Source organism: Acetobacterium malicum subsp. dehalogenans DSM 11527 (genome assembly GCF_000472665.1).
Taxonomy (GTDB): Bacteria; Bacillota; Clostridia; order Eubacteriales; family Eubacteriaceae; genus Acetobacterium; species Acetobacterium malicum.
In genome coordinates this window covers 1-81,606 of the sequence record NZ_AXAC01000024.1, presented here as the reverse complement: position 1 = coordinate 81,606, position 81,606 = coordinate 1, and the positions used below count along the sequence as shown (strand labels likewise).

The following is an 81,606-nucleotide window of genomic DNA, read 5'->3' as shown; positions in this document are numbered from 1 at the left end:
CTGTTAGGCTATGTGATTATGGATAATCACTACCATTTGATTATCGAGACAAAAGAAATGCCGTTGAATAAAATCATGCAGAAAGTTAATAATTCCTACAGCAAAAACTACAATAAAAGACATAATCGTACGGATCACGTTTTTGGCGGCAGATATAAAGGTATTCTGATAAACGATGACAAATATCTTTTTACCNTACTCAGATACATTCACGCAAATCCGGTCAGAGCGAAGATGCATCACAATATGGCTGACTATGGCTGGAGCAGTGATCAGTTCTATCGCAATAACATTAAAAAGCAGGTGCATATTGATAAGATTTTAAAGATGTTTTCTGAAAACCGGACAGTGGCCTTGGTCGAATATAAAAATTTTATGGAACAGAAAGAAGACATTGTTAAGCTGAAAGATTTTTATGAAGCAGGTGCGGTTATTGGTGAAGNGGAACAGAAAAATGACAACCCTTCGGGAAGCTGCCNGTACAATGAGACCTTAGATGAAATTTTAAGACGTGTGGTTGCCAATGAAGAAGCATTTCAATTGATTAAGTCAGGATCAAGACAAAGATGCTTAAGTGACGATAAGATTTCTTATGTCAAAGCGGCGGTGGAACAGGGATACACCTTTAAAGAAATTGGTAAGAATATTGGGATATCCGCTGTCGCTGCCAATAAAATGTTAATAAGATGACTAATAGGGGGAGAAAGTGCTGGACACCTACTTATCCACAGATTTTAGTGCCAGACACTACTTCACTACTTTATAAACTTATTTGCATTTTGAATTTGATGTAGTAAAATAGTGTTGCAGGATGAATTTTATCAAGTTTGTTAATGGAAGTAATTGATGGGGAGAAAACCAAGGGTTGAATTTCAGGGAGCCATCTACCATGTGATCAAGCGGGGAAACAATCGGGACTATATCTTTCAGGAAAGAGAAGATAAAGAAGATTTTTTAAAATGCCTGGAAGCTGCCAATGAGGAAGATACCTTAGCTAATAAAATGAGCCTTAGGAATTCCCATGCTGAGTCAATTTACCATAATGATAGCTTGAACTAAAGGTAGAATTATCATATAATAATAGCATAATAATTAATGAAAGATGAGGAGGGAAAGATGATTATAAAATCTTCTACAGCATTAAGAAACGATTATGGAAAAATATCTACGCTTGCTCATGAAACGGACGAACCAATTTATATTACAAAAAATGGCGAAGGTGATATTGTGGTAATGAGTATCGAAGCTTTTGAAAAAAGAGAACAAATATTGAAATTACGTTCAAAAATTATGGCTGCAGAATTATCAAGAATAGCAGGAGAACAAACAATTACCTTAAGTGAAATGCGAAAAGCAATCGAGGAAAAATTTGATGTCGAATTATAAGGTGGAATTGCTTGCACCGGCAAAGAAAGAACTTGAGGAAATTGCAGAATATCATTTATTAGAGGTCGGTGTAAACTCAGCACGCAGAATTGTCGAAAAGATATTTAAGGCACTGGATCGACTTGAGGAATTCCCGTTATCCTGCCCACTGGTGCCTGATGAAGAACTAAAAAGTCAAAACTATCGAATTCTGGTTTGTGATCAATATATATGTATTTATCGGCTGTTGGGCGAAACGGTGTTTGTTTACCATATCGCATCTGGGGCAATAGAATATTCCAAGCTATTTAAGTAAAGAGTACATAAATGGATCGAGGCTGATCTTTAAAACAGCCTTCCTAATATTATCCTGATGCGGATATATGGGAAGACGGTTTAAATCGAGAAAGAGAGATTTCAAACAGCAACAAGATCTTATGGAAGGGCGTTTCTGATATGGGAAAAATGACGGTTTACCACGGTGGCAATATGATCGTTAAGAATCCAAAGATCATAGAAGGAAAAAACTCAAAAGACTTTGGACGTGGATTCTACTGTAAAATTATCAGGGAACGGGGGGGGACGTTGGGCAAAGCGTTACGATAGACCGATAGTAAGTATTTATACTGTAAGAATGAATACCTGCCTGAATATTCTTGAGTTTAAGGAAATGACGGATGCGCGGCTTGATTTTATAATTGACTCCCGGAATGGAACAGCACATGACTATGACATTGTTCATTGGCGCAATGGCAAACGACCAGATTTACAACTATATTGCCGACTACATTGATGGTGTTATCACTCGGGATCAGTTCTGGTCATTAGCAAAGTTTAAATATCCGACACACCAAATCAATTTTTGCTCTATTGAAGCACTGATGTGTCTTGAAGTTGTATCTGCAGAGGAGGGTTCCTGATGATCGGAAGAGAAAGTCAAGAAGCAAATAATCTGTTTTTTACATGTAGTTTAATTGAATACATCGCCAGAAAAACTAAAAACAAACGGTCTGTCACCGTCGATGCTCTCGGCCGAACTGCAGTTGAAAAGATTTATAATTTGGCGGATATTTACCACAGTGACAATATCGAAACCGTCAGTGATGACTTTATCGATAAATCCAATATCACAATTGGTTCTTATGACAATATTTCAGCTGCTAAATATGCAGTGCCAAGCTATTGGGATATTGGTAAGGTGTATAAGCGTGTGATTCTCGGCATTGCAACAGAAAAAGGTCTACCCGTCGTGGATGCCCTATTTGAAGCCTATCATTCTTTTGTCAGTGAAAAAATAGATGATTACAACAGCAGTTTCTACTATGAAGCTCCCCAAAATATTTTGAACGCTTTTTTGGATGGGAAAATTGAATAAGGAATAGGTGCCTGATAGTGCGCCAAGATAAGGGCGTTTCATATAGTGGGTGGGATTCCCACTGAGCAAGGTTTAGCAAACCACTCATAGCGAGTCTTGGACACCAACGAGTAACTGATGGTGTTAAGCGTAGACAGTTAGGTAGTAGGCGGTAAGCATTATGTTGAAGGGATTGAGCATCGAAATACTTATTGTCACCTGGGGGCTGCTTTCTTAGGGGCGGGACAACGGTTCAACAAATGAACAAAGAAATGATTGATTCGTTGTATTCAAAACGAATTAGAAATTCATTGGGACAGCTTGTTTCACCACGTCAGGATTTATCATTCAAACAACTTAAAATATTCTATGAAGAGAATGGGTTTGATTTAAACGATAAATTTCTGAATAATTTAGAATTATATACGGAAAATAATAAGTTTAATTACGCTGCTTATTTGCTGGCTGATGAAAATGGAATTTCTATGAAAGTTGCAAAATATTCGGGTACAGATAAAGTAGATTTAATTGAAAATGCGGAATTTGGATATTGCTCACTGATAAAAGCTACGGAGAGCGTTCTTAACAAGTTAGAAATTGAGAATATTACAAAGACTAAAATCACTTCAACCGTTCGTAAAGAAATGCGTCTTGTTGACCCAACGGCACTTAGAGAAGCTGTTATTAATGCTATAATTCACAATGAATATACAAATGGAATACCACCTGTTTTTGAAATATTTGCTGACAGATTTGTGATAACCTCGTCAGGAGGACTACCTCAAGAACTTAACCAAGCTGAATTCTTTGATGGCATTTCGGCACCACGGAACAAGGAATTAATGCGAGTATTTAAAGACGTTAAACTCGTTGAACAGCTCGGCTCTGGGGTTCAGAGAATATTGAAAATGTACGATAGAAGCATTTTTAAATTTAGCCCAAATTTTTTAAAGGTAAGCTTTCCAAGGGAGAATGTCGGGGAGAATGCTTTTAAGCTGAACAGCACTCAAAAGAGCATTATTAATCTAGTCAAGTTAGATAAGCACATGACTCAGGCAGATCTTAGCAAACAGCTGAATAAATCAGTCAGAACGATTGAAAGAAACATGAAAAAACTGCAAGAAGCTAAAATAATTGCCCGCATTGGGTCCAGTACTACAGGTCATTGGGAGGTTCTCGAATGATAGGAATGATAGAACAGAAAGTGGGAGCACAAGAGAAAGATCTATGTGAGCATCTTCGAATTGAGGCAAGAACTTAGCTATACAGTGTAAATGATAGTATGAGGAGCCGTGTGCGTTAATTGCGCCAGCACAGTTCTGTGAGGAGCGCAAAGCCAATCACTTTCCGTGAGAGGCCTGCGTTTACTCGACCCAATTTATCCATTTCCGGCAAAGTTTATCATCGAGAACGAAAGAGTTTATGCAGAAAACAGCAATAAAGCGCATTTTTATTCGACGGAAAATCCGACGGGATCGAGGGAATAGCAGTCGATTGGCGGGACTGCCTGAGTGCCTGAAAGTGCGCCAAGATAAGGGCGTGATGATTGGTCACATAATTCATGTACACTGGATTCCCGAAATTTATTACGATAGAGGATCAATCCCCAAGGCTTCATAAAGTTCCTTACTTCGCGCACTGCGGTGCGCGCAGTAAAAAAACAAACCTGCTTGTCTTTTACTGCGTATACTATTTAGAAAAAATCAATATTAAAATTGAGGGTGAATCAATGGAGAATAAAATTAAGTTATCACAAAGAGCAAATGTTTTCCTTGCAAAAAAAAAGCTGGTTCAGAATATATACATCGGCGCAAAACTGGAAGGTTCAAATATTACATTTCCTGAAACACAAACAATTCTTAATGGAGTCAACGTATCGAATGTAACGCTCGATGATATTCAAACGGTTTTAAACTTACGGGATGCCTGGCGTTATATGCTAGCTCACATCGATGAACCTGTTGATCTTGACTATATTTGCAAAGTTAATGAATATGTTGCCAGAAACGAAAGTCTTGAGTGGGGTGTCCTTCGATATGGTCAAGTTGGAATTTCAGGAACGGATTATCAACCACCAATCCCTAAGGTTGATCAGGTAAAACAGAGATTGTCTGAAATTATAAATCCAGCAGCTTCCGCAACAGAACAGGCGCTCAATTATTTTCTTTACGGAACCCGTTCTCAACTTTTCTGGGATGGCAATAAGCGTAGTAGCCTATTAATAGCAAATAAAATCCTAATTCAAAAAGGTGCAGGCATTTTGCTGATCAGCGATCAAAATCTACTTCGTTTCAATCAGGAACTGGTTGATTATTATAATACTGGAGAAGGAAAAAATTTAAAAAGATTTTTATACGAGGTCTGCATTGAGGGGATGGAAATGGAAAATCAAGCAGATTCATCACCTGAACAACAGGAAGGACTAGAAATTTAACTTCGCGCACTGCGGTGCGTGAAGTTAAAAGAAGCAAAAATAATTGCCCGCATTGGTTCCGATACAACCGGATATTGGGAGATTCTCGAATGATTGAACAGAAGGTGGGAACACTGAGGGGTGGTTTAGAATCTGCTGAAAAAAACGCGCAAATTAAAGAGGTGATAATCGGCCTAACAGTGATATTGATCTAGCCATCTTTAGTAAAAGCAGTTCCAATCTGGAAGTGGCCAATTTCAATCAAGAAGAAATAGCCGATGAAATATGCGATCGAATCATAAATACCCATTTTCAGGAGCTCAAAGCTCTTTCACAACGTTTGCAGCAGTAATTTGGGGGAGTGTTGATTATTCAGTTATTGACAAAACGAAGCAATCCGACTAAAATAAAATCAGATATTATTTTAGTCGGATTTTTTATTTAAAAGAATGAGGTGATAGCGATGTATATTAAACGCGCAGCGGAAGACGCAGTCAAGCAGATTATTCAGACTTTTCCGGTTCTTTTGGTAACGGGGCCCAGACAGGTGGGGAAATCAACAATGCTTCAAAATCTGGCTGAAAGTAATCGACAAATCGTTACTCTCGATGATCCGGATGTCCGTTATTTGGCCAAGAACGATCCGGCCCTGTTTATGCAGCGGTATACAGCACCGGTTCTGATTGATGAAATCCAATATGCACCAGAGTTGCTGCCTTATATTAAAATGGAAGTGGATCGAAACAAAAAAAACGGCGAATATTGGCTGACCGGTTCCCAGGCGTTTCATCTGATGAAAGATGTCAGCGAGTCGCTTGCTGGCCGGGTGGGTATTGTCAATCTTCTTGGTTTATCTAACAGCGAAGTATCGGGTGTAGCGTCGGAAGTTTTTTCGACTGATCCCAAGCAACTGATGAGACGAATGGAGACCACCAAAAAGCAAGGGTTGAATGAAATATTTGAACGAATCTTCAAAGGATCGATGCCACGTTTGTATGCCGAAGATAATGTAGACTGGGAAACCTACTATCGCTCCTACGTCGAGACCTATCTACAGCGTGATATCAGAGATCTGACCCAGGTGGCCAATGAAATGTCTTTTTATCACTTCATGACAGTTGTGGCAGCAAGAACGGGTAAACCGGTTGTTTATGAAGAGATTGCCAGCGAGTCGGGAATTTCCGCTCCGACGGCAAAGAAATGGCTTTCCATTTTGGTTTCCTCTCATATTATTGCGATGGTACAACCTTATCACAACAATGTTTTAAAACGAGTCACGAAAATGCCGTTACTCCATTTTCTTGACACCGGTCTCTGTGCCTACCTGCTTAAGTGGGGCAATCCTCAGGCCCTGGAAAAGGGGCCGATGGCGGGGGCCTTTTTTGAGAGCTACACATTCTCTGAAATTTACAAGAGCTTCTTGAATGCCGCAAAGGAGCCGCCGATCTACTACTATCGCGATAAAGATAAGAAAGAAATTGATTTGTTGATTCTGGAAAATGGAATACTCTATCCCATCGAAATTAAAAAAGCTGCTTCGCCAGGCAAAACGGCGATTAAGCATTTTGATGTCTTGAAGCCAGTAACAGAGCCGGAAAAGTTCGGCAGTCTGGCACAGCTGAAAATTGAAGTGGGAACAGGCAGTGTCATTTGCATGGCGAACGATCTATTGCCAATCAACGAAAAGAATTGGTATGTACCTGTCTGGCTGATTTAGAATAAACTCTATATTTGCATCTTGCGAGCAATGGTGTATACTGATTGTCAAGACACTTTGATTGACGGAATGATTGACGGTACCTGCCACCAACTTATCAACTTATAAATTGTCTGACAAAATAATTGAACTGAGAAAGGAAATGGAGCAAAATAGTGAGCTGGAAATTTTGGAAGCAGGAGCAGCCGCTTCAGAATGATAAACTTGACTGTATTTCTGACGGTCTGAATCAGCTGTTGGCAGCACCGAATGAACAGCCGTTTGAGCGGCTGGAGGAGCGAATTCAGGAAAATGCTGAGCTGATCAATCGGCTATCGCGATTACAATATAAAATGGGCCAGGATTTAATCAACAAGGTGACGCCAATCTATGAAAATCTTGGCGATCTAACACAGCTTTGCCAGAAAGGGCAGGCGAGTACCGAGCTGGCCATCCGGGAAAACAGCAACCGGATGCTGGTGTCAACCCTGATCGAATCGATCGATACCATCGATGGGGTGCTGCAGAACAGCCGGGAAAACATTCCCGATGAATGGCAGGCCTTCTTAAGCGCCCTGCAGGGTTCGGAGTTGGAAGGGTTGGCAAAGGTGGGAATTCGTGAGCTTGAACTCCTGGGATCAAGTTTTAACCCGATCTTCGCCGAAGCGGTGGAGGTCAGAACAATTGCTGAACTGGCAGATCAGAATAAAGTACGGCAACCCTATGAGGTGATCGAAGTCATTCGTCGGGGGTTTATTGATGGTGAAGGAAAAGTGATCCGAAAAGCTCAGGTAATGACACTCAGTAACAGCAACGAATAATAAAAGAAAGAGACAGTAACTATGAATAATGAGTTAACGAGAAAGCGCCCCATTGTGGGAATCGATTTGGGCACAACCAATTCGTCAGTTGCCTATATCAATGCCAACGGTGAACCGGAAATTATTCCTTCATTTAAAGGTGAAAAATTAATTCCCTCAGTCATCATGATTGGCTTAAATAATCAGGTCGTCGTCGGACAGGATGCCAAAGATGCGGTCATTGCGATGCCGGAACGAACACTGACAGCAATCAAACGGAAGATGGGCCAAAAATCCGAACTGACGATTGCCGATCGTCGGCTGCTGCCAGAGGAAGCCTCGGCCGTTATTTTAAAAGAACTGAAAAAGTATGCCGATGCCGCCATGGGTGAAGGTGAAAAGGAAGCCGTTATTACGGTGCCGGCTTACTTTACTGATGAACAGCGCCGGGCGACTAAACAGGCCGGTGAAATTGCCGGGTTTGTGGTGGAGCGGATTATCAATGAACCAACAGCCGCTGCGTTGGCTTATGGACTCAACAACCTCAAGAAAAAGGCCAATATTCTGGTTTATGATTTGGGTGGTGGCACCTTTGATGTTTCAGTTGTTGAGATGATGAAGGGCATTCTGGAGGTAAAAGCTTCGGCAGGTAACAATTTTCTGGGCGGTGAAGATTTCGACTGGAAGCTGGTTGATTTTCTGGCTGAGTATATGATTGATACCGATGGCATTGATCCCCGAACCAGCATTCAGGCCAGGTATATCTTAAAAACCGAGGCTGAAAAAATAAAAATACAGCTTTCTAAAAAAGCGGTGGTTGAGATTGCCATTCCTATCGTTGTGGTCAAGGATCATAAGCCGTTGGGAATCTATACCCAAATCACCCGCGATCAATTCGAAGCGATGATTAAGGGGTATCTTGATGAAACGATGCTACTGGTAAAAAAAGCCCTGGACGATGCCCAATTGGATGTTTCTGAAATTCGCGATGTATTGCTTGTCGGCGGTTCCACAGCGATTCCTAAAGTCGGGCAGTTGCTACAGGAATACTTTAATAAAAAACCGAAAAAAGAGATCCATCCGGACGAGGCGGTTGCCTTGGGGGCGGCGGTTCAGGCTGGTATTAAGTCGGGTCTGCTGCTTAAACAGCAGTTAATTGCCACTGATGTTGCGCCTTTTGCGATGGGCATTGCGGTTTTAAAGGTTGATGACGATGACCAGCTGAAACCCGGCGGCTTTCAAAAGATTATTGACCGAAACACCACCATTCCAGTCCGCAAGACCGAACCATTCACCACCTGCGGTGATGGACAGAGCACCGTTTCGATTGAAGTGTTTCAGGGGGAAGACGAATGGGTCGAACACAATCATTTTCTGGGCGAATTTCAAGTCGACGGGATTCCACCAGCACCAGCCGGGATGGAAGGTATTAATGTCAGCTTTTTTTATAATATTAACGGCATTCTGGAAGTAACCGCCGAATTGGAGTCGACGGGAAAGAAAGTTATTGTCAACATGCAAGATGAGCTGCAACGGGACTCGATGGAGGTCTTTCGAGCAAGTGTCAAGAAAATTGAAGCTCTGCTGGAAACAAAAACAGCAGAGCACCAGAGCAATCAAGCTCAGATCAGTTTTATCGATGCATTTGATTTTCAAGCGCAGGGGGATTTTGGCTACCCAGGGCTGGAAAATCAGGATCTGGAAACCCTGAAACAGGAGCTTAAGCAGCTCAAAACGGATTTGTTAGCTAAGATAACCCCGGTCGAAGATCAGGTGCTTCAGTTAATTGATGCGGCTATGGCCACACAGGAAAGAAGCGCTGTTGTTGAAGCGATTGAAGAAGCAACCGACTTGCTGATTAAACTGGATTTGGATTAGGGAGCGGCAGGATGTTTAAAAAAGGTGTTTTTGACCGACAAAAAAGGAACCGGCTGGAAGATTACTACAAGATTCTGGGAACAACTGCCAAGGCTGGTCCGGAAAAAATTAAAGAGCGATATTTTGAAAAAGTAAGAGCGTTTCCACCGGAAACCCACCCGGAAGAATTTCAGCAGATCAGAAAGGCCTATGAAACGCTGAAAAATCCCGACGAGCGGCGAAAATATGATGTGCTGAGAAAATTTGGGCCAAAAATTGAAAAAGAAATGAACAATGCCATGATTCAGGTCATGACCGGGGATGATAAGAGGGCTCATCAAACATTGTCGAAAATAATCGAAATGGATCCGGATAATATCCAGGGGTATTTAATTAAGGCAGAGTTGTACCTGGCCCAGGGTAAATTGACGGATTTCGAAAAATATTTCCAAAAAGCAATTGAGAAGTTAAACCCGGAAGATTGTGAAGACTTTTCCTTTTTAAAGCTTAAATTGCTGGTGGATCATGGTTTTCTGGAAGTGGCGCTGAAGGAGATGATCCGCTCAAAAGTACAATATCCGGCATCGACAACGCAGTTTGATCAAATTGCTATTCCAATTTATAAGGGCTTGCGGGATTATGAAAATCTGTGGCAGGTTACTTCTAAGTTAGTGCCACCAATCAAAGAAAGTGAACCCGATCACATCTATCTGATGATTGACTGGCTAATTGCGGGACTGGAACTCGAGAAGAAGACGGAAATCAACCACATTATCAGTCGCATGAAAAAACTGCTCCGCTTGATTGAGGATCAGGAAGAGCAGGCTTATTTAACAAGTGTTTTTGTTGATGAATATGGTGCTTATCATGACGCAGGGCGTTTTGAAGACGCAATGGCGTTTATCGAGCTGGCCTTGTTTATCGATAAAAATGACAGAGATCTGCAAGCGTTAAAAAAAGAACTGGTGCCATTGGTAGCGCTGGATAGCGGGATTCGACGTCTGGATCGTGATTGCTATCTGATTCCCTATGTAAAAGTTGTTGCATTGAAACATTTTTATGAAAGCTGCGATGTCGAACCGGAAGAAGGGTTTAGCGAGGATTATTATCAAACAATTGCGGAATATAAAGATTGTAATGAAGAGATTGCCTGGGCAATTATGCAGATCAAAAAAAGATATCCCGCTGTCTATAAAGCGTTTCAAAGCGAGTGGGAAACCTTGTTTGCAAAACACACTGCCGGTTTGAATCGTGAAGCCAAGCGGAGCCTGAGATAAGTGTTGCAAGACCATCGGAAATCAGAACAACCGATCTCCGACATCATTTCCCTCGGCCAGATTCAGGAGCGACACATAAATATTAACGACAATCTGAAACAACTCCGGCGGGATTTCCTGGCCCATCTGGAGCTTCGACAGCAGGGTCGCAGCGGAGTCATCGTGATAGATGGGGATGCCGTTTTGTTCAGCAACATTTAAAATATTCTGGGCGACAAAACCTGTCCCGGCGGCAACAATCACGGGGGAATTGTTTTTCTCGGGATCATAGCGCAGGGCTGTTACCTTGAGCGGTTTGTCCGGATCGCTGGCGTTATTTTTTTTTATCTGGCCGTCCTGAATATGGACGGCCTTTTTAATTGTTTTTTTATCCTTAGATGGAGACATCGAGACCTACCTTTCTGAAAGCCAGTTTAGGGAAACGTTGCAGGATGGTCTGGCTTTGTATGTATTCACCGACACCATAACCGGTCAGGGAATAGCCCTGCTCCTCGACAATCGTTTTTAACTGTTCTCTGGTGGCTTTTAATGTTTCAACCAGCGGCGCCGGTGATTTGATATTTAGGGTAATATTTTTATCTCTGGCCAGCAGCTCCACCTCAAAGTTTCCATATCGATCGGATTGAATCGTAAAGAAAATATCGGTGGCGTTTTCGGCGTTCCCTTTTTCACCTTTTTTGGCAGTGGGGTCTTTGTCCACAAAAAATTCGCCGTAAGAGTTTTCATCCAGAAACCGCAAGGGAATCAGAAAGTGCATGATCGTAAAGATCGGACTTTCATTTCGCACCATCGTTTCTAATAAATTCTGGGCCGAATTGATAATTTTGTTGGAATTTTTTTCATCCAGGGCCTGCTCCAACAGTTGGGCCAGCGCAACCTTTTCGCCTTCGCCGGGATTACGTGAAGATGATTCCAATCGCTCCGATAAAATTTCGGCTTCTTTGGCGTGCAGAAAAAGCTGGTTCTTCATATCGACAATCTCGGCATCGGTCAAGCTGGAAAGCGGTTTTAAAGCCTGGGAAAACCGCATCACCGTAGATTCCAGCAGCTCAGGATTCCCTTTGTCATAGCGGACAATATGATCGATAATGGTTGCCACGGATTGATAGGTTTTATCGCTATAAGCCTGAGATTGTAAAATTTGACGAAGGGCTGGAATGGTCTCGTTTTTGAGTAGCTGCTGAATTTCCTGATAGTTAAGATTTTTAGTGCCTAACAAGGTTTCGATTCGTGACAAGCGCTGTTCTAATTGATCACCTAGTTTACCATTCTGGGCGGCCTTCAAATTGATGATATTTTGTAGCTCTTGAGTGGGTTGCGTTTTTTTTGTGGTCGCGGATTCTAAGTTAAGCAATCTGTTAATGTCTAATTCATCGGAGGCGGATTTGTTGATCAGTCCTTTATTGTTCAGCGCTGTTTGATCGTTTGACTTACTTAAAACCGCTTCCAGTTTTATCAGCTGCTGTTCAAGTAAGGCCCGTTCTTTAGACGGAAGTGTCATCAGTAAGCGGCTGGTTTCTAAAAAGATACCATTAAGGGTCTGATTTCGATTGATATAGGCATCATAATGCCTGAGAATCGACACGATCGCATCTTTTAACTGGGGGTACCCTTCCAGTTTAGCCAGTGATCGCAGACTATCAAAAAAAGATCCTTTAAAGACGGAATCGGTTTTATCCCGCAACAGGAGCTCACTTAAAAGATCCTGAGAGTTGATAAAAAGACCGTCCAATAGTTCCTTGGGAAGGGCACCGGCTGAAGATTCAAAAAGCTGAGAGATCAGCACCAGTTTACGCAACGCATCGGCCTCGGCGGTGGTGCTGTTCATCAGCGGTTTTAGAATTTCTTTTTGTAAATTCTGGAACAGCGTTTCGCGGAAGCTCTCCTTTTGGTAGTTTTCTGAAACAGGTTCTATTTTGACAGCGTTATCAAGGTTATTGATGTCAAAAAGTGAATCGGTGGGGGTGTGTTTACTTGGTATATCGTTGACTTTTGGGGTGGATACGGTTGAGGTGATTTTGATACTATCCAACAGAGAGCTCCTTTCTATTTGTGCTAAGATAAATTTGCGGGTAAACGAATGGTGATCATACGTTACTTAATGTTTAGATTATACTGTATTAGCAAAAGATAATCAATCATTTCAGAATTGATTTTAAAAGTAGATCAGAATCGATCAAGTTTTGTTTAGTATTTTAGATAGTTCTAAGGAATCTCCTGATTTTGTCGATATAATAAAAGATGAATAATTTAATGCTCGGAATTTAGATGAAAATTACATCGCTTAGGCTGATAAAGTCCTGTAACTTGGGGTATATTATAAGAGATAAAAAAATAAAGTGCATTTAATACAAAAAGCCGATATAATAAAATAAGATAAAAATTTCGTGTATATAAAGGATGGACAAAATGAGTAATTATGATTCTGGAAATGATTCCATTTTAGAGATGTATATTTTTGAATCGGAAACACTGCTTGATCAATTAGAGGAAATTTTACTTCAATCTGAAGACAATGCGGAACTGACACCGGATGACATTAATGAAATCTTCCGGATTATGCATACCATAAAAGGCTCTTCAGCGATGATGGAATTTGATATGCTGGCCCATTCCTCACATAAGTTGGAGGATCTGTTTTTCGTAATTCGGGAAAACGGAATCAAGCAGGAGGACTTCGGGGATTTGATGGATCTAGTTCTCAACTTCTCGACATTTTTAAAAGGTGAAGTTGAGAAAATAAAAAATAACGAAACCCTGTTGGATGAAAATGAAGAATTAATTGTCGAAACAGATGCGTTTTTAAATCGGATCAAAGGATTATCGCAGGATCCCGCTGTAAAAGCGCAGGCAGAAATCATCGGATCTTCGGATGATGATGCATCAACAGTGTTGGAAACGACAGTTGAAGATGATTTGTTTGGTGATATGAGTTTTGATGAGCTTGTCAATGACGATAGTGAGCTATCTGAAGAACCTGCTGACTTCGTTTTGACCAATGAAAAACCGAATGTTTATTGCATCCATACCCGCTTTAATGAAGACTCGCAAATGGAAAACATCCGCGCGTTTATGCTGGTTAACAAACTGGAATCTATCGGCAAGGTATCAAAAACGATTCCGGAGCAATTGAATAATAATCCGGAAGCGGCTGGGATTATCTTGAAGAATGGTTTCTATTGTCATGTTGAAACAAAGGCCGACAAACAGACGATCGAAAATATCGCTTTAAGTATTCTATCGGTTAAAAGCATTGAATTTCTCGATTGTTCCCAGGAAGAAGTTGCGGAACTGGAAATTGAGGCAAAACCTGAGGTTGCTGAGATCGGTAAAAAAGCGCCGGAAAAAGTCAATGATGCGAATAAGCAAAAAAATAACGTCCAAAATCTTATCAGCGTCGATCTGAATAAGCTGGATACGCTGATGAATCTGATTGGTGAGATCGTTATTACCGAATCGATGGTCTTTGGCAGCGTTGGGATGGAAGGCAAACGGGATGAGAGTTTTGAAAAAGCCTCGACCCAATTGCAGAAACTGACCGATGAATTACAGGACATCGTCATGTCGATCCGGATGATTCCAATTGCTGGTACCTTCAAAAAAATGCAACGGATTGTTCGAGACGTTGGCAAAAAGCTGAAAAAAGAAGTTGAATTCATCACGATGGGTGAAAGTACCGAGGTTGACAAAACCATCATCGATGGAATTGCCGATCCGCTGATGCATCTGGTGCGAAATGCCATGGATCATGGCCTTGAAAGTGCTGAAGAACGAATTGCTGTCGGGAAAAACCCGGTTGGCAAGGTCATTCTATCAGCTCAGAATGTTGGTGGCGATATTATTATTTCGGTCAGTGATGATGGCAAAGGTCTCGATCCGGCAGGGATACTGGAAAAAGCCAAAGAGAAAAAATTGTTGGTCAAACCAGAAGAAGAATATTCCGAAAAAGAAATTCTCAATCTGATCATGGCCCCAGGTTTCTCTACCAAAGAAACGGTTACTGAGTTTTCGGGACGTGGAGTTGGGATGGATGTGGTCAAGAAGAACATCGAAAAGGTTGGCGGATCGATTTCCATCGAAAGTGAAAAAGGATCGGGTACCAATATTTTCCTGAAAATTCCTTTGACTTTATCGATTATTTCCGGGATGGAAGTTCTGGTTGGGGAAGACATTTATGAAATCCCGATCAGCAATATTCGGGAAACATTTAAGATTACTTCCAACCAGTTGATTAAAGATCCGGACAACAACGAAATGGTTATGATTCGTGGGGTATGTTATCCACTGATTCGCCTTCATGATATTTTTGAAGATAAAAAGTGCGAAACGCATATTGAAGATGGTATTTTAATGCTGGTGGATTCTGGCGATACATTTGCCTGCCTGTTTATGGATGATCTGATTAAGAAACATCAGATCGTTGTTAAGCCGATTCCCAAGTACCTGAATCATTATTCAATTAAAAACTCAGGGATTGCCGGTTGTACGATTTTAGGAAATGGCAGCATCAGTCTGATTGTTGATATCCCGGCTATTTTAGACCACTACTAGAATAAATTTAAGATTAGTTTAAAGATAAACTTATGAGGTAAGAAAATGATAAAACTTAAGGAAGACGAATTTCAGGCGATCACAACCTACGTGCATTCCAACTACGGTGTTGATTTACGAAAAAAGCGACACCTGATTGAGGGGCGCTTGAGTCACTATGTTTCCCAACTGGGTTATGACAACTATATGGATTATTTTGAGTATGTAAAAAACGATAAAAAGAACGATGAAATCAGTGTGCTCATTAATAAGCTGACCACCAATCATACCTATTTTTTACGGGAAAGCGAACATTTTGATTTCTACAAACAACAGGTTCTTCCTTGGGTGGACGAAACAACCAAAACCAAAGATCTGCGGGTTTGGAGTGCTGGCTGCTCTTCGGGCCAGGAACCCTATACGCTGGCCATGATTACCCATGATTATTTAGGCAGTAAGGTAAACTCATGGGAGAGTACCATCCTGGCATCTGACATTTCAGACAAGGTCTTAATGACTGCTAAATCCGGGGTTTACTCCAAGGAAGAGCTCTCTAAGATTCCCATGGAATGGAAGCGGAAATATTTTATGGATTACGATGAAGAGTATTTGTCGGTTACGGACCCGATCAGAAAAGGGGTCGCTTATCGAAACTTTAATCTGCTGGCCCGGTTCCAGTTTAAAAAACCCTTTCATGCGATATTTTGCCGAAATGTGATGATTTATTTTGATAAACCCACAAAAAACGACGTTGTTCAGAAATTTTATGATGCGTTGCTGCCGGGGGGCTACTTTTTCATTGGACAAAGTGAGTCGCTGGCATCGGTTGATCATTCTTTTAAATATGTAAAACCGTCTATTTATCAAAAAGAAGGCTAAAGTTTTTTTGACAGGGGACGATATATCATGTAACGAACAAAAAAACGATAAAAAACTAAAACTATAACAGAAAAATAAAGTGATTAAAAAATTAAGTTTGGAGGGATAGAAAATGGCAACTTCAGTAAATTCATCAACAAGTACATTATCAACGTTGTCAGCCAAAACCGGAATGGCTGGCTTGGTTTCTGGCCTGGATACGGATTCTTTGGTCGAAAGCCTGACAAGTGCCAGTCGTTCGAAGATTACGAAACAAGAGCAGAATATACAAAAATTGGAATGGAAGCAAACATCATATCGTAACGTTTCAAAAATTCTTAAAGAATTTCAAAGTAAGTATCTGGATGTATTATCGACTACAAATTTCAGAAGTGCGGCGATGTTTAGTTCAGTCAGCGCAACTTCTTCCTCAACAAAGGTTGCGGCATCTACTACGAGTGCGGCATCAGCGGGATCGATAACGATTAATGCCATTACTCAATTGGCGACTAATCAGACAATAAAGAGTGACGAAGGTGTATCCAAACCCTTAAGTGGCACCTTAAATCAGGCGTCATTGCTAACCGGCATTGATGTAACGAACAGCAAATCATTTTTGATGAAACTGGATGGTACTGTTAAAACGATTACCCTCGATCAGGCCTTTGTTAATGCAGTTGGGGGCTCGTCCTTTAAAGAAGCACTGCAAGCAAAAATAACAACTGCCTTTGGGAAAAAAGATGCAACGAATCCATTGGTCGAGGTTGATTTAGCGGGAGATCAACTATCTTTTAATGCGACAGAGGGCTCAACTTTGTCAATCCATGCATTAAACGATGATACCGCAACGTTGGGCTACCTGGGACTGGAAGACAAGCAGTCCAATAAAATGACCACAAGTATGTCGCTGGAAGATTTGAAGTTTACCAATGCGCTTGTTCCGGGAGCTGACGGAAAAGTGAAACTTACCATCAATTCAATTGATTTTGAATTTGCTAAAACTGAGAGTTTATCGTCTGTTATGAGTAAAATAAATGCCAGCGAAGCTGGCGTGAACCTGACCTATTCATCCATTAGCGATCAGTTTACCATGACTGCCAAAAACAGTGGCGCAGGCGATAACATTAACATCACAGAAACCCCGGGAAATGGGAATCTGATGACGGCACTTGGTTTGACAACCGGCGTTGGCGGTACCGGGGCAACTGAAACACTCGGTAAAAATGCCATACTGTCGGTTAATGGCAAGGAGATAATCAGAACATCAAATACAGTTGATGTCGATGGAGTGAAACTTGAGCTCAAGGAATTATCAGCCGATGCGATTACAGTGACCTCTAAGGCTGATGCAACCAGCCTGAAAGAAAAAATTACAAACTTCGTTAATGACTATAATAGTATGATTGAAACCATGAACAAATTGGTGAAGGAAGATTATGACGCTAAGTATCCGCCGTTGACCGAAGAACAAAAGGCAGATATGAGCGAAAAAGAAATTGAAGCATGGGAAAAGAAGGCAAAGGTTGGGCTTTTACGGAGTGATCCGCTGATAAAAGGTATTGCTAGCCAGATGCAGACAATGATATATGGAAGTGCTGTAAAAGGTGGAATCAGCCTATATGATCTTGGTATTACATCTGCTGGTTATGCTGAAAATGGCAAGTTGAAAATCGATGAGGATAAGCTCACCGAAGCCATTGAAACAAAGGGAAATGCCATTCAGGAATTATTTACGACGGCCGACACTGGTTTGGCGCAACAACTGAATAATATTATTAACAGTGCAGCTAAAACATCCGGCGTTAAAGGAACGCGAGGCTCTTTAATTGAAATGGCTGGTTATGACTCGACGCTATCTAATACAGAAAATAGCATTTATGATAATATAACAAAAACAAATAAGAGCATCAACGATTTAAAAACGAAATTAAAGGACCAGGAAACTTACTATTGGAATAAGTTTTCAGCTTTGGAAACTGCTTTGCAGCAATTGAATAACCAAAGTTCAATTCTTACACAATTTTCATCTGGGGCATAAGCGAGATCGGTATCATTGATAGAAAGGAGGAATTGTCATGCAATATGCAAATGCTTATCAGGAGTCCAAAAGATATGCCATTGAAAGTTTATCAAAAGGCGAAGTGGTGGTGAAACTTTTTGAAGAAGCCACAAAACAACTGAAAATGGCCATACTGTTTACTGAGCGTGAAGAAAACGTGAAAGCTTTTAATGCTATCGGAAAATGTCAAAAGATTATTTCTTCTTTAAATCTGTCTTTGGATATGCAATATCCGATTTCTATTGAGCTTAATGAAATGTATGGGTTTATCCATACAAAGCTAGGCGAGGTTGGTGTAAGTCGGGATCTTCAACTGATGAATGATCTTTGGTCTTTAATCAGAGATTTGAAAGATTCTTTTAAAGAAGCCGAAAAAATAAATAATTCAATAAAACCTCGAGGACTTTAAAATGAATGAACAGCCATCCGAATTTTGTCAGGAAAAAATTCAAATTTTAAAAGACTATGTGGAAAAGGGCGAAGAGATTATCAGTAAGATTGAAGACTGGGAATCGCTTGCTGCTATACTGGAAGAACGGGATGAACTGATTGTTAAACTACAAAAGCTGGAATTGAAAATTTGTGAAAATGGCAGTGGTAATGGCTGCAGTTTGGAACAGAAAAATCAGATCGATAATCTGGTGAAATTGATTCTTGATCTTGATAAAAACTGTATTCATCTGATTAAAGCCGAACAGCAGAAGACCCTGCAGGAATTAAAGAAAAACCAACAGAATCAGAAAGTGGCCGATTATGAAATCAGTTTGACGCCAAGCTATGGGACATTTCTGGATGCAAAAAAATAAATAGTGTGCAATACCTTAAAAAAAGCAGCCATGGTTGCTTTTTTTTGCGTGACGCAATATAATAAGTTACATTGATAAAACGATAATATTATGATATTGATTTATTGTCTTTAAGCTTGGTTGTTCAACAAATAATTAGTGAAAATTCAAAAATAATTAAAGAAAACTAACTTAATTCCAACTAAAATAGCGCATAAATCTATTTGTTGTTTTTTAGAACTTATGGTATTATGGTAATATGCAATATTATTGTAATATACGATTTAAAAATGACTTACAAGAAGGTTTGGTTTTAACAAAAGTATGAAATAATAAACAATATAATTCAGGCTGGCAATCAGACCAGCATAAAGAAAGAAGGAGGATACAATGATTGGTGATTCAATAACCTCTGCCTTATATCAAAAAGCCCTGGATGGCACCTGGCAAAGACAAAAGGCTACCAGCAATAACATTGCTAATTCAGAAACACCGAGTTATAAAGCGATTAAAGTCAATTTTGAAGATTCATTAAAAGCTGAGATCAACAAACTTCAAACGACTTCCAAGTCGAGTAGTACCGGTTTTCTTGATAAAATGGAGAGTATTCAATCCATTGAGGATTCCCAAATCAGTGTTTACGAAGGCGCCACGTCCAGCCGGTTGGATGAAAACAACGTCGATCTGGAATCGGAAAACATTGATATGTCAAAGTCGGTATTGCAGTATTACTATCTGGTTCGGGGTGTTACCGATTCCTATTCAAGATTAAAATATGGAATTAATGGAGGGAAATAGCAATGAGTTTCTTAAGTTCTTTTAATATTTCAGGATCTGGTATGACGGCGCAAAAGTATCGATTGGATATTATCGCCCAAAACATTGCCAATGCCCAGGTTACCAGAACCGAAGATGGGGAACCCTATCGTCGAAAAATGACGGTTTTGAGTAGTGTCAGTACCGGAACCTTTCAGGATGCCCTAAAAACAGCCACTGGTGTGGTTCAAAAAGATGGGGTCCAGGTTGAGGCCGTTATCGATGACCCATCGGCGTTAGTGCCGGTTTATGATCCAACCCATCCTGATGCCAATGCTGAGGGCTATGTCATGTATCCCAATGTGAACACGGCTCAGGAAATGACTGATGCCATGGGCGCCAGCCGGGCTTATGAAGCCAATGTAACGGCGTTTAATGCCACAAAATCAATTGTGCTAAAGGCCCTGGAAATTGGCCGATAAAAGGAGAAAATTATGTTTATAGTACCCATGAATTCAATTATTGGCACAACAGGGATTAGCTCCGTTGCCGGAAATGCCGCAAATGCGGCAACAGCTGCGGAAACCGGTGTTGCCGGAGATTTTAAAAATGTCTTGCAGGACGTTATTAATAATGTGGAAGAAACGGAAGCAGCAACTAAGGTTGATGCCTACAATCTTTCAATTGGCAATATGGATGATATGCACACCATGATGATTAATACCGCCAAAGCAGATGTTGCATTGCAAACCATGGTTCAACTTCGCAATAAGGTGTTAGAGGCTTATCAGACCGTTATGAACACAGGCTTGTAAACTTGAGTGTGGCGAAACAATATCTAAGACTGGCTGAGGATATCGATCAGAAAAATTCGTTTAATGATCAGTATCCCTTGTTTGAATGCACAGATTTAAGAAAGATCACTGACATAAAATATTTTGGATGGATGAAAAAAGACGATGAATGAGAAAATTAAGGGCGTTTTAGAAAAAATAAAAAACTTCTGGACCGGAACATCCAAAAAAGTCAAAATCTTGATGATTGGCGGGGTGGTCCTGGTTTTATTGGCGTCCATCGGCCTGACAGCACTATTAAATTACAAAGAATACGTTCCCCTTTTTGAAGATCTGACTCAGGCTGAAACCACTGAAATCATGGCGGCGCTGACTGAGATGGAGGCGGATGTCAAGCTTGATGCCGGTGGCAACATTATGGTCCCGAAAGAGGATGAGGCACAGATCCGGATGGAGCTGGCAACCGCGGGTTACCCTAAAAATGGCTTGAGCTATTATGTTATCCAGGATAATAGCAGCATGCTTTCCACTGATTACGAGCGAAAACAGTATGAAAACATGCAATTACAGGAACGGATTGGGGCCAGTATTAAAACCCTGGATGGGGTTAGTGACGCTATTGTAACCATTTCGGTGCCGACTGAGAATGTTTTTTATTTGCAGGAAACGGAAGCGACCACCGCATCGGTGATCATTCATTTAGAAACAGGGAGTACCTTATCAAAAGAACAGATTTCGGGAATCCAGAATCTGGTCGCTAAGTCCGTGGCTGGTCTGACCACCGATAATATCGCCTTAACCGATGGTAACGGAAATGATCTGGTTAATAATTTGGCTGCTGCCAATGGTGGCGAGTCCAAGATGAAACTGACCAAGGCGATTGAAAATGATCTTACCCAAAAAGTGAATAACGTCTTAGATGGACCTTATGATCCTGATCAATATAAGGTATCCGTAACGGCAACGCTTAACACCGATGCCGTTAAACAGGAAGCAACAGTTTATACACCGTCACCGGATGGTGATAATTCCGGTGTCATTAATCAGGAGTCCTCCAGTCTGGCCATTTCCAATGAAGACGGAACCGTGGGCGGAGTTGCTGGAACGACTGGGAATACGGATGTCACAACCTATGCCCAGAATGCCTTAACGAATGGTGGAATTGTCACTGGGATTAATGAAAACACCACCTACTCCGTGAGTCAGGAAATAACCCAAACCGAAAAACTGGATCCTGCCATTGAAACCGTGTCGATTGGGATTGCCATTAATGATCCGGCAATGACCCCGGTAGCCCGGGAAAACCTGGTCCAACTGGTGGCTTTTGCGGCTGGGGTAACTCCCCAGAGCGTTACCGTCCGTAACTTTGAATTTGTTCAGGCGGAAGAAGAACCCGTCGCAGAGCCAATCTTTACCACCGAACGCTTACTGGTATTTGGCGGGATCGGCGCTGGTGTACTGTTGCTGTTGCTGATACTGCTGTTTGTTTTGACCCGCGGTAAAAAGAAAAAGGCTGATGGTAAGGACAAGAAAAAGAAGCGGGGCAAACGCGGGAAAGGTGCAGAAGAAGCTTTTGTTACCGATGAAGATGCCGAAACAGATGAATTGTTTGGGGCTCTGGCAGCAGAGCGTTTAGACTCGATTGAACCGATTCATCCCCTTAAAGACGATAAAAAGGAAAAAATTAAAGAGTTTGCAACCACAAATCCAGAAATTGCGGCTCAGTTATTTAAATCATGGCTGAAAAATGAAAGTGAATAATACGCATGAAGGATGTCGACGAATATGGATGTTAGTTTAACACCAAGACAAAAAGCAGCCCAGGTGGTTATTTCGCTGGGTGCAGATATTGCTTCCAGCATTTATAAGCATTTGCAGGAAGACGAAATTGAAATTTTAACCTACGAGATCACCCGTCAGGAAAGTGTTCCTCCAGAGGTGGCAGATCAGGTTATTGACGAATTTTATGGTCTTTGTGTGGCCCAGAAGGTCTACATCGAAGGTGGTGTTAATTATGCCCGAAATGTCCTGGAAAAAGCGTTTGGGGTACAGCAAGGCAGCGCGCTGTTAGAGCGGGTAACCAAAACCCTGCGGACAAAAGCCTTTGAGTTTATTCGTAAGGCAGATTATAAAAATTTAATGAACATGATTATGAACGAACATCCCCAGACGATTGCCCTGGTTTTGTCCTATGCCCGGGCCGATCAGGCATCAGCGATTATTTCTGAATTACCCAAGAGCATTCGGGTCGAAGTAGTCGAGCGGATTGCCCGGATGGACCGGACCTCACCTGAGATTATCAGACAGGTGGAAACTATTCTGGAACGTAAATTTGAGTCAGTTGTATCCTTCGATTTACTTGAAGTTGGTGGGATCAACTATATTGCTGAAATTATGAACAACATTGATCGTGGTACTGAAAAATACATCTTTGACGAGCTTAGTAAAAACGACGCCAAACTGTCTGAAGAAATCAGAAAACGGATGTTTGTATTTGAAGATATCGTTATTCTTGACTCGATGTCGATTCAACGCTTTTTACAGGAAGTTGATACCAAAGAAATGTCAATTGCTCTTAAGGGGGCAAACAAAGGTGTTGCGGATGTTATTTTCGCTAATATGTCCCAGCGGATGGGTGAAACGGTCAAAAGCGAAATGGAATTCCTGCATAATGTCAGGGTTCGAGATGTAGAAGAAGCACAACAGAAGATCGTTTCGGTTATCAGAAGACTGGAAGAAGAAGGCGAAATTGTAACATCTAAGGGTGGAAAGGACGAGATCATTGTCTAGTATTGTAAAAGCTAAATGGGTTTCTCAAATAACGGCACCAGTTGTTCTGCCGGTTGCACATCAGCCTGAAACAGAAACTGACAACGAAGGTCACGTCATTCATAATGAAGAAATAGCTGAAAATAGAATCGACCATGATGAAAGCGTCGAAGCGATGCATGCGGCCAATGAGCTGATGAAGGAAGCGATCAGAGCCAGTCAGGAGATTAAAGAAAAATCTCAGGAAACCGGTTATCAGGAAGGCTTTTCCCAGGGCTATGCGACAGGACATGAAGAAGGCTTGCAAGATGGTACCCAGGAAGGTTTTCAGGCGGGCCTTAAAGAAGGTCTGAATGAAGGCCTGGCTCAGGCGGCAGCGGAAATAGAAAATAAACTACGGGAAATAGACGAAATCCTTGAACAAATCAATCTTGAACGGCAGCGGGCACTTGACAATCAGGAACAGGAGTTACTGGACATCGCTTTTGAAATTGCCAAAAAAATAATGAAACATCAGGTTCAGGAAGATCGGGATCTGTTTTTAAAGTTCTTTGATGAGGTGATTCACGGGGATGAAGAGAATCTGAAAATCTATTTATCTGAAAATCAAAAAACCCTGGATCTTCATATCAATAAGGAAATGTCAGAAAAACTGAAAAAACTGGCAAAAAAATCAAAGGTGATCATCCTTAAGGACGAGGATAAGATCATGGTGGAAACCAATGATTCGGTCATTGATATGAGTCTGCCGGTGCAATTGGATCAATTGGAGAAAGCCATCGAACAGAGTTCGTAACTGGAGGCGAAAATGAATACATCTGAGATTTGCAAAGCCATTCAACGGGCAGAAACCTATCATTATTTCGGGAAGATTGAAAAAGTCGTCGGCATGATGATTGAGTCGGTCGGCCCGGAATGCAGTATTGGTGATTTGTGTAAGATTTTTGATCAGAATGCCGACCGTTTTATTTTGGCTGAGGTAGTCGGATTTCGGGGCAATAAGGTGTTATTAATGCCCTACGAAGAACCGGAAGGGATTAGCTTTGGCAATATTGTCGAACCCACCGGCTCATCCCTGAAAATCGGGGTATCAGATGATATGATTGGTCGGGTTGTTAATGCTATGGGCGAACCCATTGATGGGGGCGGACCGATCGAAAACACAACCCCCTACGAGATTCAAAGTGCTGGGGCAAATCCCTTTTCACGGCCATGTATTGACGATATCCTGGAATTTGGGGTAAAGGCAATAGATGGTTTATTGACGATTGGCAAGGGCCAGAGAATGGGAATCTTTGCTGGTAGCGGGGTCGGGAAAAGTACCCTGATGGGGATGATCGCCAGGAATGTCAAAGCCCAGGTTAATGTAATTGCCCTGGTTGGCGAGCGAGGCCGGGAGGTCCGCCAGTTTCTCGAAAATGATTTAGGCCAGGAAGGCCTGGAACGGTCAGTAATTGTGGTTGCCACCTCAGATCAGCCGCCGATGCAGCGGATGAAATGTGCCTTAACAGCGACCACCATTGCCGAGTATTTCAAGGATCAGGGCAATGATGTCTTACTGATGATGGATTCCTTAACCCGGTTTGCCATGGCCCAGCGGGAAATCGGTCTGGCTACCGGTGAGCCGCCCGTAGCTCGGGGTTATACCCCCTCGATCTATGCCATGATGCCAAAACTGCTGGAACGCAGTGGAAATTTCGAAACCGGCTCCATAACCGGCATTTATACAGTTCTGGTTGAAGGGGATGATATGAACGAACCAGTTGCTGACACGGTTCGCGGGATCATTGACGGCCATATTGTGCTGTCCCGTAAGATTGCCGCCAGAAACCACTATCCGGCCATTGATGTACTTAATAGTGTCAGCCGGCTGATGTCCAACATTGTCAGCAAAGACCAGATGGAGGCAGCGTCTTCGATGCGTAATATGATGTCGGTGTACGATACCAACTACGATCTGGTCAGCATTGGCGCCTACAAAAGCGGAACCAATCCGTCACTGGATATTGCCATTAAAAAAATCGGCGGTATTAATAAATTTTTACAGCAAAAGGTTGACGAAAAGTGTTTCTATGATAACAGCGTTGAAGCCATGAAGAAGGCCGTCTTATGAAAAAGTTCCAATTCCATTTAGGAAAGCTGCTTTCCTATAAAGATCAAAATCTGGAAAATGAAATGATGATATTGGGTGGGCTGACCAGGCAGTTAAGCGATGAAATGGATAAACAACTGGATCTGGAAGATCAGCAGGATAAATGTCAAAAAAACTATGAGCGGGATATGGCGGCTTCAATCACGCCGACGGCCTGTCAGGTTTATATTCATTATATGTCCTTTTTGAAAGAACAGATCAAAATCGTTGAGAAAAGAATTGATGAAATTACCGAAAAAATCGACATTCAGATTGAAGTGGTAAAGAACTTGAAACTGGAAACCCGATCGCTGGAAATCGTCAAAGAAAATCGATACGATGAATATAAAAAGGAAATTGTTAAAGAAAACGAAAAAGAGATGGAAGAGTTTATTACCACCAGCAAAATTATGAAGGATGGATCCTGATCTTTAGGAAAAGTCAAATCAGAGAAAGAGGTGTTAAGATGAGATACAATACAATCATAGTGGGGGCCGGACCAGCCGGTTTGGCCGCCGGGATCTACGCTGCCCGAGGTGCCCTGAAAGTGCTGATTATAGAAAAAGGTGGCATTGGTGGACAGATTGCGACCAGCTGGGAAATCGAAAACTACCCAGGTTCTCCGCCCGATAGTACCGGACCGGGATTAACTGAGCGGATGCGGCAACAATGCGAAGAATTCGGTGTGGAGTTTGCGACGCGAACCTACATCAGGTTCCAACAGACCGAAACGGGATTCATCGTCGAAACGGATTCCGGAAATCTTGAGACGCAAACCATCATTATGGCAACCGGAGCAGAACCGAAACTGATTGGCTGCAAAGGAGAACGCGAACTCCGCGGAATGGGAGTCTCCTATTGTGCCACCTGTGATGCGAATTTTTTCAAAGGCTTGAAGGTCGCTGTCATTGGTGGCGGCGATACCGCTTTGGAAGAAGCTTTGTATCTGACCAAATTCGCCAGTGAAATTATCATTATTCATCGTCGGGATGAACTCCGGGGCGCCAAAATTCTGCAGCAGCGCATTCAGGAAAATGATAAAATATCGATGATGCTCAGTTGTGTGGTTGAAGAAATTAAGGGCAACGGGCTGGTGGAAGGGATCATGGTTAAAAATGTTGTTACCAACGAAGTGATCGAAGTTCCGATTGACGGCGTTTTCGTTTTTGTCGGTCAGAAACCGAATTCAGAAGCCTTTGTGGGCCAGCTGGAACGGGATGCCCGGGATTATCTGATTACCGATGATGAAATGCGCACCAACATCCCGGGGATCTTTGCTGCGGGTGATATCCGCCGTAAATCCTTGCGACAGGTGGTTACCGCTACTGCCGATGGTGCTATTGCAGCAGTAAATGTGATCAAATACATTGAAGAACTTAAGTAGATTGTGATATGATTAGGACTAACGAAAGTTGGTGTGAGGTTGTCGATAAACTACCGTGCCGACCAATTGTTAATCTGTTGTTCGCCGCGCCATGCGAAATCCGCTTTGCTCCTTTCGCATTGGTCGCGGGCAGTCGCCAACTACAAGCAAGCTTGTGATTGGCTCGTTGCCTTCGCGAAAATCGGACAGGCGATGCCGTGTCCGCTCCGATGCGTACAACATGATGTAACAATTGTCGGTACTGGGTTATCTTTTTTGACAGTCTGGGACTAACGAAAGTTAGTCTTTTTTTGATTCAGAAATAAAATAATCAGGTGAAAAATGAATATCAAATTTGATTTAAATATAACCCAAACCCAAAAATTGATTATGACCCAGGAAATGCGGCAATCGATTGAGATTCTGCAGCTGACCGCGATGGAACTTAATGGTTTGATCGAAACTGAAATTATGGAAAATCCGGTACTGGAATTTAATGAGGTGTCAATTAAAGAAGTGGTACCCGTTAATGAAGATGGCGGACCGCTCAAGGGGGAATTGGTTAAAGAAGAGCCCGTTGTTGAGCAGCCGCCTAAGGAGGAAATCCAGTGGGACGAATATTTTCACAGCATGGAAAATTCTGACTATCGCGGCCAGACTCAGTCAAGTGGTGATACCGATGACGAATACGGTTTTGAAAAGTTTACTTCTCAGGAGAAAACCCTTTACGAATATCTGCATTTTCAATTTAACATGTTGGAAAAAAACCTCAGTGAAACGGAAAAACGAATCGGCGAGTATTTGATTGACTGTATCGATGACAACGGTTACCTGATTGTCGACATGGACTATGTCGGAAACATTTTAGAAGTCGATGAAGAAAGCATTCAGAAAATGATTAAGATCATCCAGGGTTTTGATCCCAGTGGGGTAGGATGTCGAAATATTGAAGAGTGTTTACTGATTCAATTGCGTCAGATGGGGTATGATGATGAAGAAGTGTTTATGGACATTGTCAGAAATCACCTGATCGATCTGGCCGATAACCAGTTTAAGCGGATCGCTCAGGATACCGGCTTATCAATTGAGGATGTCTATGAATTCAAAGAGGTGATTAAAACGCTGGAACCAAAACCCGGCCGGGAATTTTCCTGTTCGGAACGGGTGTCCTACGTGATCCCGGATGGGAGCATCGAAATTGTCAATGATGAGCTGGTGGTGAAAGTCAATGATGTATCGGCACCCCGGTTACGGATCAATAATTACTATAAGGGGCTGCTCAAAAACCCGGATAAAAATGATGAAACCAAACTTTATCTTGAGAAAAAATTGGACAGTGCCGCTTTTCTGATCAAAAGCATTGAACAGCGACGCGATACCATCAAAAAAGTCATTACTGCCATTGCCGAGTCCCAGCGGGGGTTTTTCTTTGAAGGGGTGGGGGATCTGCGGCCGTTAACCCTCAAAACAATTGCTGAGACGATTGAGGTCCATGAATCTACCGTCAGCCGGGCGATTCGGGGAAAATATATCCAAACCCCCAAGGGCACCTTTGCCCTGAAGTTTTTCTTTAAGCGGGGATATACTCAGGGTGAAGAGGATCGTTCTTCTGACGCCATCAAACGCTATATTAAGGAATTAATCGAACAAGAAGACAAGAAAAAGCCACTGAGTGATCAGAAATTGTCAGAATTATTGCAGGAAAAAAATCTCGATGTGGCCAGGCGCACCGTTGCCAAATATCGTGAAGCACTTTTGATCCAGCCCTCCTCCAAACGAAAAGAGTACCGGTAGACCGTTGACCAAAGACTAATCACAGCCAAATGCCTGTAGATCCGAGAAAATCGGGCTGGGATTTTCTTTTAGTTTTTGGTCTTTTTTAACTTGTTTTTAAATTTAAAATGGGGTATAATGATTTTGTCCCACCGGGACAAAAGTGAGCATGTATCCGAAAGAAGGGTGATTCTGTGTCAAATCAATTAAAAATCAGTAAAGAAGTCATTGAACTTCAACAGCTTGTCGCTCCGGAAGTGAATCGTCTCATTGAAATGCGTTACAATATTTTGTCAACCATTAGCAGTGAGCAGCCCATCGGACGGAGAAATCTTGCCTTTGTTCTGGACATGAGTGAACGTCAGGTCCGCAATGAGATCGATTTTTTTCAAACTCAAAAACTGGTTTCGGTGGAACGGCAGGGTGTTGTCATTACCGATGCCGGTAAGGAAGCACTGATCCAGCTAAAGGGTCTGCTGTATACCTATAACGGTCTTGAACAATTGGAAAAAGAACTGATGGATCGTCTCCATCTCAAACGGGTCATTATTTGTCCCGGCGATATGGATATGAATTATGAAGTCCTGCGATTCATGGGACGTTCCGGGGCAAAATATGTTTTATCGGTGATGAAATATAAGGACACCCTGGCATTGACCGGCGGAAGCTGTACCGCTGCTGTTGCCGATGAAATGCGGGAAGCCTTTTATCCCGATGTTTATGTCATCCCGGCCCGGGGCGGGATCGGAAAAAGCCATTCCACCCAGGCCAACAACGTGGTCGCCGAAATGGGCCTGAAGCTTCATTCCAATTATGAGCTCCTCCATTTACCGGATAATATCGATCAGCGATTATTGGAAGCATTAAAAGATTATCCTGAGATAAAAAGGGTATTCAATAAAATGGACAACATCGATATCTTTATCTTCGGATTGGGTCGGGCTGATGTGCTGGCCGACTGGCGGAATCTGGCCACCGCCGACAAGCGAAAAATTCTGGAACAGGGCGCTGTGGCGGAAGCCTTTGGGCATTACTTTGATATTAATGGCCAGGTTATTTCACCATCCAGTACCATTGGCATCGGGATTGATAATTTTAAGAAAATACCGCATGTTATAGCCGTTGCCGGCGGGGTCACCAAAGCGGAATCAATTATTGCGGTTAGTCGGATTCGTGAGAATATTGTCTTGATCACCGATGAAAGCGCCGCCAGAGAAATATTAAGAAAATTGCAAACCATGTCAGACACAAAATAGCGCGTGGCTGACTGAGTATAAATTTTAGTAAACATTATTTTAAGGAGGCAGATAATATGTCTGTAAAAGTAGCAATTAATGGTTTTGGAAGAATTGGTCGTTTAGCATTCAGATTAATGGCAGATAACCCAGCATTTGATGTCGTGGCTATCAATGATTTAACCGATGCAAAAACCTTAGCGTACCTGTTAAAATATGATAGCGCCCAGGGAAAATTTAAGCAAGATGCCATCGAAGTTAAAGACGATACCATTGTCGTTGATGGCAAAGCAATCAAAATTTTTGCTGAAAGAGATCCTGAAAACCTGCCATGGGGAAGTATTGGCGTCGATGTCGTGATCGAATCGACTGGTTTCTTCACTGATAAAGACGGCGCGGGCAAACACATTAAGGCCGGTGCAAAAAAAGTTATTGTTTCTGCTCCTGCCAAAGGTGATGTTAAAACCATCGTATTCAATGTAAACGAAAATATTCTCGATGGCACTGAAACAGTCATCAGCGGGGCTTCTTGCACCACTAACTGTTTAGCTCCAGTTGCAAAGGTATTAAACGACAGCTTTGGGTTAGTCAGTGGTTTAATGACGACTGTACATGCCTACACCAATGACCAGGCCACCCTGGATGCGCCTCATAAAGACTTACGACGAGGCCGTACCGCCGCTCAAAATATCGTTCCTACTTCCACAGGTGCGGCTGCCGCAGTTGGCAAGGTCTTACCGGCCCTGAATGGTAAACTGGACGGATTTGCATTGCGTGTGCCAGTGATTACCGGCTCGCTGGTTGATTTAACCTGTGTGCTGGAAAAAGACGTTACCGCCGATGAAATCAATGCTGCCGTTAAAGCAGCAGCCAATGAAACACTGGGATACAACGAAGAACAGGTCGTTTCCACCGATATCATCGGGATGTCCTTCGGTTCTTTATTCGATGCCACTTTAACCCGGGTTATGAATGTCGAAGGCGGAAAACAACAGGTTAAGATCATCGCCTGGTACGACAATGAAATGTCTTACACGGCCCAATTAGTCCGTTTGGCAGAGTATGTCGCCACTAAATTTTAGTCAACCCAAACAGCATAAATAAATAATAAAATAACGACACAAGACTTTTCAGAAGCTTATGCAAAAACATTGCAAAGGCTTCTGAAATTGTTTATAAGAAAAAACAAAAGCAGTACCGAAAATTGTTACATCATGTTATATGCATCAGATTAACAATTACTCGGCACGGTATACTTACGATAACTGAATTTATAACCGAGAGGATAAGAAGATGAGTAAAAAAACGGTATCTGATATTGATTTAAAAGGAAAAAAAGTTTTAATGCGGGCCGACTTTAATGTGCCATTGGATGAAAACGGCGTCATTACCGATGAAACCCGGATCACCGCGGCTTTGCCAACAATTAACTATATTCTGGAACAGGGGGCTTCATTGATTTTAATGTCCCATATGGGCCGCCCTAAAAACCAGCCGAATCCTAAATATTCCCTGGAACCAGTGGCAAAGAAGCTGTCTGAATTACTGAAAAAAGAAGTGATCTTCAATGATGACGGAGCAGTCACCGGATCGCTGACTGTTGCAGCTGCAGCGGGACTGAAACCAGGTGATGTGCTGTTACTTCAAAATACCCGTTTCCGGGGCGAAGAGGAGAAAAATGACCAGGGCTTTTCAAAAGAACTGGCTGAACTGGGTGATGTTTTTGTTAATGATGCCTTTGGAACTGCTCACCGGGCCCATGCCTCAACGGTCGGGATTGCCGAATTCTTACCTGGCGTTTCAGGTTTCCTGATCCAGAAAGAATTGGATTTTATGGGCAAAGCCCTGGAAAATCCGGAACGCCCCTTTGTAGCGATTCTGGGTGGATCAAAGGTATCAGACAAAATTGGCGTGATCAACAATCTACTGGAAAAGGTCGATACCCTGATCATCGGCGGTGGTATGGCCTTTACCTTCCTGAAAGCCCAGGGCTATGAAATTGGAAAATCCTTGCTGGAAGAAGATAAAATGGAGCTGGCCAATGAGTTAGTCGCAAAAGCCAAGGCCAAAGGGGTTAACCTACTATTGCCAGTGGATGTGGTGGCCGCCGAAACCTTTGCCGCTGACGCGCCATTTGTGGTTGTCGATATCAATGCCATTCCCGCCAATTCGTTGGGACTGGATATCGGTCCGGTAACCGCGGCAACCTTTGCCAAAGCCATTCTGGGTGCTAAAACAGTGATCTGGAACGGCCCCATGGGCGTATTTGAAATGGCCGCCTTTGCCAAAGGAACGGAAGCAGTGGCAAAAGCCATGTCGGATTCTGATGCCATTACCATCATCGGCGGTGGAGATTCGGCCGCCGCAGTTAAAATCCTCGGCTACGAAGAGGGTATGAGCCATATTTCCACCGGCGGCGGCGCGTCACTGGAATTCCTCGAAGGAAAAAAACTGCCCGGTATTGAAATATTACAGGATAAATAAACAAATAGGTAATTAACAAACTGCCGTGAGCTTCGCTGCCGGTTTGCGCTAAACAATTTCTACACTGTACGTCGTACAGTCTATCGACTGTTCGCCTACACGTTACTAAATTGTTTGCGGAAACCGACATCAAAGCAATATTTGTTTGATTCTTTAAATTACATATGGCTTAAATAATCAAATCTAAGGAGAATACGATGCGAAAACCAATTATTGCCGGAAACTGGAAAATGAATAATGATGTTTTTGAAACTGAAAAATTGATGAATACCCTGTTGCCATTGGTGGCTGGGGCCGAAGCTGAAGTGGTTTTTTGTCCCACCTATCTGGGTCTGCAAAAAGCCGTGGAAATGGCAAAAAATTCCAATGTTGGTATCGGCGCTCAAAATATGCACTTTGAAAAAAATGGCGCCTTCACCGGCGAAATTTCCGGAGAAATGCTGCAGGCCGTTGGCGTCAAATATGTCTTGATTGGCCACTCCGAAAGACGGGAGTATTTTAACGAAACCGATGAAACCGTCAATAAAAAAGCCATCAAAGCCCTGACCCTGGGGATTACCCCGATCGTATGCTGTGGTGAAACCCTGGAAGAAAGAGAAAGCGGCAAAGCTGAAGCCAAGGTTGTTGGTCAGATGGAAGCCGGATTAAAAGGAATTGAAGACATCACTAAAGTGGTCGTTGCCTACGAACCAATCTGGGCCATCGGCACGGGCAAAACAGCCAGCAAAGAAGAAGCCAACGAAGCCTGCGGCTGGGTCCGCCAAACCATCGCTAAAATGTTCGGCGAAGATGCCGCCCAAAAAGTCCGGGTTCAATACGGCGGTTCCGTCAACCCCGAAAATATCAAGGATCTGATGGCCATGGACAATATCGACGGCGCCCTTGTCGGAGGCGCCTCCCTGAAACCGACTTTTTCGGAGATTGCAAAGTTTTAACTCAGGGATAATAGTAAGAATAAAAGAAAGAAGATGAAGTGAGTACCGACAATTGTTACATCATGTTGTACGCATCGGAGCGGACACGGCAAAGCCTGTCCGATGCCGCGGCGAACAACAGATTAACAATTGGTCGGTACGGTTCTCACAATAGCCTAAAATATTTTGACCGAAAGGTGTGATCATATGAATAAAAATTTAACTGCCCTGATTATTCTGGATGGCTACGGCTTTACCAGATGTACCGAGGGCAATGCCGTTGAACAGGCCCAAACACCGTTTCTTGATGCCATTTCACAGGACAATCCCCATACTCTGATTACCGCCAGTGGCCTTGGTGTTGGCCTGCCCGAAGGTCAGATGGGCAATTCCGAGGTTGGCCATTTAAATCTGGGGGCTGGCCGGATCGTCTATCAGGAGCTGACCCGGATTACTAAATCCATCGAAGATGGCGATTTTTTTACCAACCTGGCCTTTCTGGCGGGGATTCGTTCAGCTAAGGAAAATGACGGCGCCCTGCACCTGATGGGCTTATTGTCCGATGGCGGTGTTCACAGCCATGAATGCCATCTTTACGCGTTACTGAACTTGGCTAAAAAACAGGGCTTAAAACGGGTCTATGTCCATTGTCTGATGGATGGCCGGGATACCGCTCCTGATAGCGGGATTGGTCACATCAGATCTTTGGAAGCTAAAATGGCGCAACTGGGAGTGGGGAAAATCGCCACCGTCATGGGACGTTACTATGCCATGGATCGTGACAACCGTTGGGATCGGGTTGAAAAAGCCTATGATGCCATGACAATGGGTGCCGGCAATCATGCCGCGTCGGCCCTGCAAGTTATGGAAGAAACCTATGCGGCTAAAATTACCGATGAATTCGTGCTGCCAACCATCATCGATACGGCCGAAGATAAAGCGATCAAGTCAAATGACACAATAATCTTTTTTAATTTCCGTCCCGACCGGGCCAGGGAATTAACGCGAGCTTTTATCGATCCTGAGTTTAAGGAATTCGAACGAAAAACTGGTTTTTTAGGTTTAAATTTTGTGACGATGACGCAATATGATAAATCCTTTGAAAATGTCGCAATTGCCTATAAACCGGTGACTATCGACAACACTCTGGGCGAATATCTCAGTAATCTGGGTATCCCTCAACTGCGGATTGCTGAAACCGAAAAGTATGCCCACGTGACCTACTTCTTTAATGGTGGACTAGAAAAGCAATACCCCATGGAAGACAGGATTCTGGTACCCTCGCCCCACGTGGCAACCTATGATTTACAGCCGGAGATGAGTGCTTATGAGGTGGCTGATAAAGCTGTCGCCGCCGTTGAAAGTGACAAATATCAGCTGATGATCCTTAATTTTGCCAATGCCGATATGGTCGGCCACACCGGCATTTTCGAAGCAGCCGAGCAAGCTGTTCAGGTGGTCGATGCGTGTGCTAAAAAAGTCATCACCGCTATTCTGGCAAAAGGTGGCAAGGTGATTGTTACAGCCGATCATGGCAATGCCGAAAAAATGATCGATTACGAAACCCATATGCCTTTTACCGCCCATACCTCCAACCAGGTCAAATGCATTCTCCTTGGTGATGGCAATGTGACGCTGAGAGATGATGGCCGTCTGGCCGATGTAGCCCCCACTTTGCTGGAGCTGATGGGACTGCCCAAACCGGTCGAAATGACAGGTGAAACGTTGATTAAGGGTGAATAAAGCAAAAATACAAAAACTGTGACCGTTTACATAGGAAAAGTCTCCATCGAGACTTTTTTTATGATTGAAAATGTTTTTTGGTTATGATATTATAACGTGCACGATTATTTACGGAGGTGATACTAATGAAAGAAGCTTTACTGGTCGTTTTAATAATTTCCAGCCTAGTTCTTGTTGCCGCGATACTTTTGTCGCCGGGAAAAACAGCAGGGATGTCAGGAGCCATCGCAGGTGGTGCTGAGACCTTATTTGGAAAGAAAAAAGCAAAGGGATTTGAAGGTGTTTTAGAAAAAGCAACTAAAATCTCAGGCGTTTTATTCATGTTGTCGGCATTCGTTTATTCAATCGTATCATAACAGGCATCTGAATTAGAGAGATGCAAAAACTTACAGGGGGAAATTGAGAATGGAATTATTGTTTCTGGCTCCAGCTATTGGAGTCGTGGCGTTGCTTGTTGCGCTTATTTTTGCAAAACGCGTAACTGCAGTTGACGCCGGTACAGACAGAATGAAAGAAATCGCGGGATATATCCACGAAGGTGCCATGGCATTCTTAAAACGTGAATATAAAATGATCGCAATCTTTGTGGCTGTCTTATTTGTTATTTTAACCGTTACACCTGGTTTAGGCTTAACAACCGCAATATGTTTCCTGGTTGGGGCTATTTTTTCAATCCTGGCCGGATTTTTCGGTATGCAGGTTGCGACTAAAGCCAACGTCAGAACGGCTAATGCAGCTCAGCAAAGCGGAATGAACAAAGCACTTTCAGTGGCTTTTTCCGGCGGCGCGGTTATGGGTATGTGTGTTGTTGGTCTGGGTTTGCTGGGCGTCAGTGTCCTGTACTTATTATTTGGTGATGTTACCATTGTAACTGGTTTTGGTCTGGGTGCATCTTCGATTGCGCTGTTCGGTCGTGTTGGTGGCGGGATCTACACCAAAGCTGCTGATGTTGGAGCTGACCTGGTTGGTAAAGTTGAAGCCGGTATTCCTGAAGATGATCCGCGTAATCCTGCTGTTATCGCTGATAACGTTGGTGACAACGTTGGCGATGTTGCCGGTATGGGTTCGGATTTATTCGAGTCTTATGTTGGTTCAATAATCTCAGCCATTACCTTAGGCGTACTTGTTCTTGATGGTTATGATGGGATCTTATTCCCAATGCTTTTAGCAGCAGTGGGTATTTTTGCCTCAATCATCGGATCTTTCTTTGTTCGTGGTAAAGAAGGTTCAAACCCGCAACGCGCGCTGGACATGGGAACCTATGTCAGCGGTATTCTGGTTGTGATTGCTTCTTTCTTCCTGTCTAACTACTTTACTGGCGGATATTCGGCATTTATTGCGATTGTGGCCGGTTTGGCAGTCGGGATTGTTATTGGTAAATTAACGGAGTACTATACTTCAGAACATTATAAACCGGTTCAACACATTGCCCAGCAATCAGAAACCGGTGCCGCAACCACAATTATCAGCGGTTTGGCTGTCGGGATGAAATCAACCATGTTCCCAATTTTAGCGATGTCAGTAGCAATTTTTGTTGCTTACGCAGCTTTTGGCCTTTTTGGTATTGCTTTAGCAGCAGTTGGGATGCTTTCTACCTGTGGAATGACCATTGCGGTAGATGCTTACGGCCCAATTGCCGATAACGCTGGCGGAATTGCTGAAATGGCAGAAATGCCTAAAGAAGTCCGTGAAATCACTGATAAGTTGGATGCCGTTGGTAACACCACCGCAGCCATCGGTAAAGGTTTTGCGATTGGTTCTGCGGCTTTAACTGCTTTAGCTTTATTTGCATCTTATGCTGAAGTTGTTGGTCTGGATAGTATTGATATCTTAAATCCTAACGTTATCATCGGGATGTTTATCGGTGGGATGTTACCATTCCTGTTCTCAGCCTTAACCATGGAAGCAGTTGGTTCTGCGGCTAATGAAATGATCGAAGAAGTGCGTCGTCAATTCCGGGAATTCCCAGGAATTATGGAAGGCACGCAAAAACCGGATTATGCCAAATGCGTGGATATTTCTACCGCTGCAGCGCTCCGTCAAATGATCGTTCCTGGTTTAATGGCAGTTGTTGCTCCTTTAGCAATGGGTCTGATTCTTGGTGCTGATGCACTGGGTGGACTTTTAGCAGGTGCTCTGGTTACCGGGGTATTAATGGCCATCTTTATGGCAAATGCCGGTGGTGCCTGGGATAATGCCAAAAAATTCATTGAAGGCGGTGCTCATGGCGGAAAAGGCAGTGATGCCCATAAAGCGGCCGTTGTCGGCGATACCGTTGGTGATCCCTTCAAGGATACTTCCGGACCTTCTATTAATATTCTGATCAAACTGATGACCATCGTATCATTGGTATTTGCGCCATTGTTCTTAATCTAAGTAGAGTTTTAATCATTTAGTTTAATTTGATTTAATAAAATAATTAAATTAATTTATGCAGAAAGACCTGAATGCACACGCGGCATTCAGGTCTCTTTTTGTCGTTGGGGTTGAGATTAGGCCGGCAAAAATCGGGTATCCAGTAATCAAAAGGGCTTTATCAAAAACTTAAATAAATCTGAGTTCAAATATAAAATGCGATGCAATATATATAAAATGGTTGACTGAATAATATTATAGAATTATAATTTATATAAAAGGAGTGATGATATGATAAAAAGTGTATACAGTTTAATGCTATTCGATGAGATAGTTGAAAAAATAGACCAGATTGCTTATGAAAATAATACGAACCGCTCCCAATTGATCAATGATATATTGGCTGAAAAAATCGGGCTGGTAACACCGGAACAGAAAATCCAAAAAATTCTTGAACAGCTGGATGAAAATTTCAGTGACACCCTGTCGGTGAGCCAGATTAATAAGAATTCCAGTATTCAATTTGGCAAAAGCCTCAAATACAAGTATCGGCCCAAGGTGCGCTACAGTTACGAATTTATCAGTAGCAAGCGGGGTAAATATGCGGTGCTGAAAATCAGTTCCCGAACTAAATCTGAAAATCTGAATGATCATTTTGATGAATTTTTCAAGCTGATAGCCGGTATCGAAAAAGATCAGCGAGCGGATCATGGAGATTTAGCAGAAAATCTGACCAATCACAAATTTGTCCGAGCCTTTGAAGATGAAGGTGAGTTGACCCAGGACATCGAAACCGTCACTGATAACCTGACCCGTTACTTAAAAATGATCGACCGGGCCATGAATGTTTATTTTTCGAAAGTCGATGAAGCAGAAGCAAACGATCTGCTCAACGTCCTGGAAACCATTTATCGGGAGGATTACAAGAAAAACAATCCCGATTAGTTACACAAACGTAAGGCTAGTGCTCAAATACCGTACCGACCAATTATTAATCTGTTGTTTGCTGCTGGATCGGACAGGCTACGCCGTGTTCGCCCCGATGCAAACAACATGATGTAATAATTGTCGGTACTGCGTTTATCTTGAAAATGTGTTTATGATACTAACAAAACAAAAAAAATGAAATCTAATTATATTTAAAAACGAGGTACAATTATGGATATGAATTTATTCACCCAAAAATCATTAGAAGCAATCAAAACGGCGGAGCTGATCGCCGGAGAGTACAACCACATGGAAATCGAGCCGGAACATCTGTTGATGGGGCTGATTACCCAGGAAAATGGCGTGGTCGGTCGGATCTTTGACCGGCTGGGCAAGAACTCCCACACCATTGCTGAAGAACTGCGCCGGGAAATCGGCAGGAAACCCAGCGTTTCCGGACCGGGGCGGGAACAGGGAAAGGTCTATGTCAGCGCCGACACCGACAAGGTCTTGAACGAATCTTATAAAGAAGCAAAAAAACTGGATGACCAGTATATCTCGGTGGAATGTATTTTACTGGCGCTATTCAGTCTCGGAAAAAAATCCAAGGCGGTAGAAATCCTGGAACGTTATGGCATTAATAAAAAAGATGTCGAAAATGTCTTAAAAGAAGTCCGCGGCGGACAGCGGGTGGTCAATGACCATCCCGAGGTTACTTATGAGGCGCTCAGTCAATACGGTCACGACCTTGTTCAGGATGCCATTGATAATAAACTGGATCCGGTCATTGGCCGGGATGCTGAAATTCGTCATGCGATCCGGATCTTAAGCCGGAAAACCAAAAATAACCCAGTCCTGATCGGTGAACCGGGGGTTGGTAAAACCGCCATCGTCGAAGGGCTGGCGATGCGAATCGTGGCTGGTGACGTACCGGAAGGTCTCAAGGACAAGCGGATCATTGCTTTGGATCTGGGTGCCCTGGTGGCCGGAGCCAAATACCGGGGCGAGTTTGAAGAACGACTCAAAGCGGTGTTGAAAGAAGTGGTCGACAGCAACGGCGAAATTGTCCTGTTTATTGACGAGCTTCATAACATCGTCGGCGCCGGCAAAACTGAAGGGGCCATGGATGCCGGCAATATGCTAAAACCAATGCTGGCAAGAGGTGAACTCCATTGTATCGGTGCTACCACGCTGGATGAATACCGCCAGTATATTGAAAAAGACCCGGCCCTGGAACGGCGTTTCCAACCGGTGCTGGTTGATGAACCGACAGTGGAAGACACCATTTCGATTCTCCGGGGCTTAAAGGACACCTATGAACGTTACCACGGCGTTCAGATTCTGGATACTGCCCTGGTAGCTGCGGCGACCCTGTCCAACCGCTATATCTCAGACCGGTTCCTGCCGGATAAAGCCATCGACCTGATTGACGAAGCTTGTGCTAAGATCCGTACCGAAATGGACTCCATGCCCGAAGAAATGGACGAGGTCCGGCGAAAAATGATGCAGTTGGAAATTGAAGAAGTAGCACTGAAAAAAGAAAAGGATACCCTCAGTAAGGAACGGCTGGAACGGCTTCAGAAAGAATTGGCTGAATATAAGGAACGTTTCAACACCATGAGTATGCAATGGGAAAATGAAAAGCAGTCCGCGGATACCCTAAAATCTTTGCAGGAAGAATTGAACCAGCTTACCTACGAACGGGAAAAAGCAATCCGGGAAGGGGACTACCGCAAGGCCTCCGAATTGGAATATGGCTTAATTCCCGAAAAAACCGCCAAAATCGAAGCGATCAAACGCAAAGCTGATGAAAAAGGCGATGAAGACAGTCTCAAACGGGAAAAGGTCACCGAAGAAGAAATCGCTGAGATTATCTCCGACTGGACCAACATTCCCTTAAGCAAGCTGGTCTCCGGTGAGCGGGAAAAACTGCTGGCGCTGGAAGACACCTTAAAACAACGGGTAATCGGACAGGAAGAGCCGATCCTCAAAGTGGTTGACGCGATTATTCGATCCCGGGCTGGTATCAAAAACCCCAACAGTCCGATTGGCAGCTTTCTGTTCCTGGGCCCCACCGGGGTTGGGAAAACGGAGCTGGCTAAAGCCGTGGCCGCAACCCTCTTTGATTCGGAAGAAAATATGATCCGCATCGACATGAGCGAGTACATGGAAAAATTCTCGGTCTCCCGTCTAATCGGGGCACCTCCGGGGTATGTTGGCTATGAAGAAGGGGGACAGTTGACCGAAGCCGTCCGCCGTAAACCATACGCTGTCATCCTACTGGACGAAATAGAAAAAGCCCATAAGGATGTCTTCAATATCCTGTTGCAGATTCTTGATGATGGCCGGATTACTGATTCCCAGGGACGGACCGTCGATTTTAAAAATACCATCATCATCATGACCTCCAATATTGGTTCCGAATATCTGCTGGAAGGGATCAATGCCTTTGGCGAAATTACCGAAAAAACCGAAGCCGCCGTAATGGAATTGTTAAAGAATTATTTCCGGCCGGAGTTTTTAAACCGGATTGATGAAGTCGTCCTGTATAAACCACTGAATAAGGAAGCCATTCGTAAAATTGTCACGCTGCTGTTAAAAGATCTGCAGAAACGGCTGGAAGAACGCCGCATCACGGTTACCTTGACCCAACAGGCCATCGATGCTGTCATCGATATGGGTTTTGACCCGGCCTATGGCGCCCGGCCGCTGAAACGCTATTTACAGAAACATATCGAAACCATGGTTGGCAGAGAAATCATCAAGGGCAATGTCCACGAAGGACAGGCCATTACCATTGATGTAGACCCCAACGGCGATTTTTATATGGCCTGAACTTAGAATTTTAAAGCGCCCAACTTATAAGTTGGGCGCTTTTTCTATTCACAGATGGATTAATTGAAATAGTTATAGAATGGAACAAAAAATTACTGATTTCATTAAGGGTTTGTAAAAATAACAAAATATTTACGAGAATAGTATCTACTCTGGACTGTATTTTTCAGATGATAACGAATTCATCGTTTCGATTATTTGATATAATAATAACGAAATAAATTTATTTTCGGAGGTAGAAAATGCAAAAAATAATTATGTCTCCCAGCCGTTATGTTCAAGGTGCCGGAGAAGTTGGTAAATTACCGGAACATGTAGGAAAATTTGGAACATCTGCGTTGGTATTGATGAGCGGAACCATGATGCGGACCAAAGCGGACGAATTGAAAGCCAGTTTTGAAGCGGCGGGAATTAAATTTACACCCGAAAAATTTAACGGCGAATGCTCAAAGGTCGAAATCGCCCGGTTGCAGGAAATCGTCAAAGCGGAAGGTTGCGACGTGGTTGTTGGTATCGGTGGCGGAAAAACTTTGGATACCGCCAAAGCTACCGCTCACTATGAAAAACTGCCGGTTGTGATTGCACCATCCATCGCATCCACCGATGCGCCCTGCTCGGCTTTATCGGTTATCTACACCGAAGACGGTGTTTTTGATGAGTATTTAGTCCTGCCTAAAAATCCTGAAATTGTGGTGATGGATACCGACATTATCAAAGCGGCTCCGGCCAGATTATTTGTGGCTGGGATGGGCGATGCTTTGGCTACCTATTTTGAAGCTCAGGCGACGGTAGATTCTAACGGAACCACGATGTCAGGCGCTCATCCAACCCGATCGGCGTTGGCTCTGGCACGATTATGTTATGATATTTTAATCGAAGACGGCTTAAAAGCTAAGTTGGCCGTCGAAGCAGCTACCTGTACGCCAGCGGTTGAAAATGTTATTGAAGCCAATACCTACCTCAGTGGCGTTGGTTTTGAAAGTGGCGGTCTGGCGGCCTGTCATGCCATCCATAACGGCTTAACTGTATTATCTGAATGCCACCATATGTATCACGGCGAAAAAGTAGCTTTTGGAACCCTGGTTCAGTTGGTGATGGAAAACCGATCCATGGAAGATATCGAAGAAGTGATTGATTTCTGTCTATCAGTTGGCCTGCCAATTACTCTGGGCGAATTGGGCTGTACCGAACCAACCCCGGAAAAAATCATGGCGGTGGCAGTAGCGGCTGCCGATCCTGGCGAAACTATTCATAACATGCCATTTGATGTCGACGCTGACACCGTTTATGCCGCTATTATGGCAGCTGATGCGCTGGGCCGTCTGTATCTGTGTGACTAAGACTATATGTAAAATATTAAAGGCCAGCATCCTAATCGAAAGAAAAGGATACTGGCCTTTTTAGTTAACTTTTTATACCAGCGGATCAAACAGTTCCCGGGTTTTTTTCAGCATCTCCCGGATCGGCAGATTGTAAGGACAGCGGGGTTCGCATTCGCCACATTGGACACAATCAGAGGCATTGGCGGCAAAACTGCGATAGCGGTCCAGTGCCCATTCTTCCAGATCGTAGCGGCGGTAATAACCCTCGACAATAAATTGCATTGGGATATCAATTCCCTGGGGACAGGGCGCACAATAGCCGCAGCGGCGGCAGAAGGTTTTACCAAGTGCTTTAGCATCGGCTTCCAGGGTCTGGCGTTCGTCATCAGACAAAGGCACGAAGTCATTGCCGACTTTGGTGTTTTTCAACACCTGCTTAACAGAATCCATGCCAGGAATCAGGACCGAAATATTGGGATTTTCGGCGACCCATCGCAGGGCGAAGTTGGCGTGGATAAAAGCCCCGCCGGCCAGCGGTTTCATAATAATGACACCGACATTTTTTTGTTTGGCTTTTTCAAAGAGGGGTGCTCCTCGATTTTCAACAATATTATATGGAAATTGAATGGTTTCGAATTTATCTTCATCCAGAGCCCGGTCCAACACCTCATAACTGTGGGAGGTAATGCCGATATGGTTAATCAATCCCTGCTTTTTACATTCGACTAATGCTTCATAACCGCCACCTGGGCCCATTATGGTTTCGTAGGCAGCCATGGTTTTGGCATTATGGAACTGATATAAATCAATGGTAGCAGTCTGTAATTCAGCCAGACTGGTTTTAACATCAGCCATGACCTCGTCATAACTGAGCTTGGGGGTCTTAGTGGCCAGATAAAAATGTTCCCGGCCCCACTGTTTCAGGGCTTCCCCAATCATTTCTTCACTATTGGTGTAAGCTCTGGCAGTGTCAATGAAATTAACTCCTTCTTCAATAAGATTTTCAACAATTTCGTCGACTTCCCATTGGTTACAGCGTTGAATTGGAATACCACCAAACCCAATAAGGGACACTTCTAATCCGGTTTTTCCCAGTATTCGCGTTTCCATTTTACACCTCTTCTTTACTTGATTTTGCTTATTTTAACATATCGAATAAAAAAAGTCACCTCTTATGAGGGATTGGTCAGAAGATTCACTGAATTTCAACTTTCTTTCAGATTGAGGGGCGAACATCAATTGACACTCGAATCACTAATGGTGTAAAATGAAAATAGACTGAAAGTACTATCGTCGCTAAACTACCGTACCGACCAATTGTTAATCCGTTGTATGCTGCAAGCTCGGACACGCTATCGCCGTGTCCGCCTTGATGCATACAACATGATGTAACAATTGTCGGTACTGGGTTATCTTTTTGAATTATCTTAACATGTTAAAAAAGTAGTAAGAAAGAAGGTAAAAATTATGAGTATTCGTTTTGATCTCTCTTATGCAAATATAGACCCCAGTGAGTTTGAAAATCGATTTGACCAGTTGGCCAAAGCCAATGATGAATTGATGAATAAGACCGGGGTTGGCAACGACTTTCTGGGGTGGGTTGACTATCCGGTTAAATATGATCAGGCCGAGTTTGCCCGGATCAAACAGGCGGCAAAAAAAATCCAGGACCGCTGTGATGCGTTGGTGGTCATCGGGATTGGCGGATCTTATCTGGGCGCCAAAGCGGTAATCTCAGCCCTGACCAGCCCTTTTTTTAATGAAGAACCCCGATCGGTAAGAAAGGCCCCTAAAATATATTTTGCCGGCCAGAATATCAGTGGGAAATATCTGGAGAAGCTGCTGGCTTTGCTTAAGGATCAGGAGGTTTGTGTCAATGTCATTTCAAAATCCGGCACGACCACAGAACCGGCCATGGCCTTTCGTTTTTTAAAAAAATTTCTGGAAGAAAAATATGGCAAAGATGGGGCCAGGGAGCGAATCTTTGTGACAACTGATGTGGCCAGAGGAGCACTGAAGTTCATGGCCGATGAAGAAGGCTATGAAACCTTTGTAATTCCCGATGATATTGGCGGTCGTTACTCAGTTTACACTGCCGTAGGTTTATTGCCCATCGCAGTGGCGGGAATAGACATTGATGCTCTGATGGATGGAGCGAAGTCCGGTTATGAGGATTATAACAAACCCAAGTTTGAAAAAAATCCCTGTTTTCAGTATGCACTGTACCGAAATGTGCTATACAACCGCGGCAAGAACATTGAGATTTTAGTCGATTATGATCCATCGCTGGAATATCTGGCAGAGTGGTGGAAACAATTATTCGGTGAAAGTGATGGCAAAGACGGCAAGGGTCTTTTTCCGGCCTCGGCACATTTCTCCACCGATCTCCATTCGCTGGGACAGATGATTCAGGATGGTCCTAAAAATCATTTTGAAACGGTGCTTGTCATCGAGGACGACCAATCGGTGATCAAGGTGTTTCGGGATGAAAAGAATCTCGAAGGTCTGAATTACCTCACCGGTTGGGAAATCGATGCGGTGAATGAAAAAGCCTTTATGGGCACGCTGCTGGCACATGTTGATGGCGGGGTTCCCAATGGCATTATTCATCTCAAAAAATTGGATGCCTTCCATATTGGCAAACTGATCTATTTCTTCGAAAAAGCCTGCGGATTAAACGGCTATCTGCTGGGGGTCAATCCCTTTGATCAGCCGGGGGTGGAAGCCTATAAAAAGAACATGTTTGCCCTGCTTCATAAATCGGGCTATGAAGAATTAACGGCGGAGTTGGAAGAACGGTTATAAAGATTTCAAGTACCTTATTGAACTTAATAAATTTGTCCATAAAAAAACTGAAATCGGCCCAGGCTGATTTCAGTTTTTTTATGGGTTCGGAGCGCACTGATTTTATCATCAAAACTGGTTCGCGATGCTTATCCAGGAGGGGTTATTTAGAAATATTTTCGAAATTGAGCCCGCCACAGGTGATGTCGGCAAAAACAGAAAGAGCCACTGAATTATCCGGATCGATGCACACAGTATGATCGGCAATGCCGCCAAATTTGCAGGTATCCACGATTTTTAATTTAAAGTTATCAGGAACGATGATGTTCAGGCCACCATTGATAATGCTGATATCCATGCGATAATCATCTTTTTCGGTGACAACGTCAGAAAAATCGAGCTGCATGCCGCCGAAGAAAGCCCCAATTTTGGTATCCCGCATGGTTTGATCGCGATAGTCTTTCATTTTTCCGCCATAGAGAGCCAATTCGTCCATGGATTCAGGACTTTTATCAAAGCCGGCTTCGAACGCTTTCCCTTTTTTGATCACACAAGCATGATAAAGGGCCATGCCAGTCGCCAAAACAACACCTGTTCCGATAAGTAGATTTTTAATTTTCATGGTTAATCCTTCCTGTTCTTTTTTATTTAGTTTAACATGATTTTAAGAATAATCGAATCTTTTTTTGTTTTTTTTAAGAACATCAGCCATTATTTTAACTTAAAATAAAGATACTATGCTATAATATTTAAAGATTCGGCTCAACAAGGCTGAATAAATAACAAAAAAATTACAATCAAAGAAAGGTCTCAATGGAAACAAAAAAGTATTATAGTGAGTTTGAAACCATTGTTGGCGATATTATTACACACAGTGAATTCCAAAAATTACGGGAAATTGATCATCACGGCAATGGTTTATATCAACATTCAGTTGCAGTCGGTTATTATTCCTATCGCGTAGCCAGATTTTTAGGCATGGACTATGCATCGATTGCCCGGGGGGCAACGCTCCATGATTTTTTTCTGGAATCATGGCAAGGTAAAGTTAAAACCGGTAAGGGTCTGAATCGGATCAAGGAAATGCATGGCTTTTCCCATCCCAAAACAGCCCTGGAAAATGCCGAAAAATATTTTGATATCGACGAGCGCCAGGCTGATATGATCGTAAAACACATGTTTCCGCTGACTCCCATCCCACCGGCAAATCTTGGTAGCTGGGTAGTCACCGCAGTGGATAAATTTGTGGCGACCAATGAACTGGTTTTTAAAAATACGCAGCCGATCAAACGGCTTAAAAGTATGATGTCCAGAGCTTGACCGGCAATTTGTGTTGCCATTTAGCACTTACATATGACACTAATAAATAAAGTTGACGGAGGATATATGATCGAAGAACAAATTGAGCGGGCAAAGGCCCATTTCGGAGAGTTGATTAAAGAACAATTGACCCGTATCGAAAAAATGAAGGTTCAAAAGGATTTTACCGATTTCACAGCAAAAGATAAAATTATTATCGGCATTGTTGGTGGTGACGGCATTGGGCCATTTATTACCTCAGAAGCCCAACGGGTGTTAGAGTTTCTACTGGCAGACGATGTTAAAACGGGCAAGATTGTCTTTAAAATTATTGACGGTTTGACGATTGAAAATCGCGCTGCATGCGGAAAAGCAATACCTGATGACGTTCTGACAGAGCTAAAAGCCTGCGATGTCATCCTGAAAGGGCCAACGACAACCCCCAGAGAAGGCGATCCATGGCCTAATATCGAAAGTGCCAATGTGGCCATGCGTCGAGAATTGGACTTATTCGCCAATGTTCGCCCGGTTTCAGTGCCGGAAAAGAACATCGATTGGACTTTCTACCGGGAAAATACCGAGGGAGCTTATGCCGTTGGTAGCAAGGGTATCCATGTCAACGATGATTTAGCCATTGATTTCACCGTCACCACTCAGGACGGATCGGAGCGAATTATTAAGGCAGCCTTTGATTTTGCCGAGAAGTCGGGCAAAAATAAGGTGACCGTTGTTACTAAAGCCAATGTTATCAAAACAACCGATGGTAAGTTTTTAGATACGGCTAAAGCCATTGCCAAAAATTATCCCACCGTCGAAATGGATGACTGGTATATTGATATTATGACTGCAAAACTGGTTGATGAAAAACGTCGTAGTCAGTTTAAGGTGATGGTCTTACCGAATCTCTATGGTGATATCTTAACCGATGAAGCGGCTGAGTTCCAGGGCGGCGTTGGTACCGCCGGTTCTGCCAACATCGGCAAACAATATGCGATGTTTGAAGCCATCCACGGGTCAGCCCCACGAATGGTCGAAGAAGGTCGTGGCCAATATGCCGATCCCTGCAGTATTATCCGGGCAGCTGGAATGCTGTTAGTCCACATTGGTTATAATGAAAAGGCCGAACAGCTTCAAAAAGCCTTGGATGTGTGCGGATTATATGAGAAGAAGTTAGTCCTCACCGGCCGGGAAACCGGCGCAACCGGTTCGGAATATGCTGATTATGTGATGGAAACCCTGTCCAACCCTAACCTCGACACGATCTATGCAAAATTTATCTAGTTAATGAGGGCGTCTTTTAAGACGCCCTTTTTTTGTATTTTATTTGGACTTAATAAAAATCAAAAATCATATGGTTTAGGAGGCTATTATGCTGGAGAAGATTGATTTGGGTGTAACAATTGACAAAGAAAGTTACCGCCAGGAAAAAGAACGGCTGACGGTTCGGTTGGGGGAGTTGCAACGGACCCTGCACGACATGGGGATACCGGTATTAATTCTGTTTGAAGGTTGGGATGCGGCCGGGAAGGGAACCCTGATAAATGAACTGCTGATGCCCATGGATCCACGATCCTTCCGGGTTCACAATTTTAAAAAACAGGAAAACGAGGATGAGATCTTCCGTCCGTTCTTATGGCGTTATTGGACCAAGACCCCGGAGAAAGGTCAGATTGCCATTTTTAATCGCAGTTATTACAGCGATCTGGTTTATCGTAAATCCATCGATGCCTTGAATATGCAGGGGCTGATGAAACAGGCCAATGAATTTGAAGAGGCCTTATCCGAAGATGGCATGATTATTTTCAAGTTCTTTATTCATATCAGCAAAAAAGAACAAAAACGACGCTTCATTAAACTGCTGGGAAATGATGCCACCGCCTGGCGGGTGACTCCCCGGGATAAAAAGGAGAACAAGCACTACGATAAACTCTATGAAAAAGTCAACCGGGGCCTGGAGCTGACCGACAACGATTGTGCTCCCTGGGTGATTATCGAAGGCGAACAAAAAGACTATGCTTTGATCAAGGTCTTGAGTGTTCTGGAAAAACGTCTGGAAAAAGCCATTGAAGCAGCAAAAATGGTTCCCGAGGCTGAGCTTAAACCGCTGATTCAGGTCGGGGACATGCCCTTCCAATCGAAAATACTTGATGGGATTGGGCTGGATCAGGTCATCAGTGAAGAAGAATATCAGATTCAGATAAAAGAAGGTCAGAAAAAAATTAGGTTGCTTCAATACGAACTCTATCGCCGCCGAATTCCCCTGATTGCCGGTTTTGAAGGATGGGATGCGGCTGGTAAAGGTGGCTGTATTAAACGGTTGACCCGAAATCTCGATCCCCGGGGTTATACCGTTTACCCCACCGCCAGTCCCAGTGATATTGAAAGAAAGCATCATTATCTCTGGCGTTTTTGGCGGGACATTCCTAAAAATGGTCATCTGGGTGTATGGGATCGTACCTGGTATGGTCGCGTAATGGTGGAACCGATTGAAGGCTTTTGCGCCCAGGAAGAGTTTGAGCGGAGTTATCGGGAAATCAATGAATTTGAAAAACAACTCTCGGATTGGGGTGCCATCGTCATCAAATTCTGGCTCCAAATCGATCAGGATGAGCAGTTGCGGCGGTTTACCGGGCGTGAGGAGAATCCCGACAAGGAATGGAAAATCACTGACGAAGACTGGCGCAACCGGGAGAAGTGGGAGCTTTATAAAATAGCCGTAGATGAAATGTTGCTGAAAACGTCAACTGTCAATGCCCCCTGGATTATTGTGGAAGCCCAGAATAAATATTATGCCAGGATCAAGGTTCTTAACGAAACCATTGCCGCCATCGAAAAACGCTTGAATAATTAACTTAACCCTTTGGAATATAATGATAATGACCTCCAGACAACTTAAACAATCACGCCAGTCGGTCGTTAGTGACGACGGACTGGCGTGAAATCATAAAAAATTAATAATTGAGATCTGTATTTATGCGACTTAGTGAATAATAATGATTAAATAACTGTGATGAGAGACTTAATTTTTTAAGTTTTTTTAAATTTAGCTTCAGTTTTTCAATTGGAAAATAAAAGCGGATAAAATAATTAATCATGGGAGCAATAAGTTACCGGTAATGATTAAACATTTAAAGTATTTTTTTCTTTTGACAAAAAGATCACTTGTTATTCATTGAAAACGTTTAATATGCTTACAAAGTCGGATATAATGAACTCAATAATTTTAATAGAAGGGAGCTTACATGGATTCAATTGATATTGAAATCCTCAAGCTGTTGCAGAAAAATGCCCGAGTTACGGCTTCCGAAATTGCCAGCGAAGTCAGCTTATCGGTTCCAGCAATCAGCGAACGAATACGAAAATTAGATTCTTCCGGAATCATTCAAAAATATACGGTTATTTTATCGACTCAAAAAATGAATAAAAATCTGGTTGCCTATATGTTTATATCACTTAAGCATCCCAGTTTTATTGATGGCTTTGTCGAACTGGTAGAAAATGAGAGTGAGATCATTGAGTGTGATTATCTGGCCGGAGATTATGATTATTTAATTAAAATTATTACCAAAGATACCCAAAGTTTGGAAGCAGTGCTAAATTGCATTAAAACAGTTCCCGGGGTACAAAAGACGAAAACGATTGTAACCCTGTCAACCGTCAAGAATACATATTCAATCCTTCCGTAAGAAGACAAGAATATGTAAAGGTTTTCATAATCACAATGTTCCAAAAATTATATTAAATAAACAGGAGGTTTTTATCATGATTGTAGGTATTCCAAAAGAAATTAAGAACAATGAATCACGTGTATCCGTAACACCAGCAGGTGTTCATGCCTTGGTGGCGAGTGGACATAAGGTCCTAGTTGAAACAAAAGCCGGTCTCGAAAGTGGCATCGCAGATAGTGAATATGTAGCTGAAGGAGCCGTAATCCTGCAACAGGCCAAAGAAGTATTTGAACAATCCGATATCATTGTAAAAGTAAAAGAACCGATCGAGTCAGAATATGAACTGATGAAAGAAGGACAGACCTTATTTACCTATCTACATCTTGCTCCAAACCTGCCTTTAACCGATATATTAATGAAGAAAAAAATTACCGGGATTGCTTATGAAACCGTCCAATTACCAGATCACTCGCTGCCTTTATTAATCCCTATGAGTGAAGTGGCGGGAAGAATGTCAGTTCAAGTTGGTGCCACCATGCTGCAGCGCTACCATGGCGGAGTCGGTATGTTATTAGGCGGCGTTACCGGCGTATTGCCAGCCGAAGTAATGATCATCGGAGCTGGTACAGTGGGTATGAACGCAGCGAAAATGGCAGTGGGTCTGGGAGCACATGTTACCGTTATCGATATCAGCAAACCAAGATTAACCTATGTGGATGACGTTTTTAATGGTCGGGTTTCGACACTGATCAGTAATCCCTATAACATGGCTCAATTGACCAGGAAATCAGATCTACTGATCAGTGGGGTTCTGGTTGCCGGCGAAAAAGCGCCAAAACTGGTCACTGAAGAAATGGTTAAAAACATGAAAAAAGGATCAGTTATTGTCGATGTTGCCATTGACCAGGGTGGTTCAGTCGAAACCATTGATCACAGCACGACCCATGATGATCCCTGTTTTGAAAAACATGGTGTGATCCATTATTCCGTTGCCAATATGCCAGGTGCCGTTCCCCGAACATCCACCTATGCGCTGACCGGATCCACCCTGCCATATTTAATGGCGATTGTCAACAAGGGACCAGAAGCGGCCATGAAGGAAGATCCTGCATTATTATTAGGATTAAATACTTACAAGGGACATGTTACCTGTAAGGGCGTAGCTGAAGGCTTAAATAAAGAATACGTACCAGCAGAAGAGTTGCTGTAGGTTTAAGAATTAATTTTAATCAACCCGGAAACGAAAATTTTAATCATCAGCATTGAGAAATAAAGAAACGAAAAAAAAGACATAAAATTTAGCTCTAGATAACTGATAGTAAGGGTGACACTGTTACAGATAATGGTGAAGCCCTTATTATCAGAAGATTTGAAACAAAACTGTAATCGATAACAAAGCTTATAATTTTAAGGGGGCAATATGAATTTTTCGGAGATCATTTCAGCTGTAAATAATTTTGTTTGGGGACCCGTTATGCTGGCACTGCTAATGGGGACAGGTATGTTCTTAACCGTGCGTTTAAAATTCAAGCCATGGCTCAACCTGGGCTATGCGCTAAAATCGGTCTTTGCTAAGCAGGACAAGACCCACAAAGACGATTCCAGTGGTGATATTTCACCATTCCAATCGCTGATGACAGCCCTGGCGGCCACCATTGGAACCGGGAATATCGTCGGTGTCGCAACGGCGATGGTGCTGGGGGGGCCAGGAGCCCTGGTGTGGATGTGGATTTCAGCCCTGTTTGGATTATCGACCAAATATGCCGAAAGTGTTCTGGCCGTTAAATACCGGGAAACCAATGCTAAAGGCGAAATGGCCGGCGGACCGATGTATGCCATGAAAAATGGCTTCAAAAATAAAAAAATCGGCTTGACTCTGGCGTTCTTATTTTCATTGTTTGCCACGGTGGCATCCTTTGGAATCGGGAACATGACCCAAGCCAACTCCATTGCTGGAGCAGTGAATGGTACCTTTGGGGTACCGACCTGGATAACCGGACTGATTCTGATGGTTCTGGCATTTATGGTTATTCTCGGCGGCATCAAGAGTATTGGGAAGGTATCCGGCGTAATCGTACCTTTTATGGCTGTTTTCTATGTTTTGGCTTCAATTGTAGTTATTATCATCAATTTTGAAAATTTACCAGCTGGTATCGCTGAAATCTTTACGATGGCCTTTTCGCCGACGGCAATGGCTGGCGGTGTTGGCGGAACCATTATTGCGACGATGCTGACAGCCATGCGTTGGGGTGTGGCCCGGGGCGTATTCTCAAATGAAGCCGGTTTAGGCTCGGCGCCAATTGCTGCCGCAGCGGCAAAAACTGATCATCCGTCACGACAAGGTTATATCAATATGACTGGAACCTTCTTTGATACCATCGTTGTCTGTACGATTACGGGTCTGGTAATTGCCTCGTCAGGGGTGTTGGGAACATTGGATGCCAGTGGTGAAATTTTGATGGGTGCAAATCTTACCATTGCTGCTTTCCAATCAGCATTAGGACCTGTTGGCGGTTATATTGTCACTGTTGGAATTACCCTTTTTGCCTTTTCAACGATACTGGGTTGGGAATACTATGGTGAAAAGTCACTGGAATACTTAATCAAAGCGCCGATCGCTGTAACCATCTACCGGATCCTCTATTGTCTGGTTGTTTTTGTTGGTGCCACCACCGCGCTGGAAATCGTCTGGAATTTATCAGATGCCATGAACGGGATGATGGCCATTCCAAACTTGATCAGTCTGCTCGTCTTAAGCAGTGTGGTAGCCAAGGAATGTTTCGAATTCCAGTCAGATTTTTTAATCCCAGAAAAGCTGGCTTTTAAAGAAGCTAAAAAGAAATGATGATTTTTGAGCAATAAAAAAAATAAAAAAAGTTATTACTTCACAAAAATTACTGTTGATGAACTGTTATTAAACATTTTAACAGTTCATCCGCAGTGAATTATTGTGAAAAAGTAGTTTGCGTGAATAAAAGTTCTCGAACAAACTATCTTATCCATTTAAAAGAAATATAAATCATAAAAAAGTATAACGTTAATCGTTTTCGGGTAAACAAGTTAAAAATTGCCGGAAAATAGCAGCAAAAAATTACCCTTATTAAAGTGTATACACTCAAAAACTAATATGATATAATTTCATAGATAAAATTTTGCTATTTAGACCATCAACAAAAACATTTTGTTTTAATTTCAAGGAGGAAAATCATGCCTAAAAAAATGATGACAATGGATGGAAATACAGCGGCTGCACACGTTGCGTATGCGTTCACCGAGGTTGCTGCTATTTTTCCAATTACCCCTTCATCCCCAATGGCCGAATATGCGGATGTTTGGGCTTCACAGGGACGAAAAAATATCTTTGGTGAAACAGTAAAAGTTTCCGAAATGCAATCCGAAGGCGGCGCTGCTGGTGCGGTTCACGGATCATTGGCGGCAGGGGCTTTAACCACTACCTTTACTGCTTCTCAGGGACTTTTATTAATGATCCCGAATATGTATAAAATTGCCGGCGAATTGTTGCCAGGCGTTTTTCATGTAACTGCCCGTACCTTAGCTGCTCAGGCATTATCCATTTTTGGTGATCATGGCGATGTTATGGCCTGCCGTCAAACTGGTTTTGCTTTATTGGCTTCCGGCGGTGTCCAGGAAGTAATGGATCTGGCCGCGATTGCCCATCTGGCCGCAATTAAAAGCCGGGTGCCATTTATGCATTTCTTTGATGGTTTCAGAACTTCACACGAAATTCAAAAAATTGAAGTCATCGATTATGATGTCTTTAAAAAACTGGCTGATTTTGATGCCATCCAGGAATTCAGAAACAATGCCCTGAATCCGGAACATCCAGTAACTCGGGGAACCGCTCAAAATCCGGACATTTTCTTCCAGGCCAGAGAAGCGTGTAATCCATTCTATGATAATATTCCAGCGATTGTAGCTGACTATATGGAAAAAATATCAGCAGAAACCGGCCGGGAATACCATTTATTTGACTATTATGGTGCTGCCGATGCTGAAAATATCATCGTCGCCATGGGTTCTGTGACCGATACCATTGAAGAAACCATTGATTATTTAGTGGCTCAAGGCGAAAAAATCGGCTTGATCAAAGTTCGCTTATTCAGACCTTTTGCACCAGAGTACTTAATGAATGTGCTGCCAAAAACCGTTAAAAAAATTGCCGTCCTGGATCGTACCAAAGAGCCCGGATCTTTAGGCGAACCTTTATACCAGGATATCTGTACCGTTTTCTATGGTAAAGAATTCCAGCCATTGATTGTTGGCGGTCGTTATGGACTCAGTTCAAAAGACACCACACCTGCTCAAATTAAAGCTGTTTACGATAATTTAAAACTGGCTCAGCCAAAAGATAAATTTACCATTGGGATTGTGGACGATGTTACCCATACCAACCTGGAACTGGGTGAAAACCTGCATACTGTTCCTGAAGGAACCAAGGGATGTAAATTCTGGGGGCTGGGATCTGACGGAACCGTTGGAGCCAATAAATCAGCCATTAAAATCATTGGCGATCATACCGATTTATACGCCCAGGGTTATTTCTCTTATGATAGCAAGAAATCCGGCGGGGTTACAGTATCCCACTTACGATTTGGTAAAAAGCCAATCAAGTCGACTTACTTAATTGTAAACTCAGACTTTGTTTCCTGTTCAACTCAGGCTTATGTTCACCAGTATGACCTGTTGAAAGGTTTGAAAAAAGGTGGAACATTCCTGCTCAACACCGTTTGGGAAGGCGCCGAGCTGGATGAAAAATTACCAGCTTCCTTGAAAAAATATATAGCTGACAACGACATTAATTTCTATATCATCAATGCTACCAAAATTGCTGAAGAAATTGGCCTTGGTCGTCGCACCAACATGATTATGCAATCAGCGTTCTTTAAACTGGCTGACATTATTCCAATTGAGGATGCAGTTGCCTTCTCTAAAGCAGGGATTCAGAAATCCTATGGTAATAAAGGTCAGAAAATTGTTGATATGAACAACGCGGCTGTTGATCAGGGAATTGATGCCCTGGTTAAAGTGGATGTTCCAGCATCATGGAAAGAACTTAAAGCTGAAACCGCAACCGAAGAAAATGTACCAGAATTCATCACCAAAATGCTGCGTCCAATTAACCGACTGGCAGGCGATGATATTCCGGTTTCAACCTTTACTGGCGTGGAAGACGGAACCTTTATGTCGGGTTCTTCAGCCTACGAAAAACGCGGAATCGCTGTTAATGTACCAAAATGGATTCCGGAAAATTGTATCCAATGTAACCAATGTTCATTTGTTTGCCCACATGCGGCCATCCGTCCGGTTTTAGTGGATGCTGGTGAAAAAGCTGCAGCGCCAGAAGGATTTACAACAGTTAAAGCCACCGGAAAACAGTTTGATGGCTTAGAGTACCGGATCCAGGTCAGCACCCTTGACTGTACCGGTTGTGGCAACTGTCAGGATGCCTGCCCGGCAAAAACCAAAGCCCTGGAAATGGAACCAATTGATACCCAGGCAGAACAAATTCCAATGTGGAACTATGCGACCACAGTAAAAATTAAAGATAACCTGATGAATAAAGCGACCGTTAAAGGCAGCCAGTTCTGTCAGCCATTGCTTGAGTTCTCTGGCGCCTGTGCCGGTTGTGGCGAAACACCATATATTAAAACCATTACCCAATTGTTTGGGGATCGCATGATGGTGGCTAATGCTACCGGTTGTTCATCAATCTGGGGAGCATCTTCACCATCCACACCTTACTGTAAAAACGCCGAAGGAAAAGGACCAGCCTGGGCCAACTCTTTATTTGAAGATAATGCCGAGTATGGCTTTGGGATGATGCTGGCTACTGAAAAAATGGCCGATACGATTGAAAACTACCTCAAAGAAATCATCGCTGGCGATGCTCCAGAAGCAGTTAAAACAGCTGGACAAGCCTGGATCGATAGCCGCAAAGATGCGGAAGCTTCAAAAATTGCCTCGGCTAAACTGGTTGAAGCCTTAACTGCTTATACACCAAGTGAAGCACTGGCGACTTATGCCAAGTTTATCCTTGATAATCAGGCTTACCTGATTAAAAAATCCCAATGGATTTTTGGTGGCGACGGCTGGGCTTACGATATCGGCTACGGCGGACTGGATCATGTTTTAGCTTCACGCAAAAACATCAACGTATTCGTACTGGATACCGAAATCTACTCCAACACTGGTGGTCAGGCTTCTAAGTCAACACCAACCGCGGCAGTGGCACAATTTGCCTCAGCTGGGGAACGAATCAAGAAAAAAGACCTTGGTATGATGGCAGCAACCTACGGTTACGTTTACGTGGCTCAGGTGGCCATGGGCGCTGATAAAAATCAATTTATGAAAGCCCTTCAGGAAGCCGAAGCTTACGATGGTCCGTCACTGATCATTGCTTACGCACCTTGTATCAACCATGGCATTAAGGGCGGCATGAGCCGTACCCAAAGCCACGAAGCATTTGCCGTGGAATCTGGATACTGGCATCTGTACCGATTCAACCCAACCCTGAAAGAGGAAGGAAAGAATCCATTTATCCTCGACTCTAAAGAACCGGACATGGACAAATTCACCGAATTCCTGGATTCAGAAGTTCGTTACACCTCATTAAAACTGACCTTCCCAGAAGTTTCAGCAACCCTTTATGATAAGGCAAAAGAAGAAGCTCTGGAACGTTACATGGGTTACAAACAAAAATCAGAAATGTAATTTAATCTATAAGCGGAGAAACCCTGCGGGGTTTCTCTGACGTTTAATCACAGAAAAAGCTCCATTGGTCTAGTCCAATGGAGCTTTTAGTTCGTTTATTAACCGCTAGATAGGGTTTTTGGGTCAATTCTATTTACATTTTTGGGGAGATGGGTGTCTTCTGGCAAATCCGTCCAGATCATCATCAGGATTATGAACGGTTAATAACATTTTGTCCAAGTCAAAATCAAAATCGAAGCTTGTATCTGATTTCAATTCTTCAAGCACATCCATAATCACTTGGCCGTCGCCGACGTCATCCATGTTGAGAACAGCTTTTCCATGATCATCAAAATTGGCAACTTTCACTTTTTCATGAATGACTTCAATAACTTTTTTCTTTTCCATAAAAATACCTCTTTCTTTTAAAAATAGTGTTATTAGTTTTTAAATACCCCAATAATTAAATATTATCCACTGTTGATAATATTTTGAAAGATTAATGAAACTTTATTTTTGTTTAAATTTGAAAATAAAGGATATTAAAAAAAGGAGAATTGAATTTTATTTAGAATAGAGTTAATAGACCCTCAAAAGTCAAGACTTTATAAAAAAGGAAAAAACAAATGACAAATTACTACTCCGAAGAATTGATACAATCTGTCATTGAGGCAAATGATATTGTGGATATCGCTTCGGGTTACATGACCTTAAAACGGGTGGGTAATTCTTTCAAAGGTAAATGTCCGTTTCATAATGAAAAAACGGCATCGTTCACGGTTTCCCGAGAAAAACAGTTATATCATTGTTTTGGCTGCGGAGCGGGCGGCAATGTAATTACCTTTGTTATGGAAATGGAAAAACTGCCTTTTGTCGACGCACTCAAATTTCTGGCAGCTCGGGTAAATATGGTTTTGCCGGAAAAGCAGAACCAACAGGAAGATCATCAGGCTTACGAAAAAAAGAAACGCCTGTATGAAATGCACCGGGAAGCGGCGAATTACTATTACAAAGTTTTAAAAACAGAGCGACCAGCCCGGGAATATCTGCTGCAGCGAGGGATCAGTCAGGAAACGATCCGGGAATTTGGGGTGGGTTATGCCAGTGAAGACTGGAGTCGATTAACCGATTTCCTTAACACCAAAGGCTTTACGATGACGGAAATGCTGGATTCAGGTCTGATTCTGGCTTCGGAAAAGAAACGACATTATGATCGGTTCCGCAGCCGGATTATGTTTCCGATCGTTAATCCCCGGGGCCAGATTGTCGGCTTCGGTGGTCGCTTGATGGCAGCCGGACAAAATGGGCCCAAATATCTTAATTCCCCAGAAACCCCTATTTTTTCTAAAAGTTATGAGCTCTATAATTTGAATCACTGCAAAAACTTTTTGGAAGAAGGGCGTTTATTTATTGTTGAAGGCTATATGGATGTGATCTCCTTGTATGAAAAAGGGATCAAGAATACCGTGGCTGCGTTGGGTACGGCCTTTACCCCGTTTCATGGAAAAATCCTGGAACGCTATGCCAGCGAAGTGATTATTGCCTTTGATGGAGATAGCGCGGGGAAATCGGCAACTGAAAAAGCCATGAATATCTTGAAAAAAACTAGCTTAAATGTTAAAATATTAAACTTGCCGATAAATGAGGATCCCGATTCCTTTGTCCAGAAGTATGGCCAGCAGGGCTTTAAGGATTTTGTTGCCAAGGCTTTAACGATTGTTGAGTATGAGCTGGAGTTACTAAAAAGTCACAACGATCTGTCCCAAACTGATGGCCGGCTCCGCTATGGCAATGAGGCAATCAAAGTATTGCGACAGCTGGAGACATCGGTAGAAATTGATTATTACAGCAAAATAGTTGCCGGTGAAACGGGAATTAATCAGGAAGTGATCCGGCGCGAAGTTTTGCGTTCAAAAACCCGATCCGACAATTCTTCCCAGCTGGTGGAGCTACCCCCCAGCGAAGCCGCCCCGCTAAAAATTCCCAGGGCATATAAAAAAGCCCAAGAATTAGCGATTCGCTTTTGTTTAAAAACACCCGACATCATCGATGAGTTTCCGATGGACTATCTGACCGATCCTTTTTATAAAGATTTACTCAGGACCCTTTCAGACAAGCGCAAAACAGGGATCAGGTTTGAAGTCAATCAGATTATGTCACATTTTGAAGATTCAGAAGAAGTCAAAAAAATAGTTGAGTTTATGATGAACGAGGATGAAGTCTCCCGGTCAGATTATCAAGATGCTTTGGAAATAATGAATCGTTTTTATAATGAAGCTCAGCTTGACCGACTTTCTGAACAAATAAAAAGAGAATCAACCAATGGTAACGACGATGAGGTGGCACGGCTCACCAATCAATTCATAGAGATTAAGAAAATGATGAAAGAAAACGGGAGGCACTAAAATGAAACTAGAGAAAGCAAAAACCGACGATGTGATCATCGATATTGACGACGACATCATTGAAATTGAAAAAGTCGCAATTGAGCTGATGCCAGAAGTGCAGCAGCTGTTAAAACGCGGAAAATCAAAAGGGAATTTAAATAACCACGATTTTGAAGAAATTCTGGATAAGGCGGATCTTGATCCCGAAGAAATTGATTCAATCTATTTATACCTGCAAAAGGAAGGGATCGAAATTGCCTTTACCGATCTCGAACTGGAAGCTCTGGAGGCCGCGGAGCTTGAGGAAGAAAACCAGAAGGAAATTGAGCTGGCAGATTCGGTCAGTGTCAATGACCCGGTTCGTTTATACCTCAAAGAAATCGGTAAGGTCCCCTTATTAACCGGTGATGAAGAAATGGCTCTGGCCCGTCGGATGGAAGCTGGCGACGATTCCGCCAAAAAAGAATTGGCCGAAGCCAACCTCCGTCTGGTCGTCAGTATTGCCAAGCGTTATGTGGGGCGGGGAATGTCATTTCTGGATCTGATCCAGGAAGGAAACCTGGGTTTGATCAAGGCGGTTGAGAAATTCGACTATACAAAAGGTTTTAAATTCAGTACCTACGCCACCTGGTGGATTCGCCAGGCGATTACCCGGGCCATTGCCGATCAAGCCAGAACGATCCGGATTCCGGTGCATATGGTCGAGACCATTAATAAACTGATCCGGGTTTCCCGGCAATTGTTACAGGAATATGGACGGGAACCGACCCCAGCCGAAATTGGTAAGGAAATGGGCTTCTCGGAAGAAAAGGTTCGCGAAATACAGAAAATTGCTCAGGATCCGGTTTCTCTGGAAACACCAATCGGGGAAGAAGAAGACAGCCATTTGGGTGATTTCATTCCTGATGAAGATGCTCCGGCACCAGCCGAAGCCGCCTCTTATGCATTGCTGAAAGAACAGCTGATTGAGGTCTTGAACACCCTGACCGAACGGGAAGAAAAGGTTCTGCGATTGCGTTTTGGTTTAGATGATGGCCGGGCTCGGACGTTGGAAGAAGTCGGCAAAGAATTCAATGTCACCCGCGAACGAATAAGACAAATTGAAGCGAAGGCCTTACGCAAACTGAGACATCCCAGCCGCAGCAAGAAATTAAAGGATTATTTAACCTAAAATGAAGATTAAGTTAAGTCCAAGGCTTGAAGTGATTGCCAGCTGTGTGGCTGGAGTAAAGTCCATGGCCGATATTGGTACCGACCATGGTTATCTACCGGTGTACCTGGTCGGAAACAATTTGGTTTCCCGGGCAATCGCCAGTGATACCAACCAGCAGCCGCTTAAAAAAGCTGAAATAATTATCAGTGAACAGCAATTGGAAAAACAGATAGAGACCCGACTTGGTTCGGGTCTCTCTGTGCTTAAACCCGGAGAGGTTGACGCCGTCGTCATGGCTGGCATGGGGGGGCTCCTGATCCGGGACTTGCTGGAAGCCCAGCCAGATGTGGCCAGACAGAAGAAAAAACTGGTGCTCCAGCCGATGAATAATCAGGCAGTGCTGCGAAAATATCTGGCCGCATCCGGTTTTCGCATCATCAGAGAAGAGCTGGCTCGTGAGGGGGATCGGGTTTACGAAATAATTGTTGCTGAACCGGGAACGATGACTTTTACCAATCCCTTGGAATATGAATTGGGTTTCGAATTTTATCTCTATAAACATCCTCTACTCATAGCGCTGATCGAACGGAAAATATTTCTGGAGCAGCAGATTGTCAGGAGTACCCGGGGAAAAACCACAGTGGTTGCAGCGAAACAATTTCAGGAAAGCAGTTTGTTTATCGAAAAACTGAATGAGGTGAAAAGATGTCTGTCAAACTAAATCAAATCATCCAAATAATTGAAACCCATGCTCCCGAAAAACTGGCCGAAGACTGGGATAACGTCGGTCTTCAGGTAGGATCCCGTCAGCAGATTATCAAGCGGATTCTGTTAACTCTGGATATCACCGCCGAGGTGGTAGATGAGGCCGTTAAGAAGCAGGCGGACCTGATTATCGCCCATCACCCATTTATTTTCAATGGTTTAAAAACTCTGTCCACCGACTGGGAAAAGGGTCAAATCATTGCCCAGCTAATCAAAAATGATGTCGCTGTTTATGTAGCCCATACCAATTTGGATAAGGCCGCAAGAGGACTTAATCATTATCTGGCCGAGATTATGGGTCTCGAAAAGATCAAAACGCTGGAACCTTCCAATCCGACGGCTTATTACAAGCTGGTGGTTTTTACCCCGGTGGAGGCCAGTCCCAAAATCATTGAAGTGTTGGGGAAAAATGGCGCCGGAGCTATTGGCGATTATGATTATTGCACCTATCGCTCGCCCGGTACCGGTACCTTCCGTCCGCTTGAGGGGGCCCAACCTTTTATTGGCGATCTCAATAAACTGACCAGTGTTTCCGAAGACCGGATTGAAGCGATAGTCGCTGCACCGGATTTAAAGAATCTGATTGCTGCGTTAAAAAGAAATCACCCTTATGAAGAAATGGCCTATGACGTCATCGCTCTGGAAAACGGTGGTCTGATCAATGAAAACGGATTGGGAAAAATTGGGGTGTTAAGCCAACCGATGGATGCCGCAGATTTCATTGCCAATACCAAAGAACGGCTGGGTCTGGTCGCCTTAAGAGGAGCTGGCAAGGTGCCGGATATCGTCCGGCGGGTGGCCATCTGTTCCGGCGCTGGAGCGGACATGATCGGTCTGGCCAAAGCTAAACGAGCGGATGTGCTGATCACCGGGGATCTCAAGCACCACGACGGGCAACGGGCCCTGGAAAACAACATCTGGGTCCTGGATGCCGGCCATTATGGTACTGAGAAATGGGTAACCAACTGCTTCCAGCAAATACTGACAGCGGGCCTGGCAGATGCCTGCCCGGAAATGATCGTAGCCGAAACAGCCCGGGATTTTATTGTGAATTATTAAGGGTTACAGTAAAAAAGGCTTGAAGTTTTAGAGCAGACAGTGTATACTATAGTGATTTAGTAAATCAGATAGTCGCACCCGGAGCAATCCGGTTGAGGAAAGTCCGAGCTCCTCAGAGCAGGGTGCCGGGTAACACCCGGTGGAGGCGACTCTAAGGCAAGTGCAACAGAAAGTATACCGCCAGCAATGGTAAGGATGAAAGGGTGAGGTAAGAGCTCACCAGCGTTGTGGTGACACAGCGGCTATGTAAACCCCACCTGGAGCAAGACCAAGAACGGACCTTGAAAGACGGCTGCTCGTCGTTGTCCTATGGTAGGTCGCTAGAATTTATTGGTAACAATAAATCGAGATAGATGACTATTTAAACAGAACTCGGCTTATAGATTTAGTAAATCACAAATGTAAGTAAGGACTATTGCAGGACTCTGCAATAGTCTGAGGTTGTCGCTAAACTACCGTACCGACCAATTGTGAATCTGTTGTTCGCCGCGGAATCGGACAGGCTTCGCCGTGTCCGCTCCGATGCGTACAACATGATGTAACAATTGTCGGTACTGGGTTATCTTTTTTGACAGTCTGGGACTATTGCAGAACACTGCAATAGTCTTTTTGCGTTTTTTGACAGGGGGCTGTATAATAAAGTCAGATTGATATGAGTGGGAGAAAAACCATGAAGAAAAAAGAAGCCATCGAGAAAATGATCCAGAATAGTTTGAAGATGAATAAACCAGTGATTGGGGTGGCCGTAGGGTCCGGGCTTTTTGCCAAGCAGGCCGTTAAGGGCGGGGCTGATTTACTGTTGGCCCTCAGTGCCGGGCGATTTCGGTCGGCGGGGATTCCTTCGATTGGATGTATGATGCCATTTGCCAATAGCAATGAGCTGGTATTTGACTTTTCCAGCCGGGAAATATTGCCTAAGCTTAAGGAACGGGCGGTGATCTGCGGTATTAATGCCACTGATCCCAACTATACCCATCAGGAACTGATTCAAAAAGTCCGGGATCTGGGTTTTAGCGGGGTCAATAATTTTCCCACCATTGGTCTGGTTGATGGTCAATTCCGGGAATGGCTGGAGGAAAAAGGGCTGGGTTATGACCAGGAAATTGAGTTTATGGAAAAAGCGGTGGCTGCCAACCTCTTTACCATTGCCTTTGTTTTTGATCAGGAGCAGGCCCGGGCGATGACCCGGGTAGGCGTGGATGTGATCTGTGCTCATTTTGGCTGGACCCGGGGCGGCGAGAAATCCGGTAAAGTTTTTTCCACCATTAACGAATGTCTGGAAATGACTGAAGCAATTTTTGCTGCCGTCGATGAGATCAATCCCCGAACCTATAAGATGATCTATGGCGGCCCCATTAATTCTCCGGAGGATGCCTATTATTTCTATAAAAATTCCCAGACCATCGGTTATATCGGCGGCTCCAGCTTTGAGCGGATACCCACTGAACTGGCGATATCGGAAACGACGGATAAGTTTAAAAATTATTATAAATTAAAGCAGGAAAATAAGCATCTCAAGAAAGAACTGCTAAAAAAGCGGGGCTTTGACGAAATTGTTGGGCAAAGTGTGATCATGCAGGATATGTATGAACTAATCAATAAGGTCGCCGATAAGGATGTCAACGTTTTGATTCAGGGTGAAAGTGGAACTGGAAAAGAGCTGGTGGCCAAAGCTCTGCATTTTAACAGCAAACGTTGTCTGGGTCCGTTGATTAAAGTGAATTGCGCCGCTTTACCGCCTAACTTATTGGAAAGTGAACTGTTCGGTCATGAAAAGGGGGCCTTTACCGGGGCCGACAAACGGCGGCTGGGGAAATTTGAACTGGCCAATCATGGTACGCTGTTTCTGGATGAGATCGGGGAAATGGACGTGGACCTCCAGGCGAAGGTGCTACGGATTATTCAGCAGCAGGAATTTGAACGAGTGGGTGGCGAGAAAACCATCTATGTTGATGTGCGGATTGTCTGCGCCACCAATGTCGATATTAAACAGGCAGTAGCCGATAATCGTTTCCGGGAGGATCTCTACTATCGATTGAATGTGGTGGAAATCAACACGCCGCCACTACGGCGGCATACCGAAGATATTCCGCTATTATGTAATCGCTTTTTGGAAGAGTTTAAAATAAAATATCAGTTAGAAGAAAAACGATTATCCCCGGATGCCATGGCCTATCTGATGGAATGCTCCTGGCCCGGAAATGTTCGGGAGTTGAAGCATGTCCTGGAAAGAGCGGTCATCCTCAGCGAAGGAAAATATATCCGCCGGGATGACATGGCGGTGGAAGAAATGCATAAACCAAAATTCACCCCTAAACCCCAGATTCCTGATCAGTTGGGTTCAGTGATGCTGGCGACCAGTAAGGAACACCTGGAAAGCACCTATATTTTGGGCGTTCTCAAAGCCTGCCAGTGGAACCGTACCGAAGCGGCCAACCGAATCGGCATCTCCCGGCGAACCCTTTACAACAAAATAATCAAATTTAATTTGTCCATGGAAGACCAGGAACCCATGGAGTAAAGAAATGGGCAATATTTACTCGAAATGGGAAAATATTGCCCATTTCTCATTTGTTTGGGAAAAGGTTTTCTCACACCTGGATTTAGAATGGCTGAAACAGCGGCTTGGTTGATTTTAATACTTGGCATAAACCTTGCGAGTTAATATAACAAGAAAAGTTATCAAAAAATAAATTCAAGGGGGGCATGGAATGAAAAATGTATTAATCGTAGGGACCTTTGATACCAAGGGTCATGAATTCCAGTTTATTAAAGAATTGATTGAAAAGCGGGGTCTCAGTACCACCACAGTCAATTGCGGGGTTATCGGCGAGCCCTTATTTGTGCCGGATGTCACCAGTGAAACCGTCGCCATTGCGGGGGGGGCAACACTTGCAGAACTGCAAAAACAACATGATCGGGGTCTCGGTATTGATGTCATGATGGCCGGGGCGGCTAAAATTACTAAAGATCTCTATGACCAGGGGAAGGTTGATGGGGTCATTAGTCTGGGCGGATCAGCCGGAACAACCATTGGCACCTTTGCGATGCGTAGTCTGCCGGTAGGGGTGCCAAAAATTATGGTGTCCACCGTGGCTTCAGGCGATACCCGTCCCTATGTGGGGGAAAAAGATATTACCATGATGTATTCGGTGGTGGATATTTCCGGGATTAACAGTATTTCGAATCACATTCTGGCTAATGCCGCCAACGCTATTGCTGGGATGGCCAGTTTCGATATTCCTGAGCTTAAAGAAGAAAAGACCTTGCTGGCGGCGACAATGTTTGGGGTCACCACGCCCTGCGTCACCGCGGCCAGAGAATATCTGGAAGATCAGGGGTATGAGGTCCTGGTATTTCACGCCACCGGTGCCGGGGGTATGGCCATGGAAAGTCTGATTGAAGCGGGCTTTATCAAAGGCGTTTTCGATGCGACCACCACCGAATGGTGCGATGAGGTGGCCGGCGGCGTTTTCACAGCCGGACCAACCCGCCTGGAAGCCGCTGCCAAAGCCGGAATTCCGGAGGTTGTGTCGGTAGGAGCGTTGGATATGGTTAATTTTGGGGCGATAGAAACCGTTCCCGAAAAATATAAAGACAGAAACCTCTATAAACATAATGCCAGCGTCACCCTGATGCGAACCACCGTTGACGAGTGTTCCCAGATGGGCAAAATTATCGCCAGCAAGCTGAATATGGCCACCGGCCCGGTTGCTTTATTCCTGCCATTAAAAGGGGTTTCCGCTATTGATGTCGAAGGGGCACCATTCTATGGCCCGGCCGAAGATGCGGAACTGTTTGCTCAATTACGGGCAAACATCGAAAAAAAAGTCGAACTGGTGGAAATGGATACCGACATCAACGACGAAGCCTTTGCCCTGGCAATGGCGAAAAAACTGATTTCAATGATTGAAGGATAGAGAAGTACATAGCGAAGGAGAAATTAACATGGCAATAAAACGAGAAGAAGTGTTAAGACGGTTAAGAGAACAGGAAACCAAGGGGATTTCGGTGGTTGGTGCTGGAGCTGGTACCGGGATTTCGGCAAAATGTGCCGAAGCCGGTGGCGTGGATCTGATTATTATTTATAATTCCGGTCGTTACCGGATGGCCGGCCGGGGTTCTTTAGCCGGGTTGTTATCCTATGGAGATGCCAATGCCATTGTCATGGACATGGCCCGAGAAGTCGTGACGATTGTCAAGGATACGCCAGTGCTGGCTGGGGTCTGCGGAACTGATCCGTTTAGAGATATGGAAATATTCTTGAAACAGGTCAAAGAAGCCGGTTTCTCCGGGGTTCAGAATTTCCCCACAGTCGGTCTAATCGATGGTGTCTTCCGGCAAAACCTGGAAGAAACCAACATGGGCTATGATCTGGAAGTAGAGATGATCCGGAAAGCCCACGAACTGGATCTGGTAACGACACCATACGTATTTAATGTCGAAGAAGCTGAAAAAATGGCCCGGGCCGGAGCTGATGTTCTGGTTGCTCATATGGGTCTGACAACCAAAGGCAGTATCGGGGCCGGGACCTCAAAAACTTTGGACGATTGCGTTAAGCTAACCCAGGAAATCTGTGATGCCGGTAAGGCCATCAATCCTGACATTATGGTTATTGTTCACGGCGGTCCGGTGGCCGAACCGGAAGATGCCAAATATGTCCTGGATCGGACCAAAGGAGTCTGTGGTTTCTTCGGAGCATCGAGTATCGAACGGCTACCAACCGAAATTGCCATCACCAAACAGGTTAAGGATTTCAAAGACATCAAACTATAAAAAGGCCTGAACGAATTGGTAAAGTAATGTAGAATCATGCGTTGAATAGAAAGTTAATTCTTTTTATTCAACGCTTTTTGTTTTACACTTAACAACTATTTGGTATAATGATACGAAATGAATTGATGTCGGGAGAATGAATTTTGAATAATAACGAAAAGAACGCCCCCAAAAAGAACACAGTTTTGACTATCGATTGCGGCACCAGAGGACTCCGGGGGATTCTTTTTGATGAGCAGGGTAATGAGTTGGCCAAAAGCGAAGAATTATTCAAGGGTTATTATTCAAAACATTTTCAGTGGAAGGAAGCGTCACCGGAAATGTTCTGGAAGGCACTGGTCAAGGTAGTTCAGGAGCTCAAGACTAAAGACCCGGCACTGTTCCTAACCATTCAGGGGATGACGGTATCCTGTCAGCGGGACGTCATCACGGTGGTGGACGAAAAGGGTGAACCGCTGCGCAATTTCATCAGTTGGCTGGACCGCCGGGAATTGGCAGAGCCGTTGCCCTATCCCTGGCCTTATGCTCTGCTTTTTAAGTGCATTGGTTTCAGCGCGTATGCCAAATCATTCAGCAAGACTGCTCATGTCAACTGGATCAAGGTGCAGGAACCGGAAATCTGGGCCAAAACCCACAAGGTCGTTTTTCTGTCGACCTATTTTTTGAGCCGCTTAACTGGAAAAATAGCCGACAGCCGTTCCAATACCGCTGGCCATCTGCCCTTTGATACCAAAAAGAAGCAGTGGTGTGGCAAGTATAATGTAAAAAGTCAGATTCTTCAGGTGGAGCCGGAAAAATGCTATGAGCTAACTGATTCTTGCGAAATCATCGGTCAGTTAACTGCCGAAGTCGCCGCAATCACCGGCCTGCCATCGGGTTTGCCGATTGTGGCATCAGGGACGGATAAAGGCTGCGAAACGATTGGTGTCGGCGCGTTGACCCCGGATATTGCCAGCATCTCACTGGGAACTCAAGCCACGGTGGAGATTACCACTAAAAAATACGTGGAGCTGTATCCCTTCTACCCCTCCTTTGCGGCGGTAGAGAATGATGCCTACAACCCGGAGGTTACTATTTATCACGGCTTTTGGATGGTCGACTGGTATGCCCGAGAATTTCTCGATCAGTCTGATCCCCAAGTGATCCATGAGATCCTTGAGGGCTATCTGGAAACCACCCTACCGGGAGCCGATGGTCTGATTCATCAGCCCTACTGGGGACGCGAAGCTTTTCGCCCCGAAGCCCGGGGAACCTTTATGGGTTTTAGTGAGGGTCACGATAAACGGCATATTTACCGGGCCATCATCGAAGGTCTGGGATATGCTTTATTGGAAGGGCTGGAACGGATTGAAAGAAAGACAAAAGTTCCAATTCAGGCCGTTGGCCTGTCTGGCGGGGGCTCCCGCAGTGATGGGGTGGCTCAGATCATGGCCGATATTCTAAACCGGCCGGTTTACCGGGTGCAGACTTATGAAACCACGGGTTTAGGGGCTGCCATTGCTACCTTTGTGGGATTAAACCATTATCCCGACATTCAAGCAGCCGGGGCGGCGATGATCCAAAAATCACGAATCTTTGATCCCAACCCGGAAAATGTTATCAAATATACAGGAATCTATAATAAACTATACAAGCAATTATATCGTCGGGTAAAACCCTTATATCAATCATATGATTAAATTCAGATAAGATCACAACCGACATGTTAGAGAAGAGGTCATAAAAAACAATGAAAAGCAATTATAAAATGGGCATCGACATCGGCTCCACGACCATTAAGGTCGTGGTTATTGACGATCAAAACGAAATCATCTACGAAGAATACCGGCGTCATTTATCGAATATCAAGGTCACCATTGTCAATCTTTTAAAAGAAACCTATGAACAACTGGGAGATTTGGAAACCCGGGTTTGTGTCACCGGTTCCGGTGGGCTGATGATCTCCCAATGGCTGGGTATTCCCTTCGTTCAGGAAGTGGTGGCTAGTACCCTGGCGGTGGATCGGGTCATACCTAAAACCGAGGTCGCCATTGAGCTGGGCGGCGAAGATGCCAAGATCACCTTTTTCACGGGCACCATCGAACAGCGGATGAACGGCACCTGTGCTGGCGGAACCGGCGCTTTTGTCGATCAAATGGCGACGTTGTTAAAAACTGATGCTGAGGGGCTTAACGAACTGTCCAAAACCCATACGATGATTTACCCGATTGCATCCCGATGCGGCGTTTTTTCAAAAACGGACATTCAGCCGCTGATTAATGAAGGAGCGGAGAAAGCGGATATCGCTGCCTCGATTTTTCAGGCAGTGGTCAACCAGACTATCAGCGGGCTGGCCTGCGGCCATCCGATCCGGGGGAATGTGGCTTTTTTAGGGGGGCCGCTGTATTTTCTGTCGGAACTGCGACAACGGTTTATTGAAACCTTGAAACTGACAGAGGAACAGATTATTTTTCCGGAAAAGTCCAATCTCTTTGTTGCCATGGGGGCGGCCTATTCGGCTGAAAAAGAAGCTAAAATGCATCTGGCTGAGCTGGTCAAGGCGGTTGAAAATCTGGATTCGGTATCTGAGAATGAAGTTGGTCGATTGGAACCGTTGTTTAAGAATCAGGTAGAGCTGCAACAGTTTCGGGCCCGACATGATAAAAATCAGGTCGTCAAAAAAGCCTTAACAAATCATAGCGGCTGCTGCTTTCTGGGGATTGATGTCGGCTCCACCACCACCAAGGCGGTTGTGATCGATAACGACGGCGCTTTGCTGTACAGTTATTATGGCGGTAACGAGGGCAGTCCGCTGGCCCAATCGATCAAAATAATCAAAGAAATCTACGGATCCCTGCCGGCCGATGTCTATATCGCCAAGTCAACGGTTACCGGCTATGGTGAAAGTCTGATCAAAAAAGCGCTGAAAATAGACATCGGCGAAATTGAAACCATTGCCCATTATAAGGGCGCCAAATATTTCTGTCCTGAGGTCGATTTTATTCTCGACATCGGCGGTCAGGATATGAAGTGCATGAAGATCAAAAACGGCACCATCGATAGCATTATTCTCAATGAAGCCTGCTCCTCGGGCTGTGGTTCGTTTCTGGAAACCTTCGCCAAATCATTAGATCTTGACATGCAGGCCTTTGTCGAAGCGGCACTGATGGCGGAAAACCCAGTGGATCTGGGGACTCGCTGCACCGTTTTTATGAATTCCAAGGTCAAACAGTCTCAGAAAGAGGGCGCCGAAGTCGGGGATATCTCGGCGGGGCTGTCCTATTCGGTTATCAAGAACGCCTTGCAGAAGGTTATCAAAATCCATAATCCCAAAGAATTGGGCGAGCATATCATCGTCCAGGGCGGCACCTTTAATAATCAGGCGGTGCTGCGGACCTTTGAAAAGATCACCGAAAAAGATGTCATCCGCCCCGATATAGCCGGCCTGATGGGCGCTTTTGGCGCGGCGCTGATTGCCCGGGAAAACTATCTCTCAGGGGAACGCAGCAATCTTTTGAATTTAGAAGCGCTGGACGATTTTCAGGTGGAAGTCGGCCACAAACGCTGTGGTGGTTGCAGTAACAACTGTCTGCTGACCATTAACCGTTTTAACGATGGCAGCCGCCACATTACCGGAAACCGTTGCGAGATTGGCGAGGGGAATGTCAAGAAAAATGCCGATCTGCCTAACCTTTATCAATACAAGTATCAGCGGATTTTTAATTATCCCTCGCTGGCTGAAGCAGAAGCACCCCGGGGCAGTATCGGGATCCCCCGGGTGTTAAAACTCTATGAAAATTATCCCTTCTGGCATACCTTTTTTACTCATCTCGGTTACCGGGTGGTGTTATCCCCGGAATCCAATCGCAAGATTTATGAAAAAGGGATGGAAAGTATCCCCTCGGAGTCGGTCTGCTATCCGGCCAAACTGGCCCATGGCCATATTCAGGCGCTGCTGGATCAGGGCATCAGCCTGATTTTCTATCCCTGTATTCCCTATGAGGAAAAAGAATTTGACGATGTCGATAACTGGTACAATTGCCCGATTGTCATGTCTTATCCGGAAACCATTAAGCATAATCAGGATGATGTCCAGAAAGCCGGCATCACCTTCTTGAATCCGTTTTTGCCCTTTGACAATGATCAGCGGCTGGAAGAACGGTTGGCCGAAATTTTCGGTGTCTATGGCGTCAATCGTCTGGAGATTACCGAAGCCATGGATGCCGCCATTGCTGAAAAAGAAGCCTTCCGTCGGGACATGGAGAAAAAAGGGGAAGAAACCATTGCCTATTTAAAAGAAACCGGACAAAAGGGCATCGTCCTGGCTGGCCGGCCCTATCATATCGATCCGGAGGTCAATCATGGTCTGGATCATATCATTACCGGGCTGGACATGGCCGTGCTCACCGAAGACGCCATCGCCCATCTCTATCATCCCAAAGAAGATGAACGTTTCCGCGTTCTGGATCAGTGGAAATATCACAGCCGCTTATATAAGGCGGCGGAGGTGGTTAACCAGCATGATTTTCTGGAACTGGTGCAGCTGACTTCATTTGGTTGCGGACTGGATGCGGTGACCTCGGAGCAAACTCAGGAGATCCTGGAAAGTCATGGCAATATTTATACCCTGATTAAAATTGACGAAGTCAACAATCTGGGGGCCATCCGGATCCGGATGCGATCGCTAAAAGCGGCGATGATTGAACGGGAGAAAAATAGTATTGTGGTGGCACCAACCCCGATGAAACAACGGGTGGTCTTTACCAAAGCGATGAAAAAGAAACATACCCTGCTGGCTCCACAGATGTCCCCGATCCATTTTGACTTTCTGGAAGAGGCGATGGAGAAATATGGTTATCATATTGAAGTGATGCCCAGTGTGGATAATGCTGCCATTGATGAAGGCTTAACCTATGTTAATAATGATGCCTGCTATCCGACGATTATCACCACCGGCCAGATTATGGCGGCCCTGAAATCGGGAAAATACGATCTCGACAATGTGTCGGTATTAATGACTCAGACCGGAGGACCATGCCGAGCCTCCAACTATGTGGCATTTATCAGAAAAGCCCTGGAATCAGCGGGGATGTCGCAAATTCCGGTTATTTCCCTGAGTGCTATCGGTCTGGAAAAGAATCCCGGGTTTAAACTCAGTCTGCCACTGTTAACCCGTCTGCTGGTGGGGATTGTCTATGGTGATCTGCTGCAACGTGTCGTCAGCGGGACCCGACCTTATGAGCTCCATCCGGGATCAACCGAAGAATTGTATCAACACTGGCGCAAAAAAATAAAAGCGGGGATGAAAAATGGGAATCTCCGGGATTTCAAAGAAAACGTCCGGGCCATTGTCAATGAATTTGATGTCCTGCCGCGAATCGATAAAAAATTGCCCAAGGTTGCCATCGTCGGCGAAATTCTGGTAAAATACCATCCTACCGCCAATAACAACCTCCAGGCAGTGCTGGAAGCTGAAGGGGCCGAAGTGGTCATGCCGGACTTAATGGATTTCTTCCTGTACTGTTGTTACAATCAGGTCTTTAAATATGAGGAACTATCAGGTAAACGGAAATCGATGAAGAGTGCCAAACTGATCATTAAACTGCTGGAGTTCTCGCGAAAAAATATGAAGCTTGCCCTGAATGCCAGCACCCACTTCCATGCCCCCTCGACCATTGAGAAAAAAGCTAAAAAAGCCCAGGAACTGATTTCCCTGGGCAATCAGGGCGGCGAAGGTTGGTTCTTGACCGCCGAGATGATGGAGCTGATCGATGATGGGGTAGAAAACATAGTCTGCGTCCAGCCTTTTGCCTGTCTGCCTAATCATGTAATGGGAAAAGGGATGATCAAACCGATCCGCCAAAAATATCCGCTTTCCAACATTGCCCCGATTGACTATGATCCGGGTGCCAGCGAAGTCAATCAGCTGAACCGCATCAAACTGATGATGGAAACCGCCAAACGGAATCTGGATCGGAAAAGCTAAGAAATTGGCTAGTTTGGTTTGACAAAAATTGTAGAAATAGTACTAACGTAGTACCGACAATTGTTACATCATGTTGTACGCATCGGAGCGGATACGGCAGAGCCTGTCCGATTCTGCGAGCAGGCAACGAGCCAATCACAAGCTTGCTTGTAGTTGGCGACTGCCCGCGACCAATGCGAAAGGAGCAAAGCGGATTTCGCATGGCGCAGCGAACAACAGATTAACAATTGGTCGGTACGGTAGTTTAGCGACAACCTCAGACTGGCTTGACAGCCGGTCTTAATTTTTTGCAAAAAAAAGAACCGCTTCAGAAGAAACAGCTCGTTTTTCTAAATGAAAAAGGGGAGTAATTCATTTAGAGATAAAGGATTATGTGATAAATTCATTATATGGAGATAAAACATAGAATTCAATCATTATTTTTCCTATAACGTTTTCAGAATTATGTAATAGTTTACAATTTAATCAAAAATTTACATAATAGAATTTCATGATGTGATATAATTTCAGTACACACAAAAAACAAGGAGTCAAGATGAAAAAAATACTGATAATAGAAGATGAGTTAAATATATATGAGTTGATTAAATTTAACCTGGAAACCCATGGATTCGAAGTCGACGGTGTTCAGGACGGGGCGATGGCGATTGAGAAGATCCTCGATGTCTTGCCGGATTTGATTATTTTGGATTTGATGCTGCCAGGAAAAGATGGTATCAGTATATGCCGGGAGATCCGGGCCAATAGTATCATTTCCTATATCCCGATTATTATGCTGACGGCCAAAAGTGAAGAATTTGACAAGGTCCTGGGACTGGAAATCGGGGCGGATGACTACATTACCAAACCTTTTGGCGTCAAAGAACTTTGTGCCAGAGTCAAAGCAGTATTAAGGCGAACTGAAATTCTTTTGTCGAAAGAAGATGAAACCATCGTAATCGGCGATTTATTGATTGAGCCAAAGGCTTTTGAAGTCTATCAAAATGGGGAAAAATTAGCCCTTACTCTAAAAGAGTATGAACTACTGGTATTTTTAGCCAAACATCGCGGTCAGGTTTTGACCCGGGATCAATTACTGGACCAGATCTGGGGCTTTGATTACTATGGCGAGACCCGCACCGTTGATGTCCATATCCGCTATTTAAGAAAAAAAATTGAGGAACAATCCGAAGATGGTAAGAAATACATCGAAACTGTCCGTGGGGTAGGATATCGTTTCATTGAAAAATAGGAGTGTGGTATGAAGAAACGCCTGTCCATTTCACTGACGGTCATTATCATTGCCAGTATTGTAATCTGTGGTCTATTCACCACCATCAGTTTTCGGCAGAGTTATTATGCCGACACTGAGAACAATATCAAAAAAAATGGCGATTATATTATGAACTACATATTGCCAGATTTTCTGGAATCCGGAAATAAAGAGAATCTGGATGATTTTGCCAAAAGTACTAATGTCCGGATGACGATTATTAATAGTCAAGGGGAGGTAACCTACGAATCGGTCCAGGGTCTGGGCGGTTTGGAAAACCATAAAAATCGTCCCGAAATTATAGGAGCCCTGTCCGGTAATCAAACAACTGAGGTTCGTTTTTCTAACACCATTAAGGACGAAATGATTTATGTCGCCACCCCGTATTTTGATGAAAATAATTCAGTTGCGGCAGTATTGCGTATTTCCATGCCAGTGAATGCCATGGATGATGCCATGTTTGAAATGATCAACAATATTATTTTTGTGATATTAACAACAATTCTGGCAACAACCCTGCTGATTAATTACTTTATCAATCGGGAGCTGAAACCATTGGAAAATGCCTCCATCTTTGCCAGAGAAATCGCCTCTGGAAAATATGGACAGCAGCTCACGATGATCCGTGAAGATCAGATCGGGGAACTGGTTGAATCCCTCAATCAGATGTCGGTCCAGTTGAATAACTCTTTTACCGAGATGAATCAGAAGAATGCCGAACTTACATCCATCTTGTCCAATATGAATCACGGTGTTATTGCCATTGATAAAAAGAACCGCATTGTTCATTTAAATGAAGCGGCGCGCAAGGTATTGCGGATACCGCTGAAAGAAGCAGTGATCGGGCAGAATATCCTGGAAGTCTATCGGGAATCGTTTATTATGGAGCTGATGACCTATCTGGAAAATGATGCCTGCGAAAAAATGAGCTTCGAATCACGGATTCATTCGAATCAGGTATTACGGGTTTATATTAATCAGATTGAAGAAAATAATAGTATTAACGGTCATATTATTATTTTTGAGGATATCACCCTGTTAAAAAACCTGGAAAAAATGCGTCGGGACTTTGTTGCTAATGTTTCCCATGAGTTAAAAACGCCGATTACCACCATCAAAGGTTTTATTGAAACCATTCAAGTCAATCAAATTACTGATCCCCAAACCCTGGAACGGTTTTATTCTATTATTTATGAAGAAAGTGATCGTCTCAGCCGACTGGTCAGTGATATCCTGGTTTTGTCGCAGCTGGAAAATAAGGGGGGCTTTGACAGAAAGTTTGAATTACTTCGCACCGATACGGAAATTATGCAGATTTTTGATATTTTAAAGCTGAGTGCCGAAGACAAGGCAATGGAGCTGGCATTGAACTGTGAAAAATCCATCGAACTGGAGTTTGTAGCGGATGAATTCCGCCAAATGATGATTAATCTCATTGACAACGCCATTAAATATTCGGATCCGGGGCAGCGGGTGGAGGTTACCTTATCCGCAGATGATGAAGCGGTCGTTATCCAAGTTCGGGATCATGGTTACGGAATTCCGGAAAAGGATGTCGACCGGATCTTTGAGCGATTTTATCGGGTCGATAAAAGCCGCTCCAAGGAGAAGGGCGGCACCGGTCTGGGACTGGCGATTGTTAAACATATCGTTCATAACAACCGCGGAACAATCATCGTATCAAGTCAGGTAGGCGAAGGAACCGAATTTAAGATCACATTACCAAAATTTAAAGATCAATAAAAAATAGCCGGTCAGTGATGACTGGCTATTTTTTTTGAGGCAGGTTTAGCTTTGCGAAGATGGTGGTTTTGCCGAGCAGACGCATCAGCTCCCGGGCGGTGATGCCGATAAATAACCCGGTGGGGATGGCCAGTAGCATCAGAAACAGAAAATAGAGCAGCAGGCTGGTGGTTTGGACAACAATAGCAGCAACAATGACTTGACCCAGATTGTGGGTAATGGCTCCGAAAACACTGATTAGAATAATCGATATTTTATCTTTGAAAAAGTGCAACAGCAGGCTCATCACGAGAAGACTTAACAGGCCACCGCCAAGACTGTAGACAATCGAAAAACCGCCGCCAAACAGGAACCCAGCTAAAAATATCCGGGCAATTACTACCAGTAGGGTTAGCGGCCACCCCAGGGTCAACAGAGAAACTAGGGTGATAATATTAGGCAGGCCGATTTTGGCTCCGGGAATTGGCAGTGGCAAGGGGATTAAGCTTTCAATATAACTGAGAATCAGAGCCATCGCCACATACAGGCTGAGAATAACCAGACGGTAAGCTTTGGAATTCATCAGGATTCACCGGTGATAACTTCCACCACCAGTTTGTGAGGCAGACAGACAATGGTTTCCCCGGGGCTGGAAATGGGGTAGGTCTTGACACAGATATGATCGGGACAGTCGGCCTCCACCATTTTGGCAGTTCCGCCAGAAATCTCAAGCGTATTTGAACCGGCAGCATCAGTAAAGGTTTCGGTGTGATCTTTAGAGAGCGGAAAAACGGCAACAATTTCGCCCTGACGGGTGACCCGAACCGAAAGTGGTTCATCGCTGGCCTTGATTAAATAAAAAGCGGCGATGCCGATTAAACTGACAGCAAGTAAGCCGATGATGATCATGATTTCGTTTTTTTTCATAGAGACCTCTTTATATATTAATTAAGAACGTTCTTATTTTATCTGAAAAACGCCGGATGGTAAAGACTTTACCATTTTTTTATGCTTTTTTTCAGAGACTTTGATATAATACAGTTATTTGTTAAAGGAACTGGTGTAATAAATGAATCTATTAAGTGTGAAGAAGCAGCGATGGAAAATCACTGGGATTGGTGTGGCCTTATTACTGTTGATGGTGTTCTTATCGGGTTGTGATCAGGGAAAAACAGTGTCCCGCAGTGATTTTTTACTGGACACCTTTGTCAGTATAACTCTTTATGGGGAGTCAGACGAAAGTTTGTTGGATAAACCTTTCGAACGGATAACTGCTTTAAACAGTAGTCTGACCGCCTTTGAAACCGGAAGTGATCTGGGGCTGATTAAAGAAAATGCCGGGATCAAGCCAGTTACGGTATCCGAAGATACATACCGAATCATCGAAAAGAGCCTGGCGTATTCCCAAAATTCCGGCGGATATTTCGACGTGACGATCGGTCCGTTAGTGGATCTCTGGGGTATTCACTCCCCAGAAACAAAAGAAGCCCCAGTGCCTGAAGCAATCAATGTGGCAAAAGCAAAAACTGATTACACTAAAATTGTTTTGAATCCCGCCGATCAGTCGGTATATTTAACCGATACGGGGATGGCGGTAAACCTGGGCGCCATCGCCAAGGGTTATATTGCTGATGAGGTAATGGCTGTTATCAAAGAAGAAGGGGTGGAGCACGCCATTGTTAACCTTGGTGGAAATGTGCTGGTGATGGGCGGAAAAGCTGATAACAGCGATTTTGGGGTTGGCGTTGAAGATCCCAGAAATCCGGGTAATGGATACCTGGGGGTTTTATCCCTCAAAGATGGCTCAGTGGTGACTTCTGGGGATTATCAACGCTATTTTACGGATGAGGCCGGGAAAAGGTATCATCATATTTTAGATCCATTTACCGGTTATCCGGCTGATTCAGGGCTGATTCAGGTAACCGTGGTTACTGAAGCTTCTGTAGATGCCGACAGTCTGTCGACAACCCTGTTTTTATTGGGGCTTGATGAAGGTTTAAAAAAGGTTGAAGCACTGTCGGATGTGGAAGCTATTTTTATTACCAACGAAAACAAGATCGTTGTCACCAGTGGTTTAAAAGATGCGTTTGTATTTGATGAAGAAAATTATGGCGATACCTATACCATGACAGTGCGTTAACCATTGTGCGATTCTAACTTATCAGGTATGATAGGTTAGAGTTTTGAAGAGATTTAGTGAGAAGGAACAATATGCAATATAGTGAGCTAGTGAAAAATTATCAAAATGAGGCAAGGCAATTGCGCCGTGAACTCCATCGCATTCCGGAAGAGGGATTTGATTTAGAAAAAACCCAGGCTTACCTCATCAATTACCTGGTAAACTTGGGGTATCAGCCGGAAAAAGTCTGTGAGACCGGTCTGATCCTATATATACGAGGTCAATGTGATGATGATCCCATTGCTTTTCGGGCTGATATGGATGCCCTTTGTATTCGCGAAGAAGCTGAACACGATTATGTTTCCCGGCATCCTGGCTGGATGCATGCCTGCGGACATGACGGACATATGACCATGAATCTGCTGTTGGCAAAATATCTGGCTGATTTTCCCAATCAACGAAAGCGAAGTGTACTATTGATCTTTCAGCCGGGCGAAGAAGGTCCTGGTGGGGCAAAACCGATGATTGATGCCGGGATCTTCAAAAAATACCCGGTTAAAGCCATCTTCGGCTATCACCTTTTTCCCTTTATCGAGGAAGGTAAACTGGGGACCAAGTCGGGGCCGATGATGGGCCAGAACAGTGAGTTCTTTATCACCGTGCATGGTATCAGTGGTCACGCTGCCGAACCACAGCGGTCAATGGATGCCATCGTCGCCAGTGCTTCCCTGATCACCGCTTTCCAGAGCATTGTCAGCCGGAACACCAATCCGATGGAGAGTGTGGTTATCTCAATTGGCTTGCTCAATGGTGGAACGCGAGTGAATGTTGTGGCCGATGAGGTCAAACTTGGGGGCACCATTCGTTCTTTTAGCGATAAGAGTCATGCGAAATTGCATCAACGGGTTGGTGAAGTCGTAAAAGGAGTCGAACTAACCCACGGTTGTAAGATTGAACTGGAATTTGTTGATATGTATCCGCCCGTTATCAATAACGAAAGGCTTTATAGGATTTTCGAAGAACTGACCCCGCTGGAAAACAGGGTCGGATTTCGAAAAGTGATGTTATCTGAGGATTTTTCCTATTTTCAGAAAGAAGTGCCGGGTTTATATATTGGGTTGGGAACCGGTAATGAAGAAAAGGGGTATAATAAAAATCTGCATACTTCAGATTTCAATTTTGACGAAGTGGTCTTGTTAAAAGGGCTGGAAGCGTCACTTAAATTTATAAACTATTCAAAAAAATATTAAACAGGAGAACTAATTATGTACGAAGAATTTGCACAGGTTTATGATGAACTGATGAAAGAAATAGATTATTCAAAATGGTCCGATTATGTACAACGGTTGTTTTTTAATAGCAAGCGAGATATTAAGACGGTTTTAGAATTTGGCTGCGGAACAGGGAATATTACTTGCAACCTGGCTCAAAAGGGACTGAATATGACAGCAGTGGATTTATCCGAAGCGATGCTGACGGTTGCAGATGAAAAAGCAGATCGGATGGGACTCAAAAATATTCAGTTTTATTTGGGTGATATGAGTAATTTTCAGATCAATCAAACCTTCGATGCCGTCATTTCCTGCTGCGACAGTGTCAACTATCTGCCAGATCTGGAAGCATTACAGAGCTTTTTTCTGAGCAGTTTTGAATGTCTGGAAAGCGAGGGAATTCTGCTTTTTGATGTTAACACGGTGACCAAATACAAAAAAACGATTATGGATAATACCTATGTTTATGATCTGGATGATATTTTCTGTGTTTGGGAAAACGAACCTGATTTTGCTCAAAATGCGGTGCATTTTAATTTAACCTTTTTCGAGAAAAACAAGAATGGGACCTATAATCGCCACGAAGAGACCCAGGTTCAATATTTCTATACGATCGAGGATATTCATCGGTGTCTGACCAATATTGGTTTTAAAAATATGAAGTATTACGACTTCGGAACCTTCCTGCAAGGTAGTAATGAAGGCGAACGTATTCAGGTCATTGCCGAAAAAAGATAAAAAATCAAAAAAAAAACAATAAAATGGTTGACAATTAGTTTTTACTGCCGTATAATAACGCTTGTATCTCAACTGATGGTCGCATAGCTCAGCTGGGAGAGCACCTGCCTTACAAGCAGGGGGTCACAGGTTCGAGCCCTGTTGCGACCACCATTTTTTATCCATGCGGCCTGGTAGTTCAGTTGGTTAGAATGCCAGCCTGTCACGCTGGAGGTCGAGAGTTCGAGTCTCTTCCAGGTCGCCATAAGTATTATCCCAATTTTATACCTGAAATTGGTCGGAAGTTGAGCGCAAGCGAAACGACAGTGATAATACTTACGCATTTTGATAAGCAGAGAACAAAAAATGCACGAACGTAGTGAGTGAACATTTTTGTGTGAATCGCTTATGCAATTATCGACAGTTTGCTTCCTTTAAATTATAATAAGCAAAATAGGAGATAATTGTAAACAATAAAAGAATAGCAATTTCTTGCTACCCCAAGGTTAATGGAGTTCTCCAATTATTGGGTAATTAACCACGGCGTGGCAAAGTCATGCGACGAACTTTAAACGTTTAACACGATCAACTTATCATTAGTATTATTACATGTCCAAATAGCTCAGTCGCAAAGTAGAGAACCCAAATCTTTGATTTGGTGTGAATCACTTAGTTAGGCAGACAAATGTATTGCCGAAACGATTGAAGACAAACAAAACTATTTTATTTATATGCCCAAATAGCTCAGTCGGTAGAGCAGAGGACTGAAAATCCTCGTGTCGGTGGTTCGATTCCGCCTTTGGGCACCACCATTATTAGCGGAAGTGGCTCAGTGGTAGAGCATCGCCTTGCCAAGGCGAGGGTCGCGAGTTCAAATCTCGTCTTCCGCTCCAATTTAACACGGCGCCATAGCCAAGTGGTAAGGCACGGGTCTGCAACACCCTCACCCCCAGTTCAAATCTGGGTGGCGCCTCCAAAAAAACTTTGAAAAAGAACTTGACAATCGAGAGCAACGACGGTACAATAGAAAAGCTTCTTAAGTAAGGAGCGGCGGTCATAGAAAAGAGAATAGTACCATAAAACCTGTAAAACAGCCGAAACATCCGCGAGGGTGAATGATGGCTAAAATAGAAACAGAGAGATGTCCTCTTTAAAACATTAACTCGGTAGAGTCTAAAATACAGTTATTCAAATGAGACAGCATTTAAAGGCCGAAAGGCTTTAAATACAAACTTTTATTGAGAGTTTGATCCTGGCTCAGGACGAACGCTGGCGGTATGCTTAACACATGCAAGTCGAACGAGACAAAAGAGAAGTGCTTGCACGGATCTTTTAGAAAGTGGCGAACGGGTGAGTAACGCGTGGGTAACCTGCCCTATGGAAAGGAATAGCCTCGGGAAACTGGGAGTAATGCCTTATAATATATGTTTGTCGCATGGCAGATATATTAAACGCTCCGGTGCCATAGGATGGACCCGCGTCCCATTAGCTAGTTGGTGAGATAACAGCCCACCAAGGCGACGATGGGTAACCGGTCTGAGAGGGCGAACGGTCACACTGGAA

At 43.7% G+C, this 81,606-nt stretch carries 68 protein-coding genes, 5 tRNA genes, 1 rRNA gene and 1 other RNA gene; 68 read left to right on the top strand and 7 right to left on the bottom strand.

Features of this window, described 5'->3' with window-relative positions; all coding sequences use genetic code 11:
* Positions 1-12: 12 nt before the first annotated feature.
* The 14 genes from A3KS_RS22590 (at position 13) to A3KS_RS0110345 (ending at position 10,762) form a co-directional block, all read left to right on the top strand.
* Entirely contained in the window at positions 13-690 is a 678-nt protein-coding gene (locus tag A3KS_RS22590; protein WP_423219247.1) for a transposase, read from the top strand.
* A gap of 156 nt (positions 691-846) precedes the next feature.
* The gene (locus A3KS_RS0110410) at positions 847-1,059 is read left to right on the top strand and encodes a hypothetical protein (RefSeq protein ID WP_026394876.1); all 213 of its coding nucleotides are present in this window, start codon (positions 847-849) and stop codon (positions 1,057-1,059) included.
* Between the two features lie 57 nt (positions 1,060-1,116).
* Positions 1,117-1,386 carry a type II toxin-antitoxin system Phd/YefM family antitoxin gene (locus tag A3KS_RS0110405; RefSeq protein WP_026394875.1) on the top strand — a complete coding sequence of 90 codons (270 nt, stop codon included), beginning with the start codon at positions 1,117-1,119 and terminating at the stop codon, positions 1,384-1,386.
* Positions 1,373-1,681, top strand: a complete 309-nt coding sequence (locus tag A3KS_RS0110400) for a type II toxin-antitoxin system RelE/ParE family toxin (protein WP_026394874.1) — start codon at positions 1,373-1,375, stop codon at positions 1,679-1,681. The genes A3KS_RS0110405 and A3KS_RS0110400 overlap by 14 nt, the downstream gene beginning before the upstream one ends.
* 140 nt (positions 1,682-1,821) lie before the next feature.
* Positions 1,822-1,971, top strand: coding sequence for a DUF3990 domain-containing protein (locus tag A3KS_RS24220; RefSeq protein WP_341349842.1), 150 nt, complete (start codon positions 1,822-1,824; stop codon positions 1,969-1,971).
* Between the two features lie 104 nt (positions 1,972-2,075).
* Complete coding sequence (locus tag A3KS_RS24215; RefSeq protein ID WP_341349841.1) at positions 2,076-2,285, top strand: DUF3990 domain-containing protein; 210 nt, start codon at positions 2,076-2,078, stop codon at positions 2,283-2,285.
* Positions 2,285-2,740, top strand: a complete 456-nt coding sequence (locus tag A3KS_RS0110390) for a hypothetical protein (protein ID WP_026394873.1) — start codon at positions 2,285-2,287, stop codon at positions 2,738-2,740. Before A3KS_RS24215 ends, A3KS_RS0110390 begins: the two co-directional genes overlap by 1 nt.
* 239 nt (positions 2,741-2,979) lie before the next feature.
* A complete protein-coding gene (locus tag A3KS_RS20840; RefSeq protein ID WP_051355803.1) occupies positions 2,980-3,903 on the top strand; it encodes an ATP-binding protein in 924 nt (307 codons plus the stop codon).
* Positions 3,904-4,448: 545 nt separating this feature from the next.
* Complete coding sequence (locus A3KS_RS0110375; protein WP_026394872.1) at positions 4,449-5,153, top strand: Fic family protein; 705 nt, start codon at positions 4,449-4,451, stop codon at positions 5,151-5,153.
* A 184-nt stretch (positions 5,154-5,337) separates the two neighbouring features.
* Positions 5,338-5,484: a hypothetical protein gene (locus A3KS_RS24285; protein ID WP_423219246.1), complete on the top strand. Its 147-nt coding sequence runs from the start codon at positions 5,338-5,340 to the stop codon at positions 5,482-5,484.
* A 111-nt stretch (positions 5,485-5,595) separates the two neighbouring features.
* Complete coding sequence (locus A3KS_RS0110360; protein ID WP_026394871.1) at positions 5,596-6,849, top strand: ATP-binding protein; 1,254 nt, start codon at positions 5,596-5,598, stop codon at positions 6,847-6,849.
* A gap of 155 nt (positions 6,850-7,004) precedes the next feature.
* Positions 7,005-7,649, top strand: coding sequence for a nucleotide exchange factor GrpE (grpE, locus tag A3KS_RS0110355; RefSeq protein ID WP_026394870.1), 645 nt, complete (start codon positions 7,005-7,007; stop codon positions 7,647-7,649).
* 21 nt (positions 7,650-7,670) lie between these two features.
* Positions 7,671-9,506 carry an Hsp70 family protein gene (locus A3KS_RS0110350; protein WP_026394869.1) on the top strand — a complete coding sequence of 612 codons (1,836 nt, stop codon included), beginning with the start codon at positions 7,671-7,673 and terminating at the stop codon, positions 9,504-9,506.
* An 11-nt stretch (positions 9,507-9,517) separates the two neighbouring features.
* Positions 9,518-10,762, top strand: a complete 1,245-nt coding sequence (locus A3KS_RS0110345) for a J domain-containing protein (RefSeq protein ID WP_026394868.1) — start codon at positions 9,518-9,520, stop codon at positions 10,760-10,762.
* A gap of 21 nt (positions 10,763-10,783) precedes the next feature.
* Here the strand turns inward: A3KS_RS0110345 and A3KS_RS20835 are convergent, their stop codons facing one another.
* Positions 10,784-11,149, bottom strand: coding sequence for an EscU/YscU/HrcU family type III secretion system export apparatus switch protein (locus A3KS_RS20835; protein ID WP_084504963.1), 366 nt, complete (start codon positions 11,147-11,149; stop codon positions 10,784-10,786).
* Positions 11,136-12,794 (bottom strand): hypothetical protein, encoded by a 1,659-nt coding sequence (locus tag A3KS_RS0110335; protein ID WP_026394867.1) that lies wholly within the window; start codon positions 12,792-12,794, stop codon positions 11,136-11,138. Before A3KS_RS0110335 ends, A3KS_RS20835 begins: the two co-directional genes overlap by 14 nt.
* 377 nt (positions 12,795-13,171) lie before the next feature.
* On the opposite strand from A3KS_RS0110335, the gene A3KS_RS0110330 reads away from it, so the two are divergent.
* From A3KS_RS0110330 to A3KS_RS0110205, 25 genes are all read left to right on the top strand, one after another.
* A complete protein-coding gene (locus A3KS_RS0110330; protein WP_026394866.1) occupies positions 13,172-15,313 on the top strand; it encodes a chemotaxis protein CheA in 2,142 nt (713 codons plus the stop codon).
* Between the two features lie 45 nt (positions 15,314-15,358).
* On the top strand, positions 15,359-16,171 hold the full coding sequence (locus tag A3KS_RS0110325) for a CheR family methyltransferase (protein WP_026394865.1): 813 nt from the start codon (positions 15,359-15,361) through the stop codon (positions 16,169-16,171).
* A gap of 112 nt (positions 16,172-16,283) precedes the next feature.
* Positions 16,284-18,188, top strand: coding sequence for a flagellar filament capping protein FliD (gene fliD / locus A3KS_RS0110320; RefSeq protein ID WP_026394864.1), 1,905 nt, complete (start codon positions 16,284-16,286; stop codon positions 18,186-18,188).
* Between the two features lie 37 nt (positions 18,189-18,225).
* Positions 18,226-18,618: a flagellar export chaperone FliS gene (locus tag A3KS_RS0110315; protein WP_026394863.1), complete on the top strand. Its 393-nt coding sequence runs from the start codon at positions 18,226-18,228 to the stop codon at positions 18,616-18,618.
* A gap of 1 nt (position 18,619) precedes the next feature.
* The gene (locus A3KS_RS0110310; protein WP_026394862.1) at positions 18,620-19,015 is read left to right on the top strand and encodes a flagellar protein FliT; all 396 of its coding nucleotides are present in this window, start codon (positions 18,620-18,622) and stop codon (positions 19,013-19,015) included.
* 369 nt (positions 19,016-19,384) lie between these two features.
* Entirely contained in the window at positions 19,385-19,792 is a 408-nt protein-coding gene (flgB, locus tag A3KS_RS0110305; RefSeq protein ID WP_026394861.1) for a flagellar basal body rod protein FlgB, read from the top strand.
* Positions 19,793-19,794: 2 nt separating this feature from the next.
* Entirely contained in the window at positions 19,795-20,232 is a 438-nt protein-coding gene (gene flgC, locus A3KS_RS0110300) for a flagellar basal body rod protein FlgC (protein ID WP_026394860.1), read from the top strand.
* Between the two features lie 12 nt (positions 20,233-20,244).
* Positions 20,245-20,565 carry a flagellar hook-basal body complex protein FliE gene (gene fliE / locus A3KS_RS20830; RefSeq protein ID WP_051355802.1) on the top strand — a complete coding sequence of 107 codons (321 nt, stop codon included), beginning with the start codon at positions 20,245-20,247 and terminating at the stop codon, positions 20,563-20,565.
* 144 nt (positions 20,566-20,709) lie between these two features.
* Positions 20,710-22,305 (top strand): flagellar basal-body MS-ring/collar protein FliF, encoded by a 1,596-nt coding sequence (gene fliF / locus A3KS_RS0110285; RefSeq protein ID WP_026394859.1) that lies wholly within the window; start codon positions 20,710-20,712, stop codon positions 22,303-22,305.
* A gap of 24 nt (positions 22,306-22,329) precedes the next feature.
* On the top strand, positions 22,330-23,334 hold the full coding sequence (gene fliG, locus A3KS_RS0110280; RefSeq protein ID WP_026394858.1) for a flagellar motor switch protein FliG: 1,005 nt from the start codon (positions 22,330-22,332) through the stop codon (positions 23,332-23,334).
* Positions 23,327-24,109: a FliH/SctL family protein gene (locus tag A3KS_RS0110275; RefSeq protein WP_026394857.1), complete on the top strand. Its 783-nt coding sequence runs from the start codon at positions 23,327-23,329 to the stop codon at positions 24,107-24,109. The genes fliG and A3KS_RS0110275 overlap by 8 nt, the downstream gene beginning before the upstream one ends.
* A 12-nt stretch (positions 24,110-24,121) precedes the next feature.
* Positions 24,122-25,426: a flagellar protein export ATPase FliI gene (fliI, locus tag A3KS_RS0110270; protein ID WP_026394856.1), complete on the top strand. Its 1,305-nt coding sequence runs from the start codon at positions 24,122-24,124 to the stop codon at positions 25,424-25,426.
* Positions 25,423-25,872, top strand: coding sequence for a flagellar FliJ family protein (locus A3KS_RS0110265; RefSeq protein ID WP_026394855.1), 450 nt, complete (start codon positions 25,423-25,425; stop codon positions 25,870-25,872). Before fliI ends, A3KS_RS0110265 begins: the two co-directional genes overlap by 4 nt.
* Before the next feature lie 38 nt (positions 25,873-25,910).
* Positions 25,911-26,828, top strand: coding sequence for a thioredoxin-disulfide reductase (gene trxB / locus A3KS_RS0110260; protein ID WP_026394854.1), 918 nt, complete (start codon positions 25,911-25,913; stop codon positions 26,826-26,828).
* A gap of 321 nt (positions 26,829-27,149) precedes the next feature.
* Positions 27,150-28,601, top strand: a complete 1,452-nt coding sequence (gene rpoN, locus A3KS_RS0110255; RefSeq protein WP_026394853.1) for an RNA polymerase factor sigma-54 — start codon at positions 27,150-27,152, stop codon at positions 28,599-28,601.
* Between the two features lie 173 nt (positions 28,602-28,774).
* Complete coding sequence (locus A3KS_RS0110250; RefSeq protein ID WP_026394852.1) at positions 28,775-29,836, top strand: sugar-binding transcriptional regulator; 1,062 nt, start codon at positions 28,775-28,777, stop codon at positions 29,834-29,836.
* Between the two features lie 56 nt (positions 29,837-29,892).
* Positions 29,893-30,897, top strand: coding sequence for a type I glyceraldehyde-3-phosphate dehydrogenase (gene gap, locus A3KS_RS0110245; protein ID WP_026394851.1), 1,005 nt, complete (start codon positions 29,893-29,895; stop codon positions 30,895-30,897).
* Between the two features lie 211 nt (positions 30,898-31,108).
* Positions 31,109-32,299 (top strand): phosphoglycerate kinase, encoded by a 1,191-nt coding sequence (locus tag A3KS_RS0110240; protein ID WP_026394850.1) that lies wholly within the window; start codon positions 31,109-31,111, stop codon positions 32,297-32,299.
* A 197-nt stretch (positions 32,300-32,496) separates the two neighbouring features.
* On the top strand, positions 32,497-33,234 hold the full coding sequence (gene tpiA, locus A3KS_RS0110235; protein ID WP_026394849.1) for a triose-phosphate isomerase: 738 nt from the start codon (positions 32,497-32,499) through the stop codon (positions 33,232-33,234).
* Positions 33,235-33,420: 186 nt separating this feature from the next.
* Entirely contained in the window at positions 33,421-34,956 is a 1,536-nt protein-coding gene (gpmI, locus tag A3KS_RS0110230; protein ID WP_026394848.1) for a 2,3-bisphosphoglycerate-independent phosphoglycerate mutase, read from the top strand.
* A gap of 125 nt (positions 34,957-35,081) precedes the next feature.
* Entirely contained in the window at positions 35,082-35,312 is a 231-nt protein-coding gene (secG, locus tag A3KS_RS0110225) for a preprotein translocase subunit SecG (RefSeq protein ID WP_026394847.1), read from the top strand.
* Positions 35,313-35,361: 49 nt separating this feature from the next.
* On the top strand, positions 35,362-37,332 hold the full coding sequence (locus A3KS_RS0110220) for a sodium-translocating pyrophosphatase (protein ID WP_026394846.1): 1,971 nt from the start codon (positions 35,362-35,364) through the stop codon (positions 37,330-37,332).
* Between the two features lie 270 nt (positions 37,333-37,602).
* Positions 37,603-38,256 (top strand): hypothetical protein, encoded by a 654-nt coding sequence (locus A3KS_RS0110215; RefSeq protein ID WP_026394845.1) that lies wholly within the window; start codon positions 37,603-37,605, stop codon positions 38,254-38,256.
* A gap of 213 nt (positions 38,257-38,469) precedes the next feature.
* Positions 38,470-41,073 carry an ATP-dependent chaperone ClpB gene (clpB, locus tag A3KS_RS0110210; RefSeq protein ID WP_026394844.1) on the top strand — a complete coding sequence of 868 codons (2,604 nt, stop codon included), beginning with the start codon at positions 38,470-38,472 and terminating at the stop codon, positions 41,071-41,073.
* 242 nt (positions 41,074-41,315) lie between these two features.
* Positions 41,316-42,413, top strand: coding sequence for a glycerol dehydrogenase (locus A3KS_RS0110205; RefSeq protein WP_026394843.1), 1,098 nt, complete (start codon positions 41,316-41,318; stop codon positions 42,411-42,413).
* A gap of 72 nt (positions 42,414-42,485) precedes the next feature.
* Here A3KS_RS0110205 and A3KS_RS0110200 read toward each other — a convergent pair whose 3' ends face one another.
* Entirely contained in the window at positions 42,486-43,505 is a 1,020-nt protein-coding gene (locus A3KS_RS0110200; RefSeq protein ID WP_026394842.1) for an aldo/keto reductase, read from the bottom strand.
* A gap of 357 nt (positions 43,506-43,862) precedes the next feature.
* Between A3KS_RS0110200 and A3KS_RS0110195 the strand changes: the two genes are divergently transcribed.
* Complete coding sequence (locus A3KS_RS0110195) at positions 43,863-45,200, top strand: glucose-6-phosphate isomerase (RefSeq protein WP_026394841.1); 1,338 nt, start codon at positions 43,863-43,865, stop codon at positions 45,198-45,200.
* A 142-nt stretch (positions 45,201-45,342) separates the two neighbouring features.
* On the opposite strand, the gene A3KS_RS0110190 is transcribed toward A3KS_RS0110195, so the two are convergent.
* Entirely contained in the window at positions 45,343-45,801 is a 459-nt protein-coding gene (locus A3KS_RS0110190; protein WP_026394840.1) for a LiaF domain-containing protein, read from the bottom strand.
* A gap of 191 nt (positions 45,802-45,992) precedes the next feature.
* Here A3KS_RS0110190 and A3KS_RS0110185 point away from each other — a divergent pair, with 191 nt between their 5' ends.
* The 7 genes from A3KS_RS0110185 to nifJ all read left to right on the top strand — a co-directional run bounded on the left by A3KS_RS0110185 (position 45,993) and on the right by nifJ (position 56,878).
* Positions 45,993-46,499 (top strand): HD domain-containing protein, encoded by a 507-nt coding sequence (locus A3KS_RS0110185; RefSeq protein ID WP_026394839.1) that lies wholly within the window; start codon positions 45,993-45,995, stop codon positions 46,497-46,499.
* Between the two features lie 66 nt (positions 46,500-46,565).
* Complete coding sequence (locus tag A3KS_RS0110180) at positions 46,566-47,759, top strand: isocitrate/isopropylmalate family dehydrogenase (protein ID WP_026394838.1); 1,194 nt, start codon at positions 46,566-46,568, stop codon at positions 47,757-47,759.
* A gap of 88 nt (positions 47,760-47,847) precedes the next feature.
* Positions 47,848-49,329, top strand: coding sequence for a polyphosphate:AMP phosphotransferase (gene pap, locus A3KS_RS0110175; RefSeq protein ID WP_026394837.1), 1,482 nt, complete (start codon positions 47,848-47,850; stop codon positions 49,327-49,329).
* Between the two features lie 391 nt (positions 49,330-49,720).
* The gene (locus A3KS_RS0110170; protein WP_026394836.1) at positions 49,721-50,164 is read left to right on the top strand and encodes an Lrp/AsnC family transcriptional regulator; all 444 of its coding nucleotides are present in this window, start codon (positions 49,721-49,723) and stop codon (positions 50,162-50,164) included.
* Positions 50,165-50,240: 76 nt separating this feature from the next.
* Positions 50,241-51,356: an alanine dehydrogenase gene (gene ald, locus A3KS_RS0110165; RefSeq protein WP_026394835.1), complete on the top strand. Its 1,116-nt coding sequence runs from the start codon at positions 50,241-50,243 to the stop codon at positions 51,354-51,356.
* A 210-nt stretch (positions 51,357-51,566) separates the two neighbouring features.
* Entirely contained in the window at positions 51,567-52,991 is a 1,425-nt protein-coding gene (locus A3KS_RS0110160; protein WP_026394834.1) for an alanine/glycine:cation symporter family protein, read from the top strand.
* Between the two features lie 362 nt (positions 52,992-53,353).
* Entirely contained in the window at positions 53,354-56,878 is a 3,525-nt protein-coding gene (gene nifJ / locus A3KS_RS0110155) for a pyruvate:ferredoxin (flavodoxin) oxidoreductase (RefSeq protein ID WP_026394833.1), read from the top strand.
* 129 nt (positions 56,879-57,007) lie between these two features.
* Here the strand turns inward: nifJ and A3KS_RS0110150 are convergent, their stop codons facing one another.
* Positions 57,008-57,265 (bottom strand): hypothetical protein, encoded by a 258-nt coding sequence (locus A3KS_RS0110150; RefSeq protein WP_026394832.1) that lies wholly within the window; start codon positions 57,263-57,265, stop codon positions 57,008-57,010.
* Between the two features lie 218 nt (positions 57,266-57,483).
* Between A3KS_RS0110150 and dnaG the strand changes: the two genes are divergently transcribed.
* The 12 genes from dnaG to A3KS_RS0110090 all read left to right on the top strand — a co-directional run bounded on the left by dnaG (position 57,484) and on the right by A3KS_RS0110090 (position 75,957).
* Entirely contained in the window at positions 57,484-59,262 is a 1,779-nt protein-coding gene (gene dnaG, locus A3KS_RS0110145; protein WP_026394831.1) for a DNA primase, read from the top strand.
* Positions 59,263-59,350: 88 nt separating this feature from the next.
* Positions 59,351-60,415 carry an RNA polymerase sigma factor RpoD gene (rpoD, locus tag A3KS_RS0110140; RefSeq protein ID WP_035355961.1) on the top strand — a complete coding sequence of 355 codons (1,065 nt, stop codon included), beginning with the start codon at positions 59,351-59,353 and terminating at the stop codon, positions 60,413-60,415.
* Between the two features lies 1 nt (position 60,416).
* Positions 60,417-61,118: a tRNA (adenine(22)-N(1))-methyltransferase gene (locus A3KS_RS0110135; RefSeq protein WP_084504961.1), complete on the top strand. Its 702-nt coding sequence runs from the start codon at positions 60,417-60,419 to the stop codon at positions 61,116-61,118.
* Positions 61,103-62,221: a Nif3-like dinuclear metal center hexameric protein gene (locus A3KS_RS0110130; RefSeq protein WP_026394828.1), complete on the top strand. Its 1,119-nt coding sequence runs from the start codon at positions 61,103-61,105 to the stop codon at positions 62,219-62,221. Before A3KS_RS0110135 ends, A3KS_RS0110130 begins: the two co-directional genes overlap by 16 nt.
* A gap of 56 nt (positions 62,222-62,277) precedes the next feature.
* Positions 62,278-62,617, top strand: an RNA gene (gene rnpB, locus A3KS_RS22595) — RNase P RNA component class A.
* Positions 62,618-62,891: 274 nt separating this feature from the next.
* Complete coding sequence (locus A3KS_RS0110125) at positions 62,892-64,742, top strand: sigma-54-dependent Fis family transcriptional regulator (protein WP_026394827.1); 1,851 nt, start codon at positions 62,892-62,894, stop codon at positions 64,740-64,742.
* A 190-nt stretch (positions 64,743-64,932) separates the two neighbouring features.
* Entirely contained in the window at positions 64,933-66,141 is a 1,209-nt protein-coding gene (locus A3KS_RS0110115; protein ID WP_026394826.1) for a Tm-1-like ATP-binding domain-containing protein, read from the top strand.
* Between the two features lie 28 nt (positions 66,142-66,169).
* On the top strand, positions 66,170-66,997 hold the full coding sequence (locus tag A3KS_RS0110110) for a phosphoenolpyruvate hydrolase family protein (protein ID WP_026394825.1): 828 nt from the start codon (positions 66,170-66,172) through the stop codon (positions 66,995-66,997).
* 143 nt (positions 66,998-67,140) lie between these two features.
* Positions 67,141-68,676 (top strand): FGGY-family carbohydrate kinase, encoded by a 1,536-nt coding sequence (locus A3KS_RS0110105; protein ID WP_051355800.1) that lies wholly within the window; start codon positions 67,141-67,143, stop codon positions 68,674-68,676.
* A gap of 50 nt (positions 68,677-68,726) precedes the next feature.
* Positions 68,727-72,962: a 2-hydroxyacyl-CoA dehydratase gene (locus A3KS_RS0110100; protein WP_026394823.1), complete on the top strand. Its 4,236-nt coding sequence runs from the start codon at positions 68,727-68,729 to the stop codon at positions 72,960-72,962.
* 535 nt (positions 72,963-73,497) lie between these two features.
* The gene (locus A3KS_RS0110095) at positions 73,498-74,193 is read left to right on the top strand and encodes a winged helix-turn-helix domain-containing protein (protein WP_026394822.1); all 696 of its coding nucleotides are present in this window, start codon (positions 73,498-73,500) and stop codon (positions 74,191-74,193) included.
* Positions 74,194-74,202: 9 nt separating this feature from the next.
* Positions 74,203-75,957 carry a sensor histidine kinase gene (locus tag A3KS_RS0110090; protein WP_026394821.1) on the top strand — a complete coding sequence of 585 codons (1,755 nt, stop codon included), beginning with the start codon at positions 74,203-74,205 and terminating at the stop codon, positions 75,955-75,957.
* A 25-nt stretch (positions 75,958-75,982) separates the two neighbouring features.
* Here the strand turns inward: A3KS_RS0110090 and A3KS_RS0110085 are convergent, their stop codons facing one another.
* Positions 75,983-76,519: a Gx transporter family protein gene (locus tag A3KS_RS0110085; protein WP_026394820.1), complete on the bottom strand. Its 537-nt coding sequence runs from the start codon at positions 76,517-76,519 to the stop codon at positions 75,983-75,985.
* Positions 76,519-76,863: a NusG domain II-containing protein gene (locus A3KS_RS0110080; protein ID WP_026394819.1), complete on the bottom strand. Its 345-nt coding sequence runs from the start codon at positions 76,861-76,863 to the stop codon at positions 76,519-76,521. The genes A3KS_RS0110085 and A3KS_RS0110080 overlap by 1 nt, the downstream gene beginning before the upstream one ends.
* A 142-nt stretch (positions 76,864-77,005) precedes the next feature.
* On the opposite strand from A3KS_RS0110080, the gene A3KS_RS0110075 reads away from it, so the two are divergent.
* From A3KS_RS0110075 to A3KS_RS0110035, 9 genes are all read left to right on the top strand, one after another.
* Positions 77,006-78,076 carry an FAD:protein FMN transferase gene (locus tag A3KS_RS0110075; protein ID WP_026394818.1) on the top strand — a complete coding sequence of 357 codons (1,071 nt, stop codon included), beginning with the start codon at positions 77,006-77,008 and terminating at the stop codon, positions 78,074-78,076.
* Between the two features lie 71 nt (positions 78,077-78,147).
* The gene (locus A3KS_RS0110070) at positions 78,148-79,305 is read left to right on the top strand and encodes a M20 metallopeptidase family protein (protein ID WP_026394817.1); all 1,158 of its coding nucleotides are present in this window, start codon (positions 78,148-78,150) and stop codon (positions 79,303-79,305) included.
* A 15-nt stretch (positions 79,306-79,320) separates the two neighbouring features.
* Complete coding sequence (locus tag A3KS_RS0110065; protein ID WP_026394816.1) at positions 79,321-80,064, top strand: class I SAM-dependent DNA methyltransferase; 744 nt, start codon at positions 79,321-79,323, stop codon at positions 80,062-80,064.
* A 77-nt stretch (positions 80,065-80,141) separates the two neighbouring features.
* Positions 80,142-80,217: transfer RNA gene (locus A3KS_RS0110060), tRNA-Val, on the top strand.
* A 14-nt stretch (positions 80,218-80,231) separates the two neighbouring features.
* Positions 80,232-80,308 (top strand) — tRNA-Asp (locus A3KS_RS0110055).
* A gap of 468 nt (positions 80,309-80,776) precedes the next feature.
* Positions 80,777-80,852 (top strand) — tRNA-Phe (locus A3KS_RS0110050).
* Positions 80,853-80,861: 9 nt separating this feature from the next.
* A tRNA-Gly gene (locus tag A3KS_RS0110045) sits at positions 80,862-80,936 on the top strand.
* Positions 80,937-80,945: 9 nt separating this feature from the next.
* Positions 80,946-81,019, top strand: a tRNA-Cys gene (locus A3KS_RS0110040).
* Between the two features lie 258 nt (positions 81,020-81,277).
* A 16S ribosomal RNA gene (locus A3KS_RS0110035) occupies positions 81,278-81,606 on the top strand; the annotation flags it as partial.

Coding starts and splice junctions, on each gene's coding strand:
- A3KS_RS0110095 (WP_026394822.1), top strand. CDS start 73,498: ATGAAAAAAATACTGATAATAGAAGATGAGTTAAATATATATGAGTTG.
- A3KS_RS0110090 (WP_026394821.1), top strand. CDS start 74,203: ATGAAGAAACGCCTGTCCATTTCACTGACGGTCATTATCATTGCCAGT.
- A3KS_RS0110215 (WP_026394845.1), top strand. CDS start 37,603: ATGATAAAAAGTGTATACAGTTTAATGCTATTCGATGAGATAGTTGAA.
- A3KS_RS0110315 (WP_026394863.1), top strand. CDS start 18,226: ATGCAATATGCAAATGCTTATCAGGAGTCCAAAAGATATGCCATTGAA.
- A3KS_RS0110125 (WP_026394827.1), top strand. CDS start 62,892: ATGAAGAAAAAAGAAGCCATCGAGAAAATGATCCAGAATAGTTTGAAG.
- A3KS_RS0110325 (WP_026394865.1), top strand. CDS start 15,359: ATGATAAAACTTAAGGAAGACGAATTTCAGGCGATCACAACCTACGTG.
- A3KS_RS0110130 (WP_026394828.1), top strand. CDS start 61,103: ATGTCTGTCAAACTAAATCAAATCATCCAAATAATTGAAACCCATGCT.
- secG (WP_026394847.1), top strand. CDS start 35,082: ATGAAAGAAGCTTTACTGGTCGTTTTAATAATTTCCAGCCTAGTTCTT.
- A3KS_RS0110375 (WP_026394872.1), top strand. CDS start 4,449: ATGGAGAATAAAATTAAGTTATCACAAAGAGCAAATGTTTTCCTTGCA.
- A3KS_RS0110170 (WP_026394836.1), top strand. CDS start 49,721: ATGGATTCAATTGATATTGAAATCCTCAAGCTGTTGCAGAAAAATGCC.
- dnaG (WP_026394831.1), top strand. CDS start 57,484: ATGACAAATTACTACTCCGAAGAATTGATACAATCTGTCATTGAGGCA.
- A3KS_RS24220 (WP_341349842.1), top strand. CDS start 1,822: ATGGGAAAAATGACGGTTTACCACGGTGGCAATATGATCGTTAAGAAT.
- A3KS_RS0110205 (WP_026394843.1), top strand. CDS start 41,316: ATGCAAAAAATAATTATGTCTCCCAGCCGTTATGTTCAAGGTGCCGGA.
- fliE (WP_051355802.1), top strand. CDS start 20,245: ATGTTTATAGTACCCATGAATTCAATTATTGGCACAACAGGGATTAGC.
- A3KS_RS0110135 (WP_084504961.1), top strand. CDS start 60,417: ATGAAGATTAAGTTAAGTCCAAGGCTTGAAGTGATTGCCAGCTGTGTG.
- clpB (WP_026394844.1), top strand. CDS start 38,470: ATGGATATGAATTTATTCACCCAAAAATCATTAGAAGCAATCAAAACG.
- A3KS_RS0110200 (WP_026394842.1), bottom strand. CDS start 43,505: ATGGAAACGCGAATACTGGGAAAAACCGGATTAGAAGTGTCCCTTATT.
- fliG (WP_026394858.1), top strand. CDS start 22,330: ATGGATGTTAGTTTAACACCAAGACAAAAAGCAGCCCAGGTGGTTATT.
- rpoD (WP_035355961.1), top strand. CDS start 59,351: ATGCCAGAAGTGCAGCAGCTGTTAAAACGCGGAAAATCAAAAGGGAAT.
- A3KS_RS0110310 (WP_026394862.1), top strand. CDS start 18,620: ATGAATGAACAGCCATCCGAATTTTGTCAGGAAAAAATTCAAATTTTA.
- A3KS_RS0110080 (WP_026394819.1), bottom strand. CDS start 76,863: ATGAAAAAAAACGAAATCATGATCATCATCGGCTTACTTGCTGTCAGT.
- A3KS_RS0110195 (WP_026394841.1), top strand. CDS start 43,863: ATGAGTATTCGTTTTGATCTCTCTTATGCAAATATAGACCCCAGTGAG.
- A3KS_RS0110070 (WP_026394817.1), top strand. CDS start 78,148: ATGCAATATAGTGAGCTAGTGAAAAATTATCAAAATGAGGCAAGGCAA.
- A3KS_RS0110350 (WP_026394869.1), top strand. CDS start 7,671: ATGAATAATGAGTTAACGAGAAAGCGCCCCATTGTGGGAATCGATTTG.
- ald (WP_026394835.1), top strand. CDS start 50,241: ATGATTGTAGGTATTCCAAAAGAAATTAAGAACAATGAATCACGTGTA.
- A3KS_RS20835 (WP_084504963.1), bottom strand. CDS start 11,149: ATGTCTCCATCTAAGGATAAAAAAACAATTAAAAAGGCCGTCCATATT.
- gap (WP_026394851.1), top strand. CDS start 29,893: ATGTCTGTAAAAGTAGCAATTAATGGTTTTGGAAGAATTGGTCGTTTA.
- A3KS_RS0110185 (WP_026394839.1), top strand. CDS start 45,993: ATGGAAACAAAAAAGTATTATAGTGAGTTTGAAACCATTGTTGGCGAT.
- nifJ (WP_026394833.1), top strand. CDS start 53,354: ATGCCTAAAAAAATGATGACAATGGATGGAAATACAGCGGCTGCACAC.
- A3KS_RS0110065 (WP_026394816.1), top strand. CDS start 79,321: ATGTACGAAGAATTTGCACAGGTTTATGATGAACTGATGAAAGAAATA.
- A3KS_RS0110360 (WP_026394871.1), top strand. CDS start 5,596: ATGTATATTAAACGCGCAGCGGAAGACGCAGTCAAGCAGATTATTCAG.
- flgC (WP_026394860.1), top strand. CDS start 19,795: ATGAGTTTCTTAAGTTCTTTTAATATTTCAGGATCTGGTATGACGGCG.
- A3KS_RS0110410 (WP_026394876.1), top strand. CDS start 847: ATGGGGAGAAAACCAAGGGTTGAATTTCAGGGAGCCATCTACCATGTG.
- A3KS_RS24215 (WP_341349841.1), top strand. CDS start 2,076: ATGGAACAGCACATGACTATGACATTGTTCATTGGCGCAATGGCAAAC.
- A3KS_RS0110115 (WP_026394826.1), top strand. CDS start 64,933: ATGAAAAATGTATTAATCGTAGGGACCTTTGATACCAAGGGTCATGAA.
- A3KS_RS0110390 (WP_026394873.1), top strand. CDS start 2,285: ATGATCGGAAGAGAAAGTCAAGAAGCAAATAATCTGTTTTTTACATGT.
- fliI (WP_026394856.1), top strand. CDS start 24,122: ATGAATACATCTGAGATTTGCAAAGCCATTCAACGGGCAGAAACCTAT.
- A3KS_RS0110150 (WP_026394832.1), bottom strand. CDS start 57,265: ATGGAAAAGAAAAAAGTTATTGAAGTCATTCATGAAAAAGTGAAAGTT.
- A3KS_RS0110085 (WP_026394820.1), bottom strand. CDS start 76,519: ATGAATTCCAAAGCTTACCGTCTGGTTATTCTCAGCCTGTATGTGGCG.
- tpiA (WP_026394849.1), top strand. CDS start 32,497: ATGCGAAAACCAATTATTGCCGGAAACTGGAAAATGAATAATGATGTT.
- A3KS_RS0110330 (WP_026394866.1), top strand. CDS start 13,172: ATGAGTAATTATGATTCTGGAAATGATTCCATTTTAGAGATGTATATT.
- A3KS_RS0110190 (WP_026394840.1), bottom strand. CDS start 45,801: ATGAAAATTAAAAATCTACTTATCGGAACAGGTGTTGTTTTGGCGACT.
- A3KS_RS0110400 (WP_026394874.1), top strand. CDS start 1,373: ATGTCGAATTATAAGGTGGAATTGCTTGCACCGGCAAAGAAAGAACTT.
- A3KS_RS20840 (WP_051355803.1), top strand. CDS start 2,980: ATGAACAAAGAAATGATTGATTCGTTGTATTCAAAACGAATTAGAAAT.
- A3KS_RS0110100 (WP_026394823.1), top strand. CDS start 68,727: ATGAAAAGCAATTATAAAATGGGCATCGACATCGGCTCCACGACCATT.
- A3KS_RS0110180 (WP_026394838.1), top strand. CDS start 46,566: ATGATCGAAGAACAAATTGAGCGGGCAAAGGCCCATTTCGGAGAGTTG.
- A3KS_RS0110405 (WP_026394875.1), top strand. CDS start 1,117: ATGATTATAAAATCTTCTACAGCATTAAGAAACGATTATGGAAAAATA.
- A3KS_RS0110075 (WP_026394818.1), top strand. CDS start 77,006: ATGAATCTATTAAGTGTGAAGAAGCAGCGATGGAAAATCACTGGGATT.
- flgB (WP_026394861.1), top strand. CDS start 19,385: ATGATTGGTGATTCAATAACCTCTGCCTTATATCAAAAAGCCCTGGAT.
- rpoN (WP_026394853.1), top strand. CDS start 27,150: ATGAATATCAAATTTGATTTAAATATAACCCAAACCCAAAAATTGATT.
- gpmI (WP_026394848.1), top strand. CDS start 33,421: ATGAATAAAAATTTAACTGCCCTGATTATTCTGGATGGCTACGGCTTT.
- A3KS_RS0110160 (WP_026394834.1), top strand. CDS start 51,567: ATGAATTTTTCGGAGATCATTTCAGCTGTAAATAATTTTGTTTGGGGA.
- fliD (WP_026394864.1), top strand. CDS start 16,284: ATGGCAACTTCAGTAAATTCATCAACAAGTACATTATCAACGTTGTCA.
- A3KS_RS0110110 (WP_026394825.1), top strand. CDS start 66,170: ATGGCAATAAAACGAGAAGAAGTGTTAAGACGGTTAAGAGAACAGGAA.
- A3KS_RS0110240 (WP_026394850.1), top strand. CDS start 31,109: ATGAGTAAAAAAACGGTATCTGATATTGATTTAAAAGGAAAAAAAGTT.
- A3KS_RS0110265 (WP_026394855.1), top strand. CDS start 25,423: ATGAAAAAGTTCCAATTCCATTTAGGAAAGCTGCTTTCCTATAAAGAT.
- trxB (WP_026394854.1), top strand. CDS start 25,911: ATGAGATACAATACAATCATAGTGGGGGCCGGACCAGCCGGTTTGGCC.
- A3KS_RS0110345 (WP_026394868.1), top strand. CDS start 9,518: ATGTTTAAAAAAGGTGTTTTTGACCGACAAAAAAGGAACCGGCTGGAA.
- fliF (WP_026394859.1), top strand. CDS start 20,710: ATGAATGAGAAAATTAAGGGCGTTTTAGAAAAAATAAAAAACTTCTGG.
- A3KS_RS0110220 (WP_026394846.1), top strand. CDS start 35,362: ATGGAATTATTGTTTCTGGCTCCAGCTATTGGAGTCGTGGCGTTGCTT.
- pap (WP_026394837.1), top strand. CDS start 47,848: ATGCTGGAGAAGATTGATTTGGGTGTAACAATTGACAAAGAAAGTTAC.